Raw genomic sequence first — 115,343 nt, 5'->3', positions numbered from 1 at the left:
GGCGGCGGTCGCGCAGTTCGTCGACCAAACGGGTGAGCATGTCGGTCAGCGGTTCGTCGCCGACCTCGGAGAGGATGTCGACGTTGTTGCGCATGTAGTCGGCCAGCCAGGGCGCGGAGGAGAACTGCACCCGGTGGGTCACCTCGTGCAGGCACACCCAGAACCGGAAGTCACCGGCCGGGACGCCGAGCGCGCGCTCGACGGCCATGATGTTGGGCGCGACGAGCAGCAGTGTGCCGTCCGGCCCGGTGAACGGGTCGTACTGGCCGAGGATGGCGGTGGAGAGGAACGCCAGCATCGCGCCCGCCTGCACACCCGCGGGCTTGCCCGCGAACGTGCCGCGGCCGTGCGGATCGCCGCCGGTACCGGTGAGCTGGGCCATGGAGTCGGCGGCCGCGCCGATCCAGCCGGGCCGGTCGACGATGCGCGCCGCGGGCACGGGCTGATCGTCGAGCAGTCCGCTCACCTCGCGAACCGGTCCCTCGGCCCGCACCGACGCCTCGGCCAGCTCGGCGACCACCTGCTCGGCCGAGTACCGCGAGGTGCGCGGACCCGGCGGCACCAACGCCGATCCGGTGCGCGCGGCCAACCGCCAGTCGACGGCGCCGGACAGGCCGGAGCGACGTCGCGCCTTGCCGTTCGATGCCGAATCGGCGACGGCGGATTCGCGTGTCTTGTCAGCGCCTTCGATCATGGTCAACCACCCGTCACGAGCATCCACAGTTGCGCAGCGTGCCTGCGATGGCGTCCAACGCGGGCCTGCTCACCTCCGGCGGCCGATCGTTCGACATCAACGCGAAGGTCAGCACCCGGCCATCCCGGTCGAGCACATATCCGACCAACGTGCTGGCCACCGAGAGAGTTCCGGTCTTGGCGCGCACCCATCCGGCGCCGCCGCGGTTCTGGGTGACATACCGGCTGGCCAGCGAGCCCGTCGCGCCCGCGACCGGCAGATCGTCCAGCATCGGCGCGAGGGTGGCCGCCAGCTTCCCGCCCGCGGGCCGAGCCTTGGTGCCGGTCGGCCGGGTCAGCGTGTCGTCGGTCGACTGGGCGGCGGTGGCGACGATCTTGTCCAGCAGGCGCGCGGGGATGCGGTCGTCGGTGGAGAGTCCGCTGGTGTCGTGCATCACCACCCCGTTCAGATCGAAACCCGCCTTCTCCAGTGTGGCGGCCACGGCGGCCACCGCGCCGGCGAACGACGGTTCGTGTCCGGTCGCCACCGCGATCTCCCGGCCGATGGTCTCGGCGAGCACGTTGTCGGAGTAGACCATCATGTCGCGCAGCCGGTCGCGCAGCGGCGCGGACTGCACGCTCGCCACCTCGGCCGCACCCGGCGCCGCCTTGCCCGCGCGCACCCGAGACGGGTCGAGCCCGAGTTCGATGGCCAGCCTGCGTCCGGCGTCCAGCGCGGGGGTCGAGCTGCGCGGGGAGTATTCGACGAGCGGTTCGACGCGTCCGCCGTCGATCATCACCGCTTCGATCGGCGCGATCGAGCCGCCGGGGATGTCGGCGTCCTCCCAGCCCTTCGCCATGGTCGGCCCGGCGAAGGCGGTGGTGTCGACCACGATGGTGTCCGCCGCGCTCCCGGCCAGCCTGATCTGCGCGACCAGGTCCGCGAGGCGCGGGCCCTTCGGGTAGTAGCCCTTGCCGTCGGCCTGCGCGGTGAGCGTCGGATCTCCGCCGCCGACCAGCACCAGTTCGTTCGGCGCCGCCCCGGCGACCACCTTGGTGACGACCCGCTGGTCCGGCGGCAGCGCGAGCAGCGCGGCCGCGGTGGTGAGGATCTTGGCGGTGGACGACGGGATCATCGGCGTGCCCGGATCCTGGCTCCACAGCGTGGTTCCGCTCTCGGCGTCGGTGACCACACCGGCGAACGTGCCGAGATCCGGATTGGCAAGCGCCCCGCCGAGCGCCGCCGCGACACCGGCCGGGCTCGGCGCGGGCGCGTTCGACGGCGCGGGAGCCACCTGCGGAAAAGGCTTGACCAGGGCGGGCGGCGCGGCGATGGTGAGCCCGCCGTGCCGGAATTCCGGGGTCCACGGCTGGACGACGACCAACGCACCGCCGGCGGCGATCAGCAGCACCCCGAAGGTCGCCCCGAATCCGATCCACATCCTGCGCCGCCGCCGCGCGGCCAAGTCACCGATATTTCTCTTCTTCCCACCAACCACGTACCCGTCGTCTCCCTGACTCGGCTGCCACGCACCACCGGCGCACCCATGCCCTTTTGAACCTCGGCCCCACCGATCACACTATCCTCGTTCCGCTACCGTTCCCCCGAACAACCTGGCGAGTCGGCGGTCGTGCCCGCTCGAGCCACCGGATGCAGCACAGAAGGAGATGGCGTGGAGTTCGACGTCACCATCGAGATCCCCAAGGGTTCCCGCAACAAGTACGAGGTCGATCACGAGACCGGCCGTGTTCGGCTCGATCGCTTCCTCTACACCTCCATGGCCTACCCGGCCGACTACGGCTTCATCGAGAACTCGCTCGGCGAGGACGGCGACCCGCTTGACGCGCTGGTCCTGCTGCCCGACTCGGTGTTCCCCGGCGTGATCGTCGAGGCGCGCCCGGTCGCCATGTACAAGATGGAGGACGAGGCGGGCGGCGACGCCAAGGTGCTGTGCGTGCCCGCGGGCGATCCGCGCTGGGACCACATCCAGGACCTGGCCGACGTGCCGGAGTTCGAGCTCGCCGCGATCAAGCACTTCTTCGAGCGCTACAAGGACCTGGAGCCGGGCAAGTACGTCAAGGGCTCGGAGTGGGTCGGTCGCGCCGAGGCCGAGGCCGAGGTGGAAGCCTCCTTCAAGCGTCTGCAGGAGAAGGGCGGCCACTGAGTCACCCGACGAAGGCGGGAGGTCCGTACGGACCTCCCGCCTTTTTCGTTTCCCGAATGGGTTGTCCTCGTACGCGAAAGGGACGCCCGGCCTGCGCCGGACGTCCCTGGGGATCCGATCACGGTGCGAGAGCGCCGATTACGGGTGGTTTCGCGGGATCAGTAGTAGATGTAGAGGTCCCAGCCGTCCCAGGCCTCGACGCACTCCCAGTAGTAGCCGCCGGTGCTGGGCGAGACGCCGTCGGCGCGGCAGGCCTCGAAGGTGGCGTAGGTGCCGATGTAGGTGGCCCCGTAGCCGGTGGCCTGGTAGGTCGGCGCGGCGTTGGCCGTCGCAGCCGTCGACACCCCGGCGACGGCTGCGGTGGCAAGAAGGCCCGCGGCGAGGAAGGACTTGATTCGCATTTCACTGCTCCTGGAAAGCGAGGTTGATGTTGACCTCTCTCAAGGTAGGGAGCGAAACGCCGCTGAACAGCCACCCCTAGGGCTCGAACACCCGCCCCCTCGGGCGATTCCACCTTCTCCACCACGGCAGCGAGATTCGAATCGCACACTCGCAATTCGCAAGACTCGTCCCCGACTCGACGTCGAAAGCCACACGGCGATCGGAGGTTTTGTGCCGCGAGTCAGGAACCGGGGCCGTCCGCACCGCGCCGCGCGCTTTCCCGATCCGCGCTCTTGTCCAGCGGTGGCTCCACCGTCGCACCGCCCGGCAGCGGCAGGCCGGTCTGCTCGACGACCCGCGCCTCGACATCCACCACCGATTCGGCTTTGTCGTTCGCCGCCTGGATGCCGCTGACCATGCGCAGCGGCACTTCCTTCCAGAACAGCACGAGCACCAGCGCGAGCAGCGCGAGGCAGGTGACGGCGAGGAACACCGTCGACATGGAGTCCGCGAAACCGACCTGGAAGGGCCTGGCCAGCTCCGGGCTCAGCTGCTGGACGATCGAGCTGTCCTTCAGCACCTCGCCCGCGGCCGAAGTGTCCTGGGCGAGCAAACCTTTGGCCAATGCGGCGTCGGCGGGATTGCCGCTCTGCGCACCGGCGAGGACGGCCTGTGCGAACTCCGGATCGCGTGCGGCGGCGCGCAGTTCGTCGGTGATGTTCGGCGTCATTCGCGCGAACAGGATGGACAGGAACACCGCGACGCCCAGCGTGCCGCCGATCTGCCGGAAGAAGGTGGCGGCCGCGGTGGAAACGCCCATGTCCTTGGGCGGCAACGCGTTCTGCAAGGCGAGGGTGAGCGGCTGCATGAGGTTGCCGAGACCGAACCCGGTGCAGGCCATGAAGAGCATGGCCAGCCACAGCGGGCTGTCCGCGTCCAGGAAATGCAGCAGGAACAGGCCGAGCGTCAGCGTGGTCGCGCCGATGATCGGGAAGATCCGGTAGCGGCCGGTTCGCGAGATCAACTGGCCGGACAGAATCGAGCCGAGCATCAGCCCCAGCACCATCGGCAGCATTTGCAGACCGGCCATCGTCGGGCTCGCCCCGCGAACGACCTGGAGGTACTGCGGCAGCAGCGAGATGCCGCCGAACATGGCCGCGCCGACCACGAACGAGATGACGACGCCGAGCGCGAAGGTCCGGTTGCCGAAGATTCGCAGCGGGATCAGCGCCGCGTCCTTCAGCCCCTTCTCGACCACGACGAACCCGGCGACGCCGAGCGCGCCGATCACGTAGCAGACCACCGAAGGCACGCTGCCCCAACCCCATTCGCGCCCCTGTTCGGCGACGACGAGCAGCGGCACCAGTCCGACGGCCAGCACGAGCACACCCCACCAGTCGACCCGATCGGTGGAGTGCGGCTTCTTCGGCAGGCGCAGCACCCGCGAGACCACCGCGAGCGCCACCAGCCCCACCGGCACGTTGACCAGGAAGACCCAGCGCCAGCCGCTGACGCCGAGGATGGTGTCCTGCCCGGCGAGAATGCCGCCTAGCACCGGGCCGATCACGCTGGACGTGCCGAACACCGCGAGGAAATAGCCCTGGTAGCGGGCGCGTTCGCGGGGGCCGACGATGTCGCCGAGGATGGCGAGGGCCAGCGACATCAGCCCGCCCGCGCCCATGCCCTGGACGGCGCGGAAGGCGGCCAGCTGGTACATCGACTGGGCGAGCGTGCACAGCAGCGAGCCGACGACGAAGATGCTGATGGCCGCCATGAAGAACGGCTTGCGGCCGAACATGTCCGACAACTTGCCGTAGAGCGGCGTGGTGAGAGTGGCGGTGATCAGGTAGGCGGTGGTGGCCCAGGCTTGCAGCGCGTAGCCGTCGAGATCGTCGGCGATGGTGCGGATCGCCGTCGAGACGATGGTCTGGTCCAGCGAGGAGAGCAGCATGCCGAGCATGAGCCCGCTGAGGATGGTCAGGATCTGCCGGTGGGTGAATCCCGCCTGCGGCGTCACGGCGGTCGGGGCGGTCACGAACGCCGCTCCGCTTCATCCGGATTCGTGAGCCGCGGCCCGGCGACCATCGCGGGTCGCGCGCGTTCGAAATCGTCGACGAACTGGCGCAGCAGGTCCGCGAAGAGCGCGCGGTCGTCCGGCGTCCAGTCGGCCATCACCAGGGTGAGGTTGTCGTGGCGGCGCCTGCGGATACGCTCGGCCACCTCCCGCCCCCGCTTGGTCACCTCGAGCACCGTCGCGCGTCCGTCGGCGGGGTCGGCCGTCCGCCGGACCAGCTCACGCTCGACCAGCTGGGCGACCTGGCGGCTGACCGTCGACGCGTCGGAGAACACCGCCTCGGCCAGCGCGCCCGAGCGCATCGGGCCGTCGCACAGCAGCCGGAACAGCACGGCGAACACAGCCGGGTCCACGCCGTCCGTGGTGCGGATCTGCAAGGCGGTCCGGTCGCGGATGCGCTGGAGCCGGGTCAGTTGCACCGCGATGGTGTCGATCGAATGGTCGTCCGCGTCCACGCACCGCCACCTTTACTTGCGCCAATCAATTAGTTGTTCGTCGCAAGTATGTCGGTGCGTGGACGCCGGAGGCAAACGGCTATCGACCCTTGAACTGCGGCTCGCGCTTCTCGAAGACGGCCTGGATGGCCTCGGTCAGGTCCTCCGACGGCAGGAAGGCCGCGTTCCACGCCGAGACGTAGCGCAGCCCCTCGGCCACCTCCGACGCGCGCTTCTGGTCCAGTACGTCCTTCACGCCCTGCACCACCAGCGGCGGGTTCGCGGCGATCTCGCGCGCCATCGCGTGCGCCGCGTCCAGCACCGCTTCCTGGTCCGGATACACGTCGTTGACCAGGCCGATCCTCTCGGCGCGCGCGGCGTCGATGTCCTTGCCGGTGTAGGCGAGCTCGCGCAGGTGGCCCTCGCCGATGATGCCGGGCAGCCGGTGCAGCGAACCGATGTCGGCGACGATCGCGACCTTGGCCTCGCGCAGGCTGAACTTGGCTTCCGCGCTGGCCAACCGCACGTCGACGGCCGCGATCAGGTCGAGGCCGCCGCCGATGCACCAGCCGGAGATGGCCGCGATCACCGGCTTGGTGCACTCGGCCACCGCGGTGACCGAGTCCTGCATCCGCCGGATCTCCTTGAGGAAGTCGGTGCGCGGCGCGGCCAGCGCCTTGTCGGCGAGCAGCGGACCGAAGGTGCCCGCCATGGCCGGGAGGTCGAGGCCGTAGGAGAAGTGCTTGCCCGCGCCGGTGAGCACGATGGCGCGCACCTCGGGATCGGCGTCGAGACCGCGGAAGATCTCGGGAAGTTCGCGCCAGAAGTCCGGGCCCATCGCGTTGCCCTTGCCGGGGCCGGTCAACGTCACCTGCGCGACGTGGTCCTTTGTCTCGACGGTGAAAGCCTGCCAGTCAGTCATTTGTACAGCGTATACGCCGCTTGCGCGGGCCGTCAGGGGGAATGCGCCGAGGCAGGAACGCGGTCTGTTCTCGGCAGGAGCAAATGCGCGGTTTTGCTTACCCTGGATCCATGAGCAGGGCCCAGCTACCTCCGGTCGCCTGCCGGGTCGCCGACACGCTGATCGCGCGCGGCCATCACGGTGTCATCCTCCGCCAACCCACACCCACCCGCACTGCCGCCGACGCGGCACGCGCCCTCGGCGTCGAGGTGGGAGCGATCACCAAATCGCTTGTGTTCCTGCTCGATCAGGACCCGGTGCTGCTGCTGGTCTCCGGCGCGCACAACGTGGACCTGACGCAGACCGGCGCACGATTGGAAGGCACGCTCACCCGCGCACCCGCGGCGCTGGTGCGCGAGGTGACCGGTCAGCCGATCGGCGGGGTCGCGCCGGTCGGGCATCCCACCAACCTGCCGACCTGGGTGGACAACGCGCTGGCCAGGCACCAGGAGCTGTGGGCGGCGGGCGGGCATCCGAACACGCTGTTCCGTACGTCCTTCCGGGAGTTGGTGCGGATCACCGCCGGGCTTCCGATCGATGTGGACTGAATCTCACACCGCCGCATGAGCTGCGGGTTTCCGGGGCGAACGGCAATCGAACAACAATCGCCCGGCCCGGAGCGGGCGAATCGGGCGTACGTTCGTCATGTGACCGAAGCACCGCAGCCGCACACCGGCGTCCGGATCCCCGACGACCTGAGCGGCATCACCGCCGAGCAGTACCGCGCGTCCATGCGTCACTATCCGGCGGGCGTCACCGTGGTCACGCTCTCCTGCCCGAAGGGACCGGTCGGCTTCACCGCGACCTCCTTCGCCTCGCTCTCGCTGGAACCGCCGCTGGTGTCGTTCAACATCGCGCACACCTCGTCCAGCATGGCCGCGATGCTCGACGCCGATTCCGTGGTCATCCACTTCCTGGGCGAACACCAGCAGCACATCGCCAAGCGCTTCTCCCGCTCCGCCGAGGAACGCTTCACCGACCGCTCCCTGTGGACCACGCTGGACACCGGCGAACCCGTCCTGCACGGCACCCCCATCTGGGTCCGCGCCGTCGTCCAGCAACTCATCCCCATCGGCGACCACACGTTCGTCGTCGGCCTGGTCACCCGCGTCCACGACAACACCGACGAAAAGCCGGCCGCCGCACCGCTGTTGTACTACAACGGCCGCTACCACCGCCCGTCCTCCCTGGAGGGCTGAGCGAGTTCAGGAGCCGTCCAGCTCCTTGAACGCGACCTCCATCGGGAACGGGCCGGTCAACCGCAGCGCGTCCTGATGGGTTTCAGCGAGCCGATAGGTCCGGCTCGCCCAGTCCAAGCGGTACTCCTGAACGATCTTGACGCGGCGGTCGGCGTCGAGGTGCACCACAAGGTAAATCGGGATGCCCTCGTGCGCGTACTCCGCCCGCTTGTCGACGGTGTCGGTGTACTCCGATCCCGGTGAGACGACCTCAACGACCAGCAGCGCGTCTGCCGTGGTGAGCTTCCGATCCTCCTCGACGCACCGATGCAGCACCACGTCGGGCCTGCGGAAGGAGAACCCGGGACTGCCCGGCCTGCCCTTGACATAGTGCATCTCGAAGTCGGTGACGACACCGGTGCACGGCTCGGCCGGGCGCGCCTGTTCCAGCGCGTTGGCCAGCCGCCTGGCGACGTTGTTGTGCTGAAAACTGCCGCTGCGGCAGAAGATGACGTGACCGTCGACCACCTCGATCTGCCGTTGCACGTCCTCCGGCAGGGCGTCGTAGCCGGCCTCGGTGATGAGCAGCGCCCCTGGATCGGTCGCCCACGCAGGCAGAATGCTCATCGGTCCACCTCCAAGTCAGGAACGGTCTCGCCGATAGTATCCCGCCGCCACCGCCCCCAACCGGCCCCGGAAACCGCGCCGCGACATCCTGGCGCACTCGGTCGCTTCGGCCGTGCGCGGTCCAATGGCGGTTACCGCGCGGTGGCGTCCTACGCGATCAGGCAGGGGGTGGCGCCGGTGGACGGGTCGGCGGTGAAGGGGCGGGTTTCGGGGGTGGGGTTCCAGAGGCCGTCGGTTTCGGCGTAGTTCCAGGAGGGGCCGCGGTGGACCAGGGTGGCGACGGCGTCGACGAGGCGGTCGATGTCGGCGGAGGTGGTGCCGAGGCCGATGCTGGCGCGCAGTGCGCCGTCGAGGCCGAGGCGGGCGAGCAGCGGGTGGGCGCAGAAGCGGCCGTCGCGCACACCGATGGCGTGTTCGGCGGAGAGGTAGGCGGCGACGTGGCCGGGCGCGAAGCCCGCGACGGTGAACGCCACGATGCCGACGGAATCGGGACTGTCGGACCAGATGCGCAGCGTCTCGACGCCCGGGATGGCACACAGTCCCTCGCGCAGGCGGTCGGCGAGCAGGCGTTCGTGCGCGGCCAACCCCACGGGATCGATGGCGGCGAGCGCGTCACAGGCGGCGGCGATCGCGGCCGCGCCCAGCACGTTCGGCGACCCCGCCTCGTGCCGCTGCGGCGCGGGCGCCCATTCGGCGCGCTCGGTGCTCACCGCGCGCACCGCACCGCCGCCCGCGAGATAGGGCTCGGCCCGATCCAGCCAGTCGCGGCGGCCGACAAGCACACCCGCACCGAACGGCGCGTACAGCTTGTGACCCGAGAAGGCGAGGTAGTCGATCCCGCTCTCCCGCAGGCTGATTCGCCGGTGCGGAGCGAGCTGGGCCGCGTCGACCAGAATGCGCGCCCCGCATTGGTGCGCGATGTCGGCGAGCCGCTCCAACGGCAGCACCTCCCCGGTGACATTCGACGCCCCCGTCACCGCGAGCAGTGCGGCGGGCTTGCTGCACAGCTCCGCCACCAGCAACCGGATGGTCTCGGCGACGGTGTCGGCGGCGCGCACCACGCGGCGTCCGTGCCGCGTCCACGGCAGGAAATTGGCGTGATGCTCGATGTCGAGCACCACGGTGTCGCCCGGCACGCAGGACGCCAGCAGGTTCAGCGAATCGGTGGTGTTGCGGGTGAACACCACCACCTGGTCGTCGGCGGCGTCGAGGAAACGGGCGACCGAACCGCGCGCGGCCTCGTAGCACTCGGTGGAGATGCGCGAGGCGTAGCCCGCGCCGCGGTGCACGCTGGCGTAGTACGGCAGCAGCCGCTGGATCCGGTCGGTGACCTGGGCCAGCGCCGGCGCGCTCGCGGCGTAGTCGAAGTTGGCGTAGGTGCGGGTTCCGCCCTGCACGAGCGGCACCGGCAGATCGTCACCCGAAACGCGGGCGAAGGCGGCACAGGTCTGGTCCACAACAGCGGTCATCACGTAATCCCGTCGGCTCTGGGACTCGCGATCGAGGGATTCGTCGAGTCCGCGCTTGCCGCGCCCGGTCGGACGGCGGCCCGGTCGTCACCCGGAGCACCCCACCGCGGAGGAGGGTTGCCGACCAGCTAGCCGGGGCTTAGCGCTGGTACTCGTGACCTGTCCCGAGATTGGCAGACCGCACGCGGCTCTGTCAACCTCTGGATTCGCGCGGCCGAAAGTCGGTTGCGCCGCCGCGGGAACTGCGCTGCACTCGTTGGGTGACGCCCTCGCTGCTGCTCAGCTTCGTCGGACTGTGCGTCCTGCTCTCCCTGACGCCGGGGCCGGATTCGTTTCTGGTGCTGCGCTTTTCGATCGTGGACGCCCGTCCCGGCATCGCCGCGGCGGTGGGCTCGGCGCTCGGCGGCTTGGTGTGGGCGGTGGTGGTGGCCGCTGGCGTCGCCGCGCTGCTGGAGCAATCCGCGACCGCGTATCGCGCGCTGAAGATCGTCGGCGGAATCTATTTGGTGTACCTGGGAATTCGTACGCTCATCGAGTTGCGCAAGCGGCGGTCCCAGGCCGATGCCGAGTTCCATTCCGGCAGCGGGAAAGCGCCCTCGGTTCGCTCGGCGTTCACGGCGGGCGTCGTCTCGTGTCTGTTCAACCCGAAGGTCGGCCTGTTCTACCTCGCCGTGCTTCCCCAGTTCCTGACCGAGGTCACCTTCCTGAACACCCTCGCGCTCGGCGCGATCGAATGCACCGTCGCCGCCGTCGAGATGATCCTGCTCGCCCTGCTCGCCGCCCGCGCGGTGGCGTTTCTGCGCAGCCCGAGGGTCCGCGATCGGCTCGAGCAGGCGAGCGCCGGGATTCTCACCGCGCTGGGTTTGGGTACCGCGGCCTCGGCGACCTGATAGGCGCCGCCGCCCAAACGGAGCGAATGCGGAAGTGCGCCTGACGGCCCCATCCACCCGCCTCGGCTCGCCGATCGACGTCACACCGCAGTCCCGGAGATATCGCTGGTACCGCGGGTACCGTGGTCAGTTGGTCACCGTGGCGTTTGCCAATCGGTAACCCTCATGTGAAACAACCATCGGGAAACGCAAGGCAGGTCTATGAGAGGTGGGCCGGACGTGATGCTCCAGCCGCAGGTCGACACCGCGGTGGGCACTAGCCCGACGACCGGGCAGTCGTTGTCCGACCCCCTGCTACGCGGCGCTGCGGCGCCTCCGCCGCGCACCCTCGTCGACATCCTGACCGCCACCGCGCGAGCCCATCCGGACGCGCACGCCATCGATGACGGCGAGATTCTGATCACATACCGCGAGCTGCTCACCGCGGTCGAGGCACGAGCGGCCGAGCTGGTCGAGGCCGGAGTCCGCGCTGGCGACCGGGTCGGCGTCCGAATGCCCTCCGGCAGCGGCGATCTGTACGTCACGATCCTCGCCGTGCTGTGGGCGGGCGCCGCGTACGTCCCGGTCGACGCCGACGATCCCGACGAGCGGGCCCGGCTGGTCTTCGGTGAGGCGCGGGTGAGCGCCGTCGTCACCGTCGAGGGCATCCGTGCCGTCGTAACATCCACCGCCCCAACCTCTCTCACGGCCGGTGAGGACACGGACCACACGTTCCCCGCACCCGACGACGACGCCTGGATCATCTTCACCTCCGGCTCCACCGGCACCCCGAAGGGCGTCGCGGTCACCCACCGCAACGCCGCCGCCTTCGTCGACGCCGAGGCGCGACTGTTCCTGCGGGACGCGCCCATCGGCCCCGGTGACCGTGTCCTCGCCGGTCTCTCGGTCGCCTTCGACGCCTCCTGCGAGGAGATGTGGTTGGCCTGGCGGCACGGCGCCTGCCTGGTGCCCGCGCCGCGTGCGCTGGTGCGCACCGGCGCGGACCTCGGCCCCTGGCTGGTCCGCCGCGAGATCAGCATCGTCTCGACGGTGCCGACGCTGGCCGCGACCTGGCCCGCCGAGGCGCTGGAACCGGTCCGGCTGCTGATCTTCGGCGGCGAGGCCGTGCCGCCCGAACTCGCCGAACGCCTTGCTGGGGACGAGGATTCGGGACGCGAGCTGTGGAACACCTACGGCCCCACCGAGGCCACCGTTGTGGCGTGCGCGGCCCTGCTCACCGGGGAGCCGCCGATTCGCATCGGATTGCCTTTGGACGGCTGGGATCTGGCCGTGGTCGACGCGCAGGGCAACCCGGTCGGCGAGGGCGAATCGGGCGAACTCGTCATCGGCGGCGTCGGACTCGGCCGCTACCTCGATCCGGCCAAGGACGCCGAGAAGTACGCTCCACTGCCCGGGCTCGGCTGGGAACGCGCCTATCGCAGCGGCGATCTGGTCCGCAACGAGAGCGCCGGGCTCGTCTTCCTCGGCCGCGCCGACGATCAGATCAAACTCGGCGGCCGTCGCATCGAGCTCGGCGAGATCGACAACGCGCTCCAGCATCTGCCCGGTGTCACGGGAGCGGCCGCCGCGATCCGAACGACCAAGGCGGGCAACAAGATCCTGGTCGGCTACCTCACCGGCCCCGATGGCGACTTCGACGCGCGCGCGGCGCGCGAACTGCTCGCCGACCAACTGCCCGCACCGCTGGTGCCGCGCCTCGCGGTGGTCGATGAGCTGCCCACCCGCACCTCGGGCAAGGTCGATCGCGACGCGCTGCCCTGGCCGCTGTCCAAGGCCAAGCCCGCCGACGCCGACATGTCCCCCACCGCGCGCTGGGTCGCCGGACTCTGGGACGCCATCCTCGGCGCCGAGGCGACCGGCCCCGACGCCGACTTCTTCGACCTCGGCGGCGGCTCGCTCGCCGCCGCCCAGCTGGTCACCGCGCTGCGCGAACGCTATCCGCGGGTCGCCGTCGCCGATCTCTACGACCATCCGCGCCTCGGCGCGCTCGCCGACCTGCTCGACGCCAGCGCCCCCGCCGCCGCGGTCGCGGAACGCACCGTGCGTCCCACTCCCCGCACCGCGCAGTGGGTGCAGGTACTCGCCACGGTGCCGCTGACCACCCTGACCGGATTGCAGTGGCTCACCTGGCTGGCCATCGTCGGCAATATCGCGGCGTGGTCGGGATCGCTGCCCTGGCTGCCCCGGCTGTCCTGGTGGTGGGCGCTGATCGCGTTCCTGCTCTTCATCTCCCCGCCCGGCCGGATGGCGCTGTGCGTGGCCGGTTCGCGCGTGCTGTTGCGCGGCATCGCGCCCGGCAGCTATCCGCGCGGCGGCTCGGTGCACCTGCGCCTGTGGGCCGCGGTGCGATTGTCCGAGGCGAGCGGCGCCGAGAACCTCTCCGGCGCACCCTGGATGGCGCCCTTCGCGCGGGCGCTCGGCGCGCGCATCGGCAAGGGTGTCGACCTGCACACACTGCCGCCGGTGACCGGGATGCTCGAACTGGGCGACGGGTGCAGCGTGGAACCCGAGGTCGATCTGTCCGGCTACTGGATCGACGGCGACCTCGTGCACATCGGCCCGATCAGCATCGGCCCCGGCGCGGTGGTCGGCGCGCGCTCGATCCTGCTGCCTGGCACGAGGATCGGGAAGAACGCCGAGATCGCTCCAGGTTCCGCCGTTTCGGGGAAGGTCAAGGCCGAACAGGAATGGGCGGGCTCGCCCGCCGTGAAGGTCGGCCGCGCCCGGCACCGGTGGCCCGCGCACACGCCGCCGCGCGCCCGGCACTGGGTCCCGATCTTCGGCATCACCTCGATGGCGCTCGCCGCCCTCCCGATCCTCGGCCTCGGCGCGGGCGGCGCGTTCCTGGCCTGGTGGGTCCGGGACACCACGACGCTCACCGCCGCGCTCGGCCGTGCCTTCGCCGTGCTGCCGGTGGCCGTGCTGCTCGTGCTCGGCGTGTACGCCGCGGCGACCGTCGTCCTGGTGCGTCTGTTCGCCATCGGGCTGACCGAGGGCCACCATCCGGTGCGCAGCCGCGTCGGCTGGCAGGCCTGGGCCACCGAACGCCTGCTCGACTCGGCGCGCACCTTCCTGTTCCCGCTCTACGCCAGCCTGCTGACGCCGCTGTGGTTGCGCCTGCTCGGCGCGAAGGTCGGCAAGCACGTCGAGGCGTCGACCGTGCTGCTGCTGCCGAAGTTCACCACCGTCGCCGACGGCGCCTTCCTGGCCGACGACACCATGGTCGCCGGTTACGAACTCGGCGGCGGCTGGCTGCGCATCGGCGAGGCCAAGGTCGGCAAGCGAGCGTTCCTCGGCAACTCGGGGATGACCGCGCCCGGCCGCCGGGTACCGAAGAACGGGCTGGTCGCCGTGCTCTCTGCCGCGCCGTCGAAGGCCAAGGCGGGGTCCTCGTGGCTCGGCAGCCCGCCCGTGCGCCTGCGCCGCGCCTCCGAAACCGCCGACGCCAGCCGCACTTTCGATCCGCCGCGGCGGCTGCGCGTCGCGCGGGCGATCGTGGAGACGTGCAGGCTGATTCCGGTGCTGGTCACCTTCGCCATCGGCCTCGGCGTGCTCTTCGCACTGGCCTGGCTGGCCCAGCGGATCGGTCACCTGCCGACCGCCCTGCTCAGCGGCGTCGTGCTGTTGGTCGCGGGCGCGATCGCGTGCGGCAGCGCGGTGGCCGCGAAGTGGTTGCTGGTCGGCCGGATCCGGGCCGAGGAGCATCCGTTGTGGAGCTCGTTCGTCTGGCGCAACGAGGTCTCCGACACCTTCGTCGAGACCGTCGCCGCGCCCTGGTTCGCCCGCGCCGCGACCGGAACACCGGTGCTGAATCTGTGGCTTCGCGCGCTCGGCGCGCGCATCGGCCGCGGGGTATGGTGCGAGTCCTACTGGCTACCGGAGGCGGATCTGGTGACACTCGGCGACGGCGCGACGGTGGAGCGAGGCTGCGTGGTGCAGACCCATCTGTTCCACGATCGGATCATGGCCATGGACACCGTCACCCTCGGCGCGGGCGCCACCCTCGGCCCGCACTGCGTCGCCCTGCCCGCGGCGGGTCTGGGCGCGGGCGCGACCGTCGGGCCTGCCTCGCTCGTCATGCGCGGCGACACCGTGCCGCCGTCGACCAGGTGGTGGGGCAACCCCATCGCACCGTGGCACGAACCGGGCGAGGAGGGCTGATGGGTGAGAAGTTCTACGAGAAACCCATCGATGACTACCTGCCGCAGAACGGCAATCGCGGCTATCGGGTCTCGCGGTACGAGCTCGACCTGGTCTACCGGGTGGCGAGCAACCGGCTGAGCGGGCGCGCGGAGATCACCGCGGTCACCACCGCCGTCCAGCCTCGGTTCAGCCTCGACCTCGCGCAGGCGCTGACGGTGTCGAAGGTGTTCGTGAACGGCGCCAAGGCCGCGAAGTACGGTCACCAGCACGGCAAATTGGTCGTCACGCCGCAGCAGCGGATTCCGGCGGGCGGCGTGCTCTCGATGGTGATCCAGTACGCGGGCGTGCCGAAGCCGGTGCGCGGGCAGTGGGGCGAGGTCGGCTGGGAGGAGCTGTCCGAGGGCGCACTGGTCGCCAGCCAGCCCAACGGGGCCGCGTCCTGGTTTCCCTGCGACGACCACCCGAGTTCCAAAGCGAGCTACCGGATCTCGATCACCACCGACAGCCCCTACTACGCCGTCGCGAACGGCACCCTGATGCGCAAGCAGACCAAGGCGAGCCAGACCACCTGGGTGTACGAGCAGCCGGAGCCGATGTCCAGCTACCTGGCCACCATCCAGATCGGGCACTACCGCAAGCATCGCGTCGGCCCGGCGCACGGACCGGTGCCCATGCAGGCGGTCGTGCCGCCACGGCTGCGGGCCGAGTTCGAACACGACTTCGCGCGCCAGCCGCGGATGATGGAGGTCTTCACCGAACGGTTCGGCCCCTATCCATTCGGCGGGTACACGGTGGTGGTCACCGACGACGACCTGGAGATCCCGATCGAGGCCCAGGGCATCTCGGTGTTCGGCGCCAACCACTGCGACGGTCGCCGCGGCTCCGAACGGCTCGTCGCGCACGAACTCGCGCACCAGTGGTTCGGCAACAGCCTGACCCTGCGCCAGTGGCGCGACATCTGGCTGCACGAGGGCTTCGCCTGCTACGCGGAGTGGATCTGGTCCGAGGCCTCGGGCGGGCCGACCGCCGATCAGCTGGCCCGGGCCGTGCGGCACAACTTGGCACGGCAGCCGCAGGACATCGTCATCGGGGACCCCGGTCCCAAGCGCATGTTCGACGATCGGGTGTACAAACGCGGCGCGCTCACCCTGCACGCGCTGCGCCTCGAACTCGGCGAGCCCGGCTTCTTCGACCTGCTGCGCGAATGGGTGCTGCGCTACCGGCATTCCTCGGTGAGCACCGAGGAGTTCACCGATCTGGCCGGGCACTACAGCCTGGTTCCGCTGCGTCCGCTGTGGGACAGCTGGCTGCGCGACGAGCCGCTGCCGCAGCTGCCACCCTACGGCGGGCAGGCCGGCGCGCGCTGAGTTCGCTCAGAACACCAGATAGCGGGTGGCGAGTTCCTCGACGATCGGGTCGTCCTCGGCGACGCTGTCCAGGGTGTCCAGGTCGGCGGCCACCGAGATCTGCCTCGGGTCGTCGTGTTCGTTGTCGGGCGCGTCCTCGGCCAGCTGGCGCAGCAGCTTTTCACGCACCCGCGCCTTGAGTGAATCCGTCATACCGAGAGCTTGCCCGGTTCGGGGCGCGGGAATCTCCCATGGCCGGAGCGGAGGCGGCGGCTCACCTAGACCGGCGCCAGCCACGTACCCCAAGGCGTGTTGCGCAGCACCGAGTAGACGACGAACAGCGCGAGCACCGTCCACATGAACGGGCGCGGGAGGTCGGGGACGCGGGGGCGTTCGCCGCGCCAGGCACGCACCGCCCAGTCGCCGAGGAACAACGCGAAGGCGAGGAGCAGCGGAATCGCCAGCAGGTTGCTGTGCAGCGAGTCCAGCAGGCGGCCGTCGGTGAGGTTGTGCACGGCGCGCATGCCGCCGCAGCCGGGGCAGTACAACCCGGTCAGGCCGTAGATCGGGCAGATCCCGTAGGAGCCCTCCACGTGCGGGTCACGGAAGTGCAGCAGGACCACGGCTCCGACCGCGGCGCCCGCCGCGAGCGCGGGCAGACCGAGCGCGCGCCAACCGGTACGCCGTACCCGCTGCGGTGGCGGGAACGGGGGCTGGCCTGCGAGGTGCGTGGTCTCCACGAGAAACCACGGTAGCGGGGGCGAGCCGGTCGGCGCTACAGCCGTCGGGCGGTTGGCGCGCGACTGTCCGGCCGTGCTGCTCCCGGCTCGAAAGTGCCTGCGGATGGGGCTAATCCGGTTGTGCGAGGCGCAGGACGTTGCCCGAGGGATCGGTCAGGTCGAAACCGGGACCGCCGGGACCGTCCTCGGGGCAGCCCGGCTTGGCGTACCGATAGTCCTTGGCGGCGAGCTCGGCGTGCAGCGCGTGGATGTCGCCCACCGCGATCCACACCACCGATCCGGGGGTGCCGTCCCCGTGGTGTTCGCTCAGATGCAGTTTCGCGTCCGACCGGGACACCTGGGCGTAGAGCGGGAAGTCCGCACCGAACCGGTGCTCCCAGTCGACGGTGAATCCCAGGTAATCGCAATAGAATTCATAGGCCTTCGCGGTGTCGAACATGCGCAGCACGGGGATCGGCGCGGCGAAACGGATGTCCTCGGAGGTCATCGGCCGATCATCGCACCACGCACCGACAGCGCTCTTCGCTCGAGACGCGGAAGGCGCGCGACTTACGCCAGCACCCCGAAGAGAAGCTGCCGACCGTCCGATCGACGAATACGTTGGCGTCGCGCAGCCTATCGGGAGGTCCCGGCCAGGTCAGCGGCCTGATATCGCCGAGAGCGAGCGGGTCCGTGACTCTCGGGCTGATAACGATCGGGTACCGCCGATAGCGGCGCGGGCTCAGGCGGCGATGTACCGGATGTGACTGTTCGAGCCGTCTGCACTCCAGGGGAACTTCGCTCGTGCGCGATGTTTCTCCTTCCGGGCAGAGTTCACCGGACCGAATATTGGGTACCCACAGATATGCGCCAGGATTTCCGCCATCGACCGCTTGCAGTTGCAAGCACTTTGTTCGCATCGTACTGTGGCGGATGACACAAAGGAGTGCACAATGCTGGTGACGTCGATGAAGACACTGGCGGGGGTGCGCGGCGCCGAGCCGCTCACCGCGGCTTACCGTGCCGGACTTCGGTCCCGCACTTTCGCGACAGCTTCGCTGAACAAGCCGACCGCACCCTGCGAGATCATCCCGGTCACGACCGTCGACGGCGCCCAGCTCCGAGTCCACGCGTACGGACCCGCCGACGGTGACGTCATCGTGCTCATCCACGGCTGGAGCTGCTGCATCGAGTACTGGAACCCGCAGATCAACGCACTCGCGGACCGCTACCGTGTGATCGCTTACGACCAGCGCGGACACGGCGAGAGCACATTGGGCCGCACCACCCCGTCCGGCGAAACTCTCGCCGACGACTTGGCCACCGTCCTCGACGCCACCCTCCCGCGCGGCAAGCGCGCCACCCTGGTCGGCCACAGCATGGGCGGAATCACCTTGCAGGCATGGGCCGCCCGCTATCCCGAGCAGGTGCCCGCACGCGCCAACGCGGTGGTGCTCGCCAACACCGCCTCCCGCGAGATCCGCCACGAGACCGACCTCCTTCCGCTGCTGAACAAGCCGCTGACGATGGCGCGACGTCCGGTCACCTTCTTCGGCGCGGGTGTGCGCATGCCGCTGGTCTTCGCCGAGACGCTGCTGAGCGCACCGGTGCCGCTGCCCGGCGGCCCGCTGGTGACCGCCATCATCAAAGCCAGGCTGATGACGAAGAACGCGACCGCCGACGAGGTCGCCTTCTCGCTCGGCATCGTCCGGTCCTGCCGCCCGCTCACCCGCGGCCTGCACGCCGCGGCGCTCGCCATCCTCGACCTGGGCGACGCGGCCAAGCACCTGACCGTCCCCACCACCGTCATCGCGGGCGCGCACGACTACCTGCTGCCCGCCAGGATGAACCGCCCCATCGTCGACGCCCTCGGCGCCGCGGGCTCCCTCGCCGACTACCAGGTCTGGCCCACCGGCCACCTCGGCAACATCGAGGCGGCCGACCGCTTCAACGCCGAAATCGATCGGATCGCCCAGGGCGCGAGCGACCAGCGCGCCACCGCGGTCTGACCCCGATCGTTCTCCCGGGCCGGTCGACGACGCTCGGCCCGGGAGCGACGTTCACGCCTGCTCGAAGCGCAGACAACTGCGGACGAAGTCCTGGACCGGCGCGTTGGCGTCATCGATCGGATTCCACGCGACACCGACCAGGCTGGCGGCGATGCCGACCACCGACCGGAAAACGACACCGGGCCGAGGATAGAAGCGAGCCGCGGATTCCGGCGCCAAGGCGATCCCGTACCCGTTCGCGATGGCGTTCAGCCAGTCGTCCGGGTGCTGGGTGACGGCGCCGATGCGCGGCGGCACGCCTCCCCGCTCGTCGACCGCGAGCCAATAGTCGCGCCACGGACCGGTCGCCTGCGGTGCGGCCACGAACGGCTCGTCGTACAACTCCGCGAACGGGATCTCGTCGCGATCGGCGAACCGGTGCGTACTCGGCAGGACGACGCAGCGCGGCTCAGTGAGCAGCACCTCCACTCGCCACTTCTCCTGACCGGGGATCGGCAGCCGCAGTATCGCTACGTCGACCTGGCCGTCGGCCAATCCCGCGGTCGGATCCGACCAGGCACTCTGGCGCATATCCACCCGCCAGCCCGGCCTGCGCGCAGTGAATTCGGCGATGATCTCCGTGGTGGCCTCGTTGGCGGCGCTGGCCAGGAAACCCACCCGCAGGACGCGCGTCTCCCGCGCGGCCGCTGCGTTGGTCTCGGCCACCGCGCGATTCCAGTCGTCGAGCCAAGCGGGTGCCCGCCGCGCTAGCGCGCGCCCCGCCTCGGTGAGCCCCATTCCCGCTCGTGAACGAGTGAAAAGCGTCGCCCCCAGCAAGGTTTCGAGCTGCTTGATCTGCTTCGTGAGCGCCGGTTGCGAGACGTACAACCGCTCGGCCGCGCGGGTCAGATTCCCTTCCTCGGCCACGGCGGCGAAGTAGCGCAGCAGCCGAGTGTCGACATCCATGCCCCTAGGTTATGGATACAGGTATTGGTGCCACAACGACCACCGAATCGAGACTGGTTGCGCACGCTAGTCACCATCGGAAGGCCTGATTGTGTTCGCCCTCTACGCCACCCTGACCACACTCACCGCGCTCGGCGCCGCGACCGGGGCGTGGATGAACTTCGTCCGCCACCCCATCCCCGTAGCCGCCGCGAAAGAGGTGCGGGTCCCGCAATCGTGGATGCTCCCGCTGGGCTCGCTGCTCGCCGCCGGAGCGCTCGGCCTCGTGGCGGGTTTCGCCATACCGATCATCGGCATAGCCGCGGCCACGGGCCTGGTCCTGTACTTCGTCGGCGCGGTAATCGCTCACTTACGAGTCGCGGACTTCCATCTCGCTCGAGTATCCACAGCCCTCACCCTTACCGCAGCCACCCTCACCACCACCCTGCTCTACCAAATCGGCTGATCCAGTACGCTTTTCGCGAGGTATGACAATCGAGGTAGGTGCCGTCGCCGAGAACCGGACCAAGAGACTCGGCCCGCCTCGCGGGTGCGAGACGGGCCGGGCTAGGGCTCAGCCGACTACTTCACGAAGTCGCGCACACCCTCGAAAACCGTCGCCGACGCCAGCAGCGACAGATGGCCGAGGCACAGCGTCCGGGTGTTGGCGGCACCGCTGAGAATAGTGCTCTCATCGGGGTTGATGATCTCGTCGCACGGTGACCACCAGGTGCCGTAGTTCACTTGACCGGGGGTTTCGTCGGTGCTGTTCAGGTCGGTCAAGAAGGCCGAGCCGGGCCGCATCTCCACACAGGAGACGTCGAGGCATCCGTTGGCGACTTCGGTGCCGTGGTTGGGGCCGCCGATGGAGACCCAGTCGTCGACGGAACCCAGGCCGCCGAGATTCTTCAGGTACCAGCGACTGTTGAGGCCGCCCATCGAGTGAGTGATGATGTCGACCTTGGCGGCGCCGGTTTTCGCGCGCAGCGCATCGACCTGCGACTTCACCTCCAGCGCGATGTCCTCGTTCGACTGGGAGCTGTCGTAGCTGAATCGTGCGATCTCTCTGACGGAGTACCCCGCGCCCAAGAATCGGCCCCACATGTAATCCCAGTTCGACGCCGATCCCTGCCAACCGTGGACGAAAAGTATCGGATCTCGCGCCGGCGCCGCAGCGGCCTGTGGCGTGGCGATGCCGAGTGCGGCGGTGGCCGTCGCGACCAGGGTGATTGCGGCCATCCCGAGGCGGCGCGCGGTCGATGTGATGTGCATGGGTGTCGACTCCGATCCGCTCGCTTCATTGCGAGCAGACAGAAACTAGCGCCGCAAGGTTAATCTTGCTCACTGTGGAACTTGGCTGTTTCAACTTGCCGTAGAGTCCCTGGATATCGCGATTGGCCGCCGCGCTGCGGGGCGGTCTTCCCGCCGGTTCACACACTGTTGGCACACTGAAACGAGAAAAGCCCTCCCCGGCGAACCGGAAAGGGCCTCTGACCTGGAGCCGCCTGGGGGAATCGAACCCCCGACCTTTTCATTACGAGTGAAGCGCTCTACCGACTGAGCTAAGGCGGCGTGCCTCTCGGCCACGCGAGTCTATCGTCTCCGCCCCCTGATCGCGAAAACGGGTGGTTCAGCAGGGTGAACGTCAGGCGGATTGGGCGGCCATGATCGCCGCGACCATGGCGGCGAGGGCGAAGCGGGGCTTGACGTTGAGGTCGAGGGCTTCGCGGCAGTCGAGCACGGCCTCGATGGAGCGCAGCAGGCCTTCGGGGCGCACGCGATCGGCGAGGTCGTGGATCTGGTCGGACAGGTCGGGGTGGGTGAGGGCGACGCCCGAGCCGTTGCGCGCCGCGCCGAAGCGGACGGCGAGCGCGTCGCGGTACACACCGGCCACGTCGATCAACGCGCGGTCCAGTGCGTCGCGACCGGTGCGGGTGGCGCGGGATTTCTGGCGGCGCTCGAGATCCTTGAGCACGCCCGCGGAACCGCGGGTCGCACTCGCCGCCCCCTTGCCGGTGCCGCCCGCACCGAGCGCGGTGGCCAGCTCCTCGCGTTCGCGTTCGTCGCGGGCCGCGCTCATCTGCTTGGCCTCGTCGTCGGCGGCCTTCACCAGTTCGTCGGCGGCGGCGTAGGCCGCGCCGGGACGTCCGACGGCCGCCACCAGGGCGAGCGCCCGCTGCCTGCGCGCCCTCGCCTCTTCGTCGGTGGCCAGCCGCCGGGCCCGCCCGACATGGCCGCCGCTGATCGAGGCCGCCCAGTTCGCGGTCTTCTCGTCGAGCTGGTCCCGCTCCTTCAGCACCTTGGCGATGGCGGGCACCGACGGGGTCACCAGGTGCACGTGCCTGCACCGCGAGCGCAGCGTGATCGAGATGTCCTCCGGATCCACCGAAGGGGCGCACAGCAGGAACACCGTGCGGTCCGGCGGCTCCTCGACCACCTTGAGCAGCACGTTTCCCGCCGCCTCTGTCAAACGGTCGGCATCCTCGATGACCACCACCTGCCAGCGTCCGGTGCTCGGACGGCGCGCGGCGATCTGGACGATCTCGCGCATCTCCTTGGTGCTGATGCTCAGTCCCTCGGGCACGACCCGCCGCACGTCGCCGTGGGTGCCCGCCATGGTCGTGGTGCAGGCGTGACACTTTCCGCAGCCGGGCACGCCGGGATCGGTGCACTGCAATGCCGCCGCGAAGCACAGCGCCGCAATGGATCTCCCCGATCCGGGCGGACCGGTGAACAACCAGGAGTGCGTCATCGCGCCCTCGACCGCTCCCGCGCGGGCCGCGATCGCGGCAGCCGTCAGCTCGGACTCGACCGCATCCTGGCCGACCAACCGATCGAAGACTCCCGCCACGGCATACACCCTAGTGGTGCCGTCCGACAAAGTCCGCAGCCCGGGCGGCCCCGGGGGGCTCTCCCCGCCACCCGCTCTCGGCCTGTCCGTCGCGACACGCGGCAGTGGACGCGCGGGTCGTTGACCAGGCTCATCGCACAGGCGGATCCTCGATGCGGAGGTGGAATCATCGTGAGAATCCTGTTGATCGCCGGGGACGCCGCCGAAGACCTCGAGGTCTTCTACCCCTACCAGCGCCTGCTCGAGGAGGGGCACGCCGTGGACATCGCGGCGCCGACCGTCAAGAAGCTCCAATTCGTCGTCCACGACTTCGCGGACGGCTTCGACACCTACACCGAGAAGCTCGGCCACAGCTGGCCCGCCGACATCGCGCTGGCCGACGTCGTGCCGCAGGACTACGGCGCGCTCGTGGTTCCGGGCGGACGCGCGCCGGAGTACCTGCGCAACAACCCGGACTGCCAGCGCGTCGTCCAGCACTTCGCCGAGCAGCGCAAGCCCATTGCCGCCCTCTGCCACGGCCCGCTGATCCTCGCCGCGGCGGGCGTGCTCACCGGCCGCTCGTGCAGCGCCTACCCCGCCCTCGCCCCCGACATCGAGGCGGCGGGCGCCAAGTTCGTGGACAGCGAAGCGCACGTCGAGGACAACATCGTCACCGGCCGCGCCTGGCCCGACCACCCGGCCTGGATGCGCGAATTCCTCCGCCTCCTGCGGTAATAGATGGCGGTATTCAGCGACACGTGCGCGGCGTCGGCCGCGGCCGACGCCGCGGCGTGCAGATCCTCGGGCAATCGCAGATTCAGGTTCGACATAGCACCAATTCGATACCACGCCACGTGTGCGGGCTCGAGACGATCAGTCCTCCCGAACCCGGTCACGCAGCGCGGACCACCCAGCTCCAGTCCGTTGGCGGGCGCTCAGGACTTCTCGGCGGCCGCCTTCTTGGCCGGGGCCTTCTTCGCGGTGGTCGTCTTCTTGGCGGCGGTCTTCTTCGCCGTGGCCGTCTTCTTGGCAGCGGTCTTCTTCGCGGCCGTCGTCTTCTTGGCCGCGGTCTTCTTGGCCGCCTTCTTCACCGGCCCGCGTGCGCGCCGGTCGGCGAGCAGCTCAGAGGCGCGCTCGTCGGTGATGGACTCGACCTCGTCGCCCTTGCGCAGACTGGCGTTGGTCTCACCGTCGGTGACGTACGGACCGAAGCGGCCGTCCTTGATCACCATCGGTTTGCCGGTCGCCGCGTCGTTACCGAGTTCACGCAGCGGCGCCGCGCTCGCGGCCTGCCTGCCGCGGCGCTTCGGCTCGGCGTAGATCTTCAACGCCTCGTCCAGCGAGACGGTGAAGATCTGATCCTCCGACGCCAGCGACCGCGAGTCGGTGCCCTTCTTCAAGTACGGGCCGTAGCGGCCGTTCTGCGCCGTGATCTCCTCGCCGGAGGCCGGGTCCGCGCCGACCACCCGCGGCAGCGACAGCAGCTTCAGCGCGTCGTCGAGGGTGATCGTGGCGAGATCCATGGACTTGAACAGCGAACCGGTGCGCGGCTTGGGCGCTGCCGCCTTCTTGGCGGTCTTCTTGGCGGGCGTCTCCTCGGCGGCGGGCTCGGGCAGGATCTCGGTGACGTACGGGCCGAAACGTCCTTCCTTGGCGACGATTTCGTTCCCGGTCTCCGGATCGACGCCGAGACTGCGCCCTTCCTGCGGTGTCGCGAACAGCTTCTCGGCGGCCTCGGCCGTCAGTTCGTCGGGCGGCAGATCGTCGGGCAGGTTGGCCCGCTGCGAGATCGGATCACCCTCGGGGTCATCGGGATTGACGACCATGCGCTCCAGGTACGGCCCGAACCGGCCGACCCGGACCACCACGTCGCGGCCCTCGTCGTCGGTGAAGAGCTTGATCGAGTTGACCTCGCGGGCGTCGATGTCGTCGAGCTGCTCGCCGACCATCTTCTTCAACCCGCCGGAGCGCGCGACCGAACCCTCGACGCCGTGATCGCCGCCGAAGTAGAAGCTGGACAACCAGTTTCCGCGCTGCTCGCGTCCGCCTGCGATGGCGTCGAGATCGTCCTCCATGGCCGCGGTGAAGTCGAAGTCCACCAACCTGCCGAAGTAGGCCTCCAACAGACCGACCACCGCGAACGCCACCCACGACGGAACCAGCGCGCTGCCGCGCTTGTACACGTATCCGCGGTCCAGGATCGTCTTGATGATCGAGGAATACGTCGAAGGACGGCCGATGCCGAGCTCTTCGAGCGTCTTGATCAGCGAGGCTTCGGTGTAGCGCGCGGGCGGATTCGTGCTGTGCCCATCGGGATTCAGCTCGACCGCGGTGACGCCCTGGCCCTCTTCCAGTGCGGGAAGCCGGGATTCGGCATCGTCGGACTGGCCGCCCGCCTCCTCGTCCACGCTTTCCACGTACGCCTTGAGGAAGCCGGGGAAGGTGATCGTGCGACCCGAAGCGGAGAACACGCACTCCTCGCCGGTACCCGCGACACCGGTGATGCGCAGCGTCAGCGTGGTGCCGCGCGCGTCGGCCATCTGCGAGGCGACGGTGCGCTGCCAGATCAGCTCGTACAGGCGGAACTCGTCGTTGTCGAGCCGCGCGTGCAGCTGACCCGGCGTGGCGAAGGTGTCGCCCGCGGGGCGGATCGCCTCGTGCGCCTCCTGCGCGTTCTTCACCTTGCGGGTGTATTGGCGCGGCGTCGGGTGCACGTACTCCGCGCCGTAGAGCTGGGTCGCCTGCGAGCGGGCCGCGGCGATCGCCGACTCCGACAGCGTGGTCGAGTCGGTACGCATGTAGGTGATGTAGCCGTTTTCGTAGAGCCGCTGCGCCACCCGCATGGTCCGCTCGGAGGTGAAACGCAGCTTGCGGCCCGCCTCCTGCTGGAGCGTCGACGTCATGAACGGCGCGTACGGCTTGCGGCTGTACGGCTTGGCCTCCGCCGAGGAGACCACCAGATCCGCGCCGTCGAGCGCCTCGGCCAGCCGTCGGGCGTAGCCCTCGTCCAGGACGATCACGCCGTTGGTCGACTTGAGCTGCCCGTCGGACCCGAAATCTCGACCGGTCGCGACCCGCGCGCCGTCGACGTTCACCAGTCGCGCGCCGAAGGTCCGCGGATTCGAGGCGTCGACCGCCTCGCCGGAACCGGCGTCAAGCTTGGCCGCGATATCCCAGTACTCCGCGGAACGGAACTGCATCCGCTCCCGCTCGCGCTGGACGATCACGCGGGTCGCCACGGACTGCACCCGGCCAGCCGACAACCGCGGCATGACCTTCTTCCACAGGACCGGGCTGACCTCGTAGCCGTACAACCGGTCCAGGATGCGCCGGGTCTCCTGCGCGTCGACCAGATCCGGATCCAGCTCGCGGGTGTCCGCCGCCGCGGCCTGGATGGCGGGTTCGGTGATCTCGTGGAACACCATCCGGCGCACCGGCACCTTGGGCTTCAGCGTCTCCAGCAGATGCCAGGCGATGGCCTCGCCCTCGCGGTCGGGGTCGGTGGCCAGGTACAGCTCGTCGGCGTCCTTCAACAGGCTCTTGAGCTCGGTGACCTTGGCCTTCTTATCCGGGCTCACCACATAGATGGGCTCGAAATCGTTGTCCACGTCCACACCGAGGCGCGCCCACGGCTGCCCCTTGTACTTGGCGGGCACGTCCGCCGCTCCGCGCGGCAGGTCCCGAATGTGGCCGACCGAGGCCTCGACCGTGTAGTTGCGGCCCAGGTAGGGCGCGATCTTGCGGGCCTTGGTAGGGGACTCGACGATCACGAGACGACGCAGGGGACGGCCCTGGTCGGCTGCACCGCGGTCTCGTGTTGCCACCGGCGAATACACCTTTCCTTCTCGACCCGCGCGGCGCGCTGGTGCGCGTTCGTGCGCGGTTTGGGGCAAGCGGCGGCGACGCTGACATCGCTACCAGTCACGTTTATACCTTGACGCTGGTTGTGGTCGAGTGCTTGCGACCCGAACCACTGAGCGTACGTGATCGCTGCCGATCAGTATGCCCTGTTGTTCGGCGCGCTGGTGCGCGCGTGTTCGCGGCCACTTATGTCTCGCTTCCGAGCGGTCGAGACTCGCGACTGCGTCGCGTGCGCTCCGACCGTTCGGAAGCGAGACGGCCGCGGACGGGCTCGTAAGGCTCGCCCTGGGCTGGTTGGTGGGGTGGGGATATTGGGGTCGTCGCCGATATATACGGAGTGCGGGGGCGAGTTGGATGTGTGCGCGTGTGCCAATCGCTTTGAATGACAAGGCGCTTCGCCGCGGGGCAGGTTCTCGAGCTGGATGAACCGGGATCTCGGCCTGCTCACCGCCGAGGTTCCCGGAGTTCGGCCTACGTCCACGAGGACCGCCTGCGCGCTGTTCGCGGGCGCGGACCGGATCGCGCCGTTCTGCCGCTGCTGACGACTGGGTGCGTAACCGTGGCTCGGCCTCCGACATGCGCGGGCCAGATTTCACAGCTGTGCGACGGGCGAGCGTATGCGCCGCGTGCCAGTACCGGTCGCGGTGTCGTGGCTGGGTCGGATGTTCGGGCAGCGATCGGACCGAGCACGCGGCTGGGCGTTAGGTGCCGCACGCTGCGGTTTTTCCATCTGAAACGACCCTCGCACCGCAATGCGCGCCCACTCCGGCGACCGATTCGAAGCTCGCGAACCGGCATCCTTCGAGCAACGCGGCCCCGCGGAGTCGACGCCGGTCAGCAGCCGCGCATTTAGTTCATATTTTTCACGGACCGCCGGTGCCCTTTCCGGCCTACCCCGGATATAGCTCGTCCCCCACCTCCGGCTCACCGGTGGTGGGGGACGAGCTGTGGATTGAGCGTCGCTCAGCTGAGCGCGCGGACTCCGGTGGCCTGGGGGCCCTTGGTCCCCTGGCCAACCTCGAACTCGACCTTCTGGTTCTCCTCGAGGGTCCGGAAGCCCGACCCCTGGATCTCGGAGTAGTGGACGAAGACGTCAGCGGAGCCGTCCTCGGGCGCGATGAAGCCGAACCCCTTCTCCGCGTTGAACCACTTCACAGTTCCCTGTGCCATTCTGTTCCTTCTCTTTTCTTACCGGAACGGCGGACAACTGGGTTCGTCCACCGGGTCCGTTCCGACCGCTGTACTCTTGGTTCCCCCTGCAGGAAAGCACCAAGCACACCGTTCGCAACATCGATCCTGCTGACGGTTTGGACTTTGGATCCGTCCCTCGAACACAGAAGCTTGCGACCAGGAACTAGTGAACCATGTCTTCGAGCAATTCAACAGTCGAGTTACCGACAATTTGCAAAAAAGTTGATCTTGCGAATGTGCAGGTGAGGGACACAATGCTCGAATCCGTACTTCAGGTTCGTTTGCCCCTGGATAACCGGGACAGCATCTGGCAAACCAGATGTGATCCAGGTCGCTATTTGGTATCGAAATGGCTGGTGGAGCTTCCCACTCGCACACGTTTCACACTTTCCTCGCGTGTCGGAGCCTCGGCATCGTGAATCCGACCGATCAGGCGGCGCGGACCGAGCGCGACAGCAGCCCCGGCTACGGGCGATCGTTGCTGAATCGTGTCCAAAGCGGCGGCCGCGACGGCGATCCCCGGTTGACCCACGTCGTGGAGCTACCGGCGCGGGATGCTGGCTGCACCGAATGGCCGGATTGGGCCGCTCCCGACGTGGTCGAAGCCCTCCGCGCCTGCGGAATCGACGCCCTATGGACGCATCAGACCAGGACCGCGGAGTTGGCTGCCGCTGGACGGCACGTCGTGGTCAGCACGGGGACCGCGTCCGGTAAATCCCTCGGCTATCAATTGCCGGTGTTGACGGCTCTATTGGACGACCCGAAGGCCACCGCCCTATATATCTCGCCGACCAAGGCGCTCGGCGCCGACCAGCTGCGCGCGGTCGGCGCGCTGACCCACGAGGGCCCGCTGCGGGATGTGCATCCGGCGACTTACGACGGCGACACACCCGCCGAGATCCGGCAGTGGGTCCGCGCGAACGCACGGTGGATCTTCACCAATCCGGACATGCTGCACGTCGGCATGCTGCGGTCACACCAGCGCTGGGCCCGGGTTTTCCGCAGGCTGCGGTATGTGGTCGTCGACGAATGCCATGCGTATCGGGGCGTCTTCGGCTCGCACGTCGCGCTGGTCCTGCGCAGGCTGCGGCGGATCGCGGCCCGCTACGGCGCCGATCCGGTCTTCATCCTGTGCTCGGCGACCACCGCCGAGCCAGCGGCCGCGGCGTCCCGCCTGATCGGCGCGCCCTGCGTCGCCGTGACCGAGGACGGCTCGCCGCAGGGCGCGCGCACCGTCGCGCTGTGGGAGCCGCCCCTGCTCACGACGCTGACCGGCGAAAACGGTGCGCCGGTCCGCCGCTCGGCGACGTCGGAGGCGGCACGGATCATGGCCGATCTGGTGATCGAGGGCGCGCGAACGCTGACCTTCGTCCGGTCCAGACGCGGCGCCGAACTCACCGCGATGGAAGCGCGGCGGCTGCTCACGGAGGTCGATCCGGCCCTCGCCGAGCGGATCGCCGCCTACCGCGCCGGATACCTCGCCGAAGATCGGCGCGACCTGGAGACCGCACTCTCCGACGGTTCCCTGCTCGGCGCGGCCAGCACCAACGCACTGGAACTCGGCGTGGACATAGCGGGCCTGGACGCGGTGGTTATCTCGGGTTTTCCCGGCACGGTCGCCTCCTTCTGGCAGCAGGCGGGCCGGGCGGGCCGGCGTTCCCAGGGTTCGCTGGTCGTGCTGGTGGCCAGGGACGACCCGCTCGACACCTACCTCGTCCACCATCCCGAGGCGCTGCTGGACAAGCCGGTCGAGGCCACCATCACCGACCCGCGCAATCCCTATGTATTGGGCCCGCAGCTGCTGTGCGCGGCGCTCGAGCTGCCGCTCACCGATGCCGAAGTCGAGGAACTCGGCGCCGGTGAAGTCCTCGCCGACCTCGCCGCCGAACGTCTCATCCGGCGGCGCGACGCAGGTCAGGACGGCGCCGCCCGCTGGTACGTCACCGCGGACGCGCATCCGCACGACAACGTCGACGTCCGCGGCGGCATCGGCGCGCCGGTGGCCATCGTGGACGGCGAGACCGGCAGGCTGCTCGGCACCGCCGATGCCGGGCGCGCCCCGGCGACGCTGCACCAAGGCGCCGTCCACCTGCACCAAGGCGAGACCTATGTGGTGGACGAGCTCGACATGGAGGGCGGCGTGGCGTTCGTACACGCGGCCGAACCCGGGTGGACGACCAGCGCGCGGCAGGTCACCAATATCGCCGTCGACGCGTTCACCGAGCAGCACCGACACGGGGCCGTGACCAGCGCGTTGGCGCAGGTCACCGTAACCAGCCAGGTGATCGGCTACCTGCGCACCCTGCCCACCGGCGAGGTCCTCGACCTGGTCGAACTGGATCTGCCGCCGCAATCCCTGCCGACCCGCGCCGTTCTCTACACCGTCACACCCGCGCTCCTGGTCGCCGCCGGAATCGACCCGCGGCAGGTGCCCGGCGCACTGCACGCCGCCGAGCACGCCGCGATCGGCCTGCTGCCCCTTGTCGCGACCTGCGACCGATGGGACATCGGCGGAGTCTCGACGGCGGAGCACCCGGACACCGGCCTGCCCACCGTCTTCGTCTACGACGGCCAGCCCGGTGGGGCGGGCTTCGCCGAGCGCGGGTTCGCCCAGCTGCACCGCTGGCTCTCGGCGACGCTGTCGGCCATCGAGTCCTGCGCGTGCGCGGAGGGCTGCCCGTCGTGCGTGCAGTCGCCCAAGTGCGGCAACGGCAACCACCCGCTCGACAAGGGGGCCGCCGCGCGCCTGTTGACCGCCGTCATCGCGGAGTTGAACGACCGACCCGACGGTTCTATTCGCCCAGGTCACAGCGCGGATCTCGGTTCGTGACAGCTGCGTCCCACGAGCGTGACCGGACCGCCATCTAGGGGGTGGTTTCCGGGAGTCGGCTGCCTCCACCAGCCCTCTTCCGCCCTACCAGGCGCGGCGGTGCCGCCTGGCCGAATAAAAAGGATTAGATTCAGGTTAACTGGGCTATTGCCGTGGCCTTGGACACTCGACGTGCGGATTCATAGCCAACATATTCCGCCCGGCGCGGAAAATAGATATCGCATCGTAATTATTCGAATAATCCTATTGTCTGTTCGACATCACAACAAACACCGGAGAGTGTTAGTACGTACCGGTCACTCTTCTTCTTCGACCGGCCCCGCCCGGGCGATCGCGTGCACTGTCCGCGCACCGAACAGACCCATTGGTACATTTCGCGCCACCGACACCGTGGCATCCCATCCGTCGACCCGGCACTCACTAATCCGCGCGCCCATCCGTCGCGCCACCTTCTCGCCCGCCGCGCACCCCGCTTCGACTCCTCCGTCCAAAGCCCCGGCCGCCGCCAGCGCGGCCAGATCCGCCCCCGCCTGCGCCCGATGCCGCGCCACCACCACCGCTCCCACCTGCCCGATCGACAACGCCGCCGCGATCAACCCCACCAACGCCACACACGCGAACACCGTCGCCCCGCCTGTCTCCCCTCGCCATGCCGGGCTGCTGGTGCCACCGCATCTGAGCATGGGCGATCCGGATCTCCCGTTCACCGCGTCACCTCCGGTTCCAAAGCCGCCACAGCCTCCGCGCGTAGCTCGAGGGGAAGGAGGGGCGTTCGCGCGGAGACGACCGCGACGACGTGAGCGCCTTCCGTACGGAGCGAAATGGTTGCGTTCGGTGGGGCGACCTGCCTGGCGATGGTGACGGCGTTGGGCTCGTCGCCACGCGCCGCCAGTCGTGCCGCCTCGCGGGCGGCGTCGACGCAGCGGACCTGTGTCGACGCCGCGAGCAGTGCTCCGAGGCAGGCCATCACCGCGACAACGAGAGACCCGAGCGCGATCGCCGCCTCCACCGTGACAGCACCGCGATCGCCCGCGATCCGTGCAGAGCCAAGGCGCCGCCCAACGCCCGCCGCGACAGTGGAGCGCCCCGCAGCACTTACCGACACAGTGGAGCGCCGCGCCGCGGCCGCCAGCCCGGTGAAGCACCACGCGGCACCACCAGCCGCAGCGAAGCGCCGTACGCCACGCGCCACCACAGTGGGAGCACCACACGGCACGCGCTGCCACAGTTGAGGGCGCGCAGCACCCTCCGGCACAGGGAAACTCGCGGCATCAGCCATCACAGTGGAGCGCCGCGCGCGACCCGCCGCCACAACGGAACACCGCACGACACCCACCACCACGGCGAAGCGCCGCGCAGCACTCGCCACAGGGGAGGGCCGCGCGGCGCCCGCCGTTACACCGTGGTGTTCAAGGCGCGGTCGATGATCCTTGTCAACGCGTCGACGATCGAATCTCCGGTCACTACCCCGTAGAGCACCGCGCCGAACGCTGCCGCGGCGATCGTGCCGATGGCGTATTCCGCTGTGCTCATGCCGTCGTCGGCAGCGGCTGCCCGTACCGTGCGGAGCTGGAGTCGCGCGATCGCTTCTCGTGCGCGAGCACGCAACTGCCGGGAGGGAAACCTCGAATCCGCCATATCTACTTCGGCTCTCGTCGATGCGGCATCCCGATGCCGCACGGCGACCGCGGCATTCGCAGGCACCATGTGCCGACTCGTTGGATCCGCGCGGTGCGCCCTCCTTCGCGACTTCACACGCCTCCGAGCCAAGCGAACACCCGCCATGCGGGCGGCCCGCCGGATCGAACTTCCCGGCGATCTCGCCGTGTCCGTCGCGGAACCACGCAGCGCGCGGACCACTTCGGCCGTCGAATCCCGTGCGGCCGTGTGGGCGCGAGCGCACCATTCGGCCAGCAGCGGGCCGCCGACTCGTCGCGGCGCGCGAGCCGTCGGTTTGTCGATTCGCACCGGCTTCCCCTTTCCCTTCGGCCCGCGCGGCCCCTCCGCGCGGGTAAGACTGCTGCGGCCGTGCGCCATCGGCGAGGCGGTACCCATTCATAGGAGACCGCCATCCAAGACCCGCCCCGCCAGGCCGATCACCACGGGCACGATGCCCAGGCAGAGGAACGCGGGCAGGAAGCACAGGCCGAGCGGACCGCCGATCAGCACGCCGGCGCGTTCCGCTCGGGCCGCCGCCACATCCTCGACCGCGCCGCGGTGCTGATCGGCGAGTTCTCCCACGGCCACCGCCAGCGACGCGCCGGAGCGCGCCGAACGTCGTGCCATCCGGGCCAGCGAGTCGATCTCGGCCGAGCCCGGCCGCCCCGCCGCTTCCCGCGCCGCGCGCTCCCACGCGGCGCTCGGCTCCGATCCGAGCGCCAGCAGGTCCGCGGCGGTGCACAGCGCCGCACCGACCGACCACGGCGCTCCACTCGCCACAGCTCGCGCCGCACCCGCCATCGGCAGACCCGCGCGCAGACATGCGGCAAGCAGATCGAACACCGAGGCGATATCGAGCGGGTCGCCCGCGCTCGGCTTCTCCGGTTTCGTATTCGTCGCGCCTGCGACCGGCGCCAGCAGCCGCAGTCGGCGATTGGGACCAACGCGCCCCGGCCACAGCGCGAAGGCTCCGGCCAGCGCCAAAGTCGCGACGCCCGTCTCGATCGTCATGGCGACTCCCCTTCCGCAGCAATGAATTCGCACGTACAGGCCGACCGCTCGCGGTTCCGGACAACCACCGCGGACCGGCCCCGACTTCGCCCAGGCAACGGCGGCTCGATCGTCCGCAGAAGGCGGTTCTCGTTGTGGCGAGGGCACACATCCGCGCCAGTACCGGCGACGGGACCACTGGCGACGTCGCCGATGGAAAACCGCCCCGGCGGCTCCGAGGAACACCGCGTCCTTTCACACCAGCACCTTTCGCGTGATCGCATCGCTCCACAGCAGTCCCGCACAGGCCAGGCCCACGCCGAGTGGAAGCAACAGGCCTCCCGCCGAGGAGGCGAAGAGGACCCGCAGTGGATCGGCGCCCATGAGCTGCCCCAAGGCCAATCCGAGCAGCGGGAGCGTGGACAGAACCGTGGCCGTGGCGCGAGCACCCGCGAGAGCGGCGGTCGCGCGGGCACGAAAACGGATGCGTCCCCGCAGGTCTGCGCGGGCGGCCGTCAGAAGCTCGGCGAGCGCCAGACCGTGGTCTTCGGCGATCCGCCATGCGTCGGCGATGCGAGCGAGTTCGGCTCCGATGACGGCACCCGAGTCGCGCAGGCCGTCGGCGCCGGAACCACCCAGCTTGCTGCGGGCGGCGCTGACCGCGAAGGCGTGGGCCGCCGCGCCGCGCGATTCCTGAGCGGCGACGTCCGCGGCCGTGCTCGGGTGCGCGCCGACTCGCAGCTCGCCGATGACCGCCTCGAGCGCGTCGAGAAGGTGGGCGCACTCCTCCGCACGGTGACGGTCGCCGCGAGCCCGCCGCCTACGCAGCCCCACGGTGCCCGCCAGCAGCGCGGCGGCGAGGAAGGTCCCGACGCCCAGCAGCGCGGTGGATACCACACCCAGAATCACCGAGACACGAACAACCTTGCTGTAGTTCGGAATTCGCGCGCCATCCAACGAGAACAGTCCGCGAAACCGTCGTCTCGCACCCGCACCGGGCAAGAGCAGAGCCGCGAGCGCCAGGCACAACATCGCCGCTGTCATCGCCGACTCCATCCCATCAGGAGGTCCGCCCGGGCGGCCCCGGCCAGCACTGCCGTCGGGTCCGCGCACCCCTGTTGCGCAAGCCGCTCGCCCACCCACGACATCGGTCTGTTCATCGCCCGACCCGTTCCGCCAGAAGACTTTCCAACGCTCCCGCCCCCGGCACCGCTCCACCGTCGGCCCGCCAAGCCGCGATGATCCGCACCTTCCCGCTCTCCGCACGATCGAGCACACCGACCTCTCGCAGTGCACGCGAACCGTCCGCCCGGCGCTCCACGTGCAGCACCACCTGGACCGCGGCGGCGAGCTGGCTGTGCAATGCGGCGCTGTCCATGCCGCCGAGCGCTGCCAGGGCTTCCAGGCGGGCGGGGACTTCGCGCGGGGAGTTCGCGTGGACGGTGCCCGCGCCGCCGTCGTGGCCGGTGTTCAACGCGGTCAGCAGGTCGACCACTTCGGCTCCGCGTACCTCGCCGACCACGATCCGGTCCGGTCGCATGCGCAGCGCCTGCCGCACCAGGTCCCGGACCGTCACCGCGCCGACGCCCTCGACGTTGGCCGTGCGCGCGACGAGGCGCACCACGTGCGGATGCGGCGGCGCGAGTTCGGCCGCGTCTTCGACGCACACGATCCGTTCCCGGGCATCGACCTTGGCGAGCAGGCCGGACAACAGTGTCGTCTTTCCCGCGCCGGTGCCGCCGACCACCAGAAACGCGAGCCGGGCCCGGATGATCCGCTCCAGCAGCGTTTTCGCCGTCGGCGGCACGGCGCCGGACGCGGCGAGCGCGTCCAACCCCTGTGTGGCGGGCCGCAGCACCCGCAGCGAGAGGCAGGTACCGCCGTGCGCGATCGGCGCGAGTACCGCGTGCAGGCGGACGCCGAACGAATCACCGAGCGCTGCTTCGCTTCCGGTCAACCTGCCGTCCACCCATGGCTGCGCGTCGTCGAGTCTGCGGCCCGCCGCGAGCGCCAATCGCTGGGCCAGCCGGCGTACCGCCGCCTCGTCCTGGAACGTGATCGAGGTCTTCTCCAGCCCGTACCCCCGGTCGATCCAGACCGCGTCGGGCGCTGTCACCAGCACGTCCGCCACCCGCGGGTCGTGCAGCAGGGGTTCCAGCGCTCCCGCGCCCGTCATCTCGGTCTGCAACAGCCGCAACGCCCGCAGCAGGTCGGTGTCGCCGAGTACGCCGCCCGCTTCGGCTCGAATGGCCGCCGCCACGGCCGCCGGTTCCGGCGCGCCTGGCGCGCCCGCCAGCCGTTCTCGCACGCGATCCAGCAGATCGGCCGTGACGAGCGCGCTCACCGTCCGCTCCGCACCGTCGGCGTACCGAGCACGGCCAGCACGGCGTCGGCAGCGTCCTTGAGCGGTCCGCGCCGCGGCGTGGGGAGACCGCCACGTTCCAATCGGCCCGCAAGACCCCCTTGGGCGCGCACGGCCGCGAGCAGGGGCAGATCGAGCACCTCGGCCACCTCTGCCCCGCGCAGACCGCCCGGCGCTGGGCCTCGAACCACCAATCCCTGGTTGGGATTTCGCCGTCCGATGTACGCCGCGACGGACTCCGCGGCCGCCACCGCCCGCAGTGTCGCCTGCACGACCAACACCACCAGATCCGCGCGATCGAGCATCTGCTCCGCGTGCGCGCCGCGCTCGCCGGAAATGTCGCAAATCACGAGATCGCCTGCGGCACGGCCTGCTTCGATCACCGCGCGCGCCGCACCGGCGCCGATGCGGCTCGGCAATCTACCGGCACCGCCGCGGCCGCAGGACAACACGCTGAGCCCCGGCGCCGCCCTCGGCAGTGCGTTGTGCAGTGCCGAGGCCGCGACCCTGCCGTCCTCGACGACCAAGTCCGGCCAGCGGGGACCCATACCTGTCTCTATGCCCAACAGCAGGTCGAGACCGCCGCCGAAGGGAGCCCCGTCGACGAGCACCACGTCGTGCCGGAACCCTTCGGCGGCGGCTCGCAGGGCGGTCGCGGCGGCGAGAACCGAGGCGCCCGCGCCGCCGGATCCGCTCGCGAACGCCACCGCGATGCCGTCGGAAGCGCGCCGCTCGCCGTGCTCAGCAAACTTCTCGACAAGTCCCTCGGCGGACGCGGGCAGGGCGATGACGCGCTCGGCTCCGATCGCCGCCGCGGCCTGCCAATCGGACAGTTCGGGCTCCCCGTCGGTCACCAGAACGACGCCCACTCGCCGGGCGCAACCGGCCGCCGCGCACGAGCGCGCAGCCACTGTGTCGAGGATCACCAGGGGCGTTCCGGACCAGACATGCCTGCCCACCGGCGGCTCACGCTCGTCCAGCTGGCGTTCCGCTGCCGCCGCCACCCGGCGGACCTCGTCGCGTAACCGGACATCCCGGATGAGCACGAGCGCGGGCGATATGCAGGCAGTCTGCGCGGCGTCGGTATCCATGCAGGTCAGCGTGGTGCAATTGGCGACACACCAGAAGACCCGAGATGCCGAATGTGGATAACTCCGCCGCTGTGGACAACCGCCGAGCCAGCGAAGAGGGGAATCCGTCCCCGAAATAGAGGACGGCCCCAGCCGGGGGGGGAGGAGGCTGGGGCCGTCGGGTTCAGCCCCGGGGGGTCGGGCTGAACGCGCCTGGACCATGTCCAGGTGCCAGCAATACTACACCCAATCCCCGGCCGTCACGCAAGTCTGTCTACGAAGAACTTTGCCGTCACCGCGGCTCCGGCGTCTCCCGGGCAAACTCGTGGCCGCCTCCGGAGACCCCACCCGGCCACCGCGATTTGCATCGCGTGCATATTCTGAACGGGTGACGGCCGAGGGCGACCAGACAACCGTTCCTGACCACCAGGCGGGCGCCGCGACGACGGTGAACAGCACCCCGATCGGACGCGGGCGCGTCGCCGCGTTCTTCGATCTGGACAAGACGGTGATCGCCAAATCGAGCACCTTCGTGTTCAGCAAGCCGTTCTTCGCCCAGGGCCTGCTGAACCGCAGAGCGGTGCTGGAAAGCAGCTACGCGCACTTCTTGTTCCTGCTGTCCGGCGCCGACCACGACCAAATGGAGCGTATGCGCGAACATCTGACGAAGATGTGCGCGGGCTGGGACGTCGAACAGGTGAAATCCATTGTCGCCGAGACGCTTCACGAACTGGTCGACCCGCTGATCTACGCCGAGGCCGCCGATCTCATCGCGGACCACAAGATTCGGGGCCACGACGTGGTGATCGTCTCGGCCTCCGGCGAGGAGATGGTCGGGCCCATCGCGGAGGTGCTCGGCGCCTCGCGCACCGCGGCCACCAGGATGGTCGTCGCGGACGGCAAGTACACCGGCGAGGTCGAGTTCTACTGCTACGGCGAGGGCAAGGTCGAGGCCATCGAAAAGCTCGCCGCCACAGAGGGTTACGACCTCTCGCGCTGTTACGCCTACTCCGATTCGGTGACCGATCTGCCGATGCTGAGCGCCGTCGGACATCCGACGGCGGTGAACCCGGATCGCAATCTGCGCCGCGAGGCGGTCACGCGCGGCTGGCCGATCCTCACCTTCTCCAACCCGGTCTCGCTGTGGGCGCGGTTCCAGTCGCCGTCGTCCACCACCCTTGCCGCGACAGCGGCCGTCGGACTCAGCGCGGTACTGGCCGGAGCGATCAGTTACCGCCTGCTGCGCCGCCGCCGCTGATCGCCGACGGCCCGACGCTGATCATTGACTGCGGGGTCCGAACGCCCTCCGCCGCGCTGTTCAACGGGGCAGCGGAAGGCTTGCCGAAGGGGTCTGCCGACCCGATACGAGGGGCGCCCGCGACCAGGCATTTAATCACGAAACGCCGACAGACACGCCAATAATTCATTGCTTTCTCAACCCTTGAGTGAGCCCACTCACAGTGGTAGAAAGGAGGCACGGAAGGACGGAAGGCCAAGGCGGAGCCGGAAGAGAAGGTTCAGTCTCCCATCCCACCCTTCCCAGCACGGACACCAGGCACCCACGCGGAGCACGCCGCGACAAGGGCAGAAGCGTTGTGGGCCTGCGAGATTCGGATTGTCGACGGCGAAGGCCTCGCACAGGTTGCGGGGATGAACCGGCGGAGTCCGAATAGTCGCCGAGGCCGCAGAACACAACCCACCTAGCACGCTTGGTAACCCGGTAGTCCGTGCTAGCGGGCGGTGAGGTCGTCAACGACAACGCCGCCCGCTTTGATGTGCGGGGGGAATTCCGCACCCGCACGAGCGGACGCCTCAGCGCAGCGGCATCGAATCCCGCGCACGCGGCATCGACCAGCGCACGCGGCACCGAAGCCGAGCCGTTACCCCGCCGCCGCGTCCGCGATCGATGTCGCCTCCCTGGCGCCGTCCTCCAGCGCACCGCAGCAGAAGATCACCCATCCGCCGACCGCGTCCGGCCGACCGGTCCCGAATTCCGCGGCGGCGGCGTCGTACGCCTGCTTGCGCCGCAACCAGAACACCTCCGGCACACCCAGGCTGTGCGGGTCGAGCCCCCTTGCCACCGACACCAACCGCGAGGCCGCGCGCGCGACGATCCCGTCGGCCGTGCCGAACGGCCGCAGCGCGAGCAATTCGCCGTGCACCACCGCCGCGACGACGGGCGCGGGCGCTTTCGTGGCCAACACCGTCTGCGCGAGCAGGTCGAGCCGCTCGGCGACGCCCGGATCCGTGCGCGGCCGCCCGAGCAGCTCCTCGTCGGAGACCAGGTCGGCGGCGGCGAGCAGGTGCAGCCGGGCGAGCGCCTGGAGTGGCGCGCGCTGCCAGGTGCCCGTGAGGTTGCGCAGGGCGTCGCCGTCGAGCGCCTGTCCGACGCGCAGCGAGCCGGCCAGGATCGGATCCCCGACCTGCCCGTCCGCGGGCAGCTCGGTGCTGCCGCCGTCGATCGCCGCCGAGGACCGCGCCGCGCGCACCGCCGCCTCGGCCGCGGTGACCGCCCAACCGCGGCGGTTCGACTTGTGCCGGTGCACCGCCGCGAGGGCATCGCGGGCGCGGTCGGCGGCGTCGCGCACGCCGGGCAGGTCGACGAGGGGCTGCAGCGGGTCGGTCACGAAAGACGAGGCTACTTGCGCGCCCGCCTCACCCCGCGAGCAGATCCCGCCCGGGGATCGCGTCGAGCAGCCTGCGCGTGTAGTCCTCGCGCGGATGGTCGAAGACCTCCTCGGCGGCCGCCGCCTCGACGACTCGGCCCTGCTGCATGACCAGCACGTCGTCGGCGATCTGGCGCACCACGGCCAAGTCGTGCGAGATGAACAGGTACGACAGGCCCAGCTCGGCCTGCAGGTCGTTGAGCAGACTCAGGATCTGCGCCTGCACGAGCACGTCCAGCGCCGACACGGCCTCGTCGCAGATCACCACTTCGGGCGACAACGCGAGCGCCCGCGCGATCGCGACCCGCTGACGCTGACCGCCGGACAGCTCGTTCGGATAGCGCCGCTGCACCGAGGCAGGCAGCGACACCTTGTCCAGCAGGTCCCGCACCGTCGCGGCGCGCTCTTTCGAGGTACCGATCTTGTGCGTGCGCAGCGGCTCCTCGATCGTGCGGTAGATCGAGTACATCGGGTCGAGCGAGCCGTACGGGTCCTGGAAGATCGCCTGCACCCGTCGGCGAAAGGCGAAGGCGCTCTTGCGATCCAGCTTCGCGACGTCGCGTCCGTCGAAGGTCACCGTGCCGGAGGTGGGCGCGAGCAGGCCGAGCACCATCTGCGCGACGGTCGACTTGCCCGAACCGGATTCGCCGACGATGGCCGTGGTGGTCCCGCGGCGCAGCCGGAAGGACACGTCGTCGACGGCGCGGAACTCCGAAGACTTCCACGGCGCCCTACCGCGGATCGGGAACACCTTCGTGAGGCGCTCGGCGACAACGACATCGGCCGTCGCGGCCGCGGCGCCCTGTTCGGCCACCTGCACCGCCTGCTCGCGGATCTCGATCCGCTCGCGCACCGCCGAGAGCCGCTGCGAGGCGAGCGAGGGCGCGGAGTTCACCAGCTTCTTGGTGTAGGCGTGCTGGGGTTCGCGCAGGATACGCAGGGCGGGACCGGATTCCACCACCCGACCGCGATACATCACCACCAGGTGCTCGGCCCGCTCGGCGGCCAGCCCGAGATCGTGCGTGATGAGCAGGACGGCGGTGCCCAATTCGCTGGTCAGCGAATCGAGATGGTCGAGAATCTGGTGCTGCACGGTGACGTCCAGCGCGGAAGTCGGCTCGTCGGCGATCAACAGCTTCGGACGGCACGACAATCCGATCGCGATCAGTGCCCGCTGCCGCATCCCGCCGGAGAACTCGTGCGGGTACTGGTTCACCCGGCGCGCGGCATCCGGCATACCGGCTTCTTCGAGCAGTTCGACGGCCCGCTTCCCCGCCGCGGAGCCTTTGGCGATTCCGTTGGCCGCCAACGTCTCCCGCACCTGGAAGCCGACCTTCCACACCGGATTCAGATTGGACATCGGGTCCTGCGGCACCAGCCCGATACCGCGACCGCGCACCGCGACGATTTCCTTCTTCGACGCCTTGGTGAGCTCCTTGCCGTCGAAGACGATCGACCCCGAGGTGACCCGGCCGGTACCGGGCAGCAGGTCGATGACGGCGTGCGCCGTGGTGGTCTTCCCGGAACCCGACTCCCCGACGATCGCCACGGTCTGGCCCGGGTATACGGCGAGGCCGACGTCCTGCACGGCGGGCACCAGCCTGCCCTCGGCACTGAAAGAGACGTTCAAATCGCGGATTTCGAGCAGTGGACGGTCCGGCATCGCGGCGCTCACCTCTTCCTTGCCTTCGGATCGAGCGCGTCGCGCACCGCGTCGCCGAGCATGATGAAGCTCAGCACCGTGATGGCCAGCGCGGCGGCCGGATAGAACAGGATCGCCGAGGTGCGCAGATCGTTCTTGGCCCTGGCGATGTCGCCGCCCCAGGACACGATGTCGGGCGGCAGACCGACACCGAGATACGACAGCGTCGCCTCGGCGACGATGAAGACCCCCAGCCAGATGGTGGAGACCACGATGAGCGGCCCCGCCGCGTTGGGCAGCACGTGCCGCACCAGCGTCCCCGTCCGCGAGACACCCAACGCCTTTGCCGCCGTGACATATTCGCTGTTCTTCGCCTCGATGACCGCGCCGCGGGCGATGCGGGCCGCCTGCGGCCAGGTGAACGACGCGAGCACCAGAACGACGTTCCACATGGTGGCGGGCCGCAGCATCTGCAGCAGGACGATCGCGGCGAGCACCATCGGGATGGCGTAGAAGATCTCGGCGATGCGCGAGACGATCTCGTCGAGCACTCCGCCGAAGAACCCGGCCAGCGCGCCGAGCGTGCCGCCGATCAGCACGAACAACGCGGCCGCCCCGAGCCCGACCAGCACCGAGGCGCGCGCGCCGTAGAGGGTGCGGGTGTAGACGTCGCAGCCCTGCCGGTCGAAACCGAACGGATGCCCGGGGCGCGGGGGCGCCATGATGTCGTCGCCGAGACACCGGCGCGGGTCCTGATCGGTGAACAACCCCGGCCACAGCACGACCACCGTCACCGCCACGATCAACAGGACCGCGACGACGAAGATCGGGTTGCGCCGCAGCTGCCGCCAGGCGTCGCCCCAGATGCTCGTCGGCTCGCCCGAGGCGTCGACGCGGTCGGTGGCCAGCACCTCGACCTCGTCCGGCGGCGCGACGTAGTACTCCTGACCGGGCCGGCCCCCGTCTTTCTCCAGCTCAGGCATAGCGGATCCTCGGGTCGAGTGCGGCGTAGAGCAGATCCACGACGAGGTTGGCGATCAGGAAGATCACCACCAGCACGGTCACGAACGAGACGACCGTCGGCGGCTCCACCCGCTGTATCGCCTGGTACAGCGTGCCGCCGACGCCGGGGATGTTGAAGATGCCCTCGGTGACGATGGCCCCGCCGATCAGCGCGCCGAGGTCGGCGCCGAGGAATGTGACCACCGGGATCATGGAATTGCGCAGAATGTGCACGGTCACCACGCGCCGCCTGCTCAATCCTTTGGCGGTCGCGGTGCGCACGTAGTCGGCGGACATGTTCTCCGCCACCGAGTTCCGCGTCAGCCGCAGCACATAGGCGAACGAGAGCGAACCGAGCACGATCGCGGGCAGCAGCAGCTCCGCGAAACTCGCCTTTCCGCTGACGGTCGTCGGCGCGATGCCCCACTTCACCCCGAACAGGAACTGCGCGAGGTAACCGACGACGAACACCGGCACCGCGATGATGACCAGGCTGGCCACCAACATCGTCGAATCGAACAGCTTGCCCTTGCGCAACCCCGCGATCAGGCCGAACACGATGCCGAAAACGCCTTCGATGAAGACCGCCATGAAGGCCAGCTTGATCGTGATCGGAAAGGCGCGCGCCAGCTCGTCGCGGACCGGACGGCCCGAGTAGGCAGTGCCGAAGTCGAAGGTCAGAATGCCTTTGAGATAGAGCAGGTACTGCATGAAGAACGGCTCGTCGAGGTGATATCTGGCCCGCAGCTGGGCCTCGACGGCCGGGGTGAGCGGCTTCTCACCGGCCAGCGCCTTGATCGGGTCGCCGGGGATGAGGAAGACCATCGCGTAGATGAGCAGCGTCGCGCCGAGGAACACCGGGATCATCTGGAGCAGTCGGCGCAGGATGTACCAAGCCATATTTCCTCCGGAAAGTGCCGAGCCGGGCCGACTTTCGTCGTCGGCCCGGCTCCAACGCGGCTACTTCTCGATGTTCTCGAAGTCGAACAAGCCGTTCCAGGCGAGTCGCGCGTTGCTGACGCGATCCGAATGTCCCGCCGCCGCCACGTAATTCAGTACCGGAATGTCGGCCATGTCGCGGATCAGCAGCGCCTGCGCCTGGGCGACGAGCCGGTAGGACTCCTCCTGCGTCGGCGCGGCCAGCGCGGCGTCGAGCAGGCGGTCGAATTCGGGATTGTTGTAGTTGACGTTGTTGGTCTCGGAGTAGCTGTAGTACTGCGGGGTGAGGAACTGCAGCATCGTCGGATAGTCGCCCTGCCAGCCGTACCGGAACGACTTGCCGATGGTCTCGGCGTTCACCTCGTCGCGGATGTTCTTGAAGGTCGGGTAGGGCACCGCGATCGTGTCGATGCCGAGGGTGTTCTTGACGCTGTTGGCCACCGCCTCCACCCAGGCCTGATGGCCGCCGTCGGAGTTGTAGGCGATCTCGTAGCGGCCCGACCACGGCGCGATGGCGTCGGCCTGCGCCCACAGCCGCTTGGCCTCCTCCGGGTTGTACTTCAGCACCTCGGAACCGGGCAGGTTGCCGTCGAAGCCGGGCAGCGTGCTCGCGGTGAAGTCGCGGGCCGGGATGCGGGTGCCGTGGAAGATCTTCTCGCAGATCTGTTCCCGATTGATCGCCATCGAGATCGCGCGCCGGCGCAGCAGGCCCTCCTCGCCCGCGAAATGCGGGACGTTGGACTGCACGCCGATGTGCTGGTTCTGCGCGACCGGCTTGGCGATCGCGCGATCACCCAGCTCCTGCTTGTACACCGAGAGCGCGCTGGACGGAATGGTGTCGAGCGCGTCGAGGTTGCCGGATTGCAGGTCGGCGTAGGCGGTGTCGAAGGACTGGTACATCACGAACCGCAGGCCCTTGTTCTTGGCCGGACGACCGCCCTGGTAGTCCGGGTTGGGCACCAGATCGATCTTGACGTTGTGTTCCCACGCGCCCGCGTCGGCGAACTTGTACGGGCCGTTGCCGATCGGGTTCTGCCCGAACGCCTGCATATCCTCGAACGCCGCCTCGGGCAGCGGATAGAACGGCGCGTAGCCGAGCTCGCTCTCGAAATCGATGGAGGGAGCCTTCAACTCGACGGTGAAGGTGCGGTCGTCTACCACCTTCAGACCCGACATCGTCTGCGCGGTGGGCTTTTCCGCGGACACCTCGTCGAAACCGACGATCGGCGAGAAGACGTAGCTCTGCAGCTGCGCGTTGGTGCCGAGTGCGCCGTAGTTCCACGCGCCGACGAAGGACTTGGCCGTCACCGGCGTGCCGTCGGTGAACTTCCAGTCCGGCTCGATGGTGATTCGATAGCTCTTGCGATCGGTGGTCTCGATCGATTCGGCCATTTCGTCGTGCGCCTTGCCGTCGGCGTCGTAATACTTCAGCCCGGCGAACAGCCGATCGACCACCCGACCGCCCATGTTCTCGTTGGTGTTGGTCGGCACCAGCGGATTCTGCGGTTCGGCGCCGTTGACGGTGACGATGTCGGCATCGGCTCCGTCATCGGTGGAACATGCGGACAGTCCTAGGCTTGTGGCCAGCAAGACCGCCGCGGCGAGCGCGGTAACTCTGTGGAATCGCAACGCGTACTCCCGATTTCGAGAAGGTCGAAGGCGGCTGTGCGGCGCCCCGTGATCCTCTCCAGCGCGTACCCGCACGTCCCGCCTCGGAATGTCAGCGACGTTAGCCATCGGCGGGTGACCTTGTCATCGGATCGCCCTATGTTCGTTTCACTTGTTACCAACGCGGCAACATCGGCGAAACACCGAAACTATGTCACCGAATGCGCGCGGCCCGGCGCGTACTCCTCGGCGCGGCGTAGGTCACAGTTGGCTAGTGTCGAGGTGGGCAGAGCCGACGCGAAAGAAGAGACGTGATGACCGAAACCACCGCCGACCACCGGGACTCGTATCCGCCCAGCGCGGAATTCGCCGCCGCGGCGAACGCCGACGCCTCGCTGTACCGGGCGGCCGCCGACGATCGCGACGCGTTCTGGGCCGAGCAGGCCGAGCGACTGCACTGGCATCGCAAGTGGAACCGGGTGCTGGACTGGAGCGACGCTCCCGTGGCCAAGTGGTTCGACGGGGGCGAGCTCAACGTCGCCTACAACTGCGTGGACCGTCACGTCCTCGATGGTCACGGCGACCAGGTCGCCATCCACTGGGAAGGCGAACCGGGCGACTCCCGCGACATCACCTACCGGCAGCTGCTCGACGAGGTGTCCCAGGCCGCCAACTACCTGACCGAGCTCGGGCTCGAGGCGGGCGACCGGGTCGCCATCTACATGCCCATGGTCCCCGAGGCCATCGTGTCCATCCTGGCCTGCGCCCGCCTCGGGCTCACCCACTCGGTGGTGTTCGCGGGCTTCTCCCCCACCGCCCTGCGCCAGCGCGTCGACGACGCGCGCGCCCGGCTCGTCATCACCACCGACGGGCAGTGGCGCCGCGGCAAGTCGGCGCCGCTCAAGGAAGCCGTGGACGAAGCGCTCCACGCGCATGGGGATGTGCCGCCCCGCCCGGACGGTCAGGGCCAGGAGGAGGGAGTTCCCACGGAGGGCGCCCGCTCGGGCGAAAATGGACACAGCGTCGAGCACGTGCTGGTGGTGCGCCGGACGGGCGTCGAGGTGCCCTGGACCGAGGGGCGCGACCTGTGGTGGCACGAGACCGTCGAGGCCGCTTCTCCTGAGCACGAAGCCCAGCCCTTCGACGCCGAGCACCCGCTGTTCATCCTCTACACCTCCGGCACCACCGGAAAACCCAAAGGCATCCTGCACACCTCCGGCGGCTACCTCACCCAAACCTCCTACACCCACCACTACGTCTTCGACCACAAACCAGGACAAGACGTCTACTGGTGCACCGCCGACATCGGCTGGGTCACCGGCCACAGCTACATCGTCTACGGACCCCTGTCCAACCGCGCCACCCAGGTCGTCTACGAAGGCACCCCCAACTTCCCCGACGAACACCGCCACTGGCAGATCGTCGAAAAGTACGGCGTCACCATCTATTACACCGCCCCCACGCTCGTGCGCACCTTCATGAAGTGGGGCCGCGAGATCCCCGCCGCGCACGACCTGTCCAGCATCCGGCTGCTCGGCTCGGTCGGCGAGCCGATCAACCCGGAGGCATGGCGCTGGTACCGCGAGGTCGTCGGCGCGAACGCCACACCCATCGTGGACACCTGGTGGCAGACCGAGACCGGCGCGATCATGATCTCCCCGCTGCCCGGCGTCACCGCCGCCAAACCCGGCGCCGCGATGACCCCGCTGCCCGGCATCTCCGCCCAAGTCGTGGACGAAGAGGGCAAGCCGGTGCAGCGCGGCGAGACCGAGGCCAACGGCTACCTGGTGCTCGATCAGCCGTGGCCGTCGATGCTGCGCGGCATCTGGGGCGACATGGAGCGCTACCGGGCCACCTACTGGGAGCGCTACGCCGAACAGGGCTGGTACTTCGCCGGTGACGGCGCCAAACTCGACGCCGACGGCGACCTGTGGGTGCTCGGCCGGGTCGACGACGTCATGAACGTCTCCGGCCACCGCATCTCCACCGCCGAAGTCGAATCCGCCCTCGTCGGACACTCCGGCGTCGCCGAAGCCGCCGTCGTCGGCGCCACCGACACCACCACCGGCCAAGGCATCGTCGCCTTCGTCATCCTCACCGCCGAAGCCAAAGACACCGGCCAAGCACTCGTCGACGAACTCAAAGCCGAAGTCGCCCGCGAGATCAGCCCCATCGCCAAACCACGCGAAATCCACGTCGTGCCCGAACTCCCCAAAACCCGCAGCGGCAAGATCATGCGCCGCCTGCTGCGCGACGTCGCCGAAGGCCGCGAACTCGGCGACACCTCCACCCTCGTCGACCCCAACGTCTTCGAGGCGATCCGCGCCAGCCGCGCCTGAGCTTCCTCGCAGACGGTTCGCGCGCTTCGCAGCGGGTGTATCCCCTGCGAAGCGTGGGCGGCTCTGCGAAGTGCACACCGGGAGGGCGCAGGATACGGCCGGTGGCTGATCTTGTCACCGGGCGTACCCGTTAGAATTGCGTCAGGTGTGCCGGGAAGTCTGGTCGGCGTGCGGGCAGGTGGTGTGAGCCGGAACAGCTCGATCGCGGGTCCGTGGTTTTACACGCCCGGACGAAAGGTTTTCCGTGATCAACCAGGTGCGCTCCGAGCTGGCTCGCTATCTGCGAACCGAAACCGTCGGTGGCGCCCTGCTTCTCGTCGCGGCGGCGATCGCGTTGCTCTGGGTGAACTCCCCGTGGGGCGACAGCTACGTCACGATGACCCAGACGGTGCTGCCGATCGAGCGGCTGCACCTGGAACTCACGCTTGCCGATTGGGCCAAGGACGGTCTGCTCGCCGTATTCTTCTTCGTCGCGGGGCTCGAGCTCAAACGCGAGCTCGTGGTCGGTGAACTGGCCGATCGCAAACGCGCCGCGTTACCCATCATCGCCGCGGTCGGCGGCGTGGTCACGCCCGCGCTGATCGCGGCGATCGTCGGATCCGGGGTCGAAGGCATGGACCGCGGCTGGGCCATCCCGGTCGCCACCGACATCGCCTTCGCGCTGGCCGTGCTCGCCATGACCGGTTCGCGCATTCCGGCGGGCGCGCGGGTGTTCCTGCTCAGTCTGGCCGTGGTGGACGATCTGCTGGCCATCATTCTGATCGCGGTGCTGTTCACCACCGCGCTCTCGCTGCTGTGGCTGCTCGCCGCCGCGGCCTGCTTCGCGGCGTGGGCGCTTGCCCAGCACCGGCGGATCACCTCGCCGGTGGTGTACGTGCCGCTGGCGCTGGTCTCCTGGTACGCGCTGCACGAGGCGGGCATCCATCCGACGCTGGCGGGTGTCGCGCTCGGCCTGCTGACCAGGGTGCGCACGGACCCCGACGAAGACGAGGCGCCCGCGACCAGGTGGGAGCATCGGTTCCAGCCGATCTCGGCCGGTCTGTGCGTGCCGCTGTTCGCGTTGTTCGCTTCCGGAGTCCCGTTGAACGGCAAGGTCTTCGGCGAGCTGTTCACCGACCGGCTCGCGCTGGCCATCATTCTCGGGCTGCTGCTCGGCAAGACCATCGGCATCTTCGGGATCAGCTGGGTGGCAATCCGGTTCGGCATCGCGAAGAAGCCGGCCAATCTCGAATACCGTGACATGTTCGCCCTGTCGGTCCTCGGCGCGATCGGCTTCACGGTTAGCCTTCTCGTGGCGGAACTCGCGCTGTCCGACGTCGGCGACGGCTCGGCCGTCGAACTGGCGAAGGCCGCGGTGCTGGTGACCTCCATGGCGGCATCGCTCGCCGGTTCGGCGCTACTGTTGCGGCGTGGGCGTGTCCACCAGGCGCGGCGCGCGGCTCGTGCGCTAGAACCGGAAGAGTGAACGCGAGCGCGAGCACGCCGCAGCAGGAACACCACGCGAGCGACGGGCCGACAGGCGGTAGCCTGCGTGACGGAGCTGAAAGCAGTGCCGGGACAGGGAGAAGGGTCGACCAAGTGAGTTTCACCCAGGGCGGTAACGGGAACGACGCGCAGAGCGGGCGCACGGTCACCTCCATTCCGCTGACCGATGCCAACCCGATCGGCTCCGCCAGCTTCGGCACCCTGGTCCGCGACGCGGCCGAGCAGATGTCGACCCTGGTGCGCGCCGAGGTCGAGCTGGCCAAGGCCGAGGTCACGGGCGAGATCAAGAAGGGCCTGCAGGGCAGCGTCTACTTCATCCTCGCGCTGACCGTGCTGCTGTTCAGCACCTTCTTCTTTTTCTTCTTCCTCGGCGAGCTGCTCGACGTGTGGCTGGCCAGGTGGGCCGCGTTCCTGATCGTGTTCCTGCTGATGGTCGTCGCGACCGCGGCGCTCGCGTTCCTCGGCTATCGGCGGGTGAAGAAGCTGCGCGCGCCGGAGAAGACGATCGATTCGCTGAAGCAGGCGCGCTCCGTGCTGCCGAGCGGATTCGGCGCCGCCGCGCACGACGAGCACCTGGCGCTGGAAAAGCGCACCAACTGACCGTGCGGGTCGTCGTCGCGGCGCCGCGCGCCGACCACTAGGCTCGGTCGGCGTGTCGTCGAACTTCCTTCCGGATCCGTCCAGCGTCCGTTACGACGGTCCGTGGACCCACCGGGACGTTCATGCCAACGGCATTCGATTCCACGTCGTGGAGGCCGCGCCCGAGCGCACCGACGCACCGCTGGTGGTGCTGCTGCACGGGTTCGCCGATTTCTGGTGGTCCTGGCGGCACCAGCTGACCGGGCTCACCGAGCTGGGTTTCCGCGCGGTCGCGGTAGACCTGCGCGGCTACGGCGACAGCGACAAACCCCCGCGCGGCTACGACGGCTGGACCCTCGCCGGTGACATCGCCGGACTCATTCGCGCGCTCGGGCACACCGAGGCCGCGCTGGTCGGCCATGCGGAAGGCGGGCTGGTCTGCTGGGCCACCGCGGTTCTGCACCCCAGGCTGGTGCGCGCCATCGCGCTGGTGAGTTCGCCGCACCCTGGCGCGCTGAAGAGCGCCGTGCTGCGCGATCGGCGGCAGCGCAGGACCTGGCTGCCGAACTTCCTGCGCTACCAGCTGCCCCGCTATCCGGAACACCGGCTGACCACCCGCGACGGGTTCGAGGTGGAGCGCCTGCTGCGGCAGCGCGTCACCGGATCCTGGTCGGGGACCGCCGAATTCGTGGACGCGGCCCGGCGCATGCGCTCGGCCATCCAGATCCCGGGCGCCGCGCACTGCGCGCTGGAATATCAGCGCTGGGCCTTCCGCAGTCAGTGGCGCCCCGACGGCCGCCGCTTCATGGCCACTGTCCGCGTCCCCATCGGCATCCCGGTGCTCGCCATGCGCGGCGAATCCGACAACTACTTGCTGCGCTCCACCTTCCACCGCGGCCTGCGCTGGTCACCGCGCCGCCGCATGGTCACCGTGCCGAACGCCGCCCACTTCGCGCACCAGGAGAACCCGGACGTGGTCACCGCGGAACTGGCCAAGTTCCTCGGCTGAGGGTCAACACACCGACCCGACCCGTGTGGCAGCCGACCCCGCGCTTCGAAGCCGACGCGCGGATGTTTCGCGGAACAACCGAGACCAGTCACACAGCGGCGCCCGTAGGCGACCGACGTGAGTGCCGCACCTGCCGCTGGCCGAGTTGCCGCGCGGATGTCGGCACGCTGGGCCCGCACCCGGGCGCTCTCCTCGAACCATGCCGCGGCACCGACACTGACGCGGGAGGGCGGCTGATATCGCTCGTTCGACGCGGCACGGCCGCCGACCGGTACGCGGTCGACGGCCGTTGCGCGGGAACCGCACTCAGCTGAGTACGCAGGCGCCCGTGTCGACGGGGAGGTTCGCGCCGGTGGCCGCGTCGAGGTCGGAGCGGACCTCGTCGAGGGTCAGCACGTAGCCCGTGTCGTCGTCGGTGACCGCGGCGCCGAAGACGACGCCGAGCACCTGGCCTTCGGTGTCCACGAGTGGGCCGCCGGAGTTGCCCGCTCGCACCAGGCCGCGGACGGTGTAGACCTCGCGCTCGACGGTGCCGTTGCGGTAGATCGTCGGGCCGGTGAGGTCGAGCGTCTCGCGGACGCGGGCCGCGCTGGCCGTGTACGGTCCGCCGCCCGGGTAGCCCAGCACGATCGCGCTGTCGCCGGAGCGCGCGGGCGCCGGGGCCTGCGGCACGACCGGTGAGGTCAGGCCGGGCACCGAGAGCACCGCGATGTCCTTGGACGGGTCGAACAGCACGACGTGAGCGTCCAGCGGTCCGCGCGGGGTGTCCACCGCGACGCTGGTGGTGCCCGCGACGACGTGCGCGTTGGTCATCACCCGCTCCGGCGCGATGACGAAGCCCGAACCCTCCAGCGCGCGCTGGCAGCTCGGCGCGACGCCGCGAATGCGCAACACGCTCTGTTGCAGCGAGGCCGCGACGGGGCTGGCGAGCACGCTCGGATCCGGCGGCTCGACCGCGGCGATGGGCGCGCGACCGAACGGACCGATCACGTCCGGCAGGCCGGAAGTGTTGAGCAGCTTGGAGAATTCGTTGGGGACCTTGCGCAGCCAGTTCGGCGCGACCTGGTTGACGTCGGCGAGCACCCGGGAACCGTTGATCGCGGTGGCGATCGCGGGCTGCGACGAGGTGGCCAGCGGCAGCGCCAGCAGCCACGCGGTGACCAGCACCGCCACCGCCTGCAGCATCGCGCCGACGACGCTGTCCACGCTGCGGGTGAACGGATGTCGCATCCCGCTGCGCGCGGCGCGCCCCAGCACCATGCCCGCGACCTCGCCGACGATCACCAACAGCACGATGAGCAGCACACCGGTGAGCACCCTGGTCCGCCCCTCGTCGACGTGCACCAGGATGTGCGGCGCGATGAGGATGCCCGCGACGGCGCCGAGCACGACGCCGAGGAAGGCCAGCGCCGAGGCCACGGCGCCCTGCCGCCAGCCGGACGCGGCCGCGGCCAGGGCGAGCAGCACCACGATGATGTCGAGCCAGGCCGAGGAGCTCATAAGGTCATCCCCACTGCGGCGAGCGCCGATTCGAGGTCGCGCACATCGTCGCGGTCCCATTCCAGTTCCCAGCCCGCGGACTGGAAGATGCCCGCGAGTATCCCGCCGGTCAGTCCCCAGACCAGCATGCCGTCGACCTGGAAGGCCGGGCTCTGGTAGCCGAGGCTGCCGCGGACGAGGAAGCGATTGGCCGGGTCGAGCATTTCGGAGAGCGGCACCCGCACCACCCGCTCGGTCTCGCTCTGGTTCACCACCCGCACCTCACCGGGCGTGCGCCAGTAGGCCACGACCGGTGTCACGTCGAACCGCGACGGCGGCACGAAGAGTTTCGGCAGCACCGCTAGCGGCTGCACGTGCTCGCGCAGGACGCCGGTCTCCTCGCACGCCTCGCGCAACGCGGTGTCGATCGGTCCCTCGTCTTCGGGATCGACAGCGCCACCGGGGAAGGCGACCTGTCCCCGGTGCTGGCGCAGGGTCGACGCGCGCTGGGTCAGCAGCACATCGGCGTCCGCGGGCAACCCGCCGGGAGCGGTGGGATCGTCCTCGGTCGAACCGCTGAACAGCACGAGCACGGCGGCTTGGCGCGCCTCGCCGGTGATCGTCATGGCTCGGCGCAGGGCGCGCGCGATCCGCAACGTGTCACTCGCGTCGGCGTGCGCGGGCTCGACGGCCCGGCGCAGCCAGTGCGGAATGTCGGTCGGCAGCGGAATCGTCATGCCGCTCCCCCGGTGAACCTGCGCACCACCACCTCCACAACCGTTCTGTCCGCCCGCAACAGACGCTGCGAGATGTCTTGCGGTGTAGACCTTCTCACGGCATCGCAAACCTTTTGTTCGACCACGCGCGCCGTCACGCTCGCACTCCGAGCGCCGCTGCCACCGTATCGGCAATGTCGTCGACGCCGGTAAACGTTCGCACGACAACCTGTGCAAGGGAACCATCCGGGCGAACCAGCAGCGAAATCGGCAGCACGGCAGGGGCGCCCGCGGCGGCGCGCACCTTCGCGGCGCCGTCGAGCACACCGGGCAGACGCACGTCCAATCCCGTGAGGCGCAACAGCGCCTTGGCCTCTTCGGGATCGCTGTGCACGGTGAGCACGGTCAGTGCCGAACCCGCCCGCTCCGCGTACTGGCGGAGGTACGGCAACTCCTCGGCACACGGTCCGCACCAGTAGGCCCAGAGGTTGAGCAGCGCGGGTTTGCCCGCGAGCGCCGCGGCGAGGTCGACGGGCGCGCCGTCGGCCAGGCAGGTCAGGGTGATCCCGGCCAGCGGGCCCGCTCCCGTCGCGCTCGGCGCGGGCCGCGGGCAGGGTGCGAGCGCGGCATCGGCGCGCAGTTGCGCGGGGACCTGCTGCGTGCCGGGGACGGGTCGCGGATCCGACGCCGTGTCTTCGCCACCGCCGCGCGGCCACAGCGCGATCACGGCGGCGACGACCACGATCAGGCCGACCAGCGCCCAGCGCACCGCGGAGGAGAATCTCGCCGTACCGGAATCTTCTTCCCGCGGCGTTTCGTCCGCGGCCCGCGATCTCACAGGCCGACCATCCCGAGCAGGTGTTCGCGCTCCGGACCCTTCACCAGCTTCGCCGCGAGCTCCGGCTCGGTCGGCCCGGCGCCGAAGGACGGGCAGTCGGCGGCGAGCACGCACGCGCCGCACGCCGGCTTCCTGGCATGACACACCCGCCGACCGTGAAAGATCACGCGATGGGACAACATTGTCCATTCCTTGCGCTCGACGAGTTCGCCGACCGCGTGCTCGACCTTGACCGGATCTTCCTCGGTGGTCCAGCCCCACCGGCGAACCAGCCTGCCGAAATGCGTGTCGACCGTGATGCCCGGCACGTCGAAGGCGTTGCCGAGGATGACGTTGGCAGTCTTGCGGCCGATGCCCGGCAATTTCACCAGTTCGGCGAGGGTGTGAGGTAATTCACCATCGTGTTCGGTCACCAGGGCTTGCCCGAGGCCGATCAGCGAGCTCGTCTTGTTCCGGTAGAACCCCGTCGGCCGGATGTATTCCTCCAGCTCCGCGCGGTTCGCTTCGGCGTAATCGCGCGCGCTGCGGTACTTGGCGAAGACGGCGGGAGTGGTGAGATTCACGCGCTCGTCGGTGCACTGCGCGGAAAGGATTGTCGCGACCGCCAATTCGAGCGGAGTGGTGAAATCCAGCTCGCAGTGCGCGCCGGGAAACGCGGCCGCGAGGGTGCGGTTCATCCGGCGCGCCCTTCGCACGAGTCCCAGCTTCGTTTCCGCCTGTCGCGCGCGAGATTTCCGTTTCGGAACGGCCGCCCCCATGGGTTGCGCATCGGTCGCCCCGGCGGCAGCCGAAGACCCGTTCACATCGGTCACAGACGGGGAGGCACGCACGCGTCCACCTTACGGAACCGCTCCGACAAGGTGGCCGGCCAGATCTGCTGCCGTGTTCCATCTGAGACCTTCAGCGTGTTTACTACGCGATATGCAAGGACTCGCTGTGGTGCTCTTCCCAGTGGTGTTGATGCTGTTCGCACTGCTGATGGAGCGGGTCGAGAATCGGCTCCGCAAACTTCTCGAACCCGACCCCGAGGTTCAGCAGTACCTGGACAGGGCCAGCAACGCCGAGGTCAAGGAGTTGACGAAGGCCGGACTGCCCGCCGCGGTGGCCCGGATGCGCAAGCGCCGTTCCCGTAACGACGACCTGGACGTCGCTCGAGCGAGCTGAATCCACTACCTGGACGCCGCGCAATCCACTCGTTACGTGGTGTCTGTCACTACGCGGCCACAATGCCGCGTAGACTGCGCTGTTGGCCGATTCGCTTCGGTCCAGCCCAGAGCCATTTCCCATAAGGAGCACATTCGTGGACGAGGCCCTCGCCAGAGCAGGCATCTTCCAAGGCGTAGAGCCCACCGCGGTGGCGGCACTCGCCAAACAACTGCAGCCGGTTGATTTCCCGCGCGGCCATGTCATTTTCAACGAGGGCGAACCCGGCGATCGGCTGTACATCATCACCTCGGGCAAGGTGAAGATCGGCCGACGTTCCCCGGACGGCCGGGAGAACTTGCTCACCATCATGGGCCCGTCGGATATGTTCGGCGAGCTGTCGATCTTCGACCCGGGCCCGCGTACCTCGACCGCCACCACGGTCACCGAGGTCCGCGCCGTCACGATGGATCGCGATGCCCTCAAGTCCTGGATCGACCAGCGGCCCGAGATCGCCGAGCAGTTGCTCCGCGTGCTCGCCCGCCGTCTGCGGCGCACCAACAACAACCTCGCCGACCTGATCTTCACCGACGTTCCCGGTCGCGTCGCCAAGGCGCTGTTGCAGCTCGCGCAGCGGTTCGGCACCCAGGAAGCGGGCGCCCTGCGGGTCACCCACGACCTGACCCAGGAGGAGATCGCCCAGCTCGTCGGCGCGTCTCGCGAGACCGTCAACAAGGCGCTCGCCGACTTCGCGCACCGCGGCTGGCTGCGGCTGGAGGGCAAGAGCGTGCTCATCTCCGATTCCGAGCGGCTCGCGCGGCGCGCCCGCTGACCCGCTCCTGAATACGACACGGCCCGCCGGATCCAGCGCTCCACTGGATCCGGCGGGCCGTCGTGTTTCGGGCGAACGTCCCTGCGCCTTCGCTCCCGCCGTGCGCGGGGTTGTCGGCGGACTCCGTCCGGTCGCGTCTGATAGGCGTACCTTCGCCTTCGCTCCGGCTATGCGCGAGGCTGTCGGCGGACTCCGGTCGGCTGCGTCGAAATCGGGCTATCGCTCGGCGCGCAGATACTCCAGCTGAGCCTGCACCGAGCTGCGCGCGGCCAACCAGAGCCGCTTGTCCACATCCGCGTACACCTTGCGCACCACCGCCATGGCGCCCGCGTCCGGACCGAGTTCGGCGAGCGCGGCGCGCACTTGGTCGAGCCGCTCCCTGCGGTGCTGGATGTAGTACCGCGCGACCGGTTCCAGATCCGGGTGGTCCGGGCCGTGCGCGGGCAGCAGCGCCTTGCCCGCGCCCGCCTCGATCAGCCGGTCCAGTGAGGTGAGGTAATCGGCGAGGGTGCCGTCGGTGGAGTCCAGCACGGTGGTGCCGCTGCCGAGGATGGTGTCGCCGGTGAGCACCGCGTCGTCGAGTACGAAGCTCAGCGAGTCGGCGGTGTGCCCCGGCGTCGCGAGCACACCGATCCGCAGTCCGGCGGCCTCGATCACCTCGCCGTCGGTCAGCGGCGCGGCACCTCGCAAAAATTCGGGATCCTTCGCGCGCACCGGCGTGCCGGTCAGCTTCACCAGTCGCTCGATGCCGCCGGTGTGATCGTGGTGACGGTGCGTGATCAGGGTCAACGCGATCTTGCCGTCGGTGACCCTGGCGATGGCCTCGCTGTGCTTCTTGTCCTTCGGCCCCGGATCGACCACGACGTACTCCGCCGCATCCGGCGCGCGCAGGATCCAGGTGTTGGTGCCGTCCAGTGTCATCTGGCCGGGATTGTCCGCGAGCAGCACCGCCGCCGTCGGCGTCACCTGGCGTAATTGCCCGTACGCGGGATGAGTAGGCGTCATCGCATTACCTCGGTCGTTCGGAATCGTTGTCCGACAACCTGTCTAACGCACCTCGGCGATCAGTTCGACCTCGACCGGGGTGTTCTTCGGAAGTTCGGAGACGCCGACGGCCGAACGCGCGTGCACGCCCGCGTCGCCGAAGACGTCACCGAGGAACTCCGAGGCGCCGTTGATCACCAGCGGCTGATCGGTGAATCCCGGCGCGGACGCGACGAAACCGACCACTTTGACGATCCGCACCACCTCGTCGAGCCCGACCAGGTCGTGCACCGCGGCCAGCGCGTTGAGCGCGCACAGCCGCGCCGCCTCGGCCGCCGCCTCCAGCGAGACCTCGGCGCCGACCTTGCCGGTCGCCGACAGCTCACCGTTCACGAAAGGCAGCTGGCCGGAGGTGTAGACGAGCGAACCGGTGCGCACCGCCGGGATGTAGGCCGCGACGGGCGCGGCCACCGCAGGCACGGTCAGTCCGAGCCGCTCCAGGTTCTTACGCCACGGGGTGGCCGCGTCGACAGCCACGGCCTACTGCCTCGGACGCTTCAGGTACGCGACATGCTGCTCACCGGTCGGGCCGGGCAGCACCGTCACCAGCTCCCAGCCGTCGGCTCCCCACTGATCGAGGATCTGCTTGGTCGCGTGCGTCAGCAGCGGAACGGTCGCGTACTCCCACAGGGTCACATCACTCATGCGGTGAGTTTATGGGCGAGCTCGCGGGGCCGCGCGTCCCGGGCTGGCTTGTCGGGATATGCCTCGTGAGTCGGCGGGATGATAGCCCCCGACGAGACTGTCTGGTACAGAAGGTGCCGAAAACGGCAGTGTGACCGTATCCCTAGGGCGTGATCGCAGAACGGGCTATAGGCTCGCGAGCGTGGGAGTACCAACAGCAGTGCCTATTTCGGCGGAGCCGGGGCTGGAGACGGGTTGGCCGAAGCGCGCGGAAAAGGCCCGCTTGCACTATGTCTCCGGCAAAGGGGGAACGGGCAAGTCGACGGTGGCCGCCGCGCTCGCGCTGGCACTCGCCGCGGGCGGACGCCGGGTGCTGCTGGTCGAAGTCGAGAGCAGACAGTCCATCGCGCAGCTGTTCGACCTGCCGCCGCTGCCACCGACCGAGACGAGAATCGCCACCGCGGACGGCGGCGGCGAGGTGGTCGCGCTGGCGCTCGATATCGAGCACGCCTTCCTCGAATACCTCGACATGTTCTACAACCTGGGCTTCGCGGGACGGGCGATGCGCCGGATGGGCGCCGTCGAGTTCGTCACCACGATCGCGCCCGGTCTGCGCGACGTCATCTTGACCGGCAAGATCAAGGAGTGCGCGGTCCGCGTGGACAACACGGGCAAGCGGGTCTACGACGAAATCGTCGTGGACGCACCGCCTACCGGCCGGATCGCCAGCTTCCTCGACGTCACCACCGCGATGGTCGAGATCGCCAAGGGCGGGCCGATCGCCTCGCAGGCCGAGGGCGTATCCCGGCTGCTGCATTCGGATCAGACGATGATCCACCTGGTCACGCTGCTCGAGGCGCTGCCGGTGCAGGAGACCGCCGACGCCGTCGCCGAACTCACCGCCAACGACCTGCGCATCGGCACGGTGATCGTGAACCGCGCGGGCGAGAGCTTCCTGCCCACCGACGTGCGCAACCGCGCCGCCGAGGGCGACATCGACCGCGCCGCCATCCGCGCCGGACTGGAGCAAGCCGGAATCACCTTGTCGGAGGACAGTTTCGAGGGCTTGATCGCCGAGACCTACGAGCACTCGGCCCGGTTGCAGGCCCAGGACGCGAGCGCGGCTGAACTGAACAAGGTCGACGTGTCGCAGCTGCACCTGCCCGCATTGGCCGACGGCATGGACCTCGGCGGACTCTACGAGCTGGCCGAACATCTGAGCGCGCAGGGAGTGCGATGACCACCCTGGACATCTCGAAGATCATCACCGATCCCACCGCGCGGGTCGTGGTGTGCTGCGGCTCCGGCGGCGTCGGCAAGACCACCACCGCCGCCGCGATCGCGCTGCGCGCCGCCGAGATGGGGCGCAAGGTCGTGGTGCTGACGATCGACCCGGCGCGCCGACTGGCCCAGTCACTCGGCGTCGCCGACCTGGACAACAGCCCGCAGCGGGTGGCGCTCGGCCCGGAGGCCAAGGGCGAGCTGTACGCGATGATGCTGAACATGCGTCGCACGTTCGACGACATGGTGCTCGAGCACACCACACCGGAGAAGGCCGAGCAGATCTTCGCCAACCCGATCTATCAGACCCTCGCGTCGTCCTTCGGCGGCACGCAGGAATACATGGCCATGGAGAAGCTCGGGCAGCTCGCGAACAAGCGGGAATGGGACCTGATCGTGGTCGACACCCCGCCGTCGCGCAACGCGCTCGACTTCCTCGACGCGCCGAAGCGCCTCGGAAACTTCCTGAACGGCAAGATGATCCGGCTCATCATGGCACCGGGACGCGGCGTCGGCCGGTTCGTCACCGGCGCGATGAGCCTGGCCATGCGCGGCGTGTCCACCGTCGTCGGCGGGCAGCTGCTCAAGGACGCGTCGGTCTTCCTGCAGTCGCTGGAGTCGCTGTTCGGCGGTTTCCAGGACCGGGCCGACCGCACCTACGCGTTGCTGTCGAAGCCGGGCACGCACTTCCTTGTGGTGGCCGCCGCGGAACCGGACGCGCTGCGCGAGGCGTCGTTCTTCGTCGATCGGCTCTCCACCGAGCAGATGCCGCTCGCGGGACTGGTGCTCAACCGGACCCATCCGGCGCTGAGCGACCTACCCGCGGATCACGCGCTCACCGCCGCCGACCAGCTTGCCGAATCCGATCCGCTGACCAGCTCGGTGCTGCGCATCCACGCCGAACGGGTCGCCACGGCCAAGCGCGAGCAGCATCTGTTGCACCGATTCACCGGCGCGCATCCGCGCGTGCCGATGGTCCCGGTGACCGCGCTGCCGTTCGAGGTCTGCGATCTCGAGGCGCTGCGCGCAGTGGGCGATCAGCTGACCGGAGCCCGCATCTCCGCTTAACCATAACGTTCGGTATTGAATCGGAATCGCTATAGGCGCAAACGAAAACGAGCCCGCAAACGCGGGCTCGTTTTCTCGTTCTGTCGACTACATCGCCACTTGATGCTGGCGCTGGGCCTGGAAGAAATCGGCCCAAGAGGTCACCTCGGGATGCTGTTTCAGCAGCGCCCTCCGCTGCCGTTCGGTCATCCCACCCCACACGCCGAACTCGACGCGATTGTCGAGGGCATCGGCTCCACACTGCATCAGCACCGGACAGTGCCTGCAGATCGTCGCCGCTTTGCGCTGCGCCGCGCCGCGGACGAACAACTGATCGGGATCTACTTCCTTGCATCGGGCCTGGGATACCCAGGCGATTCGCGCTTCGGCCTGCTCTACGTCCAATCGAGCGATGGGGGTTGTCATATGCATTTGGTGTGCCCCTTTGCAGTCCGAACACCGGGTCAACGGCGCTCCAGAATCGCGTGCCAGATCGCAGCAACCCGAACCCCGCTGCGCTCTGAACCACATTCCACTTTGAGTGTTAGCTCCATCACACTGGGTTCTCAATCTAGGTAAAGGTATGGCCCGAGCGCAAGACCGTCTCGAGATTTTTTGGTACGCCCGTCCATGCAAACGTGATAAAGAACCGATCAGTCGGGCCGATTCGCGACACGCCGGTGCTTGACACGCCTGACACGCCTGAGCGACACGCCCAACAGGCCTGGACGAACGCCGGATCTCGCCTTCGGACAAGCACACCCGAGAGGGCGAGAAGCGCACCCCGTACCCTTGGGAACGTGTCGAATGTGCCGATCACACATACGCTCGCGAAGCTGGCGGGCAGCTGCGCGCTGGCCGCGGTGCTCGTCGCCGGGCTCTTGTTCCCCCTCGCCGGTGGATTCGGGTTCGTTTCCAACCGGGCCGCCGACGCCGTGGACAACGTCTCCGCGGAACTGGTCGAGGGCACCGTCCCCGCGGTCTCGACCATGGTGGACAAGAACGGGTCGCCCATCGCCTGGCTCTACGAGCAGCGCAGGTTCGAGGTGCCCAGCGAGCGCATCTCCAACGACATGAAGCTGGCGATCATCTCCATCGAGGACCGCCGCTTCGCCGACCACGACGGCGTGGACTGGCAGGGCACGATGCGCGCGTTCCTCACCAACACCACCAGCGGCGAGGTGCAGCAGGGCGCGTCCACCCTCGACCAGCAGTACGTGAAGAACTTCCAACTGCTCGTCGTCGCCAAGACCGACGCCGAACGCCGCGCGGCGATCGAGACCACCCCGGCGCGCAAGATCCGCGAGATCCGCATGGCGCTGACCCTGGACAAGGAACTCACCAAGGACGAGATCCTCACCAGGTATCTGAATCTCGTGCCGTTCGGCAATTCGTCCTACGGCATCCAGGACGCCGCGCAGACCTACTTCGGCATCGACGCGGCCCAGCTGAACGTCCCGCAGTCGGCGATGCTCGCGGGCATGGTGCAGTCCAGCTCCAAGCTGAACCCCTACACCAACCAGCAGGGCGTGCTGGCTCGCCGGAACACCGTGCTGGACACGATGATCCAGAACATTCCGGCGCGCGCCGAGGAGTTCCGCAAGGCCAAGTCGGAGCCGCTCGGCGTGCTGCCCGAGCCCAAGGGCCTGCCGCGCGGCTGCATCGCCGCCCAGGACCGCGGCTTCTTCTGCGACTACGCGCTGCAATACCTGGCCAATTCGGGCATCAGCCGCGAACAGATCGACAAGGGCGGCTACCTGATCAAGACCACCCTCGATCCGGCCGTGCAGGACTCGGTCAAGCGCGCGGTCACCGAGGCGGCCAACCCGAACCTCGACGACATCGCCGAGGTGATGTCGGTGATCGCGCCCGGGCAGGACTCGCACGACGTCGTCGCCATGGCCAGCAGCCGCACCTACGGCCTCAACCGCGACGCCAACGAGACGGTGCAACCGCAGCCGTTCTCGATGGTCGGCGACGGCGCGGGCTCGGTCTTCAAGGTCTTCACCACGGCGGCCGCCATGGAGAAGGGCCTCGGCATCAACTCCCAGCTCGACGTGCCCGGCCGCTTCGACGCGCGCGGCATGGGTAACGGCGGCGCGCGCGGCTGCCCGCCCGCCACCTACTGCGTCGAGAACGCGGGCCGCTACAAGTCGCCGATGTCGGTGACCGAGGCGCTGGCCACCTCGCCGAACACCGCGTTCGTCAAGCTGATCCAGGCCGTCGGCGTCACCCCGACCGTCGACATGGCGGTGCGGCTCGGCATGCGCTCGTTCACCAACCCGGGCAGCTCCGGGCACGGCAACCAGAGCCTGGCCGACATGATCAAGGGCCAGAACCTCGGCTCGTTCACCCTCGGCCCGGTCGCGATCAACCCGCTCGAACTCTCCAACGTCGCCGCGACGCTGGCCTCCGGCGGCCGCTGGTGCCCGCCCTCGCCGATCAAGGAGGTCGTCGACCGCAGCGGCAAGCAGGTTCCGCTCACCCAGCAGGCCTGCGAGCAGGTGGTCGAGCCCGGCCTGGCCAACACGCTCGCCAACGCGATGAGCAAGGACGACACCGCGGGCACCGCCGCGGCCGCGGCTCAGGCCACCGGCTGGAACCTGCCGATGGCGGGCAAGACGGGAACCACGGAAAGCCACCGCTCCTCGGCCTTCTTCGGCTTCACCAACTCGCTGGCCGCCGCGGTCTACGTCTACGGCGACAGCCCGACGCCCGGCGAGATCTGCTCGTTCCCGCTGCGCAACTGCGGTGACGGCAACCTGTTCGGTGGTAACGAACCCGCGCGCACCTGGTTCAACGCGATCAAGCCGGTGATCGGCAACTTCCCGCCGCCCGCGCTGCCGCCGCTGGACGACAAGTACGTCCGCGGCGCGAACAACTCGCAGGTGCCCGACGTGGTCGGCATGTCGCAGGGCGAGGCGACCACCGCGCTGATCGCCGCGGGCTTCCAGGTGTCGGCCGTCAACGGCGCGGGCCCGCCGCCCAAGGGCAGCGTGATGAGCACCGCGCCGAACGGTTCGGCCATCCCGGGATCGGTCATCACGATCTACATCAGTGACGGCACCGAGCGCCAGGCCCCGCCGCCGCCCGCTCAGGGTCCGCTGCCGCCGCCTCCGGCGCTGCCGCCGGGCTTCCCGCTGCCGCCCTGGTGGCCCAGGTAATCGATAGACGAAGAACCGCCGACCGGCGTTGCTGCCGGTCGGCGGTTCTGGTTTTCGGGGCGCTGTGTCAGAGGCGGGCTTTGACGGCCGCGGAGATGCGCGAGCCGTCGGCCTTGCCCGCGGCGAGTGCGGTCGCGATCTTCATGACCTGACCCATTTGGCGCATGCCGGGTCGTTCGCCGATTTCCTCGGCGACCTGGGCGATCGCGGTGTCGGCCAGGTCGGCGATCTCGGCCTCGGTCAGCTGGGTCGGCAGGTACTCGTCGATGATCCTGGCCTCGGCGTGTTCGTTGGCGGCGAGCTCGCCGCGACCGGCCTGGGTGTAGACCTCGGCCGACTCGTTGCGCTTCTTCGCCTCCTTCTGCAGCACCGCGATCACCTCGGCGTCGGAGAGTTCACGCGCCTCCGTGCCCGCGACCTCGGCGGTCTGGATCGCGGCAAGCAGCATGCGCAACGTCGCGAGGCGCAGCGTGTCCTTGGCTTTCATCGCGGCGGTCATGTCCGTCCGCAGCCGATCTTTGAGTTCCGACATGAGGCACACGGTAGCCGGTCGCCGTCGCCCGGCCCATTACATTTCGCGGCGGCGGCGCCGCGGTGGTTCCAGGCTCGAAGCGGAAACACCGCTGCTCGCGGACCCGCTCCACCGATTCGGCGGAGCTGTGCGGAAACACACTCGGCGTTCTGAGGCACCCTCACCTATGCTGGGCAAATGCCCGTGATCTCGACCGCCGCCGTCCGCCGAACCGCGCTTGGAGCCACCGGGGCCGCGGTAGCCGGAATCGGCTACGCCTCGCTGATCGAACGCAACGCGTTCGTCCTGCGCGAGGCGACCATGCCGGTGCTGCCGCCCGGTTCGTCGAGCCTACGGGTGCTGCACATCAGCGATCTGCACATGATGCCCGGTCAGAAGCTCAAGCAGCAGTGGCTGCGTGAACTGGATCGGCTGGAGCCGGACCTGGTCGTCAACACCGGCGACAACCTCTCGCACCAGAAGTCGGTGCCCGCGGTGGTTCAGGCCCTCGGCGGGTTGCTCTCCCGCCCGGGCCTTTTCGTTTTCGGCAGCAACGACTACTTCGCTCCGGTGCCGAAGAACCCGCTGAAGTACTTCAAGAAGGACCACCGCCGCGTCTTCGGCGCGCCGCTGCCGTGGAAGGACCTCCGGGCGGCGTTCACCGAACGCGGTTGGCTCGACCTCACCCACGTGCGCCGCGACCTCGAGGTGGCGGGCGTCCGGATCGCCACCGCGGGCGTCGACGACCCGCACCTGCAGCGCGACCGGTACGACACGGTCGCGGGCCCCCCGAACCCTCTCGCCGATCTGCGCATCGGCCTCACCCACTCGCCCGAACCGCGGGTGCTGGACCGCTTCGCCGACGACGGCTACGACCTGGTGCTGGCCGGCCACACCCACGGCGGCCAACTGGTGCTGCCCGGTTACGGCGCGCTGGTCACCAACTGCGGCATCGACAAGTCGCGCGTGAAGGGTCCGTCGAAGTGGGGCGAGCACACGCAGCTGCACGTCTCCGCGGGCATCGGCACCTCGCCGTGGGCGCCCTACCGCTTCTGCTGCCGCCCCGAAGCCACTCTGCTCACCCTCGTCGCCGCACCGCCGAAGCGTCCGACCGCCGAGAGCAATCACGGGCTGTCGACTTCGGAGACCGTGTCCCGCTGACGCTTCCGTAGGCGGCCCACAGGCGGACGAAGGTCCGTCGACAGCCTGTGCATGGCAGAGCACTAGTTCGTCCACAGCCCGCGCGGCCGAAGCGCAGGGTCGCCCTCGGCTCGCGCGCGGCCGGAGCAACGCTCGTCCACTGCCTGCGCATTGGCCGGAGCGCGGCGGTTCGTCGGGGCGCCACCGTCGGACGGAGTCCACTCACAGGCCGCGCATGGCCGAACACAGGTCGTCCTCAGGCGGCGGAGCCTAGGTTTGTCTACAGACCGCGCGGCCGAAGCGCAGGGTCGCCCTTGGGTTCCGCATGGCCGTAGCGCAGGCGGGGGGCGCATATCTCGAGCAGCGCAGGGGTTATCCGCGCTTACCGGGCGTGAGCCGTCTGGTGCCGACCCGGTAGGGTCGCGTGCCGAAACTTGAATCAGTCGACTAGGGGACGACTTTGAGCAGAGGATTCGACGACCCGCGCACCGAATCCGCCGTCATCGGCATGCCCGGCGCACCTGACCACGCTTCGGCGACGGAGCATGGCCGACCGGAGTTCGGCGGTGCGACCACGCCGAATCCATCAGTGGCCCACCAGAGTTCGCTCGTCCCGTCGTCTGCGGCGGAGCAGCGCGGACCCGAGTTCCGCAGTGCGACCGCGCCGAATCCTCCAACGAGCCAGTCGTCTTTTCCCGTCCAGACGGCAGCGACGGAGCAGGACCGACCCGGGTTCCGCGGTACAACGGCGCCGAGTCCTTCAGCGGCCCAGTCGTCTTCGCCCGTTCAGACGGCGGCGGCGCAGGGCCATCCCGCCTTCCGCGGTGCAACAGCGCCGAATCCTCTGACGGGCCAGCCAACCGTTCAGACGACGGCGGCGCAGGTCCACCCCGACTTCCGCGGTGCAACAGCGCCGAATCCTGAAGCGGACCAGCCATCTTCGCCCGTCGAACCCGCAGCGCCGGGCGAGTCCGTTTTCGCGGCGGGGCCGCGGGTTCCGCACGCCCCCGGCGACATCACCCCGGGCATGCGGTCCACCGCGGGATCACCGGAAGCCCGGCGCGGGATCGAGCCGCACATCAATCTGACCGGACGGGCGCACGACCGGATGGGTGGGCTCAATCTGCCCACTCCGGGTATCGCGCCGCAGCAGAACCTCGGCGGTTGGTCGCCTGCGCCGGATGCGGCGCCGCACATGCCCGCGGACGGTTCGACTCCGCAGTGGACCACCGCGGGCGGGTCGGTTTCGCAGTGGGTGACCGAATCCCCTCGGTCCGGCTCGGGAGGCGCGCGGGCCTGGGTCGGGATCGGCGTCGCTGCGACGGTGTTGGCGGCGGGCGCGGCTGCCGTGGTCGTCGCGGGCGGGCCGGAGGAGGCCAGCGCGGACGGGACGCCGTCGATGGTGAGCGCGCTGACCACCTCGTCCGGTACGCGAGCTCCGGCGCGGCGGCAGGAGACGAACGCGGGGCCGCCGGTGGTGGCGGGTTACCAGGTCGTCGTAGCGCCCGAGAGCGGCGCCGCGTACGACGTGCCCGCCGACTGGACCGTCGGCGACTCCGGGGGCTTCGGCAAGCCGCCCAATGCTGTCGGCGGGAAGGGTTACGCGACCGAGGGCAAGGACTACTGCCCCGGTTCGACGCGCACCGTGGCGTTCGTCACCGGCTCGGACAACACCGATACCGTCGGCGCCGCGACCGAACTCGGCACGAAGACGGCGAAGATCGCCTACCCCAACGCGCCCGGCGGCGGTGTCCCCGGCGTCCCGCAGCCACTGGACTCTCTCGACGGCGCTCAGCACGGCACGTTCGTCGAGACCCGGGGCGCCATCACCGACGCGAAGCCCGGCTGCGCCACCGAGTACTCGGTGTACACCTTCGCCACCGGCGCCGACATCGGCAGCTTCGTCATGGTGATCGCGGCCGACACCGGCGTCCCGAACGCCGTCGACGCCGAGGCCGCGAAGCGGATCTTCCGCAGCGTTCGCTCCTACGAAAGCTGATTGACCTGCCGGTTTAACGTCTGGACCTTCCCTGTTGTAAGCTACTCCAGGTTCGCTTCACGGGGTGTGGCGCAGCTTGGTAGCGCGCTTCGTTCGGGACGAAGAGGTCGCAGGTTCAAATCCTGTCACCCCGACTCGTGTGGTTGAGACACGACAGAGGCCCTGACCGTTTCGACGGTCAGGGCCTCTATCTTTTCCGGTCGACATGCCTCCCAGTCCGGTCTCAGCCCTTCTCGGCTGCTGCCGCCGGTCGTCGAGTCGATTCACCGCTGCGTTCCAGCGCGGCGAGCACTTCGCCCGCGGCCCGCTCCCCCGACTCCACCGCGCCATCGATGTATCCGGGCCAGCGGGTGGCGGTCTCGGTGCCCGCCCAGTGCAGCGGTCCGATGGGGGTGCGCAGCGCGGGGCCGAAGCGGGTGAGGGTGGACGGTGTCGCGAAAGCTCCGTAGCAGCCGCGGCTGTACTCCTCCTCGGCCCAGTCGCGTTCCAGGTACGCGATCGGGTCGGCCGCCGCGGGGCCGAAGTAGCCGACGAGATCTTTCAGCACCTGAGCTCGGCGCGCTTCGGGAGACAACCGGGACGCGACGTCGGCGTGCTTGCCTTCGAAGAACCCGACCAGCACGCCGGGCGCGCCGTCCGGCGGGGTGTTGTCGAAGACCGTGCCCACCGGCCGCGTATCGCTGTTGGCCTGGCCGCTGAAACCCTGCGCCCGCCAGAACGGGTCCCGATACGCGACATTGAATTTGATGACCCGCCCCATCGGCATGCGCTGAACCAGCTGATCGCGCCCACCGGGAAGCCCGGGCAGGTAGCGGATCCGCGCGGCGAGCGGCGGCGGCACCGCGATCACCGCCCGCCGGGCCCGCACAGCGGTGTGCCCGGCCGAGATCCGCAACTCGTCGTCGCTCCAGGTCACCTCCGTCACCGGAGCGTCGAGAACGACCCGCTCGCCGAGTGCCGCGGCCAGCTCGAGGGCGATCCGCTGACTTCCGCCGACCACGCGGTCCTGTTGCGCGCCGCCATCGGTATTGATCAGCGCGTCGAGACCGCCCGCCGCTCCCACGTAGAACGCCGCCCACAGCGCGGACATGTCCTCCGGTTCGGCGGAGAACACCGCCTCGGTGACCAGCCGCAGGAAAGCGCGTCCCGTTGGTGTGTAGGCGTGCCTGTTCACCCAGGTCGCGAAGGTCTGCCCGTCCAGCTTGTCGGCCTGGTCGGCGAGCCACGGGTCGCGTGCGGCGACCGCGCGCGCCACCCGATCCAGCCGCAGCTGCGCCTGCCCGATGTCGGCCAGCGCCACCGGGTTCAACTTGGGAATCCGGCCGCTGAAGACCGCGCGCTTTCCGCCGAACTCGCCGATGTTCTGTCCGGCGACATGGGTCGGGAACGTGGACAGCCCGAGTTCGGCGATCAAACCGAGCACCCGCTCCTGCCCCGGACCGACCCACTGCCCGCCCATCTCGATCGGGACGCCGTCGAGCAGGTCTTCGTTGCGCAGCCGTCCGCCGACTCGGTCCCGCGCCTCCAGGACCAGCACCTCCTTCCCGGCGCGGACCAGCTCGCTAGCGGCCACCAACCCGGCCACACCCGCCCCGACGACTACGACGTCCGTCGATTGCACCATCCCGACCTGCTTTCATACACCGTGTATTCGAGATTCATTGCGTATGTGATATCCCTTATGTATGGAGCCTGTCAAGACCATGCGGGACAAATACGCCGAGAACACCCGCCAGACGTTGCTCGACACCGGACGGCGGCTGTTCGTCGAGCGCGACTACGCCAAGCTCTCGGCCGAAGAGCTGGTCCGGACCGCCGGGCTCACCCGAGGCGCGCTCTACCATCACTTCGACGGCAAGCGCGGCCTCTTCGAGGCGGTCTTCGACGAATTGGAAAGCCAAGCGGCGCAACGGATACGCGAGGCGACGGCGTCGGGCTCGGATCCGCTCGAACAGGCCGAGCGCGGCATCGGCGCGTTTCTCGACGTCTGCGCCGACCCCGACTACCGCAAGATCGTGCTGATGGACGGGCCCATCGCGCTCGGCTGGCAGCGCTGGCGCGAACTCGATCGGCAGCATCTCGGCGGCTTGGTGCTCGATGCCGTCCGAACCCTCCTGGCCGACCAGCTGATCAAGCCCTACCCCGCCGAGTTGCTCGCCAGCGCGTTCTACGGCGCCCTCACCGAACTCTCACTGACCCTCACCGAGGTGGACGACGGCCGCCCCCAGGCCACCGAACTGATGCGCGACCTGCTCGAAGGACTTCGCTGACGCGCTGATTCCGCCGAGATCGCTTTCGAGACAGGGGCTACGGCGAGACGGTATAGTTCGTGGCGTCACTTCGGTGATGCCGAGAGGGTGGAGCGCCGCGGGTTACGACGCCCCACCCGGGTGGGTTACCTAGCCCGCACTCGGCGGACCAGAGAGAGCGCCCCGGCGGTCACGACAGCTGCTACCAACAGGATGCCGTAATCGACCGGGGCCTTGCTCTTCTTCCGGCGATGCTTCGCCATTCCCCCACCACCTCCCTTCTGGGCGCGGTGTCTGGACCAGAGTCCACCGCCCCTCGACGGGAGGTGTGCACACACTCGGCGATGCGGTCGGTCAAATACCCTGTCGCGCAGCATGTCCCGAAGAATGTCCGGATTCGTCGGCGCGTCGCTCCGGCGAGTCTCGGACTCGACCGATTGCGTATTCCGTCGCGCGGGCGCGGGCTCGATCGCCGTTCGCGCCGCGCTCGCGGTGTCGCGGCGTGGTGGCTATGCCATCCGACGTATTGCCCGCGGTTCGGCTTCGACCGGGCCTCGCGGTACGGCATCGCCCCGAGTATCGAGGCGCCCGACGAGGCGCTGATGACGCGGGCGATCGACCCGGCCCACCCACTGCCGAGCGGAATCGCCCGCTAAGCCACGCCGTTCGGCATCGACTAGCGGCAGCTCGTCGTCGGATGGCTGGCCCGGCACCGGCCACCAGATGGTCGCGGCGATCACCGCGAGCAACCCACACACCAGCGCGAGCAATCCGAAGAACACGGAGGCGTCCATAGCTTCCTCCCAGCGACAGGGGCCTACACCCCGGCGCCGGGGCGCCACCCGAAGGCGCGGCCGGTGGCGTGCCGATGAGGGAACGGCATCGTCCCCGGTACCGGGGCTACACCCAGCTTCGCTGTCCGATATGACGCCGACGACATCCCCGTGTAGCCCGCTGTTGCAGTCTGCTCCCAGCCGATCCGCGCCTCCGGTGAACATTTGCCTGCGATGCGCCATCGACAAATGACCGAGTGACGCGGAGCTCGATGCGACCGGCACCGAGGTGCTGGCCAACATCTACCCGCGCCCCGAGTGCCGACCCTGGCTGCTCCGGCGCATCCGCATGATATGCGCGATCCGCGGATCATCGATCCGTATCCCGGGCTGCGGGCCGAGCCGGCGCGCTCCTGAGCGGCAGTAGGGTGGTGGCCGGCGGGCGGTGAGGAGACGCTTACCGCTTGATAACTTGCGGACACATGGGGGAAACGCGAGATCCATAGCGTATACACGCATGTCGACAAGGGTGGCCACGGCGGCTGATGCGGCGGGACGGCCGTTGCGGGACATGGTTTACGCGGCGTTGCGCGATGAGCTGATGAACGGGGACATCAAGTTCGGGGAGCGGCTCACCGAGCCGAAATTGTCCGCGCGCTTCGGCATTTCGCGTACGCCGATCCGCGAGGCGCTCACCGTACTCTGCTCGGACGGTCTGTTGCGCCGCGAGGAGTACGGGTTCAGCCCGGTGCGGCCGAGCATCCCGCTCATTCGCGATCTGTACGAGTTGCGAATCACTTTGGAACTAGGAGGTATTCAGCGCGCCATCGGCAATCCGGCGGTGCGCCACGACCATGCCCTGCTGGAGGCCGAGCGGGCGAGCTGGCTCGAGCTCCAGGCCGCTCCGCCGGAACAGGAACCGGGTTTCGTGGTGCGCGACGAGGAATTCCACGTCACCCTGCTCACCGCGGCGGGCAACGCCGAATTGGTGCGCGCGCTGCAATCGGTGAACTCCCGCATCCGGCACGTGCGCATGTACGACTTCATGGTCAACAACCGGATCGAGACCACGATCACCGAGCATCTCGCGATCCTCGACGCGGTGCTCGCCGACGACCTGCCGCTGGCGTATCGCCTGCTGCACACCCATATCGGGGAATCACTGGATGTCGTTTTGGAGCGGGTCACCCGCGCCATCGCGGCGATGTCGATGGCAACTGAATAGGGAGTGCACGGTGGAGTTCGATACTGTGCTCGTCGCGAATCGCGGCGAGATCGCGGGCCGGGTGCTGCGCACCGCGAAGGCGCTTGGCCTGAAGACCGTCGCCGTTTACTCCGACGCCGACGCCGCCGCGCCGCATGTGGCGGCCGCCGACGCCGCGGTCCGGCTCGGCCCGGCGCAGGCCGCCGAGTCGTATCTGCGCGCCGACCTGGTGATCGAGGCGGCGCTCGCGACCGGTGCGGGCGCGATCCACCCGGGATACGGATTCCTCTCGGAGAATGCGGATTTCGCCGCCGCGGTAGCCGATGCTGGCATCGCGTTCGTCGGCCCGACGCCGGAGCAGCTGCGGATCTTCGGCGACAAGCACACCGCGCGCGAGGCCGCGAAACGCGTCGGCGTGCCGTTGATTCCCGGTAGCGGCCTGCTGGATTCGGCCGATCACGCGGTGGCCGAGGCCGAGCGGATCGGTTTTCCGGTCATGCTCAAGGCAGTCGGCGGCGGTGGCGGTATCGGCATGCAGAGCTGTCTCACCGCGGAAGAACTTCGCGCGGCATACTTGCGCGTCCAGCGCCTCGCCGCGACGAACTTCTCCTCGACAGGCGTCTTTCTGGAGCGTTTCGTCGCCCGCGCGAGGCACGTCGAGGTGCAACTCTTCGGCGACGGGCACGGCAGGGTGGTCAGCCTCGGCACCAGGGACTGCTCCCTGCAACGCCGCAATCAGAAGGTGATCGAGGAAGCGCCCGCACCCGGCCTCAGCGCGGAGCTGACCGACCAATTGCTCTCCGCATCGAGAGCATTGGCCGAGTCGGTCGGCTACCGCTCGGCGGGCACGGTGGAATTCGTCTACGACGCCGAACGCGGCGAAGCCTCGTTCCTGGAGATGAACACCAGGCTCCAGGTGGAACACCCGGTGACCGAGGCGATCACCGGCGTCGACCTGGTCGAATGGATGCTGCGGCTCGCGGGCGGTGATGCCACGATGCTCGACGGTCTGCCGAAAGCCGGTCCGGCACAGTCGGGTTGGGCCGTCGAGGCCCGCGTCTACGCCGAGGATCCCGGTCAGGACTACCAGCCGAGCGCCGGACTGATCACGGCGGCCGAATTCCCCGCCGACGTGCGCGTCGACACTTGGGTGGACACCGGCACCGAGGTGAGCCCGTACTACGACCCCCTGCTGGCCAAGGTGATCGCCGCCGGTCCCACTCGCGACGCGGCCTTCACCGAACTGGCCGACGCCCTCGCCGCGACCCGAATCCACGGGGTACAGACGAATCTCGCCCAATTGCACGCCGCGGCAACGGATTCGCTCGTCCGCTCGGCGTCCCACGTCACGGGCACGCTCGCCGACATCCAACCCATCGCACCACGCATCGACGTGCTGCGGGGCGGCACCATGACCACCATCCAGGATCACCCCGGCCGCCTCGGTTTGTGGGAGGTCGGAATCCCGCCGTCCGGCCCGATGGACGACCTCTCGTTCACCCTGGCCAACGCCGCCGTCGGCAACCCGCCGGGCGTACCAGCCCTGGAGTGCACGCTGCAAGGCCCGAGACTGCGCTTCGCCACCACCACGGTGGTCTGCGTAACCGGCGCGGACGCACCGATCACCGTCGACGACGAGCCCGCACCGATGTGGGAACCGATCACGCTCCGCGCCGGTTCGGTGCTGGACATCGGCGCACCGAACGACGCGGGCCTGCGCACCTATCTCGCCGTGCGCGGCGGCCTCGACGCCCCGCTCTACCACGGCAGCGCGTCCACGTTCACCCTCGGCGGATTCGGCGGCACCACGGGCAAAGCCGTTGCGACGGGGGAGGTTCTGCACATCGTCGCCGACCGCGCGGGACTCACCGAACCGGCTCCCGCTCCGACCCGCCCCGAGTTCACCCACGAGTGGCAGCTGGCCGTCGGCATCGGCCCGCAGACCGCCCCCGCCTACTTCACCGACGCGGACATGGAGCAGTTCGCGGCGCACCCGTGGCGGGTCGGCAGCCACGCCAATCGCACCGGCATCCGCCTCGAGGGCCCCAAGCCGAGCTGGTCGCGGGCTGACGGCGGCGATGCCGGCCTGCACCCGTCGAATCTGCACGACAACCCCTACAGCGTCGGCGCGCTCAACGTCTCGGGCGACACCCCTATCCTGCTGGGCCCGGACGGACCGAGCCTCGGCGGTTTCGCCTGCCCGATCACCGTGATCTCGGCGCACCGGTGGAAACTCGGCCAGCTCCGTCCCGGCGACACGGTCCGGTTCGTGCCGGTCGACGACGCCGAGGCCACCGCGCTGCGCCGTTCCGACAACCGGCGCGCGACGGCGACAGTCGCCGCCACCAGCGACGCACTCGGCGATCGCGGCGTCCTCGGCTCGGCAGCCGGGGACGACGAGCGACCGCCGGTAGCGTATCTGCGCGGCGGCGACGACAACATCCTCGTCGAATACGGCGAGATGGTGCTGGATCTCGGTCTGCGCATGCGGGTGCACGCGCTCGCCGAGGCGTTGGCCGCGGCCGGTCTGCCCGGCATCGTGGACGTGACCCCGGGCGTCCGTTCGCTGCACATCCACTTCGACCCCGACGTGCTTGCTCAGCGCCGGTTGCTGGGCACGCTGGTCGAGCTGGAATCGGAGCTGCCCGCCACGCACGATCTCGCGGTGCCGAGCCGCACCATCCGGCTGCCGCTCTCCTTCGACGACCCCTCCATCACCGAAGCGATCGACCGCTACCGCAGCGGCGTCCGCGACACCGCGCCGTGGCTTCCGTCGAATGTCGAATTCATCAGGCGCATCAACGGTCTCGACAGCGTCGAGCAAGTGCGCGACACCGTGTTCGACGCCGAGTACCTGGTGCTCGGCCTCGGCGACGTGTATCTGGGTGCGCCGCTCGCGGTTCCGCTCGATCCGCGGCACCGCCTGGTGACCACCAAGTACAACCCGGCGCGCACCTGGACCCCCTCCGACGCGGTCGGCATCGGCGGCAAGTACCTGTGCGTGTACGGCATGGCATCCCCCGGCGGCTACCAGCTGATCGGCCGGACCGTGCCGATCTGGTCCAGCTATCGGCAGTCCGCGCCCTTCGAGCCGGGCACCCCGTGGCTGTTCCGGTTCTTCGACCGCATCGTCTGGGAGCCGGTGAGTCCCGAGGAGCTGCTCGAGCATCGCGCGGCGGCGGCCGCGGGCCGGTTCGACGCCGAGGTGAGCGAAGGAACCTTCGCGCTGGCCGATCATCTGCGATTGCTCGCCGAGAACGCGGAATCCATCGCGGAATTCGAGGCCAAGCAGACGGCAGCGTTCGAAGCCGAGAAGCGGGCGTGGCACGCGGCGGGCGAGTTCGAGCGTACGACAACGGAACCGGAGGAGCCCGAATCCGTGACGGACCCGTTGGCCGGGCTGCCCGCCGACGCGGCCATCGTGACAGCGCCGATGATCGGCAATGTGTGGCGGGTCGAGGTCGAGGAAGGGCAGCGGCTCGACGCAGGCGCGCCGGTCGCCATCCTGGAAGCCATGAAGCTGGAGCTGCCCGTGCACAGCCCGGGCGCTGGCACGGTGCTCAGGGTGCTGACCGCGCCCGGCGCCAAAGTGGCCCCGGGTACCCCGCTAGCAGTGATCGGAGTGGACGAATGATCGCAGGCGTCGTTGGCATCCAGCGGGATTCGCCCACCGCGCGGGTCGCGGCCGCGTATCGGCGCATCGCCGAGGTGGACCGCCCCGAAGTGTGGATCACGCTGCGCCCCGAGCACGAGACCGCCGCCGACGCCGCCGAAGTGGAACGTCGGCTGGCGGCAGGCGAGACATTACCGCTGGCCGGGCAGCTCGTGGCGGTCAAGGACAACATCGACGTGGCGGGACTGCCCACTACCGCAGCCTGTCCCGAATTCGCTTATGCCGCAACGCTTACCGCGGTGTCGGTAGCCCGACTCCAAGCGGCCGGCGCCATCGTGCTCGGCAAGACGAACCTGGACCAGTTCGCCACCGGCCTGGTCGGCACCAGGAGCCCGTACGGCGCGGTGCGGCATGCCGAGCATCCCGAGCTGATCTCCGGCGGCTCGTCCTCGGGTTCGGCGGTCGCGGTCGCGCTCGGCCTCGTCGACATCGGCGTCGGCACCGACACGGCCGGGTCGGGCCGGGTGCCCGCCGCGCTGCACGGCATCGTCGGCATCAAGGCCACCCTGGGAATCATCCCGGCGCACGGCGTAGTCCCGGCCTGCGCGGACTACGACGCCGTCACGGTGTTCGCCGCGGATCTCGACCGGGCGGTCGCCGCGGCGGCCGTGATGGCGGGTCCCGAAGCGGACGATCCGCGCAGCCGCGACTGGCCCGCGGATGTGCGGCTCGCCGCGCCGCAGACCCCGCGTGTCGCGGTGCCGCGAGCCGCCGACCTTGCCGCCCTGAGCGACGAATACCGCGACGCCTTCGCCAGAACCGTTGCCGCCGTGGCTGATTCCGGCATCGAGACGGTCGAACTGGACATCTCGCCGCTGCTCGAGGCGGCGCTGCTGCTGTACGACGGCGCGATCGTCGCGGAACGCTATGCCGCCGTGGGGCAATTCCTGGCGACCGGTCCGGCGGACGCGGATCCCACGGTGGCGGCCATCATCGGCGCGGCCGAGTCCACCACCGGCCCCGCTTTCGCCGCCGATCTCGACGCGCTGACGCGCACGCGAGCGAGAGCCGCGCTGCTGCTTCGCGACTGCGACGCACTGCTGCTCCCGACCACCACCGAACACCCGAGTATCGCGGCGGTGCAGGCTGATCCGATCGGCATCAACCGCCGCATGGGGACCTACACCAACTTCTGCAACCTGCTGGACATGGCGGCCGTCGCCGTTCCCGGCCAACCGACCGCCGCGGGCACTCCCTTCGGGGTGATGGTGGTGACGCCGGCCTTCGGCGATCAGGTCGCGATCGACATCGCCGCCCGCATCGGCGGACTCGCGCACGCACCGCTGCTGGTCGAGGGCGGGGTGCAGCTCGCCGTATTCGGCGCGCACCTGCGCGGGCAACCGCTGCACTGGCAGCTCGAGCGGATCGGCGCCCGGTTCGCCGGAGAGATCCACACCACCGATGCCTATCGGCTGACCGCACTCGACACCGTCCCCGCCAAGCCGGGACTGGTCCGGCACGGCGCGGGCCTCGGCGCGCCGATCCTCGGCGAGTTGTTCACCGTCTCGCGCGCCGGGCTCGGCGGCTTCCTGGCGGAACTGCCCCCGCCCATGGCGTTGACCAGCATCGAACTCGCCGACCGACGGTCCGTGGTCGGTTTCGCGTGCACCTACGACGCGGCACTGACGGCCACCGACATCACCGAGTTCGGCGGCTGGAAGGCGTATCTGAACGCCGCGAACTGATCGCGCCCTCCTCCCGATGGCCCGGCAGCCGACCCGCTGCCGGGCCGTCGGCGTCTTCGCTTTCGGACGTTCAGACATTTGTACTAGACAAATGTGCAACTTCTCTGTTAGACATTTGTCTAAGACATTCGAACCAGGAGCGCCGACATGAGCATCACCCCCACCACCAACTCCCTCCGCGTGCTGATCAGCGGCGGCGGCATCGGCGGCAATGCCGTTGCGCTGCAACTGCTCCGCGCGGGCATCCGCGCCACCGTCGTCGAGCGGGCGGACGCGCCGCGCCCCGGCGGGCAGGCGGTCGACCTGCGCGGACCGAGCCGCGAGGTCGCCGAGCGAATGGGACTGCTGCCGGGCATTCAGGCCCGCCAGCTGGATGAACGCGGCATGCTCTACCTCGACCACGCGGGCCGCGAGGAACTGCGCGTGCCCGCCGAGTTGTTCGACGGCAAGGGCGGTGTCGCCGAAATCGAGATCACCAGGGGCGATCTCAATCAGGCCCTGCTCGACGCGCTGGCGGAGGCGGGCGGTGTCGACTACCGCTACGGCGAGTGGATCACCGAGATCGTGCAGGACGCGGCGGGAGTCGACGTCACCTTCGCCTCGGGCGCCGTCGAGCGCTTCGACATCCTGATCGGCGCCGACGGATTGCATTCCGCGACAAGGCGGTTGGTGTTCGGGCCGGAGCAGGACTTCGCGACCTACCTGGGCGGGTACATGTCGTTCTTCACCATGCCGACGCCGGAAAACACCGAGCCGCACTGGTTCTCGATGCATTCATTGGTCGGCGCGACCGGCATCGGACTGCGACCGGACGCCGACCCCGCGACCTGCAAGGCGATCGTCATACTGCGCGGCGCCGCCGATCCGGCGCTGCGCCGAGATCTCGCGGCGCAACAGCGACTGATCAGGGAGCGACTCGCGGGCGGCGGTTGGCATTCGGCCGCCATCTGCGCCGCGATGGCCGAGGCCGAGGACTTCTACTTCGACGAACTGGCCCGCATCGACATGCCGAGCTGGATCCGCGGCCGCGTCGCCCTGCTCGGTGACGCCGGCTACTGCGGCTCACCGCTGACCGGGCAGGGCACCGCCATGGCGCTGGTGGGCGCGTACGTGCTCGCCGGTGAAATCGCCTCGCGCGCAGACGATCCGGAGCGCGCACTGGTCCGCTACGAGGAGGTGCTGCGCCCCTTCGTCGCCAAGGCACAGGAGCTGCCGCCCGGTGGTCTGCGTGCGATGACTCCGAAGACCCGGCTCGGCATCCGCGCGGGGCGCGCGGTGGCGCGGTTGATGACCGCCAAGGTGATGAAGCCGCTGATGATGCGGATGCTCACCGCCACCGAGTCCTACGATCTGCCCGATTACGCTGCGCAGCCGGACGCAGTCCGTCCGTAGCGGCCCATGGCCGAAGCGAAGGCGGAGGTACGCACGAACGACGCAGTCCGTCGATCGCCCGCGCATGGCCGGAGCGAGAGCGGAGGTACGCCTAGCGGACCGGCACACCGAGTTCCGCGAGCAGACCCTCGACCCGCTGCCCCACGTCGTCCCGGATGGGCCGCACGTCCTCGAGCTCCAATCCGGCCGGGTCCTCGATGATCCATTCCACGTAGCGCGGGCCCGGCACCAGCGGGCAGGTGTCCCCACAGCCCATCGTCACGATGACGTCGGCGGCGCGAACGATCTCCTCGGTCCACGGTTTCGGATACTCCTCCGAGATGTCGATGCCGACCTCGGCCATCGCGGCGACAGCGGCCGGATTGAGCCGGGAACTCGGCTCCGAGCCGCCCGACCAAGCCACCGCGCGGCCGCGAGCGAGATGGGTGAAGAAGCCGAGGGCGATCTGGGAACGGCCCGCGTTGTGGGTGCACAAGAACAAGACGGTCGGACGGGCTTGCGCCACTTTGCCTTCCAGCTTCGCCCTGGCTTCCAGTTGCTGGCGGGCGAACTTCTCCGCGAGGGTCGGCAGGTACAGCGTCACCGTGGCCCGCGCGCTGAACGCCTCGTACGACGAAAACAGGTAGCCCACAACGGTTTCGGGCTCGAAGATGGTGACGAACTCGTCGAGCAGCCGCTTTTCGGCGGCGCTCAACTGCATCTCGTGATCGAGGGCCAGCAGGCGATAGGCAGGCCCGGTCGGGGTGACCGATCGTTCCATCCATCCAGACTGACAGCCGCGCGTTCGACGCCGCAAACGAACTTACCGTGAACGCGATTCACCGAAGTGACAACGATGGGGCGGGCCGGTTACCCCTCGTGAACCGGCCCGCCCATACCTTCGGGTGGGACTCCAGGCCTGCGACCGGACGGTTACCTTCGGCAGGGGGCGATCCTCCTTCGCCCACCAGCTCCAGGAAGAGCCGTCGATGGCGCCGCCGGAGGAGATCCGGCCAGATCGGTCACCCCTCGTGGACCGACCCGGCCGGGTTGTATCCGGGGCCCGACCTGTCCACCCCTCGTTGGACAGGTCGTGCCCGGTTCCCCACCCCCGGTGGTGGCGTGTTTCCCCCTTCCCCCTGGTTACTGGCAGTACTCGAACGTGCCGAGTTCGGTACGGCCGTCCTTGATCAGGTATCCGGTGGCGGCGAGGTCGGCGCTGGCGACCGGGTTCTCCCCGTCCGGCGCCAGCCACTCGATCTGCTGCACCACCTGGTAGGCGTTCGGGTCGTTGCGCAGCACCTTGACCTTGGTGTCGTCCATCTCGGCGGGCTTGGTGTCGGTGGCCTTGCCCTTCTCCCACTCCCCCGCGCTGGCCAGCGTGTGCTGGGCGGCGTCGTAGACGACGGTGCGGTACCGGATCTGCTGGTGCTCGCCGGGACGGTAGCCGGGCTGCGCGTAGACGATCGGGGCGGCGATCTCGATCTCGATCCGGTCGTCCTTGTGCGTGCAGGTCGCCTGACCGGTGAGCGCGACGCCGGGGACGCCGGTGTCGGCCGAGGCGGCGCCCGCGCCGAACACGAGCGCGGCGCTGGTGGCGGAGAGAGCGAGGGCGGTGGTCAGCTTGCCGATCATCGTCTGTGCGTCCTTCGTGAGGTCCGGGGTTCCGGTCGAACCGGTGTTGACACAAACAATGCGGCCCGCGTCTTGCCGCGCACTTAAGAACACCTTGTATGGGAGAAGTGCCTGGTAGATCCGGATTTGCTAACACTTCCCCGCCGCGCGAGCGATGATGGAATCGTTGCGATCGATGATTGGAGCGACGATGGAAACCGTGGTGGTCTGGATCCTTGCCGCAGTGCTGTACTGGTGGGGTCTCCTGTAGTGAAACGCAACCTGGCCGTCTACCCGGCCAGGTCTACCTCGGAGTCGATCCGCCGCCCGTCGGCGAACCGGAGCCCCGCTCCGGGCACACCGCTCACGGCGCCCGATGCCCAGAACGCTCGCGCCCTCGGGCCGGACCTCCGTTCGGCACGACGGTTCGGGCTCACGGCCCCAGATACAGGCGTTCGCACGGCAGGCGCGGTAGGCCGGCGGTATCCGCCAGCCGCACCGTGACCGCGTCCACGTAATGCCGGGCCTGGTGTTCCTGCACGAACAACAACGCGGCCGTGAGACACGCGGCGAACTGGAAGTGCGCACCGTGCAGAAACACGCTCAGCACGACGTCCGGTTCGCTCGGCAGCGGAGAACCGTTGCTACTCACGGTTTTTCGCCACCCGACGCTGTCCAGCTGCCCACGCTCACGCCATCCGGAACGGCCCAACGCCCGGCCTGTCCCGCGCACGCCCGGATCGCATCGACCACGACCAGCCCGGACGGCCGGAACCGCGAGCGCGGAAGCTCGACCCAGCACCGGAACATCGCGCACTCGTCGGCCGGTGAGGGCAATGCGATCGTTCCGCCGGTACGCACCACGGACACGTCCAGCCGGAACATCTCCGCGAACAGGCGTACGTCGTCGGGCAGATCGGGCCGGATCAGGAACGACCAGCGCTTCGAACGCGGATGCGACAGCACCGGACCCACCTCGTTCCCGCGTTGGCGCATCTGGGTTTTCACCGCCTGCCCCAAGCGCGCGGGCACGATCAACGCCCACACGTGCGACGCGGTGACGACGATGCGCCCGAGCGCGGGCGGGTCGAGCACGGCGGGCAGATCGCACACCCGCCGGTAGTACATGCAGCGGGACGCGGGCGTGTCCCCGAAAGCCATCTGGTCCATGCGTTTAGACCTCTGCTCACGTCGAAGAGTTGGGGTGCGCCCGGCCCGAGTGTTGTCGGGTCCGCCGACTCGGGATGAGGCCGTGAGGAGAGGGTTCGGGAGCAGCCTCTACCGGACGCCGATTCAGCTCACCTTTTTCGGCGGCGCGATGGGAACGACATTTTGGGAACCCAGAAGAATCGCGCGTTTCCCCAGCGCAATGACCAGAGCCGGTGCGAACATTTCCCGGCACGGGAACACACAACGACCCGAAGGGGGAAGGCATGGCAGAGGCCGACAGCACCCTGCCGCGTCGTCAACTAGGACGGTACTTACGGGAGGCGCGCGAATCCATCGGCATGACACTGATCGACGCCGCGAAGCTCATGGAGTGGGGCAAGTCGAGCTTGCAGCGCCTGGAGAAAGGACAGACCGAGCGCATTCGGACGCACGACATCGCCTTGCTCGGTGAGATCTACCAGCTCGACCGCGAGCAAGTCGCCGACCTGACGGCGCTAGCCGAGCAAGCGGCAGTCAAGAACTGGTGGCACGACTACGGTTCCTTCATCTCGCCGAACTTCGATGTGTACATGGGACTGGAGTCTTCGGCGCACGAGATGACGCTGTTCAAGCCCTCCGCCGTCCCAGGCCTTCTGCAAACCGCCGATTACGCGCGGACGCTCGACCGCCTGTACTTCCCCGACGACACAGACGCAGAGCTCGACAAGCGGGTCGAGTTGCGGCTGCGCCGACAAGGCGTCATCACCCGGCGAACGCAACCGGCGAACTTTCAGGCGACACTTCACGAGTCGGTGCTGCGGACATCGGTGGGCAGCCCGAAGATCATGGCGGCCCAGTTGCGACACATCGCAGACCTGAGCACACGACCGAACATCGAGATTCGAGTGCTGCCCTTCCGCGCGGGGCTGCCAGTCGGCTTGCCGACCGGACCATTCACCATCTTGGATTTCGGACGAGCGAGTAAGGGGGCCGCCAACGAGCCGACATTGGTCTACGCGGAAGCGTTCACGGGCGCGATGTACTTCGAGAAGACCAAGGACGTAAACGGGTACCGTGAGGCGTACAGCGCCATCCGGCGAGCGGCGCTGGACACACGGCCAACACGTGACCTGTTGCGCGAGGTAGCAAGGGAGTTCGAGAGTGAGCGTTGACCTGTCCGGAGCGGAGTGGTTCAAGAGCAGCTACAGCGGCGGGGGCCAAGACTGCGTCGAGGTCGCGTTCGTCGATGACGCGGTTGGTGTGCGCGATAGCAAGAACCCCACTGGCCCGGCACTGGTTTTCACTCCCGGCGAGTGGGATGCCTTCACCGCGGGCGTGCGGGAGGGCGAATTCGAGCGACCCTGACGGTTGAGGTCGGGCATCGGCGCGGTGTTGCAAAACTGCACTGCGAGAACGCGAAAGGTGCGCACCGTACGGGTGCGCACCTTTCTGCGGTTCTGCTGAGCCGACTTTCGTCGGTGGCGTGGCTGCTCGGCGTTGTTCCGCGGTTCTGCCGTCGCTCAGCGTGATTCGGCGAGAACCTCGGCGGACTCGTCCGAGTCCAGGACATCCGCGTCGGTGTCCGGCTTGCGTTCGCGCAGCAGGACCAGGGACAGGGCGGCGGCGCAGAGGACCGAGCAGGCGGCGACGATGAAGGTGGTCGACATGCCGGAGGTGAAGGCGTCTCGGGCGGCGGCGGCCAGGCCGGTGTCGCCGGTGGCGGTGCTGATGGCCAACGCGTCGGAGATGGACTCGCGGCCGGATTCCGGTGCCTCGGCGGGCATCGCGTCGGAGTAGGTGGTCGACAGCACCGCGCCGAGCACCGCGACGCCGAGAGCCGCGCCTGCCTGCTGGATGGTGTCGTTGAGCGCGGAGCCGACGCCCGCGTGCTCGCCGGGCACCGCGCCCATCAGCGCGCCGATCGTGGCGGGCATCGCCAGACCGAAGCCGCTGCCCATGACGGCCATCGCGAGCGCGGGCAGCCAGAAGCTCGAGGTGGGCTCCAGCAGGGTGAGCAGTCCGAAGCCCGCGGCGGTCACGGTGAGGCCGACGGCGGTGATGCTGCGGTTGCCGACCTTGCTCGCCAAGGTGGCACCGAGTCCGTTGAACGCCAGCACGGCCACGGCCATCGGGGTGAACGCGAAGGCGGTCTCGGTCGGCGTGTAGTCGAGCACGAATTGCAAGTACTGGGTGAGCGCGAGCAGCAGGCCGCCGTTGGCGAAGGTGAGCAGCACCAGCGAGAAGCTCGATCCGGTGAAGACCCGGTTGCCGAACAGCCCGAGCGGCACCATCGGCGAATCGGTGGTCAGTTCGCGAATCACGAAGCCCGCCAAGCAGATCACGGCGACGGCGCCCGCGGTAAGGGTGCCGCTGTCGGTGAAGCCGTGCGTCGGAACCATGATGATCGTCCAGACCAGCGCGGTCATGCCGACGATGGACAGCACCATGCCCGGCAGATCCGGCTTGCGCCACGGGCCCTTCGACTCCGGCATCAGCACCATCGCGGCCACGATCGCCAGCACCACGACCGGCACGTTCAGCACGAACACCGAACCCCACCAGAAGTGATCGAGCAGCAGCCCGCCGGTCACCGGTCCGCCGACCATGCCGACCACCGCGACCGCGCTCCACGCCGCGATCGCCTTGGGCCGCTCGTCCTCGTCGAAGACGGTGATCAGGATCGACAGAGTGCTCGGCATGATGAGCGCGCCGCCGATGCCCATCACCACCCGGCCCGCGATCAGCAGTTCGGGCGTCGTCGCGAAGGCCGCGAGGACCGAGGCCGCGCCGAACAACGCGAGGCCGATGATCATCACCAGCCTGCGGCCGAACTTGTCGGACAGGCTGCCCGAGGTGAGCAGCAGCCCGGCGAACACCAGGATGTAGGAGTCGATGATCCACTGGATGTCCTGGGCGCTCGCGCCGAGGTCGGTGGCGATCTGCGGGATGGCCACGTTCAACACCATGTTGTCGATGACCAGCACCAGGGTGCTCAGGCACAACACGATCAGGATCAGCCAGCGCCGCGGGTCGCGGCTGGTCGCGGTCGCCTCCGCGAGGTCGGTCGTTTTCATCGGAAGCCCTTTCGAATAGCCGTTCCGTACGGCGTGCGTTCTTCCGAACACTGTACGGTCACCGAACGGTGTTCGCAAGAACTGAACGGCGTCCATACACGCGAACGCCGTGCGAGCACGGGATAGGCTGACCGGACGACCGAGGAGGAACGCAGGTGGAAGCCGACGACGGGGACATCCAGTCCGTATGGACACGACCGCAGCGGCGCAAGCGCGAGCAGCCCGCGCTGACCCGCGCGCAGATAGTCGACGCGGCGATCGAGCTGCTGGCCAGCGAGGGCACCGAGGCGCTGAGCATGCGCAAGCTCGGCGCGAAACTGAACGCGGGGGCCACCTCGCTCTACACCCACGTCGCCAACAAGGACGAGATCGTCGAGCTGGCCGCCGACAAGGTCATCGGCGAGCTGACCGTTCCCGATCCGGCGCACCCCGGCGGCTGGCGCGCGGCCATGCGGGAGTTCGCGACGGAATTGCGCGGGCTGATCCTGCGCCAGCCGTGGCTGGCGACGGTCTTCGGCGAGATCGGCACCCTGTACCTGGGGCCGAACATGATGCGCTCCAACGAGGGCATGCTCACGGTGCTCGAGTCCGCCGGGTTCGACGAGGAGCAAGCCGACGACGCGATGAACGTGCTGTTCGGCTACGTCATCGGGGTCACCGCCGCGGAAGCCGCTTCACTGGCGGTGATTCGGCGCAGCGGGCTCGACACCGCGGACTGGCTGGAGAAGATGCTGGCGGCGGGCGAGGCCGCGTCCCGGCCGTACCCGCGGATGCACAAACGCTACGTGTCTCGGCTGGACGCCGCCGAGGTGCGGATGCCCGCCGATACTTTCGTCAAGCAGATCGAGATGATTCTCGACGGCCTGGATCCCGCGCTCCGCGTACGAGCGTGATCGGCCCGAGAATCGCTGCGGTAGAACGAGAAAGGTGCGCACCGGTAGCCGGCGCGCACCTTTGCCGCTTGCGGGTCAGCCCTGCGCGGGCGGCGGGGTGGAGCCGTTGCCGTTCAGACCGGCGCGCACGCCCTCCTCGACGCGCTTGCCGAGATCCGCGTCGACGTTCCTCCAGTACTCGAACACCCGGGAAAGCACGGGCTCGCGGACACCGCCGAGAACGTGACCAACGATGTTGTCCACCAATCGATCACGCTGCTCGTCGTTGTACACCTCGCGGACGAGGGTGCCCGCCTGGGTGAAATCGCCGTCCTCCGCGTGCTGGACGTATCCGGCGCGCAGGATGGCCGGATCGAAGTCCCAGATACCGGCGTCTCCCGCCCGTTCCGGATCGGCGTGCGGGCCGCCGAACGAATTCGGCGCGTACACCGGCACACTCGCGTCGTTGTAGTCGTAGCGCATGGCGCCCTCCTTGGAGTAGGAGTTCACCTCGGCCGCGCGCGCCCGGTTCGGCGGTAGCTGCGCGTAGTTGGTTCCGATGCGGTAGCGGTGCGCGTCCGCGTAGGCGAACACCCGGCCGAGCAGCATCTTGTCCGGCGAGAAGCCGATGCCGGGAACGACATTCGACGGCTCGAACGCGGCCTGCTCGATGTCGACGAAGTAGTTGCCCGGGTTCCGGTTCAACGTCCACTTGCCGACCTCGATCAGCGGGTAGTCCTTGTGCGACCACACCTTGGTCAGGTCGAACGGGTTGAAGCGGTAGCCCTCGGCCTCGGCCACCGGCATGACCTGCACGTACACGGTCCAGCTCGGGAATTCGCCGCGCTCGATCGCCTCCCACAGATCCTTGCGGTGGTAATCGGCGTCCGCGCCCGCGAGCCGGTCGGCCTCGGCCTGGGTCAGGAATTCGATGCCCTGATCGGTCTTGAAGTGGTACTTCACCCAGAAGCGTTCACCGGCGGCGTTGATCCACTGGTAGGTGTGCGAACCGTAGCCGTTCATGTGCCGGTAGGTCTTCGGGATGCCGCGGTCACCCATCAGCCAGGTGACCTGGTGCGCGGTCTCCGGACGCAGGGTCCAGAAGTCCCACTGCATATTGTGATCGCGAAGTCCGTTGCCCGGCAAACGCTTCTGCGAGCGGATGAAGTCCGGGAACTTTATCGGGTCCTTGATGAAGAAGATCGGGGTGTTGTTGCCGACGAGGTCGTAGTTGCCGTCCTCGGTGTAGAACTTCACCGCGAAACCGCGCGGGTCGCGCCAGGTGTCGGGACTGCCCTGCTCGCCCGCGACGGTGGAGAACCGGGCCAGTGACTCGGTGCGCGCGCCGGGCTGGAACAGCTTGGCCTTGGTGTAGGCGCTGACGTCGTTGGTGACGACCAGCTCGCCGTAGGCGCCCGAGCCCTTGGCGTGCACGATCCGCTCCGGCACCCGTTCCCTGTTGAACTGGGCGAGCTTCTCGATCAGGTAGTGGTCGTGCAGCAGGATCGGTCCCTGCGCGCCGGCGGTGAGCGATTCGTTGTCGCTCTCCACCGGGATTCCGGTGTTCGTGGTTGTCGGCTTGGTCATTCGAAGCCTCCTTCGCAGATGAGCATTGTCCCGGGGGATGGGCGGGCCCGGGCTGACATGGTGGGCGGAGCTCAGTCCGCCGCGTCGGGCTGCCGCTCCCGCGAGCCGCAGGTCGGGCACAAGCCCCAGAACACGACCTCGGCCTCGTCGACGACGAAACCGTGATCGTTCAGCGGTCGCAGGCACGCGGCACTGCCAACGGCGCAGTCGACGTCGACGACGGTGCCGCAGCTCCGGCACACCAGGTGATGGTGGTTGTCGCCGATCCGGGTCTCGTACCGCGCGGGCGAGCCCGCCGGTTCGATCCGCCGCAGGATTCCGGCGCGCACACAGGCGTTCAGCACGTCGTAGACGGCCTGTGTGGACACCGAGCCCAGGGCCTCCCGGACCGTGGCAGCCACCCGGTCGGCGTCCGAATGCGGCCGGGCCGCGACCGCGTCCAGCACCGCGACCCGCGGGGCGGTTACCCGCAGGCCTGCCGCTCGCAGCAAGGCGCGAGGGTCGGTGTGGTTGGTGTGCATGAACCCATCATGGATGCTTTTCTGGAATGAGTCAAGAAAATGATCTATTCCAATTTTGTCGAAGGATCAGCGCCGCTCCGCGCGGTGCCGGGCGAGGAGTTCGGTGAGGTCCACCGATACGTCGGAGCACTCGACCGGGTCGAGGACCGCACCGTGGCCGATCAGCTCGCGGGCGGCACGGATGTCCGAGGGACGGGCGATGGCGACCGCGCCGACCAGGCGGCGATGGCGCAGCGCGAGGACGGTGAAGTTCGGCTCGGCGAGCGTGCCGCGCAGCACGAAGTCGTCGTCGTGCCGCAGACGTCCGGCGAACTGAAGGTTCAGACCGTACTGGGTGGACCAGCCCCACGAGACATCCTGGCGGACAGCGGGTTTGCCGAGCATTGCTCTCGCGGCGGCCGCGCCCTGCGCCAGCGCGCTGTTCCAGTGTTCGGTGCGTTCGTGAGCACCGAGTTCTGGGTCGAAGCGCCTGGCCGCGTCACCCGCGGCGTAGATTCCCGGCGCGGAGGTGCGGTAGTGCTCGTCGACGAGGATGCCGTCGTCGACCGACAGCCCCGCCACCTCCGCGAGAGCCGTGTCGGGGACCGAGCCGATGGCGACGAGCGCCACACCCGCCGTCCACTCGCGGCCGTCGTGCGCTGTCGCCGTCACGCCGCTCTCGTGACCCTCGACGCGCGTCAGCCGCACGTCGTCCAGGATCGCGACGCCGTTGTCCGCGTGCAGTTTTCGATAGAACGAGCCCACCGAGGGCGGGGCGACGCGGTCGAGCGGGGCCGAACCGGCGTGCACCACGGTCACCTCGGCGCCGAGCGAACGCGCCGTCGCCGCGACCTCGCAGCCGATCAGACCGCCGCCGACGATCAGCAGCGATCTACCCGCGTCGATCGCCGCGCGCAGCGGTTCGATGTCGGCGGCGCCGCGCAAGGTGCGCACGTTGCGCTGCGGCGCGGGCAGGGTGCGGGCGCGGGCGCCGGTCGCCAGCAGCAAGCGGTCGTAGCCGAGCGTTTCGCCGCCGGACAATGCCACCCGTCCGTTCTCGGTGTCGATGGTTTCGACCGTGACGCCGGTGCGCAGCTCGATGTCCTTGTCCCGCCAGGATTCCGGCGACTCGAGCAACGTCCTCCGCTCGACCGCGGTGCCCGCGAGCAGTTCCTTCGAGACCATGGGACGCCGGTACGGCAGGGAGTCCTCGGCGCCGACCAGGACGATGCGACCCGAAAACCCTTCGGCGCGCAGGGTCTTGGCCGCCGTTGCTCCGGCGACGCCCGCGCCGACGATCACGATCTGTTCGGTCATGCGCGACTGACCTCGACCATCTCGAAATCCGCTTTGGCCGCGCCGCAGTCGGGGCAGGACCAGTCGTCGGGAATGTCGTCCCAGCGGGTACCGGGCTCGATGCCGTCTTCGGGCCAGCCGAGCGCCTCGTCGTATTCGAAGCCGCACTGGACGCACTGGAAGAGTTTGTAATCGGTGTTCATCGCAAGTCTCCGGTTGTGAGGGACAGGTTTTCGAAGTCGGGCTTTTCCCGGACGCCGCAGTCGGGGCAGCACCAGTCCTCCGGCACCGCGGACCACGACGTTCCCGGCGGAAAGCCCTCGCGGGGCGCGCCCGCGCTCTCGTCGTAGGCGTACTCGCAGATCGGGCAGCGGTAGACGGCCATCACCGCACCCCGTACTTCGCCAGCACGCGGTCGCGCTTGCTCGGCTGGATGTTCACCCGGGTGATGTCGCCGCCGTAGTGCGCGAGCACCCGGTCGTCCATCACCTTGCGCCACAGCGGCGGCAGGTAGGCCAGGGTGATCATGCTGGCGTAGCCGCTCGGCAGGTTCGGGGCGCCGTCCATGCTGCGCAGGGTCTGGTAGCGCCGGGTCGGGTTGGCGTGGTGGTCGCTGTGGCGCTGGAGGTGGTACAGGAAGATGTTGGTGACGATGTGGTCGGAGTTCCAGCTGTGCTCCGGGGTGCAGCGCTCGTAGCGACCGCCCGGCGTCCGCCGCCGCAGCAGGCCGTAGTGCTCCAGGTAGTTCACGGTCTCCAGCAGCGAGAAGCCGTAGACGGCCTGAATGATCAGGAACGGCAGCACGATCGGGCCGAACACCGCGACCAGCGCGCCCCACAGCACCGCCGACATCAGCCAGGCGTTGAGCACGTCGTTGTGAATCGTCCACGGGCTCTTGCCCATTCGCGCCAGACGCGCTTTCTCCAACTCCCAAGACGAGCGCAAGCTGCCCCACACGCTGCGCGGCAGGAAGGCCCAGAACGTCTCGCCGAAACGGGCGCTGGCCGGGTCCTCGGGGGTCGCGACGCGCACGTGATGGCCACGGTTGTGCTCGATGTAGAAGTGGCCGTACCAGGTCTGGGCCAGGGTGATCTTGGACAGCCAGCGCTCGAGCTCGTCCTTCTTGTGGCCCAGTTCGTGCGCGGTGTTGATGCCGACGCCGCCCATCGTGCCGATGCTCAGCGCGAGGCCGATCTTGGAGATCAGGCCGAGTCCACCGTCGATACCGAGCCAGGACAGGTCGGTCGCCGTCCACAGGTAGCAGGCGAACACCAGGCTCAGCAGTTGCAGCGGGATGTAGGCGTAGGTGCAGTACCGGTAGTACTTGTCGTTCTCCAGCTGCTCCATCACCTCGTCGGGCGGGTTCTGCCCGTCGGGGCCGAAGAAGCGGTCCAGGAGCGGCAGCAGCACATAGACGAGCAGCGGGCCGATCCACCACCACACCGGCGCCACCGGCTGCAACCCGAATTGGTTGAACATCCAGACCAGCCAGGCCGCGAGAAACACGGCGGTGGGCGCGACCAGGCCGAACAGCCACAGATATCGCTTGCGATCCTGCCATTCCAGCGCCGGTGCCTGCGCTTCCGATCGCGATGTCGTCATTCTTCGTCTCCTCGTAGAACTCGCGCTTGCCCGGAAAAGCCGGAGTCGGCGCGGGCGATCTTGTGTGGTGTGGAGCACTTTACATATAGCGCCTCTGTGTCCAATTGGAATACACTTTGGCGTCTAGTGTCAATAGAACAGACAAATTAGGGTGCTGTGTACGATGGACGGCGTGCCCGAAGCGCCGAGATTTCAGTCCCAGATGCGGTTGCTGCTGCGCGAGCGGGTCATCGAGACCGCGCGCGAGCTGGTCTGCACCGAGGGGTGGGGCGCGGTGAACATGTCGCGGGTGGCCAAGGAGGTCGGCGTCAGCCGCCCGGTGCTCTACAAGGAGATCGGCACCAAGCAGGACCTCGCCGACCTCGTCCTCCAGCAGGAGCTGGAGACCTTCCTGGTCGGTATCGCCGACAGCCTCGCCGAGCACCCGACGGACGTGACCGCGGGGCTGACCGCCGCGGTCGACTTCACGCTGCGCACCGGTTCCGACAACGCACTGCTGAAGGCGGTGCTTTCCGGGCGCTCCACCGCCAACACCGAGCTGCTGCCGACGCTGATGACCGACCCCGAGCCGATTCTCGGCCGGGCGCTCGACGCGGTCGGCGCGGCAGTGCGGGCGCGATACGAGCTGGCCGACCTGTCCGAGGACGAACTCACGACGCGCACGGAGATCGTCATCCGGCTCACCCTCAGCCACCTCTTCCAGCCGCTGGGCCCGGTCGAGCGCGCGGTCGCCCAGGTCGCCGCGGTGCTCAGGGCGTTGTTCGCGCCGGTCGGAGCTCCGGCTTCCTGACGCAGCGCGATCCGTCGGCTCAGGGCACGCGGAGCGGGACCGTCCTCGGCGGCGGCTGAACAGGCGGTCGTGGCGGCGTGAGACCGGGCCGGGGGAAGCCCGATGGCCACGGATGCAGGGTCGGCGGGAAGCCCGACGGCCACGGTCGCGGGGTAGGCGGAAAATAAGGCGTGGGAATGTGTCCCGGGAAACGGTCTGTCGGCACCTGATGCGTCGGCGACCGGCGCGAGGGTTCCGTCTCGGGGTTGGAGCCCGCCGCGGCGAAGATCAGCCGCAGCACCAGAAAGGCGCCGAACACCAGCGACACCCAGATCCGCCAGTTCGAACGCGGCGTCTCCGGCAGGTACCGCACCTCGGGCGGCGCGGGCATGTACGGGGACGCAGACTCCGGCCGAACCAGCGATTCGGCCTGTTCGTCCACCGCAGCGAGAGTGGCGCGCACGAAATCGGCGCGGCTCGGATCCCACTGGGCGACAAGGCGCAGACCCCGCTCCCCCGCTTCCCAATCGCCGCGGTCCAGGTCGAGCAGCGCGAGTTCCTGGGTGGCGTCGACGTGCTCGGGTTGCAGCCGAAGCGCTTCGCGCAGCGCCGCTTCCGCGTCCGCGGCGGAGGAGCCGCCGCGCCGCAGGATGGAACCGCGGACGCGGTGCAGGTCGGCGTGGTCGGGGTCGATCTGGATCGCGCGGTCGATGGTCGCCAGCGCCGCGGCCGGGTCCGTCACCGACTGGACCCCCGCGAGCAGGCGCAGGTTCTCGACGTACTCCGGGTCGAGTTCCGCGCTGCGGGTGGCCGCGGCGAGCGCGCGATCGTAGTGCCGCTGCCGTTCCGCCGGGTCGTGCTCGGTCAGGTGCGCCAGTTCCTGTTCGGCCAGCGCCAGCACCCGCAGCGCGGACTGGTAGTCGGGGAACGCGGCCAGCGCGGCGGCGCTGTAGCCGATGGACTTCTCGTACTCGCCGGTGCGGAACCAGGCGTAGCCCATCAACATCAGCGCGTCGGCGTTGTCGGGTTCGCCCGCCAGCACCGCGCCGAGCTTCGCCTGCGCCGCCTCGATCCGGCCGAGGTCGATGAGCACCTTGGCCCGCGCGACCTCCTCGTGGGCGAAACTAGTCATGCCGCAGAGCTTTTCAGCGCATCTTCATCCGCTTCATGTACATCGCGAGCTCGTCGTAGCTGCCGTCGCCGTTGGCGAATTCCACCACGTTGCGCGCCGATTCGAACCACGCGCCCGCACTCGGCTTGATCTGGGCCATCGCGGCCTCCAGGTCGGCCATGCCGATCGGGCGGACGGCGCCAGTGCGGATCGATTCCGCCATCGCCAGCTGGGTGGCCGAGGTGCACACGTGCGCGAGGTCGGCGCCGGAGAACCCTTCGGTGCGCGCGGCGATCGCGCCGAGATCGATGCCCGCCACCGGACGCTCGCGCAGGTGGTAGTGCAGAATCGCCTTGCGCGCGGCGGGATCCGGCAGCGCGACCAGGATCATCCGGTCGAAGCGGCCCGGCCTGCGCAGCGCGACATCGATGTCCCACGGGTGGTTGGTCGCGCCGAGGATGTAGACGCCCTCGTTGTCGACGGTGGCCGAATCCATCTCGTTCAGCAGCTGATTCACCACGGTGCGCATGGCCGAGTTGCCCGACATCTGGCTGCGCTTGTGGCCGAGCGCGTCCACCTCGTCCAGGAAGAGCACGCACGGCGCGTTGCGCCGCGCCACCTCGAAGACGCTGTGCAGGTTGCGTTCGCTGGAACCGGTGTAGATGTCGAGGATGTCGGCGATCTCGATCGGATAGAAGTTCGCGCCGAGCTCGCCCGCCACCGCCGAGGCGATGAAGGTCTTGCCGCAGCCGGGCGGGCCGTACAGCAGCAGGCCGCCGCGCGCGGACGTGCCGAATGCCTTGGCCAGCTCCGGGTTTCGCAGCGGACCGAGCAGGGTGAGGTCGAGCTGGCGCTTGACCTCGTCCATGCCGCCGACGTCGGCGAGCGTCACCCGGCTGCGGGAGAACAACCCGGCGTCGGTGGACGCGGCGTATTCCGCTGGCCCGGGATCGATGAAGGCCGGGGCGATGATGTCGGAAACCTGGTCCTCGGCGGCGTCCCAGTCGTAGTCCGCGACCGATTCGGGGTTCGACGGCGCGGCGGGTTCGACGTCCGGAACTTGCCCATCGCGTGACGAGTCGGCGAGCGCATTCGGAACTCCATCGGGCGCAGCGGCATTGAAATCAGCCGACGCTGCCGTGCTCGACGCCGTGACATCGGAACCAGGCGCGCTGGGCGCGTGCGGCGTGGCAGCCGCGCCACCCGCGAGCGCCGCGGTGCACTGTTGCAGCAGCTCCACGGCCCGTGCGTTGCCTGGCTCCTGGGTCAGCGCGGCGCCGCACTGCGCGAGCGCCTCGGCGTGGCGGTCGCGCTCGGCGAGCAGTTCGATGACCCGCAATCGCAGCGCGAGCACATCGGGGCTTCGGTCCAGCGCGGCAAGCATTTCGACCAGCACCGGATCATCGGTCACGGCGGTTCCCCCGTTCGAGCACATGAATACCCCGCTGATCCTAATCGGTCACCGCCCGGAAACCTCGCGTCCTCGAGTCACGTCCCGCCCCGCACCGAGCGTGACGCACAACACATTTGGGCACTGGAATAGTTGCCGCCGGGCGCCGGTTGTAGCTCACCGTCGGCGTCCGGACAGCCCCGGGCCGCACCCTTCGTCGCTTCGAGCGACCACTCGCCGAGAGGCGCTTGTGGGACGTCGACACCCGAGTCGGGATGCTGGCGTGGCGTCCCGCTACTCGCCGCGGCGCCGCCAGGTTACCCCCCGACCTGGCGGCGTTTCGCATATCGGCGCTGCCCGGCACAGTCCATCGATGAACCGCTCGCCGCCGCGAAGTCGGTGAGACGCGTTCACCGAAATGGTCCAAGATGCTGCCATGACCTCAGGCGACGCGGCGCTGCACCGACGGCTGGGATTGGCCGACTCGGTGCTGATCGGTCTCGGCGCGATGATCGGCGCCGGGATCTTCGCCGCGCTCGCACCCGCCGCGGCGGCCGCGGGCTCCTGGCTGCTGCTCGCGCTGGCCATCGCCGCGTTGCTCGCGTACTGCAACGCGACGTCCTCGGCGCGACTCGCGGCGCGCTACCCGGTATCCGGCGGCACGTACGTCTACGGCCGGGAACGGCTCGGCCCGTTCTGGGGATACCTGGCCGGGTGGGCATTCGTTGCGGGCAAGACGGCCTCGTGCGCCGCGATGGCGCTCACCGTCGGCCACTACGCGTGGCCCGAGCAGGCCGAGGCGGTCGCCGTCGCGACGGTGCTCGCCATCACCGCGATCAACTACACCGGCGTGCAGAAGTCCGCGCTGGCCACCCGCGTCATCGTCGCGATCGTGCTCGCGGTGCTCGCGATGGTGGCGGTGATCGGACTGGCGGGCACGCACACCGCCGCCACGGCGCTGCCGGACCGGATCGGTCCACGCGGCGTGCTGGAGGCGGCCGGGCTGCTCTTCTTCGCGTTCGCCGGTTACGCCCGAATCGCCACCCTCGGCGAGGAGGTGCGCGAGCCGCGCCGCACCATTCCGCGCGCCATCATGATCGCGCTGGTCGTCGCGCTCGCGGTCTACGCCGTTGTCGCGGCCGCCGCACTCGCGGTGCTCGGCTCGTCCGGCTTGGCGGACGCGACCGACCCCTTGGCGCGAGTGGTTTCGGAAGCGGGCGCCCCCGCGCTGGCGCCGGTGGTGCGGATCGGCGCGGTGGTCGCGGCGGCGGGCTCACTGCTCGCGCTGATTCTCGGCGTCTCGCGCACGACGCTCGCCATGGCGCGCGACCGCCATCTTCCGCACGCCCTCGCCGCGGTGCATCCCCGCTTCGGGGTGCCACACCGGGCTGAGCTGGTCGTCGGCGCGGTGGTCGCCGTTGTCGCGGCGGGCTTCGATCTGCGTGCGGCCATTGGGTTCTCGTCGTTCACCGTGCTGGTCTACTACCTCGTCGCCAATGTCTCGGCGGGGACGCTGACCGCGGCGGAGGACCGCCCCGCGCGGTGGATTCCGGTGGTGGGAGCGCTCGGCTGCGTGGTCGTCGCGGCCGCGCTGCCGACGGCGTCGGTGCTCGTCGGACTCGCCGTCTTGGCACTCGGCGCGGCGCTCTACGCGGTGCCGCGCCGGGCACGCTGAGCCGCCGCGATTTTCGTGCCGCGCGCCGCCGCCTGTTGGCCCGTATGCGAAGGTCCGGCGCGCTAGCCTCTTGCCCATGGGGCGTTTCTGTGGATTCCTCGCCGGAATCGCGGCGGTTTCGCTGGTCGCGGGATGCCTTGCGGGCGCGACGGCCCAGGCGGCTCCGGCCGCTACCACGAAACAGGTTCGCTGCGAGGTCAGCTCCGGTCGGGAGCCGCAACGCGCGACTCCGGAGCAAGCCGGGTTCGACGCCGAACTGCTCGACGCCGCATTGGAGTTCGCCAGTGGCCGAAACCGCTTCAACATCCAGGTCTTTCGACACAACTGCCTGATCGGCGAAGGGCTGAAGAACGCGAAGTCCGACAACGTGGCGTGGAACGTCTGGAGTGTGACCAAGAGTGTGGTCTCGCTGCTCGCGGGCATCGCGTGGGATCGTGGCCTGCTCGACCTGAACGCCCCGGTCGACAGGTACCTGCCCCCGGGGCTCGGCGATTCCGCGCACCGAGCCATCCGGGTCGAGGACCTGCTCACCGAGACGTCGGGCATGACGGTGGGCGTGCTCACCGAGGGCATCACCGGAGTCGTCCCCATCGATCCACACAGCGCGGTGCAGGCGCTCGCTGTGCCGCTGGACAATCCGCCGGGCACCGTCTTCAGCTACAGCCAGCGCAACGTCGATCTGCTGACGTTCGTCATCGAACTGGCCATCGGCGAGCCGTTCCAGCAGTTCGCGCAGCGCGAGCTGTTCGACCCGCTCGGCATCCTCCGCACCGATTACTACTGGGCCAAGGACCGCGCCGGAAACACCTACGGCTACGCGCATCTGATGATCCCGCCGAACGACCTCGCCAAGCTGGGCCTGCTGGTGAGCAACGAAGGACGTTGGGGCACAGCACAACTCGTGTCCCAAGAGTATCTCCGGATGGCGCTGACGCCGTCACAGCCGAACCCGTGCTACGGCTACCTCTTCTGGCTCGGCCCCGACTGCGCGGAATCGCCCGCGTTCATGCCATCCGACATGTACATGATGGCCGGGCTGGGTTTGCAGAACGTCTTCGTGCTGCCCTCGCTCGATCTGATGGTGATGTGGACCGGCGTCTTCGGCAACGTCAGCAGCAAGGGCGTTTCCGGCATCTTGCAGAACACCGACGAACTGCCGTACGAGTTCTTCCGCATGCTCTTCGCCGCCATGCCCGAGAATCCCGTCCCCGATCCCGGCCCGTACGTCGAGCCGCCGATCCGCCTGGATCCGCGCCGCCTCGTCGACGCCGACCTGCTGCTCGCGGTCTTCGGCATCGGCCCGGCCGCGTATCCGGGCTGCAATGTCTTCTCCTGCTTGAACTACCAGCTCGCGCCTCCGTTCGCGGATATCCCCCCCGGTTGCTTCATCGTCGTCTGCCTCGGGCACGATCCCCGCACTCCCGGCATCCGCTGACCGACCACAGACCGTCCGTACCTCGCGCGGCACGGGTGGTCTCACCACATGTCGACGAGCATGCCCCAGCGTCGCGTGTCGGCTTCGTGCACCACCTCGCCCCAGTCGCGGAGGAGGCGTTCGAAAGTGGCGGGGTTGGTGATGCGGTGGCGGCTGCCGGTTTCGCGTTCCAGGTGGGGCCGTAGGTCGGAGAGTCGGGGAGCGATGCGGCCCCAGAGGTTGGCGAGGGTGGCCAAGTGCGCCGGAGAGTGCGCGAGCCACGTGGTGGGCTGGATGGTGTCGCTGTGCGGACGCCACGGGTGGTGGGCGGCGGGTTCGACGGGCAGCTCGGCGCCGTAGAGGCCGCGTAGGAACAGGTCGGTGTCGGCGATCAGCTCGGCCGTTTCGGTCGGCGCGTCCCACGGCACGAAGAGGCGGGCTTCGCGCCAGACGGCTTCGAATTCCGAATGCAGCGCGGCGGAGCTGTAGGCGTGGAAACGGTATTCGGCGATCCAGTGCTCGGCGCTGTCCAGCCAGCGCAGGCCGATCGGGTACCGCTGGCGATGGTCTTCGTCGGGCCAGTCCAGGTCGGCGAACCGGCGCGGCGCCCGCTCGGTCACCGTCCGCGCCAGCCGCGGCCAGTCCGCGATGTGCACGGCGACATATGAACCCACCGGCCACACCTCTCCACGCCGAACTCGCCTACCGGAGGGATTGTGCCAGCCCCGGATACGACGACCGGGCCGACCCGATCCTGCGGCGGATCGGACGGCCCGGTTCGACGAGCGAACTCAGCGGTCGCTGAGCAGCACCTCGGCGATCTGGATGGTGTTCAGCGCCGCGCCCTTGCGCAGGTTGTCACCGGAGACGAACAGCGCGAGACCGCGACCGTCCGGCGCACCGGGATCCTGGCGGATGCGGCCGACCAGCGACTCGTCGGCGCCCGCGGCCTGCAACGGTGTCGGCACGTCGACCAGCTTCACACCGGGCGCGTCGGCGAGCAGCTCCTTGGCCCGCGCCACCGACAGCGGGTCGGCGAACTCGGCGTTGATGGACAACGAGTGCCCGGTGAAGACCGGAACCCGCACGCAGGTGCCGCTCACCAGCAGCTCGGGGAGGCCGAGGATCTTGCGGCTCTCGTTGCGCAGCTTCTGATCCTCGTCGGTCTCGCCGGACTCGTCGTCGACCAGCGAACCGGCCAGCGGGATCACGTCGAAGGCGATCGGCGCGACGTACTTGTTCGGCGCGGGGAACGCCACGGCGCTGCCGTCGTGCACCAGCTTCTCGGCGTCGTCGATCACCGCGCGCACCTGCGAGGCCAGCTCGTCCACACCGGCCAGGCCGGAACCGGAGACCGCCTGGTAGCTGGAGACGACGAGCCTGGTCAGGCCCGCCTCGTCGTGCAGCGGCTTGAGCACCGGCATCGCGGCCATGGTGGTGCAGTTCGGGTTGGCGATGATGCCCTTGACCAGGTTGCGGGTCGCCTCCGGGTTGACCTCGCTGACCACCAGCGGAACCTCGGGGTCCTTGCGCCATGCCGACGAGTTGTCGATGACGGTGACGCCCGCCGCCGCGAACCGCGGTGCCTGCACGCGGGACATGGTGGCGCCCGCGGAGAACAGCGCGATGTCCAGGCCGGACGGGTCGGCGGTCTCGGTGTCCTCGACCACGATCTCGCCGCCGCGCCACGGCAGCTTCTTGCCCGCCGAGCGCGCGGACGCGAAGAACCGCACCTCGTCGGCCGGGAAGTCGCGCTCCTCCAGCAGCTTGCGCATGACGGCGCCGACCTGCCCGGTCGCGCCGACGACTCCGACTCGAATACCCATGTGTTATCGCCCCGTTCCGGCGTGCACCACGGCCACCTCGTCGCCGCCGAGATCGAAGGCGCGGTGCAGCACCTTCACGGCGTCGTCCAGCTCGGTGTCCTTGACCAGGACCGAGATCCGGATCTCGGAGGTGGAGATCAGGTCGATGTTGATGCCCGCGTCGGCCAGCGCCTCGCAGAACGTGGCGGTGACGCCCGGGTGGCTCTTCATGCCCGCGCCGACCAGCGACACCTTGCCGATGTGGTCGTCGTAGAGGACCTGGGAGAAGCCGATCTCGCCCTGGCGCTTGGTGAGCATCTCGACGGCGCGCGCGCCCTCGGTCTTGGGCAGCGTGAAAGTGATGTCGGTCTTGCCGGTCTCCACCTTGGAGATGTTCTGCAGGACCATGTCGATGTTGATCTCGGCGTCGGCGATGGCACGGAACACCTTGGCGGCGAATCCCGGTTCGTCCGACAGACCGACCACGGTCACCTTGGCCTCGCTGCGGTCGTGCGCGACGCCAGTGAGGATTGCTTTCTCCAAGGGGATGTCCTCCATCGATCCGTAAACGTAGGTGCCCTGCTTGTCGGTGTAGGACGAGCGCACATGCACGGGCACGTTGTAGCGGCGCGCGTACTCGACGCAGCGCAGCATCAGCACTTTGGAGCCGCAGGCCGCCATCTCCAGCATCTCCTCGTAGGAGACCTGCTCGAGCTTCTGCGCGTCGGAGACGATGCGCGGGTCGGCGGTGAAGACGCCGTCCACATCGGTGTAGATCTCGCAGACGTCGGCTTCCAGCGCCGCGGCCAGCGCGACCGCGGTGGTGTCGGAGCCGCCGCGACCGAGCGTGGTGACGTCCTTGCTGTCCTGGCTGACGCCCTGGAAACCGGCGACCAGCACGATGGTGCCCTCGTCCAGGGCTTCGCGCAGGCGGCTCGGGGTGACGTCGATGATCTTCGCGTTGCCGTGCGCGCCGGTGGTGATCACACCCGCCTGCGAGCCGGTGAACGAACGCGCCTCGGCGCCGAGCGAGTGGATCGCCATGGCGACGAGCGCGTTGGAGATGCGCTCGCCGGAGGTGAGCAGCATGTCCATCTCGCGGGCGGGCGGCGCGGGCGCCACCTGCTGGGCGAGGTCGAGGAGTTCGTCGGTCGTGTCACCCATCGCCGAGCAGACGACCACCACGTCGTGGCCTTGCTTCTTGGTCTCGACGATCCGTTCAGCGACGCGCCGGATACGCTCGGCGGTAGCGACCGAGGATCCTCCGTACTTCTGAACAACGAGAGCCACGACTGGGTCCTCCAAGATCGACAATCAGCTGGTAACAGCCACCAACAGTACCGGCCGCCGTCCACGGGATTCGTGGCTACCTCCCCGAGCTGTGCAAAAGCACACACGTGCGGGAACTCTCGAATGATCATCCGCGCGGCGTCGCGAACCGGGAATGATGGGGCCATGGAGAGCTCACTGATCGCGGTCACCACGGGCCGCCACGAGGTGGTGCACGACATCACGCCGCAGTGCGCCGAGTTCGCCGGAACGGCAGGTGGCGACGGGCTGCTGCACGTCTTCGTGCCGCACGCCACAGCCGGTATCGCCATCATCGAACTGGGCGCGGGCAGCGACGACGACCTGCTCGCCGCGCTGGGCGATCTGCTGCCCGCCGACGACCGGTGGCGGCACGCGCACGGCTCGCGGGGGCACGGGCGTTCGCACGTCATGCCCGCGATGATCGCGCCCTATGCCACGGTGCCGGTCGTCGGCGGGAAGTTGATGCTCGGCACCTGGCAGTCGATCGCCATGGTCGACCTGAACGTGGACAATCCCGACCGCCAGGTGCGCCTGTCCTTCCTCACCGCCGCCTGATCGTCACGCCTTGGTCAACCAGGTGACCTGGGTGCCGTTACCGAACTCCTGCCGCCGCGTCGGGGCGAACAGCGTCGGCCGGAACGGCCCGTCGAACGCGCGGACGCCCGCACCGGCGGTGACCGGATAGCTCTTGACGACGAGTTCATCGATCTCCTCGACGAGCGCGCCCGCGAGCTTGCCGCCACCGGCCAGCCAGATGTCCATGCCGTCCTCCTGCTTCAACCGGCGGACCAGACCCGCCGGATCGCCGTCGACCAGCTCGACCGTGGGGTCTTCGATCCGGCCGAGCGTGCTGGAAACGACGTACTGCCGCATATGCGAGTACGGGCTGGTGATGCCGACGGCCAAGGCGGGCTCGTAGGTGCCGCGGCCCATCACCAGCGTGTCGAACTTCTTGGATGGCGCGTCGGCCGGGAGACCGAAATGCGGACGTGCGTGCGTCGGCAAGGTCTCCGGGTACTCGGCGGCGAGCCATTCGGCGAAGTCCGGCGCTATCGGAAAGAACTCGATGCCGCCGTCTGGACCGGCGATGTAACCGTCGAGGCTCATGCCGACGAAGTAGACGAGCTTTCGCATGGGGATCCTGCTTTCTGGGGAAGGTTCGGTCGGGCGCTTCAGGCGCGGCTGTACCAGGTGACCTGGGCGTTGTTGCTGAATTCCAGGCGCCGGGCGGGGGTGAACAGCGTCGGGGTGAACGCACCCGCGAAGGCCGGGATGCCGCTGCCCGCGACGACCGGGTAGCTCTTGATGATCAGTTCGTCGATCTCGTCGGCCAACTGGGCCGCGAGATTGCCGCCACCGCACAGCCAGATGTCGAGGCCATCGGCTTGCTTCAGCTGCCGCACCAAGGCGACCGGGTCGCCCGCCACGATTTCGACGGCCGGGTCGCCGCTCGGGCCGAGGCTGCTGGAGATGACGTACTGCTTCAGGTGCGCGTAGGGGTTGGCGATCCCACCGGCTTCGTAGGTGCCGCGCCCCATCAGAACCGTGTCCCAGTTCTTGTTCGGCGTATCCACCGGCATCCCCGTGAGCGCTCGGATCGAAGTCGGCATCGGCTCCGGGTAGTGCGCATTGATCCAGGCGGACATGTCGTCCGCGAGCGGATAGAAGTCGAACTCCCCGCCGGGGCCCGCGATGTATCCGTCCAGCGAGACGGCGACGTAATAGACAAGCTTTCGCATTGGACCACCTGACATGTTGTACTCTGCTTGTAGTGATTTGAACTGTAGTACTACGAATGGAGTGGTGTCAACATGCGGACGAACCCGGAGCGGCGACAGGCGCTCATCGATGCGGCGATCGAGGTTCTGGCGGACGAGGGCGCGCGCGGCCTCACCTTCCGCGCGGTGGACAAACGGGCCGCGGTCCCGGCGGGCACGGCGTCGAACTACTTCGCCAATCGCGACGACCTGATGACCCAGGTGGGCAGCCGCTTCTACGAGCGGCTGCAACCGAGCGAGGAGACCATGGCCAAGGTGACCGAGGGGCCGCGTACCCGCGCCAACATCACCGAGCTGATGAAAGACATCGTCGCGCGCATCGAGGCGTTCCGCACCGGCTACCTCGCCATGCTGGAACTGCGCCTGGAAGCCACTCGCCGACCGGAGCTGCGCGCGGTGCTCACCGAACGGGTGCGCGAGGATCTCGACTTCAATGTGCGCAACCACCTGGAGTCCGGCCAGCCCGGCGATGCCGACACCGTCCGCCTGCTCTATCTGACGCTGAACTGGCTGATCGTGGACCGCATGACGCTGCCCGACATCTTCACCGAGGAACAGAGCATGCACCTGATCGAGACGGCGGTCGAACGACTCGTCCGCGACTGAACCCGCGCGAATTCGCCGGAACCTTGTGACACGCGTCACGCCCATCCGATAATGGACCGATGATGGCGAACGTTGGAGACCGACTGCACGTGCACGGACACGTGGTGGGGGAAGGTGATCGCCAAGGCGAGATCATCGAGGTCCGCGGATCGGACGGCGGTCCGCCCTACATGGTTCGTTTCACGGACGGACACGAATCCCTGGTGTATCCCGGACCTGACGCGACGATCGAGCACCCCGAGTGATCGCCCGTAAAGGCGCCTGAACCGCGCTGCCCCGCCCAAGGGACGAACAGGCCCGCCGATTCCCGGCGGGTCGCCGACCCGACCACCGCGAATAGCGTCCGAATACATCGCTGCCACGGCCGACCCGAAAGTCGTTCCGGCCCTCGCTGATATCTACTCGCCAGTAGCACCGCGCACCATAGACCTCGTTGTTGACGAATGGGAAGAGCGCTGTGCAGAATCGGCGAGTTGATCCACCGGGGGGCGGAGGTACAGGCATGCGCACGAAAACCGATATCCGCTTCACCGTCGAGGTAAGTCCGGCTCACGTTCTCGACGCTTTGGCGGCGATCGAAATGCTGCCGGAATGGTCGATGTATCAGGACGCGCGCGTGGCCACTCGCGACGAATACGGCAGGCCGCACCGCGTTTACGTCACCGCCGACGTGCTCGGCAGCTCCGATTTGCAGGTGCTCGAATACGAATGGACCGAGAACCGCGCGTCCTGGCAGGTCGTGGACAGCTCGCGCGGGATCGGCGGCGGCGGCTGGTTCGAGGTCTCCGACGGCGCGGACGGCACGAACGTCTGGTACCACTCCGAGTTGCAATCCCGTCTCCCGCTGCCCGGCCTGCTGATGAAACGCACCGTGCAACGCTGGAATGAAACAGTCGTGCAGAACTTCATCGAATTCGCGGAAAGCTACCCGGAAGCCGAGAGTTTTCATTCCGTATAGCGAGTGCGCATAATTCGCGATATAGCGAGCGCGCATAATTCCGGGCGCCGATGACGCCCTGAGCGAAAGCACGGTCGCGCCTTGTTTCCGGGCCGCGCCGAACCGGCGCGGGTGCGACGATGGGCACCATGATCGGTACCAAACGGGTTCGGTTCCAACCGATGGCCGAAGGCGCCTCGGTGACCCAGCTCGAGTTGTTCTTCGACCTCGTCCTAGTTTTCGCGTTCACCATGGTGACCGCCCTCGCGGCCGGGGACACCAGCGCCGAGAACATCGTGCGCGCGCTGCTGGTGCTCGCGGTCATGTGGTGGGTGTGGATCGCCTACGCGTGGGTGGGCAATGTGGTCCGCGCCGACGAAGGCATCACCAGGATCGCGATGTTCTTCGCGATGGGTGGTGCGTTCCTCGCCGCGCTGACCATCCCGGAAGCCTTCGACGACCTGGACGGCGGCTGGTTCGGCCCGCTCGTCTTCGCGATCGCCTACCTGCTCGTTCGACTGGTGCACCTATGGGTCTTCCTGCTGGCCAGCGCCGAGGACGCGCAACTGCGCGGGCAGGTGGTGCGATGGGGGCTCGGTTCGATCGCCATCGGCACCACCCTGCTGGTGATCGCCGCGATGACCGACGGCGCGGTGCAGATCGGGCTGTGGCTCGCGGCGATCGTCGGCGACATGCTGTGGACGATGTTCGCCGGTGAGGATTGGCGGCTCAACTCGGCGACCCACTTCGCCGAACGGCACGGGCTGATCATCATCGTCGCGCTCGGCGAATCGATCGTCTCGATCGGCATCGGCGTGGCCGGACTGCCGATCTCCTGGCCGATCGCGCTCGCCTCGATGCTCGGGCTCGCGGTCTCCGGCCTGCTGTGGTGGGCCTACTTCGACGTCGCCGCGCTCTCGGTGGAACACGAACTGAAACGCGCCGAGGGCGAACGCCAGATCAAGATCGCCCGCAATTGCTATACGTATTGGCACTTTCCGATGGTCGTTGGCATCATCGCGCTCTCGCTCGGGCTGAAGAAGGTGCTCTACTACGTCGGCGACTCGTCCCATCACACGCTGACGGACGCGCTCTACGGCATCCCGCTCTACGCGCTGTACGGCGGCGTGGTGATCTACCTGCTCGCACTGGTCGGCTTCAAGCACTACGCGACCCGGATGGTGTCCGTGCAGCGAGTGGTCGCCGCGGTCGTGCTGCTCGCCCTCACCCCGCTGGCGTGCGCGCTGCCCGCGCTGGCCTCGCTGGCCATCCTGTTCGTGGTGCTCGGCGGGCTGATTCTCTGGGAGACCATCCGCTACGCGCGGCCGCGCGACGAGATCCGGCACGGGGCGCACGCCGAGTGAGCCACACAGCCGGAGCGGTCCGCCGATAGTCCGCACGGCCGAAAGGAAGGCGCGGGTACGCAAACGCGCAGAGCCGGAGCGAAGGCGCAGGTACGCAAAACGATCACGGCCGGAACGAAGACTGAGGCACGCCTACGGCAGCGGTTTGTCGTCGGCCAGCAGGTAGCGCACCGTGTGCTCGTGCCGCGTCGGGCCGTAGGCGGACGGCTCGACGCGCACGCCGTCGCGCACCGCCTGCCGGATCTGCTCCACGTTCTCCCTGATCATGTCCGAGACCAGCTCGTCGGTGCGCGGATCGGCGAGGACCTGGAACACGATGCGGAAGCTGGTGTCGGCGATCAGCCGGATGATGTCGTCGTGGAACGGGATGTAGCGGACCTTCCCGGCCTGCGGATCCTTTTTGATCAGCTCCAGGATCATCTCGTCCATCTCCACGCGGTTCTCCTCCAGCGCGGCGGCGATGTTGCGGGTGTAGTGCCCGGTGCGCAGCACATGCGCCACCTCGTCGAGCACCGCGATGGTCATCGGCCGCCGGATGACGTCGACGATGGTCTTGACGAACCGGTTGACCACCGCCGCGGTCACCCGATCGCCGAAGACCCGGTCGGCGACCCTGGCCAGCCGCACCAGGATCACCACGAGCCGCAGCAGCCGGAATCCGCGGAACAACGGGTTCGCCACCGGGATCATGCCGATGACCTCGTACCAGTAGACGAACGGGAACGTCCACGGCCAGCCCGCCCTGCGCCAGCGCCACAGGAACTCCACGGCGAACACCGCGCAGATCGCGTAGTCGACGATCACGATCGTCCGATAGGTGCGGTCGGACACCGTGAAGAAGGTGATCCACACGACCAGCCCCACCGAGATCACCGCGAGCGCGAGCATCACGAAATCGGTCCACAGCGCGGGCGGTTTACGCGGGTACTCGTTCGCGTACGGTGCCTGCGCGAAGTCCGATGTTGTGGTGGGGACTGTCACGGAAAGAATCCCTTCGACGCCGACGTCCCCGCCGAGCGTAATCGGCCCGCCGCCCGAAAACGGCCGACCGGACATGGTTCTCGGCGAATCCTCAGCGGCCGGAGCGGATGATCTCCTCGATGTTGCGCTCGGCCAACGCGGTGATCGTCAGCGAGGGATTCACCGCGCCCGCGCTGCCCGGCATCGCCGCGCCGTCCATCACGTACAGACCCGGATGCCCGTGCACCCGGCCGTAGCCGTCGGTGGCCGAGCCGAGCACCGCGCCGCCCAGCGGGTGCGCGGTGAACAGGGCGTTCGCGTCGTAGCCGAGCGCGCCGTATTCCACGAGCGCGTCGGCGCGTTCGGCGATGCGGCGATCGACGGCGCGCGCGGCGGCGACCACCTCGTCGCGATTGCGCGTCGACCAGGACAGCCCCACCGAGTCGCTGGCCCGGTCGTAGCCGAACCGGCTGCGCGTCGGGTCGAGCACCATGCCGAGCGAGGCGAGCGCGCCCGTCTCGAACGGGATGCCGGGGATGTACCAGTTCTCCAGCGTGACCGGCACGGTCGACTCGTCGAGGATGCGGCTCGCGCTCGGCACGCCCTGGCCGAATCCGGCCACCGAGCTGGCGCCGCGCGCGAGCACCACGTCGCCGTTGGTGCCCCAGCCCTCGCCGATGTGCTCGTTGAGATCCGGCAGCGCTCCGGTGGCCCTGGCGCGCACGAGCAGTTCGGAGGTGCCGATCGAACCCGCGCCGAGGAAGAGCCGGTCGCAGGTGAGTGTCCGGGTGCCCAGCACCTCGCCGGTCGGCGCGAGCTTGCTGATGCGCACCGCGTAGCGACCGCCGGACTCCTTGCCGATGGCGTCGACGCGGTGCCCGGGGAACACCGCCGACTTGCCGGTCTGCTGGGCGTAGCGCAGGTAGTTCTGGTTGAGGTCGAACTTCGCGCCGTTCGAGTTGCCGAGATTGCTGCGCGCCACCGTCGCCGACGGCCGCGTGGTGCCCGCCAGCTCGCCGCGCAGGATGTCCCAGGTGAAGATCGAATCGTTGGGCAGCGGGTGGTATCCGGCCTTGCGCACCTGGTCGTCCCAGGCGCGGGAGTGCGCGAACGGGGCCGAGGCGTAGATGTCGGCCGGAATCGGGTCCAGCCGCAACATCTGGCGCACCCGCGGGTAGTAGACGCGCTCGAGCTCGTCGTAGGCCACCGAACCGCGGAAGACCTCGTCGAAGAAGCGGCGCTCCGGCGCGATCATCGCGCCCGAGAAGATCACCGAGCCGCCGCCGACCGCCGCCGCCCGCCACACATCGATGCCGGCGTATTCGGTGCAGTCGAGCACGCCGCCGAACTTGGCGAAATGCATCGGAACCTTGGTGACGCCGGTGAAATCGGTGCGGTGCCAGAAGCCGCGGCCGTCGGGGAGGTCGTCGCCGGTGAAGATCTCCCGCCACGGGTCGTTGGGCCAGCGCGATCCACGCTCCAGCACGGTGTTCGCGACGCCCGCCTCGGCGAGCCGCAGCGCGGTAACGGCGGCGCCGAAACCGGAGCCGATGACGATAGCGGGCGAATGCTCGGGCGGATCGGGAAGTGGCGCAAAGATTTCCGGCACCCAGTTCTGGAACATCGTGTGCCAGACGGGGTCGGCCGCGGCGGGCCGCGAGTCGAGCGTCGAACCAACAGCGCCGAAAAGCGCTGCCAAACCCGCCGCCTTGAAAAAGGCGCGTCTGTGCACCAGGCCACCTCCCTCATCACGCATGGCCGAGCGCAGAATAGCGCGCCTGAGCGGGAGTGGGCTATCTACTGTGAAACGTCACGGCCCGACCGGAGGCAGCGTGGGTCAGGACGCGAACGGCTGCCGATCGGCGGCGCAGGTGGCGCCGGGCGCGGGCAATCGCAGGTCGACGAGGTAGCGCTCGCGCAGTCGCCGCACGCAGTCGCCGTCCGGGTCGTGGCCGTAGCCGTCGGCCACCACCACCAGCCTGGCGTTGACCAGCTCCTGCTGCGCGCGCTTGGCGAAGGTCAGCGGCGTCACCGGGTCGAAGCGGTTGTTCAGCAGCAGCGCGGGTTTGTCGGAGCCGAGCGTCCACGGGCCGGTGTGGCGCTGCGGGTAGCCGTCCTCCGGTGCGGGCCACGTCGCGCACGGCTGGTGCATGGCGAGCCAGAACGGGCCGAAAAGTGGTTCGGCGGAAGCGGTCTCGCGGGCGAGAACGGGCCAGTCGGCGGCCCGCCAACCCGCGCTCTGGTCGGCGCAGGTGATCGCGGTGAAGGCGTCCAGGAAGTCGTATCCGGGCGCGCCCGCCGCCAGGATCTCGCGCACCTTCGCCGGATCGCCCGCTGGTCCGCGTTCCAGTTCGATGAGCAGTTCGGCGAGGGCGGGCCAGCCGCGCTCCGGGCTGTAGAGCAGCAGCGCGTGCGCCTGCACGACCTCGCTGTAGCGCACCGGCAACGCGTGCTCGCCCGCGCCGACCGTGATCGGGCCTTGGCGCAGCCGCTCGAGCAGGGCGTTGTCCCTGGCGCGCAACCGATCCGCCCCGGCGTCGGCGGGCTCGAGGGTGGTGGTCTCGACGCGCTCGGGCGCGGCGCTGCCCGCCTTCTCGGCCCGCTCCGGCGGTGTGGCGGGACCGGTCAGGTCGGACCGCTCGGGGCCACCGGCGAAGGCGCACTTCGTCTTTTCCGCCTCGGCGCACAGCCGCAGGAACTCCGCGTGGATCTCCGTGGTGCCGGCGGCGGTATCGATGACCGAGGCGCGGACGTCGTCGGTGTAGACCTTCGGGTCGATCATCGAGGACAGCTGAAGGGCGCGCACGCGCTTGCCGAACAACGCGCCGTACACCTGCCCGAGATAGCTGGCGTAGGACCCGCCGGTGTAGGTCAGTCGCTCCTCGCCGACCGCGCGCCGCAGCAGGTCCATGTCCCTGGCCGCGTCGACCGTGGTGAGGTGCCCGAGCAATTCGCCGCTGTGCTTCGCGCACCCCTCCGCGAGCGTGCGCGCGGCCTGCTCGGCGGCGCGCTCCTGCTCGGCGTTCGCGGGCGGCAGCAGCGTGGCGTCCCAGAACCGGCGCTGTTGCTCGTCGCTGTCGAAACAGCGCACCGCGGCGCTGCGGCCGATCCCGCGCTGGTCGAAAGTGATCACGTCGAAGCGCTCGCGGAGCTCACCCTCGGCCAGCTCGCCCTGCCGCGCCCAGTCGAGGCCGGAGCCGCCGGGCCCGCCGACGGCGGTGAACAGGGTGCCTATACGGCGCTCGGGATCGGTGGCGAGCTGCCGGACCACCGCGATTTCGATGGTCTTGCCCTCGGGCTCGGCGTAGTTCAGCGGTACCGCGGCGGTCGCGCATTCGAAGCCGCTGAGATCGGCGTCGGCGCAGGGCCGCCAGTCGAGGCGCGGCGTCGGCGCCGCGTCGGCCTGCCGGACCAGCTCCGAGACGGCCGACGCCTGCTGAACCGCGGTGCACGCGGTCAGCACCGGCGCCGCCGCCGCGACCAGGATCAGCACGAACTTCCACCTACGCACGGTGACCATCCTGTGCCGTCGGCACCGCGCGCGTCGTCATCCTTTGTGACGAATTCGTCCCTGAGATCGCCGAGATCGCTTCCGGTCCTTGCCGTCTCATCGCGCGGTCCGCCGCGGCCGCGCCACCAGCTCGCCTGAACAGTTCGGGCACACGCCGCCCATGGCGCGCCCGCACGCCGCGCAGAACGTGCACTCGTAGCTACAGATCACCGCGGGACCGTCCGCGACGAGCGCCGCATCGCAGCGCTCGCACGCCGTACGCATCTCCAGCGCCATGGTTCTCCTCTCGCGGCACGGATCAGGACGTCAGCAGCCGCACGACCGCGATGCTGCCCACCACCACGATGACCGCGCGGAGCATGGTGGGCGACAACCGCCTGCCGTAGTGGGCGCCGAGCTGGCCGCCGATGATCGAGCCGATCGCGATCATCGCCACCGCCTGCCAGTCCACCTCGGCGACCACGATGAAGATCACCGCCGAGACCGCGTTGACGATGAGCGCCAGCACGTTCTTCACGCCGTTGAGCCGCTGGAGCTCGTCGTGCACGAAGATGCCGAGCAGGCCGATCAGCAGCACGCCTTGGGCCGCGCCGAAGTAGCCGCCGTAGATACCGGTCCCGTACACCGCCGCGAGCAGGATCGGCCCGCCGTGCTCCGGAACGGTCCCGTTGTCGTTCTCGCGCCGCCGCTTGACCCAGGCCGCGAGCCGCGGCTGCACCACCACCAGGATCAGCGCCACGATGATCAGCGCGGGCACGATCGCCTTGAACGCCGCGGCGGGCAGCACCAGCAGCAGCACCGCGCCGGTGATGCCGCCGAGCAGCGAGGCCGTGCCGAGCTGGAGCAGCCGGGAACGTTGACCGGCGAGTTCGCGCCGGTAGCCGATGACGCCGCTGATCGAACCGGGCACCAGGCCGATGGTGTTCGACACATTCGCGGTGACCGGCGGCAGCCCGAAGGCCAGCAGCACCGGGAAGGTGATCAAGGTGCCGGAGCCGACGATCGTGTTGATTCCGCCCGCGGCGATGCCCGCCCCGAAGACGGCGAGTAGTTCGAGCCAAGTCATCCGATACGTTCCTTAGACGTCCCGTCGGACCCGCGGCCCGTACAAGCGTTCAGTTCTTCCAGGCACGCTATCGGCAGCCCCGCATACCACGCGCAATCGGACCGGGCTTCCAGCGCCGCGCCGCGACACGCTAAACTCGGGAGAATCATGCAGCGGGCACTTCTTCTCGGCCGCCGCGACGGGGTCTGATCGGACCGGCTCCCGTCGCGGGGTTTCGCCTGCCGGTCGCCCCATAATCGGGAAACCCCCACACCATGGAGAACACGCATGTCCCCTGCTGACGCCTACGTTTCCGGCTCGCGCACCATCACCGCTCCGAGCAAGGCCGCGCCAGCCGACCAGCCCAGATGGAACAAGCAGAAGAACTCCTCGATGCCGACATTCCGGTATCGGCCGTTCGCCGAGGAAGTCGAGCCGATCACCCTGCCCGACCGCACCTGGCCGGACAAGATCATCGACCGCGCCCCCGGCTGGTGCGCCGTGGATTTGCGCGACGGCAACCAAGCACTGATCGATCCGATGAGCCCCGCGCGTAAGCGCCGCATGTTCGACCTGCTGGTGCGGATGGGCTACAAGGAGATCGAGGTCGGCTTCCCGTCGGCCAGCCAGACCGACTTCGACTTCGTCCGCGAGATCATCGAGGACGGCGCCATCCCGGACGACGTCACCATCCAGGTGCTGACGCAGTGCCGCCCCGAGCTGATCGAACGCACCTTCGAGGCCTGCGCGGGCGCGGGCAGCGTCATCGTGCACTTCTACAACTCCACCTCCATCCTGCAGCGGCGCGTGGTCTTCCGCGCCGAGCGCGACGCGGTCAAGAAGATCGCCACCGACGCCGCGAAGCTGTGCCTGGAGGTCGAGCAGCGCTACCCCGACACCAACTGGCGCTACGAGTACAGCCCGGAGTCCTACACCGGCACCGAGCTGGAGTACGCGCGCGAGGTGTGCGACGCGGTCTCCGAGATCATCGCGCCGACCTCCGAGAAGCCGCTGATCATCAACCTGCCCGCCACCGTCGAGATGGCGACGCCCAACGTCTACGCCGACTCCATCGAGTGGATGAGCCGCAACCTGGCCCGCCGCGACTCGATCGTGCTGTCCCTGCACCCGCACAACGACCGCGGCACCGCGGTCGCCGCGGCCGAGCTGGGCTACCAGGCCGGCGCCGACCGCATCGAGGGCTGCCTGTTCGGCAACGGTGAGCGCACCGGCAACGTCTGCCTGGTGACGCTGGGCATGAACATGTTCTCGCGCGGCGTCGACCCGCAGATCAACTTCTCCGACATCGACGAGATCCGCCGCACCGTGGAGTACTGCAACCAGCTGCCGGTGCACGAGCGCCACCCGTACGGCGGCGACCTGGTCTACACCGCGTTCTCCGGCAGCCACCAGGACGCCATCAACAAGGGCCTGGACGCGATGAAGGCCGCGGCCGACGCGCAGGACGCCGACGTGTCCGACATCGTGTGGGAGGTGCCCTACCTGCCGATCGACCCGAAGGACGTCGGCCGCACCTACGAGGCGGTCATCCGGGTCAACTCGCAGTCCGGCAAGGGCGGCGTCGCCTACATCATGAAGACCGATCACGGCCTGGTGCTGCCGCGGCGCCTGCAGATCGAGTTCTCCCAGGCGATCCAGCGGATCACCGACGGCGAGGGCGGCGAGGTCACGCCGAAGGAGATGTGGGACGTCTTCCACGAGGAGTACCTGGCGCCGGTCCGGCCGCTGGAGCGGATCCGGCAGAAGGTCACCGCGTCCGAGACCGACGGCGGGGTGGACTCCATCACCGCCGTGGTGAAGGTGGACGGCGTCGAGCAGGAGGTCAGCGGCAACGGCAACGGACCGCTCGCCGCGTTCGTCGACGCCATCGCGACCGTAGGCTACGACGTGCGGGTGCTGGACTACTCCGAGCACGCCATGTCGGCGGGCGACGACGCGCAGGCCGCCGCCTACGTGGAGGTCGCCATCGGCGACAAGGTGGTCTGGGGCGTCGGCATCGCCACCTCGATCACCACTGCTTCGCTGCGCGCGGTCGTCTCCGCGGTCAACCGCGCAAGCTGACGCGTCCGACGTGGCCGGGGTCTTCGTGCTCCGGCCACGTCATCAGTGCGTCGCCGCGTGACTGTAGGTCGCCGAATCGCCGCACGCGCCGGTTCGATCGACGCGCGCTCGGCGGCGTCGTCACCAGCGCCACTGGATGTAGCCGTCCAGGAAATCCAGCGAATACGTCTGGTGCTCAGTCCCGTCCGCGGTGACGATCGTCCATACCGCCGATTCGCAGTGCCGCACATCGGCATCCGACAGCCCGAGACGCGCCTGCTCGCGCGCGTATCCCGCGTCGTATTCGTCGTCCGTCAGCAACTCGGCGTGCTCGCGCGACCATCGCTCCAGCGCACCCGCGCTATCGAATCTCTCGTAGTCGTCCAGGTTGTCCGCGTGCAGCTCGCCGGTGGCCCACGGCGTCTCGTAGCCGTAGCGGACGATCGTGGCGAAAGGTTTGCCGTCACAGCGCAGTAGCATCGGCGGCTCGAAGATCATCGCGCCAGGCTATGGCCGCTGCCCAGCCGGGCACAGCCTGCGCGCGGGTTTGCTCACCTGCTAGCGTTGGTTTGCACTCAAGCGCCGAGCTCTCTGCTCGAATCCCGAGCAGATGGGGGAACTGTGACAAACAACGACCACAATCCGACCTCTCCGCCCTGGTTGCAGAGTCCTTCGGTGGATACGGCCGCGGTCACCGCCGAACCCTCCGGATCGCAAGCGGCGCAGGACGAGACGAACGAGCCACCCGCCGAGGCGCCCGAAAAGGACGCCGTAGCAGCGGCCGAACCCGCCGAAGGCCAAGAGGCCGCACCGGGTGCTCGCGAACCGGCGCAGGCCGACGCCGCGCCGGAACCGGGACAGTTCACCGGTTATCCGCCCGCCGCGGGCCCGAGCGATCCGATCGGTTATCCGCCCGCGATGGGTCCCGGCGATCCGACCGGCGTGTATCCGCAGCCCGTCGCCCCGCCCGGCTACGGTCCCGCCGAGGGTTTCGCGCCGAACGGAGCCGCGGAGCCGTACGGTCCGTACAGCACGGGCCAGTTCATGCAGCAGCCCGGTCCCTACCAGGGCGGGCCGTATCAGCCGGGCCCCGAACAGCTTCCGCCGCCGCCCGGTCCCGAGCAGCAGGGCGCGCCCTACGGCGAGTACCGCCAGGAGATCGGACCGGACGGTCTGGTCCGTCGAGTTCCGCAGGAGAGCGGGCCGGAAGCCGGTGCGGCACAGGATCAACAGAGCGGCCCGATCTACAGCTGGGCGCCGCCGCCTCCGCCGGTCCAGCCGATGGCTCCGCCGCAGCCGATGTACCAGGAGCCGCCCGCGCCGATCGGCCAGCCGCCGCTCGGACTCACCGGTCCTGGCCAGACGCCGCCCGGGCTCACGGGTCCCGGGCAGACGCCGCCCGGGCTCACCGGTCCCGGCCAGCAGTGGCAGGGCGGACCGCCACCGCAGCCGCAGCACCAGCCGTTCCAGCCGCAGCACGTGCCGCAGCCCGGTCAACCCGGCCACTCGGTCAACGACCTCAACCTGCTGAAGCGGGCCCGCCGGGCGCCGCGCAGCGGGTGGCGCCGCGCCGTCCACAAGGCTTCCGGCGGCATGATCAACCCGGGCGAATCCGCGGCCGACGTCGTCTACCGCGATCTCGTCGACCGGGTGAACCAGCCGGTGCGCGGTGACTACCGGATCGCGATCCTCTCGCTCAAGGGCGGCGTCGGCAAGACGACGACGACGGTCGGCCTCGGCTCCACCTTCTCCTCGCTGCGCGGCGACCGGGTCATCGCGATCGACGCCAACCCGGACCTCGGCACGCTGGCGCACCGGGTCCCGCGGCAGACCCGCTCCACCGTGCGAAACCTGCTGGAGGATCAGCAGATCTCCAGGTACTCGGATGTCCGCGCGCACACCTCGCAGGCCCCGAGCCGCCTGGAAGTGCTTGCCTCCGAACAGGATCCGGCCGTTTCCGAGGCGTTCAGCGAGGCCGATTACCGCAAGGCCATCGGCATCCTGCAGTCGTTCTACAACATCATCCTCACCGACTGCGGTACCGGCCTGATGCACTCGGCGATGTCCGGCGTGCTCGACATGGCCAGCTCGCTGGTGCTGGTCACCTCGCCCGCGATCGACGGCGCGCGCAGCGCCTCGGCCACGCTGGACTGGCTCGACCATCACGGCTACGGAAAGCTCGTCGAGCGCACCGTGGTGGTGGTCAACGCCTCGCGGCGCGGCGCCTCCACCGTCGACCTGGACCAGCTGCGCAAGCTGTTCCTGGACCGCACCCGCGCGGTGCAGGTGGTGCCCTTCGACGATCACCTCGCCGAGGGCGCCGAAATCGACCTGGAGCTCGTCAGCAAGCCGACCCGGCGGGCACTGCTGGAACTGGCCGCGATGGTCGCCGACGATTTCGGCTACATCGGCGCCCAGCAGTACCACCACCCTGGGCCGATGGGTCTGCGTTAGACGCACTGCGCGGCGCTGCTTCGGAAGCTCGGCGCGCGTCGGCGTCTGATCGAAGGCGCCGACCGCGGATCCCGAGGACGAGCTGCGGTAGTCGAAAGTCGCGGCCCGGCAGTCGAACTGCCGGGCCGCGTTCGTTTCCGGCGACTTCCCGCTGCGATGTACCCAGCGCGGCCACAAGCACGGCGGCGAGAGCACGCGACCCTACGCGCGGACCGGCTACTCCCCGGTGGCCTGCTCCGCCGCGGCACTCCGCGGTGACCTGCTCCGCCGCGGCACTCCTCGGTGACCTGCTTCGCCGCGGCCCGGAACGCTGCCAGCACCCTGGGCGACCGCAGATCGAACCCCGCAGCGCCTGGCGTCCGTAGCCGCTACTTCGACCCGGTCGGCCACAGACCAGAAGCCGCCGGTGGCGATCGCCGACCGCTACTCCGGTGCGGACCATGCGGGCAGAGCGGCGACTTCGCGGCCTCTACTCCGCAGTGACTTGCTCCGCCGCGACGCGAAAGGCCGCCAGCACCGTGGCGATCGCGGGCCGCTTCTCCGCGTGCGCGCGGGTGACCAGGTCGTAGTTGCGGGCGGCGCGTACGCCGGAGAGTCGTAGCACCGCGAGGTCGGGGTGGGCGACGGCGAAGCGCGGCATCAGCGCGACGCCGTAGCCGGACGCGACGAGCGTCTCGATGACGCGGAAATCATTGAGCCGCTGCGCTATTCGCGGCTGCACTCCGGTCACGGTGGCGATCGATTCGAGCACGTCGTCGACCGGGAAGCCGCCGCGCACGCTGAGCCAGGTCTCCTCGGCGAGTTCGGCGGGGGCGACCGAGCGCTGCCCGGCCAGCCGGTGCGTGGGGGCGACGACCACGTCGATGGGTTCGCGCATGAGGAACCGCGAGGTGATGCGCGGTCCGGCCACCGAGCCGGAGCGCTCGTCGCGGTGGGTGAGGACGATGTCGTAGTCGGCGAGCAGGCGCGGCACACCGCTGGGCGGCACGTCTTCGTCGCGGGCGACCACATCGACATCGCTGCCCGCCAGCGCTGGCAGCACCAGCGGCAGCAGCAGCGCCGCGCCCGACGGGAACAGCGCCACCCGCACCTGCCCGCGCGGCGAGCCGCGATAGTGCGCCATCTCCGCGACCGCCCGATCCATGGCGGCGAGCACCTCGTCGGCGCGAACGACCAGCGCCTGCCCCGCGTCGGTGAGCCGGATGCGACGGCCGTCGGGTTCGAGCAATGCGACACCGGCCTCCTTGGCCAGCGTCTTGAGTTGCTGGGAGACCGCCGACGGCGTCATGGACAGCGCGTCGGCCACCGCGGAAATGGTTCCCCGGTCGGCGAATTCGCGCAGCACCCGCAGCCGATCCAGGGACATCGGCGGTCCCTGCGACTCGACCGGCACCGGCACGTCCTCTCGTAGATAGTGAAGCTTGACTACAATATCAGTACAGATTTATTCGATTGTGCTGATGGTTTCCGAGCTCGACCATGGTGAGCGTGACCAACCGCGACCGCCTGCTCGGCCTCACCGTCGTCCTGCTCTGGGGCCTGAACTTCATCGCCATCCGGGTCGGCCTCGACCACTTCCCGCCGCTGTTCTTCGCGGCCCTGCGTTTCGCGGTGCTCGCGGTGCCGGTGCTGCTGTTCGTGCCACGTCCGAACGTGCCGCTGCGCTGGCTCTTGTTGTACGGCACGGGTTTCGGGGTGCTGCAATTCGCATTCCTGTTCACCGCGATGCGCGCGGGCATGCCGACCGGGCTCGCCTCGCTGGTGCTGCAATCCTCCGCGCCGTTCACGGTGGTGCTCGGCGCGCTGCTGCTGGGCGAGCGGCTGCGCCCGGTCCAGCTGGGCGGGTTGTTCGTCGCGGTGGCCGGGATCGTGGTGATCGGCGCCGACCGCGTGCACGTCGCGCCGCTGCTGCCGCTGCTGCTCACCCTGGCGGGCGGGCTCGGCTGGGCCTTCGGCAATATCGGCTCGCGGCTGGCCGCGGCTTCAGGAGCGGTCAACCCACTGCACCTGACCCTGTGGATGACGGTGGTGCCGCCGCTTCCACTGTTCGCCCTCTCCGCGCTCACCGAGGGCCCGGCGATCGGTTGGCACGCACTGGCCGACCTCGCGTCGCCGACCGGATGGCCCGCGCTGATCGGCCTCGCCTACATCGTCGCGCTGGGCACGGTCGCGGGCTCGGGGCTCTGGACGTTCCTGATGAGCCGCTATCCCGCGGGCGCGGTCGCGCCGCTCTCGCTGCTGGTCCCGGTCGTCGGCATCGCCGCGGCCTGGGCTTTCCTCGACGAGACGCCCACCGCGTGGCAGTTGCTCGGCGGCCTGATCGTGATCACGGGTGCGTTCGTCGCGACCACCGGTGGTCGGCGGCCGAGGGTTGTGAAGACCGCGGAATCAGCAGCGGCCGCCGAACCCGCGCTGCGCTGAGTAGCCGCCTGGAGTGCACGGTGCGAGGGCCGCGAAACCCGCCGAACCCGCACCGGCCACCGAACCCACGCTGAGCGCCCGGCGAGTGCGAGTTCCGTGGGCCGGGAAGGCCGCCGAACCAGAACGGGTCTGCGATCCCGGCTGCGATGCAGACCCGCCTGTAGTGCGAGTTTGCGAATTGCGAGTTTCGGGAAGTAGCTCGCGCCGCGC

General features: G+C 69.0%; 104 protein-coding genes, 2 tRNA genes, 1 pseudogene and 1 riboswitch (1 of these 108 cut by a window edge). Of the genes and pseudogenes, 42 read left to right on the top strand and 65 right to left on the bottom strand.

Features of this window, described 5'->3' with window-relative positions:
- Positions 1–694 carry the 5' portion of a zinc-dependent metalloprotease gene (locus T333_RS04940; RefSeq protein WP_355000487.1) on the bottom strand. The gene continues 422 nt to the left of window position 1, outside the view, so only the first 694 of its 1,116 coding nucleotides appear in the window; its start codon is at positions 692–694; its stop codon lies off the left edge, out of view.
- A gap of 13 nt (positions 695–707) precedes the next feature.
- The gene (locus T333_RS04935; protein WP_496424143.1) at positions 708–2,114 is read right to left on the bottom strand and encodes a D-alanyl-D-alanine carboxypeptidase/D-alanyl-D-alanine-endopeptidase; all 1,407 of its coding nucleotides are present in this window, start codon (positions 2,112–2,114) and stop codon (positions 708–710) included.
- Positions 2,115–2,345: 231 nt separating this feature from the next.
- Here T333_RS04935 and T333_RS04930 point away from each other — a divergent pair, with 231 nt between their 5' ends.
- Positions 2,346–2,837 (top strand): inorganic diphosphatase, encoded by a 492-nt coding sequence (locus T333_RS04930; RefSeq protein WP_067789948.1) that lies wholly within the window; start codon positions 2,346–2,348, stop codon positions 2,835–2,837.
- A 158-nt stretch (positions 2,838–2,995) separates the two neighbouring features.
- On the opposite strand, the gene T333_RS04925 is transcribed toward T333_RS04930, so the two are convergent.
- From T333_RS04925 to T333_RS04910, 4 genes are all read right to left on the bottom strand, one after another.
- On the bottom strand, positions 2,996–3,238 hold the full coding sequence (locus T333_RS04925) for a hypothetical protein (protein ID WP_067789945.1): 243 nt from the start codon (positions 3,236–3,238) through the stop codon (positions 2,996–2,998).
- Between the two features lie 221 nt (positions 3,239–3,459).
- Positions 3,460–5,253, bottom strand: coding sequence for an MDR family MFS transporter (locus T333_RS04920; protein WP_496423771.1), 1,794 nt, complete (start codon positions 5,251–5,253; stop codon positions 3,460–3,462).
- Positions 5,250–5,747: a MarR family winged helix-turn-helix transcriptional regulator gene (locus T333_RS04915; protein WP_496423770.1), complete on the bottom strand. Its 498-nt coding sequence runs from the start codon at positions 5,745–5,747 to the stop codon at positions 5,250–5,252. The genes T333_RS04920 and T333_RS04915 overlap by 4 nt, the downstream gene beginning before the upstream one ends.
- 79 nt (positions 5,748–5,826) lie before the next feature.
- A complete protein-coding gene (locus T333_RS04910; protein WP_355000490.1) occupies positions 5,827–6,648 on the bottom strand; it encodes a crotonase/enoyl-CoA hydratase family protein in 822 nt (273 codons plus the stop codon).
- A 110-nt stretch (positions 6,649–6,758) separates the two neighbouring features.
- On the opposite strand from T333_RS04910, the gene T333_RS04905 reads away from it, so the two are divergent.
- The gene (locus T333_RS04905) at positions 6,759–7,235 is read left to right on the top strand and encodes a YbaK/EbsC family protein (protein ID WP_355000491.1); all 477 of its coding nucleotides are present in this window, start codon (positions 6,759–6,761) and stop codon (positions 7,233–7,235) included.
- A gap of 99 nt (positions 7,236–7,334) precedes the next feature.
- The gene (locus T333_RS04900; protein WP_355000492.1) at positions 7,335–7,886 is read left to right on the top strand and encodes a flavin reductase family protein; all 552 of its coding nucleotides are present in this window, start codon (positions 7,335–7,337) and stop codon (positions 7,884–7,886) included.
- 6 nt (positions 7,887–7,892) lie between these two features.
- Here the strand turns inward: T333_RS04900 and T333_RS04895 are convergent, their stop codons facing one another.
- Together T333_RS04895 and T333_RS04890 are read right to left on the bottom strand one after the other, a co-directional pair.
- Positions 7,893–8,492 carry a Uma2 family endonuclease gene (locus T333_RS04895; protein WP_496423769.1) on the bottom strand — a complete coding sequence of 200 codons (600 nt, stop codon included), beginning with the start codon at positions 8,490–8,492 and terminating at the stop codon, positions 7,893–7,895.
- Between the two features lie 149 nt (positions 8,493–8,641).
- Positions 8,642–9,961, bottom strand: coding sequence for an aminotransferase class V-fold PLP-dependent enzyme (locus T333_RS04890; protein WP_496423768.1), 1,320 nt, complete (start codon positions 9,959–9,961; stop codon positions 8,642–8,644).
- A 46-nt stretch (positions 9,962–10,007) separates the two neighbouring features.
- Positions 10,008–10,121, bottom strand: a riboswitch (SAM riboswitch).
- A gap of 100 nt (positions 10,122–10,221) precedes the next feature.
- On the opposite strand from T333_RS04890, the gene T333_RS04885 reads away from it, so the two are divergent.
- The 3 genes from T333_RS04885 (at position 10,222) to T333_RS04875 (ending at position 16,361) form a co-directional block, all read left to right on the top strand.
- Positions 10,222–10,851 carry a LysE family translocator gene (locus T333_RS04885; protein WP_355000495.1) on the top strand — a complete coding sequence of 210 codons (630 nt, stop codon included), beginning with the start codon at positions 10,222–10,224 and terminating at the stop codon, positions 10,849–10,851.
- Between the two features lie 222 nt (positions 10,852–11,073).
- Positions 11,074–15,012 (top strand): Pls/PosA family non-ribosomal peptide synthetase, encoded by a 3,939-nt coding sequence (locus tag T333_RS04880; protein WP_496424142.1) that lies wholly within the window; start codon positions 11,074–11,076, stop codon positions 15,010–15,012.
- Positions 15,012–16,361, top strand: a complete 1,350-nt coding sequence (locus T333_RS04875; RefSeq protein WP_496423767.1) for a M1 family metallopeptidase — start codon at positions 15,012–15,014, stop codon at positions 16,359–16,361. Before T333_RS04880 ends, T333_RS04875 begins: the two co-directional genes overlap by 1 nt.
- Before the next feature lie 6 nt (positions 16,362–16,367).
- On the opposite strand, the gene T333_RS04870 is transcribed toward T333_RS04875, so the two are convergent.
- The 3 genes from T333_RS04870 to T333_RS04860 all read right to left on the bottom strand — a co-directional run bounded on the left by T333_RS04870 (position 16,368) and on the right by T333_RS04860 (position 17,567).
- On the bottom strand, positions 16,368–16,553 hold the full coding sequence (locus T333_RS04870; protein ID WP_355000498.1) for a hypothetical protein: 186 nt from the start codon (positions 16,551–16,553) through the stop codon (positions 16,368–16,370).
- A gap of 65 nt (positions 16,554–16,618) precedes the next feature.
- Positions 16,619–17,080, bottom strand: a complete 462-nt coding sequence (locus T333_RS04865) for a DUF2752 domain-containing protein (protein ID WP_355000499.1) — start codon at positions 17,078–17,080, stop codon at positions 16,619–16,621.
- A 109-nt stretch (positions 17,081–17,189) separates the two neighbouring features.
- Positions 17,190–17,567, bottom strand: coding sequence for a glyoxalase superfamily protein (locus tag T333_RS04860; protein WP_355000500.1), 378 nt, complete (start codon positions 17,565–17,567; stop codon positions 17,190–17,192).
- 445 nt (positions 17,568–18,012) lie between these two features.
- Between T333_RS04860 and T333_RS04855 the strand changes: the two genes are divergently transcribed.
- Entirely contained in the window at positions 18,013–19,068 is a 1,056-nt protein-coding gene (locus T333_RS04855) for an alpha/beta fold hydrolase (RefSeq protein ID WP_355000501.1), read from the top strand.
- A gap of 51 nt (positions 19,069–19,119) precedes the next feature.
- On the opposite strand, the gene T333_RS04850 is transcribed toward T333_RS04855, so the two are convergent.
- Positions 19,120–20,013, bottom strand: coding sequence for a LysR family transcriptional regulator (locus T333_RS04850; RefSeq protein WP_496423766.1), 894 nt, complete (start codon positions 20,011–20,013; stop codon positions 19,120–19,122).
- A 91-nt stretch (positions 20,014–20,104) separates the two neighbouring features.
- Between T333_RS04850 and T333_RS04845 the strand changes: the two genes are divergently transcribed.
- The gene (locus T333_RS04845) at positions 20,105–20,458 is read left to right on the top strand and encodes a DoxX family protein (RefSeq protein WP_496423765.1); all 354 of its coding nucleotides are present in this window, start codon (positions 20,105–20,107) and stop codon (positions 20,456–20,458) included.
- Between the two features lie 116 nt (positions 20,459–20,574).
- Here the strand turns inward: T333_RS04845 and T333_RS04840 are convergent, their stop codons facing one another.
- From T333_RS04840 to T333_RS04830, 3 genes are all read right to left on the bottom strand, one after another.
- On the bottom strand, positions 20,575–21,264 hold the full coding sequence (locus tag T333_RS04840) for an esterase/lipase family protein (protein WP_496423764.1): 690 nt from the start codon (positions 21,262–21,264) through the stop codon (positions 20,575–20,577).
- A gap of 224 nt (positions 21,265–21,488) precedes the next feature.
- Positions 21,489–21,564 (bottom strand) — tRNA-Thr (locus T333_RS04835).
- 73 nt (positions 21,565–21,637) lie between these two features.
- Positions 21,638–22,843, bottom strand: a complete 1,206-nt coding sequence (locus T333_RS04830; protein ID WP_496423763.1) for a DNA polymerase III subunit delta' — start codon at positions 22,841–22,843, stop codon at positions 21,638–21,640.
- A gap of 171 nt (positions 22,844–23,014) precedes the next feature.
- Here T333_RS04830 and T333_RS04825 point away from each other — a divergent pair, with 171 nt between their 5' ends.
- Positions 23,015–23,557: a DJ-1/PfpI family protein gene (locus T333_RS04825; protein WP_355000506.1), complete on the top strand. Its 543-nt coding sequence runs from the start codon at positions 23,015–23,017 to the stop codon at positions 23,555–23,557.
- Positions 23,558–23,574: 17 nt separating this feature from the next.
- On the opposite strand, the pseudogene T333_RS04820 reads toward T333_RS04825, so the two are convergent.
- The 3 genes and pseudogenes from T333_RS04820 to T333_RS04810 form a co-directional block, all read right to left on the bottom strand.
- Positions 23,575–23,652: pseudogene (locus tag T333_RS04820) on the bottom strand (toxin-antitoxin system HicB family antitoxin); the annotation flags it as partial.
- A gap of 105 nt (positions 23,653–23,757) precedes the next feature.
- Entirely contained in the window at positions 23,758–26,592 is a 2,835-nt protein-coding gene (gene topA, locus T333_RS04815) for a type I DNA topoisomerase (RefSeq protein WP_355000573.1), read from the bottom strand.
- 1,054 nt (positions 26,593–27,646) lie between these two features.
- Positions 27,647–27,853, bottom strand: a complete 207-nt coding sequence (locus T333_RS04810; RefSeq protein WP_011206895.1) for a cold-shock protein — start codon at positions 27,851–27,853, stop codon at positions 27,647–27,649.
- 499 nt (positions 27,854–28,352) lie between these two features.
- Here T333_RS04810 and T333_RS04805 point away from each other — a divergent pair, with 499 nt between their 5' ends.
- Entirely contained in the window at positions 28,353–30,704 is a 2,352-nt protein-coding gene (locus tag T333_RS04805) for a DEAD/DEAH box helicase (RefSeq protein ID WP_496424141.1), read from the top strand.
- A 296-nt stretch (positions 30,705–31,000) separates the two neighbouring features.
- On the opposite strand, the gene T333_RS04800 is transcribed toward T333_RS04805, so the two are convergent.
- The 7 genes from T333_RS04800 to ssd all read right to left on the bottom strand — a co-directional run bounded on the left by T333_RS04800 (position 31,001) and on the right by ssd (position 36,806).
- Positions 31,001–31,387 carry an Rv3654c family TadE-like protein gene (locus tag T333_RS04800; protein ID WP_357256496.1) on the bottom strand — a complete coding sequence of 129 codons (387 nt, stop codon included), beginning with the start codon at positions 31,385–31,387 and terminating at the stop codon, positions 31,001–31,003.
- Between the two features lie 20 nt (positions 31,388–31,407).
- Entirely contained in the window at positions 31,408–31,713 is a 306-nt protein-coding gene (locus T333_RS04795; protein ID WP_496423762.1) for a TadE family type IV pilus minor pilin, read from the bottom strand.
- A gap of 386 nt (positions 31,714–32,099) precedes the next feature.
- Positions 32,100–32,342, bottom strand: coding sequence for a DUF4244 domain-containing protein (locus T333_RS04790; RefSeq protein ID WP_357256492.1), 243 nt, complete (start codon positions 32,340–32,342; stop codon positions 32,100–32,102).
- A 417-nt stretch (positions 32,343–32,759) separates the two neighbouring features.
- On the bottom strand, positions 32,760–33,374 hold the full coding sequence (locus T333_RS04785) for a type II secretion system F family protein (RefSeq protein ID WP_355000509.1): 615 nt from the start codon (positions 33,372–33,374) through the stop codon (positions 32,760–32,762).
- Positions 33,375–33,608: 234 nt separating this feature from the next.
- Positions 33,609–34,397, bottom strand: coding sequence for a type II secretion system F family protein (locus T333_RS04780; RefSeq protein ID WP_496423761.1), 789 nt, complete (start codon positions 34,395–34,397; stop codon positions 33,609–33,611).
- Between the two features lie 112 nt (positions 34,398–34,509).
- Complete coding sequence (locus T333_RS04775; protein ID WP_496423760.1) at positions 34,510–35,697, bottom strand: TadA family conjugal transfer-associated ATPase; 1,188 nt, start codon at positions 35,695–35,697, stop codon at positions 34,510–34,512.
- Complete coding sequence (gene ssd, locus T333_RS04770; protein ID WP_496423759.1) at positions 35,694–36,806, bottom strand: septum site-determining protein Ssd; 1,113 nt, start codon at positions 36,804–36,806, stop codon at positions 35,694–35,696. Before ssd ends, T333_RS04775 begins: the two co-directional genes overlap by 4 nt.
- 427 nt (positions 36,807–37,233) lie before the next feature.
- On the opposite strand from ssd, the gene T333_RS04765 reads away from it, so the two are divergent.
- A complete protein-coding gene (locus tag T333_RS04765; RefSeq protein WP_357256596.1) occupies positions 37,234–38,043 on the top strand; it encodes an HAD family hydrolase in 810 nt (269 codons plus the stop codon).
- 622 nt (positions 38,044–38,665) lie between these two features.
- Here the strand turns inward: T333_RS04765 and T333_RS04760 are convergent.
- From T333_RS04760 to T333_RS04740, 5 genes are read right to left on the bottom strand one after another with little or no spacing between them, the layout of a single operon-like run.
- Positions 38,666–39,412, bottom strand: coding sequence for a Fic family protein (locus T333_RS04760; protein WP_355000513.1), 747 nt, complete (start codon positions 39,410–39,412; stop codon positions 38,666–38,668).
- Between the two features lie 28 nt (positions 39,413–39,440).
- Positions 39,441–41,114 (bottom strand): dipeptide ABC transporter ATP-binding protein, encoded by a 1,674-nt coding sequence (locus T333_RS04755; RefSeq protein ID WP_496423758.1) that lies wholly within the window; start codon positions 41,112–41,114, stop codon positions 39,441–39,443.
- Between the two features lie 8 nt (positions 41,115–41,122).
- Positions 41,123–42,076 carry an ABC transporter permease gene (locus T333_RS04750; protein ID WP_355000515.1) on the bottom strand — a complete coding sequence of 318 codons (954 nt, stop codon included), beginning with the start codon at positions 42,074–42,076 and terminating at the stop codon, positions 41,123–41,125.
- Complete coding sequence (locus T333_RS04745; protein WP_355000516.1) at positions 42,069–42,995, bottom strand: ABC transporter permease; 927 nt, start codon at positions 42,993–42,995, stop codon at positions 42,069–42,071. Before T333_RS04745 ends, T333_RS04750 begins: the two co-directional genes overlap by 8 nt.
- Positions 42,996–43,055: 60 nt before the next feature.
- A complete protein-coding gene (locus T333_RS04740) occupies positions 43,056–44,663 on the bottom strand; it encodes a peptide ABC transporter substrate-binding protein (protein WP_496423757.1) in 1,608 nt (535 codons plus the stop codon).
- Positions 44,664–44,956: 293 nt separating this feature from the next.
- Here T333_RS04740 and T333_RS04735 point away from each other — a divergent pair, with 293 nt between their 5' ends.
- The 4 genes from T333_RS04735 to T333_RS04720 all read left to right on the top strand — a co-directional run bounded on the left by T333_RS04735 (position 44,957) and on the right by T333_RS04720 (position 50,054).
- Positions 44,957–46,981, top strand: a complete 2,025-nt coding sequence (locus tag T333_RS04735) for an acetate--CoA ligase (protein ID WP_496423756.1) — start codon at positions 44,957–44,959, stop codon at positions 46,979–46,981.
- Positions 46,982–47,225: 244 nt separating this feature from the next.
- Positions 47,226–48,446 (top strand): Na+/H+ antiporter NhaA, encoded by a 1,221-nt coding sequence (nhaA, locus tag T333_RS04730; protein ID WP_496423755.1) that lies wholly within the window; start codon positions 47,226–47,228, stop codon positions 48,444–48,446.
- 113 nt (positions 48,447–48,559) lie between these two features.
- Complete coding sequence (locus tag T333_RS04725; RefSeq protein WP_354997973.1) at positions 48,560–49,066, top strand: phage holin family protein; 507 nt, start codon at positions 48,560–48,562, stop codon at positions 49,064–49,066.
- A gap of 52 nt (positions 49,067–49,118) precedes the next feature.
- Entirely contained in the window at positions 49,119–50,054 is a 936-nt protein-coding gene (locus T333_RS04720) for an alpha/beta fold hydrolase (protein WP_496423754.1), read from the top strand.
- Positions 50,055–50,360: 306 nt separating this feature from the next.
- On the opposite strand, the gene T333_RS04715 is transcribed toward T333_RS04720, so the two are convergent.
- The 4 genes from T333_RS04715 to nth all read right to left on the bottom strand — a co-directional run bounded on the left by T333_RS04715 (position 50,361) and on the right by nth (position 53,845).
- Complete coding sequence (locus T333_RS04715; protein WP_354997975.1) at positions 50,361–51,554, bottom strand: MarP family serine protease; 1,194 nt, start codon at positions 51,552–51,554, stop codon at positions 50,361–50,363.
- Positions 51,551–52,270 carry an NUDIX hydrolase gene (locus T333_RS04710; protein WP_354997976.1) on the bottom strand — a complete coding sequence of 240 codons (720 nt, stop codon included), beginning with the start codon at positions 52,268–52,270 and terminating at the stop codon, positions 51,551–51,553. The genes T333_RS04715 and T333_RS04710 overlap by 4 nt, the downstream gene beginning before the upstream one ends.
- A 133-nt stretch (positions 52,271–52,403) precedes the next feature.
- Positions 52,404–53,018 carry a TlpA family protein disulfide reductase gene (locus tag T333_RS04705; RefSeq protein WP_496424140.1) on the bottom strand — a complete coding sequence of 205 codons (615 nt, stop codon included), beginning with the start codon at positions 53,016–53,018 and terminating at the stop codon, positions 52,404–52,406.
- A 65-nt stretch (positions 53,019–53,083) separates the two neighbouring features.
- The gene (nth, locus tag T333_RS04700; RefSeq protein ID WP_496423753.1) at positions 53,084–53,845 is read right to left on the bottom strand and encodes an endonuclease III; all 762 of its coding nucleotides are present in this window, start codon (positions 53,843–53,845) and stop codon (positions 53,084–53,086) included.
- Between the two features lie 163 nt (positions 53,846–54,008).
- Here nth and T333_RS04695 point away from each other — a divergent pair, with 163 nt between their 5' ends.
- Positions 54,009–54,251 carry a hypothetical protein gene (locus T333_RS04695; RefSeq protein ID WP_067790206.1) on the top strand — a complete coding sequence of 81 codons (243 nt, stop codon included), beginning with the start codon at positions 54,009–54,011 and terminating at the stop codon, positions 54,249–54,251.
- 136 nt (positions 54,252–54,387) lie between these two features.
- A complete protein-coding gene (locus tag T333_RS04690) occupies positions 54,388–55,062 on the top strand; it encodes a Crp/Fnr family transcriptional regulator (protein WP_011206875.1) in 675 nt (224 codons plus the stop codon).
- A gap of 216 nt (positions 55,063–55,278) precedes the next feature.
- On the opposite strand, the gene T333_RS04685 is transcribed toward T333_RS04690, so the two are convergent.
- The 3 genes from T333_RS04685 to sp36 are packed head-to-tail and all read right to left on the bottom strand — an operon-like array spanning position 55,279 to position 56,751.
- Positions 55,279–56,067: an MBL fold metallo-hydrolase gene (locus T333_RS04685; protein ID WP_354997978.1), complete on the bottom strand. Its 789-nt coding sequence runs from the start codon at positions 56,065–56,067 to the stop codon at positions 55,279–55,281.
- A gap of 42 nt (positions 56,068–56,109) precedes the next feature.
- Positions 56,110–56,583: a RidA family protein gene (locus T333_RS04680; RefSeq protein WP_496423752.1), complete on the bottom strand. Its 474-nt coding sequence runs from the start codon at positions 56,581–56,583 to the stop codon at positions 56,110–56,112.
- A 3-nt stretch (positions 56,584–56,586) separates the two neighbouring features.
- Entirely contained in the window at positions 56,587–56,751 is a 165-nt protein-coding gene (gene sp36 / locus T333_RS04675; RefSeq protein ID WP_085999251.1) for a Sp36 family protein, read from the bottom strand.
- A 199-nt stretch (positions 56,752–56,950) separates the two neighbouring features.
- On the opposite strand from sp36, the gene bagA reads away from it, so the two are divergent.
- Entirely contained in the window at positions 56,951–57,970 is a 1,020-nt protein-coding gene (gene bagA, locus T333_RS04670; RefSeq protein WP_354998976.1) for an ATPase BagA, read from the top strand.
- Positions 57,967–59,079, top strand: a complete 1,113-nt coding sequence (gene bagB, locus T333_RS04665; RefSeq protein ID WP_354997979.1) for an ATPase BagB — start codon at positions 57,967–57,969, stop codon at positions 59,077–59,079. Before bagA ends, bagB begins: the two co-directional genes overlap by 4 nt.
- 87 nt (positions 59,080–59,166) lie before the next feature.
- On the opposite strand, the gene T333_RS04660 is transcribed toward bagB, so the two are convergent.
- Positions 59,167–59,490, bottom strand: a complete 324-nt coding sequence (locus T333_RS04660) for a WhiB family transcriptional regulator (RefSeq protein ID WP_011206869.1) — start codon at positions 59,488–59,490, stop codon at positions 59,167–59,169.
- Positions 59,491–59,867: 377 nt separating this feature from the next.
- On the opposite strand from T333_RS04660, the gene T333_RS04655 reads away from it, so the two are divergent.
- The gene (locus T333_RS04655) at positions 59,868–62,222 is read left to right on the top strand and encodes a penicillin-binding protein (protein ID WP_357255901.1); all 2,355 of its coding nucleotides are present in this window, start codon (positions 59,868–59,870) and stop codon (positions 62,220–62,222) included.
- Positions 62,223–62,289: 67 nt separating this feature from the next.
- Here the strand turns inward: T333_RS04655 and T333_RS04650 are convergent, their stop codons facing one another.
- On the bottom strand, positions 62,290–62,754 hold the full coding sequence (locus T333_RS04650; protein WP_354997981.1) for a GatB/YqeY domain-containing protein: 465 nt from the start codon (positions 62,752–62,754) through the stop codon (positions 62,290–62,292).
- A 177-nt stretch (positions 62,755–62,931) separates the two neighbouring features.
- On the opposite strand from T333_RS04650, the gene T333_RS04645 reads away from it, so the two are divergent.
- From T333_RS04645 to T333_RS04635, 3 genes are all read left to right on the top strand, one after another.
- Positions 62,932–63,894 carry a metallophosphoesterase gene (locus tag T333_RS04645; RefSeq protein WP_354997982.1) on the top strand — a complete coding sequence of 321 codons (963 nt, stop codon included), beginning with the start codon at positions 62,932–62,934 and terminating at the stop codon, positions 63,892–63,894.
- 1,006 nt (positions 63,895–64,900) lie between these two features.
- Positions 64,901–65,872, top strand: a complete 972-nt coding sequence (locus T333_RS04640) for a DUF8017 domain-containing protein (RefSeq protein ID WP_496423751.1) — start codon at positions 64,901–64,903, stop codon at positions 65,870–65,872.
- 60 nt (positions 65,873–65,932) lie between these two features.
- Positions 65,933–66,006 (top strand) — tRNA-Pro (locus tag T333_RS04635).
- A gap of 89 nt (positions 66,007–66,095) precedes the next feature.
- On the opposite strand, the gene T333_RS04630 is transcribed toward T333_RS04635, so the two are convergent.
- A complete protein-coding gene (locus T333_RS04630; protein WP_496423750.1) occupies positions 66,096–67,496 on the bottom strand; it encodes a flavin monoamine oxidase family protein in 1,401 nt (466 codons plus the stop codon).
- 61 nt (positions 67,497–67,557) lie between these two features.
- Between T333_RS04630 and T333_RS04625 the strand changes: the two genes are divergently transcribed.
- From T333_RS04625 to T333_RS04605, 5 genes are all read left to right on the top strand, one after another.
- Positions 67,558–68,142: a TetR/AcrR family transcriptional regulator gene (locus tag T333_RS04625; RefSeq protein WP_357255698.1), complete on the top strand. Its 585-nt coding sequence runs from the start codon at positions 67,558–67,560 to the stop codon at positions 68,140–68,142.
- 1,269 nt (positions 68,143–69,411) lie between these two features.
- Positions 69,412–70,119, top strand: a complete 708-nt coding sequence (locus tag T333_RS04620; protein ID WP_354997987.1) for a GntR family transcriptional regulator — start codon at positions 69,412–69,414, stop codon at positions 70,117–70,119.
- Between the two features lie 10 nt (positions 70,120–70,129).
- A complete protein-coding gene (uca, locus tag T333_RS04615) occupies positions 70,130–73,732 on the top strand; it encodes an urea carboxylase (protein ID WP_496423749.1) in 3,603 nt (1,200 codons plus the stop codon).
- Complete coding sequence (gene atzF, locus T333_RS04610; RefSeq protein ID WP_496423748.1) at positions 73,729–75,456, top strand: allophanate hydrolase; 1,728 nt, start codon at positions 73,729–73,731, stop codon at positions 75,454–75,456. The genes uca and atzF overlap by 4 nt, the downstream gene beginning before the upstream one ends.
- 147 nt (positions 75,457–75,603) lie before the next feature.
- Entirely contained in the window at positions 75,604–76,848 is a 1,245-nt protein-coding gene (locus tag T333_RS04605; protein WP_496423747.1) for an FAD-dependent monooxygenase, read from the top strand.
- 91 nt (positions 76,849–76,939) lie between these two features.
- Here T333_RS04605 and T333_RS04600 read toward each other — a convergent pair whose 3' ends face one another.
- The 4 genes from T333_RS04600 to T333_RS04585 all read right to left on the bottom strand — a co-directional run bounded on the left by T333_RS04600 (position 76,940) and on the right by T333_RS04585 (position 79,611).
- Positions 76,940–77,608, bottom strand: a complete 669-nt coding sequence (locus T333_RS04600; protein ID WP_496423746.1) for an arsenate reductase ArsC — start codon at positions 77,606–77,608, stop codon at positions 76,940–76,942.
- 362 nt (positions 77,609–77,970) lie between these two features.
- Positions 77,971–78,462: a hypothetical protein gene (locus tag T333_RS04595; protein ID WP_357255709.1), complete on the bottom strand. Its 492-nt coding sequence runs from the start codon at positions 78,460–78,462 to the stop codon at positions 77,971–77,973.
- Positions 78,463–78,874: 412 nt separating this feature from the next.
- Positions 78,875–79,093, bottom strand: a complete 219-nt coding sequence (locus T333_RS04590; RefSeq protein ID WP_354997992.1) for a hypothetical protein — start codon at positions 79,091–79,093, stop codon at positions 78,875–78,877.
- The gene (locus tag T333_RS04585) at positions 79,090–79,611 is read right to left on the bottom strand and encodes a DNA-directed RNA polymerase subunit beta (RefSeq protein WP_357255713.1); all 522 of its coding nucleotides are present in this window, start codon (positions 79,609–79,611) and stop codon (positions 79,090–79,092) included. Before T333_RS04585 ends, T333_RS04590 begins: the two co-directional genes overlap by 4 nt.
- A 263-nt stretch (positions 79,612–79,874) precedes the next feature.
- Here T333_RS04585 and T333_RS04580 point away from each other — a divergent pair, with 263 nt between their 5' ends.
- Both T333_RS04580 and T333_RS04575 read left to right on the top strand, forming a co-directional pair.
- Entirely contained in the window at positions 79,875–80,762 is an 888-nt protein-coding gene (locus tag T333_RS04580; RefSeq protein WP_496423745.1) for a helix-turn-helix domain-containing protein, read from the top strand.
- Complete coding sequence (locus T333_RS04575) at positions 80,752–80,955, top strand: DUF397 domain-containing protein (protein ID WP_357255717.1); 204 nt, start codon at positions 80,752–80,754, stop codon at positions 80,953–80,955. Before T333_RS04580 ends, T333_RS04575 begins: the two co-directional genes overlap by 11 nt.
- Before the next feature lie 155 nt (positions 80,956–81,110).
- On the opposite strand, the gene T333_RS04570 is transcribed toward T333_RS04575, so the two are convergent.
- Positions 81,111–82,664 (bottom strand): MFS transporter, encoded by a 1,554-nt coding sequence (locus T333_RS04570; RefSeq protein WP_496423744.1) that lies wholly within the window; start codon positions 82,662–82,664, stop codon positions 81,111–81,113.
- A 155-nt stretch (positions 82,665–82,819) separates the two neighbouring features.
- Here T333_RS04570 and T333_RS04565 point away from each other — a divergent pair, with 155 nt between their 5' ends.
- Positions 82,820–83,557: a TetR/AcrR family transcriptional regulator gene (locus T333_RS04565; RefSeq protein WP_496423743.1), complete on the top strand. Its 738-nt coding sequence runs from the start codon at positions 82,820–82,822 to the stop codon at positions 83,555–83,557.
- A 75-nt stretch (positions 83,558–83,632) separates the two neighbouring features.
- Here T333_RS04565 and T333_RS04560 read toward each other — a convergent pair whose 3' ends face one another.
- The 6 genes from T333_RS04560 to T333_RS04535 form a co-directional block, all read right to left on the bottom strand.
- Positions 83,633–85,123 carry a catalase gene (locus T333_RS04560; RefSeq protein WP_496423742.1) on the bottom strand — a complete coding sequence of 497 codons (1,491 nt, stop codon included), beginning with the start codon at positions 85,121–85,123 and terminating at the stop codon, positions 83,633–83,635.
- A 71-nt stretch (positions 85,124–85,194) separates the two neighbouring features.
- Entirely contained in the window at positions 85,195–85,644 is a 450-nt protein-coding gene (locus T333_RS04555) for a Fur family transcriptional regulator (RefSeq protein WP_496423741.1), read from the bottom strand.
- A gap of 66 nt (positions 85,645–85,710) precedes the next feature.
- Complete coding sequence (locus T333_RS04550; protein ID WP_496423740.1) at positions 85,711–86,940, bottom strand: NAD(P)/FAD-dependent oxidoreductase; 1,230 nt, start codon at positions 86,938–86,940, stop codon at positions 85,711–85,713.
- Positions 86,937–87,122 (bottom strand): rubredoxin, encoded by a 186-nt coding sequence (locus T333_RS04545; RefSeq protein WP_097247683.1) that lies wholly within the window; start codon positions 87,120–87,122, stop codon positions 86,937–86,939. The genes T333_RS04550 and T333_RS04545 overlap by 4 nt, the downstream gene beginning before the upstream one ends.
- Entirely contained in the window at positions 87,119–87,304 is a 186-nt protein-coding gene (locus T333_RS04540; RefSeq protein WP_354998001.1) for a rubredoxin, read from the bottom strand. The genes T333_RS04545 and T333_RS04540 overlap by 4 nt, the downstream gene beginning before the upstream one ends.
- Positions 87,304–88,521, bottom strand: coding sequence for an alkane 1-monooxygenase (locus tag T333_RS04535; protein WP_357255731.1), 1,218 nt, complete (start codon positions 88,519–88,521; stop codon positions 87,304–87,306). The genes T333_RS04540 and T333_RS04535 overlap by 1 nt, the downstream gene beginning before the upstream one ends.
- Positions 88,522–88,693: 172 nt before the next feature.
- On the opposite strand from T333_RS04535, the gene T333_RS04530 reads away from it, so the two are divergent.
- On the top strand, positions 88,694–89,311 hold the full coding sequence (locus T333_RS04530; protein WP_496423739.1) for a TetR/AcrR family transcriptional regulator: 618 nt from the start codon (positions 88,694–88,696) through the stop codon (positions 89,309–89,311).
- Between the two features lie 19 nt (positions 89,312–89,330).
- Here the strand turns inward: T333_RS04530 and T333_RS04525 are convergent, their stop codons facing one another.
- Together T333_RS04525 and T333_RS04520 are read right to left on the bottom strand one after the other, a co-directional pair.
- Positions 89,331–90,422 carry a tetratricopeptide repeat protein gene (locus T333_RS04525; RefSeq protein ID WP_496423738.1) on the bottom strand — a complete coding sequence of 364 codons (1,092 nt, stop codon included), beginning with the start codon at positions 90,420–90,422 and terminating at the stop codon, positions 89,331–89,333.
- A gap of 13 nt (positions 90,423–90,435) precedes the next feature.
- Complete coding sequence (locus T333_RS04520) at positions 90,436–91,812, bottom strand: AAA family ATPase (RefSeq protein ID WP_496423737.1); 1,377 nt, start codon at positions 91,810–91,812, stop codon at positions 90,436–90,438.
- Between the two features lie 415 nt (positions 91,813–92,227).
- Between T333_RS04520 and T333_RS04515 the strand changes: the two genes are divergently transcribed.
- On the top strand, positions 92,228–93,466 hold the full coding sequence (locus T333_RS04515) for an APC family permease (protein ID WP_496423736.1): 1,239 nt from the start codon (positions 92,228–92,230) through the stop codon (positions 93,464–93,466).
- 76 nt (positions 93,467–93,542) lie between these two features.
- Positions 93,543–94,901 (top strand): serine hydrolase domain-containing protein, encoded by a 1,359-nt coding sequence (locus T333_RS04510; protein WP_496423735.1) that lies wholly within the window; start codon positions 93,543–93,545, stop codon positions 94,899–94,901.
- 41 nt (positions 94,902–94,942) lie between these two features.
- Here T333_RS04510 and T333_RS04505 read toward each other — a convergent pair whose 3' ends face one another.
- From T333_RS04505 to T333_RS04495, 3 genes are all read right to left on the bottom strand, one after another.
- A complete protein-coding gene (locus tag T333_RS04505; protein WP_496423734.1) occupies positions 94,943–95,554 on the bottom strand; it encodes a hypothetical protein in 612 nt (203 codons plus the stop codon).
- A gap of 117 nt (positions 95,555–95,671) precedes the next feature.
- On the bottom strand, positions 95,672–96,706 hold the full coding sequence (locus tag T333_RS04500; RefSeq protein WP_496423733.1) for an aspartate-semialdehyde dehydrogenase: 1,035 nt from the start codon (positions 96,704–96,706) through the stop codon (positions 95,672–95,674).
- Positions 96,707–96,709: 3 nt separating this feature from the next.
- Positions 96,710–97,975, bottom strand: coding sequence for an aspartate kinase (locus T333_RS04495; protein ID WP_354998010.1), 1,266 nt, complete (start codon positions 97,973–97,975; stop codon positions 96,710–96,712).
- A 165-nt stretch (positions 97,976–98,140) separates the two neighbouring features.
- Between T333_RS04495 and T333_RS04490 the strand changes: the two genes are divergently transcribed.
- Positions 98,141–98,551 carry a YjbQ family protein gene (locus tag T333_RS04490; RefSeq protein ID WP_357255745.1) on the top strand — a complete coding sequence of 137 codons (411 nt, stop codon included), beginning with the start codon at positions 98,141–98,143 and terminating at the stop codon, positions 98,549–98,551.
- 3 nt (positions 98,552–98,554) lie between these two features.
- Here T333_RS04490 and T333_RS04485 read toward each other — a convergent pair whose 3' ends face one another.
- Together T333_RS04485 and T333_RS04480 are read right to left on the bottom strand one after the other, a co-directional pair.
- Complete coding sequence (locus T333_RS04485; RefSeq protein ID WP_354998012.1) at positions 98,555–99,130, bottom strand: dihydrofolate reductase family protein; 576 nt, start codon at positions 99,128–99,130, stop codon at positions 98,555–98,557.
- A 38-nt stretch (positions 99,131–99,168) separates the two neighbouring features.
- Entirely contained in the window at positions 99,169–99,735 is a 567-nt protein-coding gene (locus T333_RS04480; protein WP_496423732.1) for a dihydrofolate reductase family protein, read from the bottom strand.
- Positions 99,736–99,807: 72 nt separating this feature from the next.
- Between T333_RS04480 and T333_RS04475 the strand changes: the two genes are divergently transcribed.
- From T333_RS04475 to T333_RS04460, 4 genes are all read left to right on the top strand, one after another.
- Positions 99,808–100,380 carry a TetR/AcrR family transcriptional regulator gene (locus tag T333_RS04475; protein WP_354998014.1) on the top strand — a complete coding sequence of 191 codons (573 nt, stop codon included), beginning with the start codon at positions 99,808–99,810 and terminating at the stop codon, positions 100,378–100,380.
- A 59-nt stretch (positions 100,381–100,439) separates the two neighbouring features.
- A complete protein-coding gene (locus tag T333_RS04470; protein ID WP_354998015.1) occupies positions 100,440–100,625 on the top strand; it encodes a DUF1918 domain-containing protein in 186 nt (61 codons plus the stop codon).
- A gap of 257 nt (positions 100,626–100,882) precedes the next feature.
- On the top strand, positions 100,883–101,338 hold the full coding sequence (locus T333_RS04465; protein WP_354998016.1) for an SRPBCC family protein: 456 nt from the start codon (positions 100,883–100,885) through the stop codon (positions 101,336–101,338).
- 128 nt (positions 101,339–101,466) lie between these two features.
- Entirely contained in the window at positions 101,467–102,681 is a 1,215-nt protein-coding gene (locus T333_RS04460; protein ID WP_357255750.1) for a low temperature requirement protein A, read from the top strand.
- A 132-nt stretch (positions 102,682–102,813) separates the two neighbouring features.
- Here the strand turns inward: T333_RS04460 and T333_RS04455 are convergent, their stop codons facing one another.
- The 5 genes from T333_RS04455 to T333_RS04435 form a co-directional block, all read right to left on the bottom strand.
- Entirely contained in the window at positions 102,814–103,662 is an 849-nt protein-coding gene (locus tag T333_RS04455; RefSeq protein ID WP_496423731.1) for an ion transporter, read from the bottom strand.
- A 91-nt stretch (positions 103,663–103,753) separates the two neighbouring features.
- Positions 103,754–105,340 carry a GMC oxidoreductase gene (locus tag T333_RS04450; protein ID WP_496423730.1) on the bottom strand — a complete coding sequence of 529 codons (1,587 nt, stop codon included), beginning with the start codon at positions 105,338–105,340 and terminating at the stop codon, positions 103,754–103,756.
- Positions 105,341–105,478: 138 nt separating this feature from the next.
- A complete protein-coding gene (locus T333_RS04445) occupies positions 105,479–107,161 on the bottom strand; it encodes an alpha/beta hydrolase (RefSeq protein WP_496423729.1) in 1,683 nt (560 codons plus the stop codon).
- Between the two features lie 87 nt (positions 107,162–107,248).
- On the bottom strand, positions 107,249–107,428 hold the full coding sequence (locus T333_RS04440; RefSeq protein ID WP_357255756.1) for a DUF1272 domain-containing protein: 180 nt from the start codon (positions 107,426–107,428) through the stop codon (positions 107,249–107,251).
- Positions 107,429–107,450: 22 nt separating this feature from the next.
- A complete protein-coding gene (locus tag T333_RS04435; protein ID WP_354998022.1) occupies positions 107,451–108,218 on the bottom strand; it encodes a sulfite exporter TauE/SafE family protein in 768 nt (255 codons plus the stop codon).
- Positions 108,219–108,485: 267 nt separating this feature from the next.
- Between T333_RS04435 and leuA the strand changes: the two genes are divergently transcribed.
- Positions 108,486–110,279: a 2-isopropylmalate synthase gene (leuA, locus tag T333_RS04430; protein WP_496423728.1), complete on the top strand. Its 1,794-nt coding sequence runs from the start codon at positions 108,486–108,488 to the stop codon at positions 110,277–110,279.
- A gap of 120 nt (positions 110,280–110,399) precedes the next feature.
- Here leuA and T333_RS04425 read toward each other — a convergent pair whose 3' ends face one another.
- Complete coding sequence (locus T333_RS04425; protein WP_496423727.1) at positions 110,400–110,756, bottom strand: hypothetical protein; 357 nt, start codon at positions 110,754–110,756, stop codon at positions 110,400–110,402.
- A 420-nt stretch (positions 110,757–111,176) separates the two neighbouring features.
- On the opposite strand from T333_RS04425, the gene T333_RS04420 reads away from it, so the two are divergent.
- Positions 111,177–112,712 carry a MinD/ParA family ATP-binding protein gene (locus T333_RS04420; RefSeq protein WP_496424139.1) on the top strand — a complete coding sequence of 512 codons (1,536 nt, stop codon included), beginning with the start codon at positions 111,177–111,179 and terminating at the stop codon, positions 112,710–112,712.
- Positions 112,713–113,181: 469 nt separating this feature from the next.
- Here the strand turns inward: T333_RS04420 and T333_RS04415 are convergent, their stop codons facing one another.
- A complete protein-coding gene (locus T333_RS04415) occupies positions 113,182–114,078 on the bottom strand; it encodes a LysR family transcriptional regulator (protein ID WP_354998979.1) in 897 nt (298 codons plus the stop codon).
- Positions 114,079–114,200: 122 nt separating this feature from the next.
- Here T333_RS04415 and T333_RS04410 point away from each other — a divergent pair, with 122 nt between their 5' ends.
- Positions 114,201–115,133, top strand: coding sequence for an EamA family transporter (locus T333_RS04410; RefSeq protein WP_354998025.1), 933 nt, complete (start codon positions 114,201–114,203; stop codon positions 115,131–115,133).
- Positions 115,134–115,343 lie beyond the last annotated feature (210 nt).

This window comes from Nocardia sp. CNS-044 (assembly GCF_059570515.1).
Note: the sequence above shows the minus strand (reverse complement) of the source record. Positions and strands in the feature narration are given on the sequence as shown.

What these genes read in the sequence shown, in the direction of transcription:
- T333_RS04525 (WP_496423738.1), bottom strand. Translation starts at nt 90,422, where the DNA reads ATGACTAGTTTCGCCCACGAGGAGGTCGCGCGGGCCAAGGTGCTCATC.
- T333_RS04545 (WP_097247683.1), bottom strand. Translation starts at nt 87,122, where the DNA reads ATGAACACCGATTACAAACTCTTCCAGTGCGTCCAGTGCGGCTTCGAA.
- T333_RS04860 (WP_355000500.1), bottom strand. Translation starts at nt 17,567, where the DNA reads ATGACCTCCGAGGACATCCGTTTCGCCGCGCCGATCCCCGTGCTGCGC.
- T333_RS04435 (WP_354998022.1), bottom strand. Translation starts at nt 108,218, where the DNA reads ATGACTTGGCTCGAACTACTCGCCGTCTTCGGGGCGGGCATCGCCGCG.
- T333_RS04800 (WP_357256496.1), bottom strand. Translation starts at nt 31,387, where the DNA reads ATGCTCAGATGCGGTGGCACCAGCAGCCCGGCATGGCGAGGGGAGACA.
- T333_RS04875 (WP_496423767.1), top strand. Translation starts at nt 15,012, where the DNA reads ATGGGTGAGAAGTTCTACGAGAAACCCATCGATGACTACCTGCCGCAG.
- sp36 (WP_085999251.1), bottom strand. Translation starts at nt 56,751, where the DNA reads ATGAGTGATGTGACCCTGTGGGAGTACGCGACCGTTCCGCTGCTGACG.
- T333_RS04580 (WP_496423745.1), top strand. Translation starts at nt 79,875, where the DNA reads ATGGCAGAGGCCGACAGCACCCTGCCGCGTCGTCAACTAGGACGGTAC.
- T333_RS04840 (WP_496423764.1), bottom strand. Translation starts at nt 21,264, where the DNA reads ATGCACATCACATCGACCGCGCGCCGCCTCGGGATGGCCGCAATCACC.
- T333_RS04510 (WP_496423735.1), top strand. Translation starts at nt 93,543, where the DNA reads ATGGGGCGTTTCTGTGGATTCCTCGCCGGAATCGCGGCGGTTTCGCTG.
- T333_RS04935 (WP_496424143.1), bottom strand. Translation starts at nt 2,114, where the DNA reads ATGTGGATCGGATTCGGGGCGACCTTCGGGGTGCTGCTGATCGCCGCC.
- T333_RS04485 (WP_354998012.1), bottom strand. Translation starts at nt 99,130, where the DNA reads ATGCGAAAGCTCGTCTACTTCGTCGGCATGAGCCTCGACGGTTACATC.
- T333_RS04755 (WP_496423758.1), bottom strand. Translation starts at nt 41,114, where the DNA reads ATGCCGGACCGTCCACTGCTCGAAATCCGCGATTTGAACGTCTCTTTC.
- T333_RS04790 (WP_357256492.1), bottom strand. Translation starts at nt 32,342, where the DNA reads ATGGCGGATTCGAGGTTTCCCTCCCGGCAGTTGCGTGCTCGCGCACGA.
- T333_RS04480 (WP_496423732.1), bottom strand. Translation starts at nt 99,735, where the DNA reads ATGCGAAAGCTTGTCTATTACGTCGCCGTCTCGCTGGACGGATACATC.
- T333_RS04535 (WP_357255731.1), bottom strand. Translation starts at nt 88,521, where the DNA reads ATGACGACATCGCGATCGGAAGCGCAGGCACCGGCGCTGGAATGGCAG.
- T333_RS04780 (WP_496423761.1), bottom strand. Translation starts at nt 34,397, where the DNA reads ATGACAGCGGCGATGTTGTGCCTGGCGCTCGCGGCTCTGCTCTTGCCC.
- nth (WP_496423753.1), bottom strand. Translation starts at nt 53,845, where the DNA reads ATGGGGGCGGCCGTTCCGAAACGGAAATCTCGCGCGCGACAGGCGGAA.
- T333_RS04555 (WP_496423741.1), bottom strand. Translation starts at nt 85,644, where the DNA reads ATGCACACCAACCACACCGACCCTCGCGCCTTGCTGCGAGCGGCAGGC.
- T333_RS04890 (WP_496423768.1), bottom strand. Translation starts at nt 9,961, where the DNA reads ATGACCGCTGTTGTGGACCAGACCTGTGCCGCCTTCGCCCGCGTTTCG.
- T333_RS04855 (WP_355000501.1), top strand. Translation starts at nt 18,013, where the DNA reads ATGCTGGTGACGTCGATGAAGACACTGGCGGGGGTGCGCGGCGCCGAG.
- T333_RS04540 (WP_354998001.1), bottom strand. Translation starts at nt 87,304, where the DNA reads ATGGCCGTCTACCGCTGCCCGATCTGCGAGTACGCCTACGACGAGAGC.
- T333_RS04785 (WP_355000509.1), bottom strand. Translation starts at nt 33,374, where the DNA reads ATGACGATCGAGACGGGCGTCGCGACTTTGGCGCTGGCCGGAGCCTTC.
- T333_RS04415 (WP_354998979.1), bottom strand. Translation starts at nt 114,078, where the DNA reads ATGTCCCTGGATCGGCTGCGGGTGCTGCGCGAATTCGCCGACCGGGGA.
- atzF (WP_496423748.1), top strand. Translation starts at nt 73,729, where the DNA reads ATGATCGCAGGCGTCGTTGGCATCCAGCGGGATTCGCCCACCGCGCGG.
- leuA (WP_496423728.1), top strand. Translation starts at nt 108,486, where the DNA reads ATGTCCCCTGCTGACGCCTACGTTTCCGGCTCGCGCACCATCACCGCT.
- T333_RS04715 (WP_354997975.1), bottom strand. Translation starts at nt 51,554, where the DNA reads ATGAGCTCCTCGGCCTGGCTCGACATCATCGTGGTGCTGCTCGCCCTG.
- T333_RS04925 (WP_067789945.1), bottom strand. Translation starts at nt 3,238, where the DNA reads ATGCGAATCAAGTCCTTCCTCGCCGCGGGCCTTCTTGCCACCGCAGCC.
- T333_RS04550 (WP_496423740.1), bottom strand. Translation starts at nt 86,940, where the DNA reads ATGACCGAACAGATCGTGATCGTCGGCGCGGGCGTCGCCGGAGCAACG.
- T333_RS04630 (WP_496423750.1), bottom strand. Translation starts at nt 67,496, where the DNA reads ATGGTGCAATCGACGGACGTCGTAGTCGTCGGGGCGGGTGTGGCCGGG.
- T333_RS04750 (WP_355000515.1), bottom strand. Translation starts at nt 42,076, where the DNA reads ATGCCTGAGCTGGAGAAAGACGGGGGCCGGCCCGGTCAGGAGTACTAC.
- T333_RS04745 (WP_355000516.1), bottom strand. Translation starts at nt 42,995, where the DNA reads ATGGCTTGGTACATCCTGCGCCGACTGCTCCAGATGATCCCGGTGTTC.
- T333_RS04895 (WP_496423769.1), bottom strand. Translation starts at nt 8,492, where the DNA reads ATGAGCATTCTGCCTGCGTGGGCGACCGATCCAGGGGCGCTGCTCATC.
- ssd (WP_496423759.1), bottom strand. Translation starts at nt 36,806, where the DNA reads ATGGATACCGACGCCGCGCAGACTGCCTGCATATCGCCCGCGCTCGTG.
- T333_RS04585 (WP_357255713.1), bottom strand. Translation starts at nt 79,611, where the DNA reads ATGGACCAGATGGCTTTCGGGGACACGCCCGCGTCCCGCTGCATGTAC.
- bagB (WP_354997979.1), top strand. Translation starts at nt 57,967, where the DNA reads ATGACCACCCTGGACATCTCGAAGATCATCACCGATCCCACCGCGCGG.
- T333_RS04625 (WP_357255698.1), top strand. Translation starts at nt 67,558, where the DNA reads ATGGAGCCTGTCAAGACCATGCGGGACAAATACGCCGAGAACACCCGC.
- T333_RS04710 (WP_354997976.1), bottom strand. Translation starts at nt 52,270, where the DNA reads ATGACGATTCCGCTGCCGACCGACATTCCGCACTGGCTGCGCCGGGCC.
- T333_RS04595 (WP_357255709.1), bottom strand. Translation starts at nt 78,462, where the DNA reads ATGATCGGCAAGCTGACCACCGCCCTCGCTCTCTCCGCCACCAGCGCC.
- T333_RS04910 (WP_355000490.1), bottom strand. Translation starts at nt 6,648, where the DNA reads ATGACTGACTGGCAGGCTTTCACCGTCGAGACAAAGGACCACGTCGCG.
- T333_RS04570 (WP_496423744.1), bottom strand. Translation starts at nt 82,664, where the DNA reads ATGAAAACGACCGACCTCGCGGAGGCGACCGCGACCAGCCGCGACCCG.
- T333_RS04425 (WP_496423727.1), bottom strand. Translation starts at nt 110,756, where the DNA reads ATGATCTTCGAGCCGCCGATGCTACTGCGCTGTGACGGCAAACCTTTC.
- T333_RS04600 (WP_496423746.1), bottom strand. Translation starts at nt 77,608, where the DNA reads ATGGAACGATCGGTCACCCCGACCGGGCCTGCCTATCGCCTGCTGGCC.
- T333_RS04850 (WP_496423766.1), bottom strand. Translation starts at nt 20,013, where the DNA reads ATGGATGTCGACACTCGGCTGCTGCGCTACTTCGCCGCCGTGGCCGAG.
- T333_RS04440 (WP_357255756.1), bottom strand. Translation starts at nt 107,428, where the DNA reads ATGGCGCTGGAGATGCGTACGGCGTGCGAGCGCTGCGATGCGGCGCTC.
- T333_RS04650 (WP_354997981.1), bottom strand. Translation starts at nt 62,754, where the DNA reads ATGTCGGAACTCAAAGATCGGCTGCGGACGGACATGACCGCCGCGATG.
- T333_RS04465 (WP_354998016.1), top strand. Translation starts at nt 100,883, where the DNA reads ATGCGCACGAAAACCGATATCCGCTTCACCGTCGAGGTAAGTCCGGCT.
- T333_RS04870 (WP_355000498.1), bottom strand. Translation starts at nt 16,553, where the DNA reads ATGACGGATTCACTCAAGGCGCGGGTGCGTGAAAAGCTGCTGCGCCAG.
- T333_RS04810 (WP_011206895.1), bottom strand. Translation starts at nt 27,853, where the DNA reads ATGGCACAGGGAACTGTGAAGTGGTTCAACGCGGAGAAGGGGTTCGGC.
- T333_RS04605 (WP_496423747.1), top strand. Translation starts at nt 75,604, where the DNA reads ATGAGCATCACCCCCACCACCAACTCCCTCCGCGTGCTGATCAGCGGC.
- T333_RS04470 (WP_354998015.1), top strand. Translation starts at nt 100,440, where the DNA reads ATGATGGCGAACGTTGGAGACCGACTGCACGTGCACGGACACGTGGTG.
- T333_RS04695 (WP_067790206.1), top strand. Translation starts at nt 54,009, where the DNA reads ATGCAAGGACTCGCTGTGGTGCTCTTCCCAGTGGTGTTGATGCTGTTC.
- T333_RS04640 (WP_496423751.1), top strand. Translation starts at nt 64,901, where the DNA reads ATGCGGTCCACCGCGGGATCACCGGAAGCCCGGCGCGGGATCGAGCCG.
- T333_RS04620 (WP_354997987.1), top strand. Translation starts at nt 69,412, where the DNA reads ATGTCGACAAGGGTGGCCACGGCGGCTGATGCGGCGGGACGGCCGTTG.
- T333_RS04685 (WP_354997978.1), bottom strand. Translation starts at nt 56,067, where the DNA reads ATGACGCCTACTCATCCCGCGTACGGGCAATTACGCCAGGTGACGCCG.
- T333_RS04445 (WP_496423729.1), bottom strand. Translation starts at nt 107,161, where the DNA reads ATGGTCACCGTGCGTAGGTGGAAGTTCGTGCTGATCCTGGTCGCGGCG.
- T333_RS04460 (WP_357255750.1), top strand. Translation starts at nt 101,467, where the DNA reads ATGATCGGTACCAAACGGGTTCGGTTCCAACCGATGGCCGAAGGCGCC.
- T333_RS04880 (WP_496424142.1), top strand. Translation starts at nt 11,074, where the DNA reads ATGCTCCAGCCGCAGGTCGACACCGCGGTGGGCACTAGCCCGACGACC.
- T333_RS04490 (WP_357255745.1), top strand. Translation starts at nt 98,141, where the DNA reads ATGGAGAGCTCACTGATCGCGGTCACCACGGGCCGCCACGAGGTGGTG.
- T333_RS04660 (WP_011206869.1), bottom strand. Translation starts at nt 59,490, where the DNA reads ATGCATATGACAACCCCCATCGCTCGATTGGACGTAGAGCAGGCCGAA.
- T333_RS04905 (WP_355000491.1), top strand. Translation starts at nt 6,759, where the DNA reads ATGAGCAGGGCCCAGCTACCTCCGGTCGCCTGCCGGGTCGCCGACACG.
- T333_RS04420 (WP_496424139.1), top strand. Translation starts at nt 111,177, where the DNA reads ATGGGTCCCGGCGATCCGACCGGCGTGTATCCGCAGCCCGTCGCCCCG.
- T333_RS04645 (WP_354997982.1), top strand. Translation starts at nt 62,932, where the DNA reads ATGCCCGTGATCTCGACCGCCGCCGTCCGCCGAACCGCGCTTGGAGCC.
- T333_RS04515 (WP_496423736.1), top strand. Translation starts at nt 92,228, where the DNA reads ATGACCTCAGGCGACGCGGCGCTGCACCGACGGCTGGGATTGGCCGAC.
- T333_RS04475 (WP_354998014.1), top strand. Translation starts at nt 99,808, where the DNA reads ATGCGGACGAACCCGGAGCGGCGACAGGCGCTCATCGATGCGGCGATC.
- T333_RS04500 (WP_496423733.1), bottom strand. Translation starts at nt 96,706, where the DNA reads ATGGGTATTCGAGTCGGAGTCGTCGGCGCGACCGGGCAGGTCGGCGCC.
- T333_RS04560 (WP_496423742.1), bottom strand. Translation starts at nt 85,123, where the DNA reads ATGACCAAGCCGACAACCACGAACACCGGAATCCCGGTGGAGAGCGAC.
- T333_RS04735 (WP_496423756.1), top strand. Translation starts at nt 44,957, where the DNA reads ATGACCGAAACCACCGCCGACCACCGGGACTCGTATCCGCCCAGCGCG.